Here is a 115,343-nt window from a genome sequence, read left to right as displayed (position 1 = left end):
TGTGGTGATTGATAACAACAAGAGGTCGTAGGGATGAAAAAATCGTTAATCGCCACCGCCGTGGCGGGGGCTGTATTGCTGTCAACGGCTGCACAGGCACAGACGGCACCGGAAGGTTATCAGCTTCAGCAAGTATTGATGATGAGTCGACATAACTTACGTGCACCTTTAGCCAATAATGGCAGCGTTCTCGAGCAGTCCACCCCCAAACAGTGGCCGGAGTGGGATGTCCCGGGCGGACAACTCACCACTAAAGGCGGCGTGCTGGAAATCTATATGGGCCATTACATGCGTGAATGGCTGGCAGAACAGGGCATGGTGAAATCCGGTGAATGTCCGGCACCGGGCACGGTTTACACCTATGCTAACAGTCTGCAGCGGACAGTAGCGACGGCGCAGTTTTTTGTCACGGGGGCTTTCCCGGGTTGTGACGTTGTGGTCCACCATCAGGAAAAAATGGGTACCATGGATCCCACTTTTAACCCGGTGATAACCGATGATTCCGCCGCATTCAGTCAGCAGGCCGTTCAGGCGATGGAGAAAGAGCGCGGCCATATGCAGCTCGACGACAGTTACCAACTGCTTGAGCAAATCACAAACTACCAAGACTCGCCGTCCTGCAAAGAAAAGCAGCAGTGTTCCCTGACCGATGCGAAAGACACATTCAGTGCGAAGTATCAGCAAGAGCCTGGTGTTTCCGGGCCTCTGAAGGTGGGGAATTCGCTGGTTGATGCCTTCACCTTGCAATATTACGAGGGCTTCCCGATGGACAAGGTTGCCTGGGGGGAGATCAAATCTGATCAACAGTGGAAGGTGCTGTCGAAGCTGAAAAATGGTTATCAGGACAGCCTGTTCACCTCTGCAGAAGTGGCGCAAAACGTCGCCAAACCGTTGGTCAAATATATCGACAATGCGTTGGTGACTGAACGGGCGAAAGCGCCGAAAATTACGGTGCTGGTGGGACATGACTCGAACATTGCCTCATTGCTTACGGCACTGGATTTTAAACCGTACCAGCTCCATGACCAGAACGAACGCACGCCGATTGGCGGTAAAATTGTCTTCCAGCGCTGGCATGACAGCAACACAAACCGCGATCTGATGAAAATTGAGTATGTGTATCAGAGTGCGCAGCAGTTGAGAAATGCGGAGGTTCTGACGCTCAAATCCCCGGCCCAACGTGTGACGTTGGAACTGAAAGGCTGTCCGATTGATGCTAATGGCTTTTGCCCTGTTGATAAGTTCGACAGCGTGTTGAATGAGGCGGCGAAGTAAAAGAAAAATCCCCCGCGAGCGCGGGGGAGTCAGAGCGCTAGACGTTTTTGCGTTCGATAGTCTGTTCACCCCAAAAGAGCGAATCTTTGTCTGTTTTCTCAAAGGCTTTGATGAGTACCTCGTCGCTACCTTCTTCCCAAATTTTTTCCGCCAGTTTCTCGTCATAATTCGCGACTTCAAAAATGGCTTCGGCTATTTCTGGCGATGTGTTGCGCAGACTTGCCCATTCGCCGACGCGATGGGCTTTCGCTTCTTGAGTTGGCATTCGAATCCTCCTGTTGAAGATTAGCCGTTGAGTTTTACTGCCAGACCTGCGACATACTCACCCTGATAGCGGGCGATAGATAACTCTTCCTGACTTGGTTGTCGGGAGCCGTCACCCCCGGCAATGGTGGTTGCGCCGTACGGCGTACCGCCACGAACTTGTGAGACATCAAACAGTTCTTGCGCCGCATATCCAATGGGAACAATCACCATCCCGTGGTGGGCTAGTGTTGTCCAGGTTGATGTAATGGTTTGTTCCTGACCGCCGCCAGTGCCTGTTGAGCTGAATACGCTGGCGAGTTTGCCGTAAAGGCCGCCAGATGCCCACAGTCCGCCGGTCTGATCCAGGAAGGTACGCATCTGACCTGACATGTTGCCAAAGCGCGTGGGGGTACCAAAAATAATGGCGTCGTAATCAGCCAGTTCCTGCGGGGTTGCGACTGGTGCGTTTTGTGTTTTACCGCCTGCTTTCAGGAAGATTTCAGGCTGCATTGTCTCTGGCACACGCTTAATAATGACTTCCGCGCCATCTACCTTATTTGCGCCTTCTGCGACTGCATGGGCCATGGTTTCAATGTGTCCGTACATGGAATAATAAAGCACCAGAACTTTTGCCATTTTACACTACTCCTCGAGTTAACCGTGTCCGTAGCGATTCGCTACCTCCCTTTAAAGATATGACGTACGGCCAGGAGTGCAAATTTCACAATCACTTCTTTGATTTATAACAATTTTTATAACAACTGTTTTTGTTGCAAAATGATACATTTTTAACCTGGCGGAATTTGGTAACCATAAGAAAGACTTATTGATTTCATACCGCGATTATTAACATCTTGCGGCCATTCCTGTTGCAGAATATTACAGTTCGCCGGTTATCCGGTTACTCTTCACTATGCTTAATCCCACGCAGTAAAAATCAGGGCACGGCCCATGCGCTGCGTGAGGTATCACTCCTCAGTACCTATGCAATATGATGGCTAATCAATGACGGAGGTCAGTAATGGCAAACCATCGGGGCGGTTCCGGCAACTTTGCGGAAGACCGTGAAAGAGCATCAGAAGCAGGTCAAAAAGGTGGCCAGCACAGCGGGGGCAACTTCAAGAATGACCCGCAACGCGCTTCAGAAGCAGGTAAAAAAGGGGGCAAGAATAGTCACGGCAATAACAAATCGTAATTGTCGGGCTGTCTGTTAGAGATATCGTGACGGCTGAGTGTTCAGAGACAGACGTTACGTCGCCACCGCCGCCGGGTCGTTCCGGCGGTTTTTTTTGTCTGCAAGGTTGAACTGTAACAAAACGCAACGCAGACTAATGACATTCAGCTAATCGGGTGTCTCATGTCATTACTTTCTCGTTATTCCTTCTCTGTTAAACCTCAGGAGGCGATCCTCATTGTGATCACCATGTTCTGGGGCGGAACGTTTTTGGCTGTGCAATATGCTGTCACGCTGAGCGGTCCCTTTTTCTTTGTCGGCGTGCGCTTTGCGACAGCGGCACTGGCGGTGGCGTTGCTGGCTTTTCCTACATTGCGTGGGCTGACATGGCTGGAAGTCAAAGCCGGAGTGGCGATTGGCGTAGCGATTGCGCTGGGCTATAGCCTGCAAACCTGGGGATTACAGTCTATTCCCAGCAGTAAGTCGGCATTCATTACTGCGATGTATGTACCACTGGTACCGCTGTTGCAGTGGTTGTGTCTGGGACGAATGCCTGGGGTGATGCCGTGCGTCGGTATTGTGTTGGCCTTTATCGGACTGATATTTCTTGCCGGGCCGGATGGCAATTTACTGGCGCTCGGCGAAGGGGAGTGGATCACGCTGGTGGGGGCAGTGGCGATAGCGGCAGAAATTATCCTGATCAGCGCATGGGCTGGAAAAGTGGATGTACGTCGGGTCACGGTGGTGCAACTGGCAACCGCTTCGGTGGTGGCGTTTATTGCGATGGGGCCCGCAGGTGAGTCGGTTCCTCCCATGTCGACAGGCTTGCTGGTCGTGGCATTAGGATTGGGCATTTTTAGCGCGATTATCCAGGTTACCATGAACTGGGCGCAGCGCAGCGTTTCGCCGACACGCGCAACGGTAATCTATACCGGTGAGCCTGTATGGGCGGGGATTTTTGGACGACTTGCAGGAGAACGCCTGCCGCTGCTTGCTCTGTTGGGGGCGGCATTCATTATCATTGGCGTACTGGTCAGCGAACTGAAGTTCAAAAAGAAGAAAGCCGTCCAGCAGGAGGCTCCGCCCGAGTCGCTTTAATTTAACGTTTCAGTGTGCGATTTGTTATGCTGGCGCGCTCAGAACAAGGAGAGGGTGCATGGCTCAAGGCGCAGAGAAAAAAACAGGTAAACGCTCGCAGGCCGTGAGTGCAAAACGCCAGGCTATCTTAACCGCGGCATTAAATGTCTTTTCCCAGTATGGGATTCATGGCACGCGTCTGGAGCAGATTGCGGAACTGGCGGGAGTGTCTAAAACGAATCTGCTTTATTACTACCCTTCTAAAGAGGTGCTCTATATTGCCGTATTACGCCAGATCCTCGCTGTCTGGCTGGCGCCGTTGAAGGCCTTTCGCGAGGACTTTGCACCGCTGGTGGCGATTAAAGAGTACATCCGACTCAAACTGGAAGTGTCCCGCGATTATCCTCAGGCATCGCGACTGTTTTGTATGGAAATGCTGGCAGGCGCGCCGTTGTTGATGACGGAGTTAACGGGCGATCTCAAAACGCTGATTGATGAGAAATCCGCGCTGATTGCCGGGTGGGTCAGTAGTGGAAAACTGGCACCGGTTGACCCGCATCATCTGATTTTTATGATTTGGGCTTCAACGCAACACTACGCCGATTTTGCCCCACAGGTGGAGGCGGTGACGGGCGCAACGCTGCGTGATGAAGCCTTTTTTAACCAAACCGTTGAGAGCGTACAGCGGATGATTATTGAAGGGATCCGCGTGCGTTAACCTGCCGGCGGTAACGGGCAGCTTAAATCACCCTCTTCGCACTGTAAGAGCGAGGCGAGAAATGCTTCTCGCTCGTTGGTTTTGTCCGTTAAACACTGGCTGGTGATCATCGACTGTATGCTGCCGCCTTCCGTGCCTGAACTGATCAATGCGCAGTCTGCATCGCGCAGGGTAATCCATGCGACTTGTGCTTTTTTCAGTAAATCACGTTGGGTGGGGGCGGCGCGCTTCAGTGCATTCTGATAAGTATCATTTAGCTTTGCGTCGGCCGTCTTATACTGCTCCGCGGCGCAGGTATTCATTTCAATCTGGTTGTTTGCGTTGGCGCAGTCATCCGCCAGTGCGTGACTGCTTAGCAGCAGTGCTGCACAGGTCAGTACAATTCGTTTCATGCTTCCCTCTGGCTTCATAAAAAAGGCTCCGTTGCCGGAGCCCTAATTAACCACAACCTTAACCGATTGTCATCAGGCTGGCGTTCCCTCCGGCAGCGGCGGTATTGACGCTCAGGGAGCGTTCAATGTACAGCCTCTCCAGCAGAATATTGCTTTCGCCGCGGGCAAAGCCCTGGACCGAGACAATCGCCCCTTCGCGAGCCGCCACAGCTTCGCACAATGCGCGCAGCTGATCGGAATCGCCGTGGAAGATAACGGCATCAAACGGCTGTGCGGTGAGGGTGTCTGCTTTGGCAAACTGAATACGCCTGGAGAGGGCCGCAGGCAGACGTTTTGCCAGTTCGCGATGGAAAGCATCATCTTGCCACAGGATGAGACTGCCAACGGAGGCCACGGCAGCAATCTGCACCAGCGCATCCTGCTCGTTATCGGCTATACACAGCACACGTTCACGCGGCAACAGCGTCCAGGTGTTACGTTCACCGGTTGGTCCTGGCAGCAAACGCTGCGTTCCTGCTTGTGCCAGTTCGCCAAACTGCTGGCAGAGCGTACGTAGCGATGGACGGTCGGTTGCCCATTCACTGAGCGCTTCCAGCGGTTGAATCAGCGCAGTTTTAAGCTGCGCATCAACCGGGTAGTCTGCATCCTGACGCGCAAGCGTAATGCCTAACGCATTTTCCGGACGGTTAGCCAGCAGGCGGTACAGATACAGCGGTCCACCCGCTTTTGGCCCGGTGCCTGACAAGCCTTCGCCACCGAATGGCTGCACGCCGACCACGGCACCGACCATATTGCGGTTAACGTACAGGTTACCTACATGTGCCGATCCCGTGACCTGGGCGATGGTTTCATCGATACGGGTGTGCACGCCCAACGTCAGGCCGTAGCCGGAGGCATTAATTTGCTCAATCAGACTGCCCAGATTGTTCCGGGTGTAACGCACGACGTGCAACACCGGGCCGAATACCTCTTTTTGTAGCTCATCAAAGCTTTCCAGCTCAATCAACGTTGGTGCAATAAAGGTCCCGGTTTGCCATTCACGCGCATCGTCGCTGTTTTCACGCACGGCCTGGAATACCGGACGTCCTTTGGCACGCATGGCCTGAATATGACGTTCAATATTGGCTTTGGCTTCTTCATCAATAACTGGACCGATATCGGTGGTCAGGCGGCCAGGGTTGCCCATGCGGCATTCCGCCATGGCGCCGCGCAGCATTTTCAGCGTATGGTCGGCAATATCATCCTGCAGGCACAGGACGCGCAGTGCCGAGCAACGCTGTCCGGCGCTGTCAAACGCAGAGGCCAACACGTCGACCACGACCTGTTCCGTCAACGCGGAGGAGTCGACAATCATTGCGTTCATCCCACCGGTTTCGGCGATAAGCGGGATTGGACGCCCTTGAGCATCAAGGCGGGTCGCGATATTGCGTTGTAACAGCGTGGCGACTTCAGTGGAGCCGGTAAACATCACGCCGCGAACGCGTTCATCGGAAGTGAGCTGCGCCCCGACGGTTTCACCCTGACCGGGCAGCAGTTGCACCACGCCCGCCGGTACACCGGCTTCGAGTAAAATCGCGATGCCCTGGGCGGCAATCAGCGGGGTTTGCTCCGCAGGTTTTGCCAGAACGCTATTACCTGCTGCCAGTGCAGCCGCAATTTGTCCACTGAAAATGGCCAGTGGGAAGTTCCACGGGCTGATACAGACCACCGGGCCGAGCGGACGATGCGTTTCGTTGTCGAAATCGTCACGAACCTGGCCGGCATAGTAGTGCAGGAAGTCGACAGCTTCGCGAACTTCCGCAATGGCGTTGCTGAAGGTTTTACCCGCTTCGCGCACCAGGATGCCTATCAACTGCTGCATCTGACCTTCCATCAGCACGGCGGCACGATGCAAAATAGCGGCGCGCTCTTGTGGCGGTGTAGCAAACCAGATAGGGGCATTATTAACGGCGTTCTGTAGCGCCTGCTCCACTTCAGCGTGAGTCGCTTCTCGCACGTAGCCCACAATGTCTTTCGGCTCAGCCGGGTTGACGACTGGCGTCATTTCACCGTCAGCAACCGGATGTTCGAGCATCGGTTTAGCGTGCCATTTTTGCAGCGCGCTATTGAGCAGGGCAGAGGACAGCGAGGCCAGGCGGTGTTCATTTGCTAAATCCAGCCCTGCGGAGTTTTCGCGGCCTTTGCCATACAGGTTTCGCGGCAGGGCAATCTTCGGATGTGGCAGCCCGGCCTGACCTTCCTGCTGCGCCAGTTTTTCAACGGCTTCGACCGGGCAGGCTACCAGTTCATCCAGTGGTAGGGTAGTGTCCGCAATACGGTTGACGAACGAGGTGTTGGCGCCGTTTTCCAGCAGGCGACGAACCAGGTAAGCCAGCAGCGTTTCGTGCGTGCCGACCGGCGCATAAATACGGCATGGGCGGTTCAGTTTGCCATCGGCAACTTTGCCGGTGACCTGCTCATACAGCGGTTCGCCCATGCCGTGCAGGCACTGGAACTCATACTGACCTGGATAGTAGTTTTGACCCGCTAACTGATAAATGGCCGCCAGCGTATGGGCGTTGTGGGTGGCAAACTGCGGGTAGATCAGATTCGGTACCGCGAGCAGTTTTTTCGCACAGGCCAGATAGGAAACGTCGGTGTACACCTTGCGGGTATAGACCGGATAGCCTTCCAGACCGTCCATCTGCGCTCGTTTGATTTCACTATCCCAGTACGCACCTTTAACCAGACGGATCATCAGGCGACGGCGACTGCGGGTGGCCAGGTCGATCAGGTAGTCGATGACGTACGGGCAGCGCTTCTGGTAGGCCTGGATAACAAAGCCGATCCCGTTCCAGCCTGCCAGTTCGGGCTCAAAGCACAGTTTTTCCAGCAGATCGAGGGAGATCTCCAGTCGGTCGGCTTCTTCGGCGTCAATATTAATGCCGATGTCATACTGACGCGCCAGCAGGGTCAGCGACTTCAGACGTGGGTAAAGCTCATCCATCACGCGGTCATACTGCGCACGGCTGTATCGCGGGTGCAGTGCAGACAGTTTGATGGAGATCCCTGGGCCTTCATAAATACCGCGCCCGTTTGAGGCTTTACCAATGGCATGGATCGCCTGCTGGTAGGAGACCATATAGGCCTGGGCATCGGCGGCGGTCAGCGCGGCTTCACCCAGCATGTCATAAGAGTAGCGGAAACCTTTTTCTTCCAGTTTACGCGCGTTAGCCAGCGCTTCGGCGATAGTCTCTCCGGTGACGAACTGCTCGCCCATCAAGCGCATTGCCATGTCGACGCCTTTACGCACCAGCGGTTCACCGCTCTTGCCGATGATGCGGTTCAGCGAGCGTGAGAGGCTGGCTTCGTTATGGGTGGAGACCAGACGACCAGTAAACAACAATCCCCACGTTGCAGCGTTAACGAACAGAGACGGGCTGCGTCCGATGTGTGATTGCCAGTTGCCATTGCTGATTTTGTCGCGGATCAGCGCATCGCGGGTGGCTTTGTCGGGAATACGCAGTAGTGCTTCCGCCAGACACATCAGCGCGACGCCTTCCTGTGAGGAAAGGGAGAATTCCTGCAATAGTCCCTGGACCATGCCGGCACGTCCGCTGGCCGTCTTCTGGTTGCGCAGTTTATCTGCCAACTGATAGGCCAGTTTATGGGCCTGCTCGGCGATAGGTTGCGGCAGACGAGCCTGTTCCATCAACATTGGCACCGCGTCGGTTTCAGCGCGGCGATATGCCGCGGTAATGGCCGCACGGGAAACAGACTGCGGCAGGATCTGCTCGGCAAATTCAAGGAAAGGCTGGTGCGTTTCATTTTGTTGCGCAGTGGATTCCTCGCTCTCATTTGCCGCACCCGCCAGCAGGGCAGGCAGCTCCGGGAGCGCATCGTCATTTTCCAGTCTTTCGAGATAATTAAAGATGGCTTGCTTGATCAGCCAATGTGGCGTGCGATCGATTCGTGATGCTGCTGTTTTAATACGCTCGCGTGTGGCGTCATCCAGCTTAACCCCCATCGTGGTGGTTCCCATGCCGTTTACTCCTGTTGTACTGAAATACGGATCTGATAGTTACCGAGAAATATCCACTATGTTGCAACTTTGTGCAACCATGTTAAATGTGACCTGGTTTGCAAGCTTGGAAATGAATGAAATGTTAATAAATATGATGTTTATAACGAGGGCTGTAAAAACGCAGAATCTTTTTCTCTGCGGTAGTTAACACTTTTTAAAGGTGCAACCAGAAAAAATGTGAGAGAGTGCAACCTACAGAAAAATGCTATCTACTCTGGATCAAAATTGATGTAAATGGTGTGTTAAATCGATTGTGAATGGCCATGGCTTCCGGCAGGATACGGTCGCCCTGGTCAATACAGATATCTTTGCCACGTTCCGGCAGGGTAATAAAACGGCAAGCCACGGCATTGCCGATACATAATTTTGGAGAGTTTTGATGGCTATTAGCACACCGATGTTAGTCACATTCTGTGTCTATATTTTTGGCATGATATTGATAGGGTTTATTGCATGGCGTTCAACCAAAAACTTTGACGATTACATTCTGGGGGGACGCAGTCTGGGTCCGTTCGTAACGGCGTTATCTGCCGGGGCATCTGACATGAGCGGCTGGCTGCTGATGGGGCTGCCAGGCGCAATTTTCCTGTCGGGGATTTCAGAAAGCTGGATCGCCATCGGCCTTATTTTGGGCGCCTGGATCAACTGGAAGCTGGTGGCCGGACGTTTACGCGTACACACCGAATACAATAACAATGCGCTGACGTTACCGGATTACTTTACCGGTCGCTTTGAAGATAAAAGCCGTATCCTGCGGATTATCTCTGCACTGGTTATTCTGCTGTTTTTCACCATCTATTGTGCTTCAGGGATTGTGGCGGGGGCGCGTCTGCTTGAAAGCACCTTTGGTATGAGCTACGAAACCGCGCTGTGGGCGGGAGCGGCCGCGACGATCATTTATACCTTTATTGGTGGCTTCCTGGCTGTTAGCTGGACCGATACCGTCCAGGCCAGCCTGATGATCTTCGCCCTGATCCTGACACCGGTGATGGTGATTATTGGTGTCGGCGGATTTGAAGACTCGCTGGAAGTGATTAAGCAAAAGAGCATTGAAAACGTCGATATGTTCAAAGGGCTGAATTTTGTTGCCATCATTTCCCTGATGGGATGGGGACTGGGTTATTTCGGTCAGCCGCATATCCTGGCGCGCTTTATGGCTGCCGATTCCCACCATAGTATTGTCCACGCACGTCGCATCAGTATGACCTGGATGATTCTGTGTCTGGCTGGTGCTGTTGCCGTTGGTTTCTTCGGCATTGCTTACTTCAGTAACAACCCGTCGTTGGCGGGTGCCGTGAACCAGAACGCCGAGCGTGTGTTTATTGAACTGGCGCAGATCCTGTTCAATCCATGGATTGCCGGTATTCTGTTGTCTGCGATCCTTGCAGCGGTGATGTCGACGCTGAGCTGCCAATTGCTGGTATGTTCGAGTGCAATCACCGAAGATTTGTACAAAGCGTTCCTGCGTAAAAATGCCAGCCAGAAAGAGCTGGTATGGATTGGGCGTATCATGGTGCTGGTCGTGGCGCTGGTGTCTATCGCGCTGGCGGCAAACCCAGAGAACCGTGTGCTCGGCCTGGTGAGCTACGCCTGGGCTGGCTTTGGTGCTGCCTTTGGTCCGGTTGTTCTGCTCTCCGTAATGTGGTCGCGTATGACCCGTAACGGCGCGCTGGCAGGGATGGTCATTGGTGCAGTGACGGTTATCGTCTGGAAGCAGTTTGCCTGGCTGGGTCTGTATGAAATCATCCCGGGCTTCGTGTTCGGCAGTATCGGGATTGTGGTCTTCAGTCTGTGGGGTAAAGCGCCGTCAGCAGCAATGCAGAAACGTTTTGCCGAGGCTGACGCGCATTATCATTCAGCACCGCCGTCGCGTTTGCAGGCAGAATAATTTATCTCCTGTCCCTCAAGCCCGCCGTGCGCGGGCTTTTTTATTGCCCCGGTCGTAAACCTTTTTAACCGTTACCTTCCTAACCTTTTACATTCAGTCATCATTCTCAAAACATTCTGCTTGAGTTTTTCTTTGCTGTAATGATAATCACTATCACTGTAATTTACTTTTCTTTGCATCAGTTGACTGAGAATAACGTTAAAGGGTACTTCGCATGTTTGTTCCATTTCTAATTATGTTGCGCGAAGGGTTAGAGGCCGCGCTGATTGTCAGCCTGATTGCCAGCTACCTGAAACGGACTCAGCGTGGTCGATGGATTGGGGTGATGTGGATTGGTGTTCTGCTGGCAGCGGCGTTGTGCCTGGCGTTAGGCATTTTCATCAACGAAACCACCGGTGAATTTCCGCAAAAAGAACAGGAACTGTTTGAAGGCATCGTGGCGCTCATTGCCGTGGTGATCCTCACCTGGATGGTCTTCTGGATGCGCAAAGTTTCCCGCAACGTCAAAGTCCAGCTTGAACAGGCTGTCGATAACGCGTTGCAACGCAGTAATCATCACGGCTGGGCGCTGGTGATGATGGTCTTTTTTGCCGTTGCCCGTGAAGGCCTGGAATCGGTGTTCTTCCTGCTGGCGGCATTCCAGCAGGATGTGGGTATCTGGCCACCGCTAGGTGCGACGCTGGGGCTGGCCACCGCGGTAGTACTGGGTTACCTGATTTACCTCGGCGGCATTCGCCTCAACCTCGGGGCATTCTTCAAATGGACCAGCCTGTTTATTTTGCTGGTGGCTGCCGGTCTTGCCGCCGGGGCCATCCGCGCGTTCCACGAAGCCGGGTTATGGAATCATTTTCAGGATGTGGCGTTCGACATGAGCAGCGTTCTGTCAACGCATTCGCTGTTTGGCACATTAATGGAAGGGATCTTCGGCTATCAGGAAGCGCCAAGCGTCAGTGAAGTTGCTGTCTGGTTTATCTATCTGATTCCGGCATTGATTATGTTTGCTCTGCCACCTCGTTCAGGCACTACGGCATCACGTACCGCACCCTGATAAAACGTGATGCAAGAATATCATTTAGTTACAACATACTTTTTATAGGGATGGGTCATGACGATTAATTTCCGCCGTAGTGCGCTGCAGTTGGGTATTGCCGCGCTGTTTACATCTGCTTTTACCGCTCACGCTGCTGATATCCCGCAGGTAAAAGTCACGGTTAATGACAAACAGTGTGAACCGATGACAATCACGGTGAATGCCGGGAAGACTCAGTTCATCATTCAGAACCACAGTCAAAAAGCGCTGGAGTGGGAGATCCTCAAAGGCGTGATGGTGGTCGAAGAGCGTGAAAACATTGCGCCCGGTTTTAGCCAGAAAATGACGGCTAACCTGCAGCCGGGTGAATATGATATGACCTGCGGTCTGCTGACCAACCCGAAAGGCAAGCTGATCGTGAAGGGGGCTGCAACGGCAGATGCCGCGCACAGCGACGCTCTGCTGAGCCTGAGTGGTGCAATTACTGAATACAAAGCTTATGTAACGGCAGAAACAGCGCAACTGGTGACTGGCACCAAAGCTTTTACGGATGCTATTAAAGCGGGCGATGTGGAAAAAGCCAAATCGCTGTATGCGCCAACCCGTCAGCATTATGAGCGTATTGAGCCAATTGCCGAATTGTTCTCCGATCTCGACGGCAGCATTGATGCGCGTGAAGATGATTATGAGCAAAAAGCCGCCGATCCGAAATTCACCGGCTTCCACCGCCTGGAGAAAGCGCTGTTTGGCGACAATACCACTAAAGGTATGGACAAGTACGCTGACCAGCTAAACAGCGATGTTCTTGACCTGCAAACGCGTATTAGCGAGCTGGCTTTCCCACCGTCTAAAGTGGTTGGCGGGGCAGCAGGGCTTATTGAAGAAGTTGCTGCCAGCAAAATCAGTGGGGAAGAAGATCGCTACAGCCATACCGATCTGTGGGATTTCCAGGCCAACGTCGATGGCGCGCAGAAAATTGTCGATCTCCTGCGCCCTCAGTTACAAAAATCCAATGCTGATCTGTTGGCGAAGGTGGATGCGAACTTCAAAAAAGTCGATACCATTCTGAGCAAGTACCGTACCAAAGACGGCTTTGAAACCTATGACAAACTGACCGATGCCGATCGTAATGCGCTGAAAGGGCCAATCACGACGCTGGCGGAAGACTTGTCGCAATTACGCGGTGTTCTGGGTCTGGATTAAGCACTATGCAGCACGATAATGAAAACGGCGTGAGCGAACCGTCACGCCGACGTTTACTGAAAGGGATGGGGGCGCTGGGTGGGGCACTGGCGCTGGCGGGCGCATGCCCGGTCGCTCACGCGCAAAAAACGCAAAGTGCGCCGGGAACCCTGTCTCCGGATGCGCGTAGCGAGCAACAACCGTTTTATGGCCAGCACCAGGCCGGGATCCTGACGCCGCAGCAAGCCTCAATGATGCTGGTGGCGTTTGATGTGCTCGCCAGCGATAAAGCTGATCTTGAGCGTCTGTTTCGTTTACTGACCAGCCGGTTTGCATTTCTAACCACCGGTGGGCCGGCGCCAGAAACGCCGAATCCACGTTTACCGCCTATGGATTCCGGTATTCTTGGGGCATACATAGCCCCGGATAATCTGACGATGACGCTGTCGGTTGGATCTTCACTGTTTGATGATCGCTATGGTCTGAAAGCACAGATGCCGAAAAAACTGCAAAAAATGACGCGTTTTCCGAATGACTCACTGGATGCGGCATTATGTCATGGCGATCTGCTGTTGCAGATTTGCGCCAATACGCAGGACACCGTTATCCATGCGCTACGCGATATCATTAAGCACACGCCTGATCTGCTCAGCGTGCGCTGGAAACGTGAAGGGTTTATTTCTGATCATGCCGCACGCAGCAAGGGTAAAGAGACCCCGGTCAACTTGCTTGGCTTTAAGGACGGCACCGCGAATCCGGATGCTACCGATGCGAAGTTGATGCAAGACGTCGTGTGGGTGACGGATGGGCAAGGAGAACCTGCGTGGGCTCAAGATGGTAGCTATCAGGCCGTCAGGCTCATCCAGTTCCGCGTGGAATTTTGGGACCGTACGCCGCTTAAAGAGCAGCAAACGATTTTCGGCCGCGATAAACATACCGGCGCGCCGCTGGGTATGCAGCATGAGCATGATGTGCCGGATTACGCCAACGATCCCGAAGGCGAGGTGATTGCACTCGACAGCCATATTCGTCTGGCGAACCCGCGCACGAAAGAAACAGAGACCAGCCTGATGATGCGTCGTGGCTACAGTTATTCGCTTGGCGTGACCAATTCTGGTCAACTGGATATGGGACTGTTGTTCGTTTGCTATCAGCACGACCTGGAAAAAGGGTTTTTGACGGTTCAGAAACGCCTGAACGGTGAAGCGCTTGAGGAGTATGTCAAACCGATTGGTGGGGGCTATTTCTTTGCATTACCGGGTGTCAAAACCGCTGGCCACTATCTGGGGCAAGCCCTGCTCGAAGCGTGATGATTGTGCCCCGCAGCGCTGCGGGGCATTTCCTGACACTCTGATGAATGAAAAAATTATTTTTCATGATCGGCGGCGACTGAAATAATTCTGTCATCTCTCTGCAAGAGACTGTTGCTGGTGATAAGATGAAATCAAGTTAACAATAAGTAAAAATATTGTTGCATTAACGAAAGGTTATGATGTAATTATACGTAATAGCGGTAGTTCCCGGCGGTGATAGTCATTCACTATGGAGATCGCGAATGGAAAAGTCCTGTACTGGACACATTTTTCAAAGTTATTGCAGTCCCTTATGCGGACGTTTCTCTTCCGGTAGCCATCTCGTCACCGTTAAATCTCTCTCCCTTTCACTTCTTATCCTTGTAACTGACACCCTGTACGGTGCGCGTAGCCGTGTATGGCGTCTTATCCAAAGGCAGGCAATGGCTTACAAGGAAGCCAACCCTCAGATGTTCGTGCGCATAATCGTGCCGCCAACGGCGCGTGTGATGTATACCTACAACTCAAGGTGCTATCCATGGGAAGACAAAAAGCAGTGATCAAAGCTCGTCGCGAAGCAAAACGTGTGCTGAGGCGGGATTCGCGTAGCCATAAACAACGCGAAGATGAATCGGTCACCTCGCTTGTGCAGATGGGCGGCGTAGAAGCGATTGGTATGGCGCGTGATAGCCGCGACGCCACACCGATCACGGCGCGAAATGAAGCTCAGGCGCACTACCTGAATGCTATCGAGAGTAAGCAGCTGATCTTCGCCACAGGCGAAGCCGGGTGTGGTAAAACCTGGATCAGCGCAGCGAAAGCAGCAGAAGCCCTGATCCACAAAGATGTGGACAGGATCATAGTAACCCGTCCAGTTCTGCAAGCTGATGAAGACCTCGGCTTCTTACCTGGGGATGTCTCCGAGAAGTTCGCTCCCTATTTTCGTCCGGTTTATGACGTGCTGGTAAAACGTCTGGGAGCCTCCTTTATGCAATATTGCCTGCGACCTGAGATTGGTAAGGTAGAAATCGCGCCGTTCGCGTATATGCGGGGACGTACATTTGAAAATGCCGTTGTCATTCTGGATGAGGCTCAGAATGTGACTGCTGCGCAAATGAAGATGTTTTTGACTCGCCTCGGAGAGAATGTGACGGTGATTGTGAATGGGGATATTACCCAGTGCGATCTCCCCGCTCATGTTCGTTCAGGGCTAAGCGATGCGCTGGCCCGTTTCGAAGAAGATGACATGATTGGGATCGTTCGATTCAACAAAGATGATTGCGTTCGCTCGGCACTGTGTCAGCGGACGCTCAACGCTTACAACTGATAAGTACTCCGTCTTCAAGGCCCGGGAAACCGGGCTTTGTTTTTTGTACCCCTATGAGCACAACGGACTGATGGCGTGGCCAGCATTGTTGATGAGGTCAGGTGTTCACGTTGTATCCCGCATGGGAAAATAGCAGTAAAAAAGCCGCTGGTCGCGGCTTTTTTAACAAGACTGAGGTTACTGTGGAAACCACTGGTCACTGATTTTTTGGTACGTGCCGTCAGCTTTGATGGCGGCCAGCGCACTGTTCAGTTTTTCCAGCAGTGCTTTATTATCCGGGCGAACAGCTATACCAAGACCCGTACCAAAGTACTGCGGATCGGTGACTTTTGCCGTTGCAGAACCTAACTGTGGATTGGTTTTTAGCCACTCATTGACGACGGCAGTGTCGCCAAATACCCCATCAATACGGCCATTTTTCAGGTCGATGATTGCATTCTGATAGCTGTCGTAGGCCACCGTTTTTACTTCAGGATGTTTGTCCTGCAGGTATTTCTGGTGCGTGGTGCCGTTTTCCATCCCAATACGTTTGCCTTTCAGGTCATCAAAGCTTTTATAGGTGTCTTTCTTCGCAATCACCAGCGCGGAGTTGGCATAGTACGGCTGAGTGAAGGAAACCTGCTTGCTACGTTCAGGCGTGATGTCCATACCGGAAATCACCGCATCGTATTTTTTGAATTTCAGCGCGGGGATCAGGCTGTCGAAAGCATGATTAGTAAAAGTACATTCAGCCTGCATTTGTTTACACAATGCTGTTGCCAGATCGATATCAAAACCGACAATTTTATTGCTGGCGTCCAGTGACTCAAATGGCGGGTAAGTAGCTGATACACCGAAACTAATTTTATCAGCAGCTGCGGCGCCAGCGGCGAAAGTAGCAAGTAATGCGGCCAGTACTAACTTTTTCATGGTGGAACTCCCGTCTGTCAATCTTATGATTATTTACCGTGTCTGCGGCGTGGATTCACAATGCCACTTAATGAATTTATATGCAATAAAAATGATTAATTATTTTTTTGATATAAAAAAAGACGGACAATTTAGGTTGTTGTCCGTCTTTATTATTTTGTTTTATGCATATTTGCCGGATGGCGGTGCTAGCACATTATCCGGCCTACAAAAGGTGCATGAACCGTAGGCCTGATAAGCATAGCGTCATCCGGCATATGCTTAATTCCGGTGTTCAAACGCCAGCGCTTTACGTTCGATCAAGCGCATCATCAACGTCAGCAAACCGTTGACGATCAGGTAAATCACGCCAGCCGCGCCGAAAACCATCACGTCATAAGTGCGACCGTACAGCAACTGGCTATAGCCCATAACTTCCATCAGCGTGATGGTGTATGCCAGTGAGGTACTTTTAAACACCAGTACCACTTCGTTGGAATACGAGGAGAGGGCGCGTTTAAAGGCGTACGGCAGCAGAATGGCCAGCGTATCCTTCTTGCTCATCCCCAGCGCACCACAGGACTGCCACTGGCCTTCCGGGATTGCTCGAATCGCACCGTAAAACAGTTGCGTGGTATAGGCCGCACTGTTTAACGACAGGGCGATTAACGCGCACAGCCACGGTTCGGACAGCAGATGCCAGAGCACTGGATATTCCTGCAGCGTCGGAAACTGCCCTGGCCCGTAGTAGATCAGAAAGATCTGCACCAGCAGCGGTGTGCCGGTAAACAACGTGATATAGGCGCGAACCAGCCAGACCACAATCGGCGTCTTTAGCGTCAGGATGACGGTGAAAATCAGCGCCAGCACCAGAGCAACTACGATGGAGGCGACCGTCAACGTCAGGCTGGTATGCAGCCCTTTCAGTAATTCAGGTAAATACTCAAGCATCAGCCCGGTCTCCGCTCAAAACGTGTCGCGCGCAGATCAATGCGTTTGAGAATGTACTGACTCACCAGCGTAATCACCAGGTAAATAGCCGCCGCGACGATGTACCAGGTAAAGGGTTCCTGGGTACGGGTGGCGATGCTCTTGGTTTGCAGCATCAGATCGTTCACGCTGATCAGGCTGACCAGCGCGGTATCTTTCAGTAATACCAGCCACTGGTTACCCAGCCCCGGCAGCGCGTGACGCCACATCTGCGGCATCACCAGGCGAAAGAAAATCGCGGTTTTAGATAAACCCAGCGCCTGGCCTGATTCCCATTGCCCGAGTGGCACGGCCTTCAGCGCGCCACGCAGTGTTTGTGAGGCATAGGCTGCGTAAAGCAATGACAGTGCAATCACACCGCACAGGAACGGGCTGACGTCGAAGTTTTCGATCTGCATCTGCACCGGGATTTGCACGAACCCGAGATTGATCGTAAAGCCATCGGCCAGCGTCAACAGCAGTTGTGAGGAGCCAAAATAGATAAACAGAACCACCAGAATTTCCGGCAGACCGCGCAGGATGGTGACCAGGGCCGAGCCCGCCCATGCTACCGGGCGCCATTTTACTGACTCCCAGACGGCAAAAAACATGGCGAGCGCGAGGCCGATGATCAGCGCACAAACGGCAAGGCCGACGGTCATCCCGGCGGCGCTTGCTAAAGGAAAAAATTCATTCATCAAATATTACTTCTGGAACCATTTGTTGTAGATGGTCTCGTAAGTCCCATCTTTCTTCACTTTTTCCAGCGCAGCGTTAAATTTCTGCTGCAGCTCGGTATTGCCCTGGCGCACAGCGATGCCCAGACCGGTACCGAAGTAATCTTTATCCGTGACTTTGTCGCCAACCGCGGCCAGTTTTGGATTGTCTTTCAGCCACTCTGTCACTACTGCGGTATCACCAAAGACGCCGTCAATACGGCCGTTTTGCAGATCGAGTTTGGCATTCTGGTAGCTGTCATACGGCACGGTAGTCACTTCCGGATGTTTATCCATGATGAATTTCTGGTGCGTAGTACCGTTCTGGACACCGACTTTTTTACCTTTCAGCTGATCAATGCCGGTGTATTTACCCTGTTGGCTAACAAACAGCGCAGAGTTGTCGTAATAAGGAGTGGTGAACAGAACCTGTTTTTCACGCTCAGGCGTGATGTCCATACCGGCCATTACCGCGTCAAAACGACGGAATTTCAGGCTCGGGATCAGGCTATCAAAGGCCTGATTGGTGAAGGTACAGGTAGCGTCAATCTCTTTACACAGCGCATTCGCCAGATCAACGTCAAACCCTACGATCTTGTTGTTAGCATCGATCGATTCAAACGGAGGATAAGACGCTTCGGTGGCGAAACGAATGGTTTGGGCTGCGGTAGCGGAAAGGCTAAAACCTGCGATTAGCGCGGCAATCAGAACTTTTTTCATTGTATTGTCCCGAATCTTAGTGAGAAAGATAGTTTTTAAACGCTTCGGTTTGCGGGTTGGCAAAGCAGCTCGCATCCCCAAACTCGACGATATGACCGTTTTCCATGTACACCACACGACTGGCTGTTTTACGTGCAACTTCCACTTCGTGGGTGACGATCACCTGAGTAATATTGGTTTCCGCCAGCTCACGAATGATGCTGACGATTTGGGCGGTGATTTCCGGGTCAAGCGCTGCGGTAGGCTCGTCAAACAGCAGCACCTGCGGTTCCATCATCAACGCGCGGGCAATGGCCACACGCTGCTGCTGGCCGCCGGAGAGATGCAGCGGATAGCGATCGCTGTATGGCTTCAGGCGTAGACGTTCCAGCAGTTTCTCGGCACGCGCCATCGCTTGCTCTTTTGTCAGACCCAGTACGCGGCAGGGCGCTTCAATCAGGTTCTGCACCACCGTGAGATGCGGCCAAAGATTATATTGCTGAAAGACCATGCCCACGTTTTGACGCAGATCCCGAATGGCTTTATCTGACGGGGTTTTCGTGAAGTCGAAACGGTTACCCGCAATAGAGAGCGTGCCCGAGCGCGGCATCTCAAGCAGGTTGAGTACGCGCAGTAGCGAGCTTTTCCCGGCTCCACTTGGGCCAAGTAACACCAGTGTTTCACCCTGAGGGCAATCCAGCGTGATATCGAACAGCGCCTGATGTGCGCCGTAGAAGCAGTTAATGCCGTTTAATTGAATACTCATTGACACTCGATACTGGCAGTCTGATAGCTATTGAAGCCGCAGATACTACCTTTGACAGAATAGTTATGCAATATTTATGCGTTAAAAGTTAAATGCAAACCGCATTCTTATCTAAACATAGCACAAAATAGCGGAGCTACCAGCGGGTAAGAATAATTGTCGGCATTCTATGCAGAATGCCAGACAATTTATGGGGGTTATGATTTAGACGGGTGAATGGCGCGATTAGCGGTTTTCGACAGACTGGCGCAACGTCCCGGCTGGCGCGTGTACGCTGCCGCCCAGATAGCGGACATCATCAATGACCCAGCACTGGCCCTCACGGATCATCAGCACTTCATCACGCCAGCTTTGATCGCCTTGTTTAAGCTCTACGCGCAGCGGGATGTTGCGTGCATCACTATTCGGAATGGTTGATGCGCTGGCTACGCTGGCGCTATCCGGCAAAGTCGTGCGACTGGAGAACGGATCGCTGTTAAACAGTTCGCGATGCGCGTTATCACGGCTGGCATCGTTCAGCAGTTTCGCCAGGTTGTCGCTAAGGTATGGACGAAGGGGGGTAAGATCGTTGTTTCGATGCTGAATACGGTAATCATAGAATTGTTGAGCCACGCTGTCTGGCCCGCCTTCTACGCATGAACCGCTACGCGCGCCGTTATCTTTATAAACCGGCGTCACGGTAGTACAGGCGCTGAGAAGGAGTGCACAGGGAACCAGCAGAGAGAGTTTCGAGTAGCGCATAATGATTTCCTTATTAGCTTTCTACTATTAGTGTTCTACGTTGATAGAATATATCCTTTCAATGATAGTGGATCGGTTCGATAATGCTTTTGAGATCGTGCTCTTAGCGCAAAAAGGAGATTAACCATGCAGTTTTCGACTACCCCTACGCTGGAAGGGCAGAGCATCGTGGAATACTGCGGTGTTGTTACCGGTGAAGCTATTTTAGGCGCGAACATCTTCCGCGATTTCTTTGCTGGCATCCGCGATATTGTCGGCGGTCGCTCCGGCGCGTATGAAAAAGAGCTGCGAAAAGCGCGCGAAATTGCTTTTCAGGAGCTCGGTGAACAGGCCAAAGCGCTGGGTGCTGATGCGGTTGTCGGTATCGATATCGATTACGAAACCGTGGGCAAAGACGGCAGTATGCTGATGGTGAGCGTCAGCGGTACCGCGGTGAAAACTCGCCGATGAAGCGTCTGTTGTGTCTGCTGGCATTTACGCTGTTGCTGGTGGGATGTGCTGGCGAAAAAGGGATTGTCGACAAAGACGGGTATCAGTTAGATACCCGCCGTCAGGCGCAGGCTGCTTACCCGCGCATTAAAGTGCTGGTTATCCATTACACGGCGGATGACTTTGATTCTTCTCTGGCAACGCTGACGGATAAAAACGTCAGTTCGCACTATCTGATCCCGGCTGTGCCGCCGCTCTACCACGGCAAACCGCGTATCTGGCAACTGGTCCCCGAAAAAGATCTGGCCTGGCATGCGGGGATTAGCTTCTGGCGTGGCGCGACGCGCATCAACGATACCTCGATTGGCATTGAGCTGGAAAACCGCGGCTGGCAAAAATCGGCGGGGACAAAATATTTTGCGCCGTTTGAGCCCGCGCAGATTCAGGCGCTGATCCCATTGGCGAAAGATATTATCGCCCGCTACGACATAAAACCGCAGAACGTGGTAGCCCATGCGGACGTCGCCCCGCAACGAAAGGACGACCCCGGACCGCTTTTCCCATGGAAAGTGCTGGCCGAACAGGGAATTGGCGCCTGGCCGGATGCTCAGCGTGTGGCGTTTTATCTTGCCGGGCGAGCGCCTCATTCGCCGGTAGAAACCGCATCTTTACTCGATCTGCTGTCGCGCTACGGCTATGAGGTAAAATCCGATATGACGCCGCGTGAACAGCAGCGGGTGATTATGGCGTTCCAGATGCACTTCCGCCCGACGTTGTGGAACGGCGTGGCGGATGCAGAAACTCAGGCGATTGCCGAAGCGTTACTGGAAAAATACGGGCAGGGTTAACGCAGAACACCAATGCCTGATGGCGCTTCGCTTATCAGACCTACGGCTAATTTGGGCTGGTTTTTAGTAGGCCGGATAAGGCGCTTGCGCCGCCATCCGGCAATGGTTAACGCGGCAGCTTACCGTGGTCGCGCAGCCAGGCCGCGGTACGTTCAATCCCTTCATCCAGCGTCACAACGGGTTGATAACCTAATTCTTCCTGAGCGCGGGTGGTATCCAGCGTAAAATCAAAATTCAGCTTCGAAACGCCGTAGTGCGTAAGTTTTGGCTCTTTCGCCGATTTATTGCCCAAACGCTCCATGCTGCGGGCAATCATGTCCAGCATCGGGTAGGGAACGGAGCGGATCCGACAATCAATATTCAACTCGTCGATGAGTTTCTGCACAATGCTGCGCAGGGTGCGATGCTCGCCGTTGGTGATGTTGTACGCGCGACCTGACGGCAGCTTATCGCAGGCGTGCTGGCTTGCCAGCCACATCGCATGCACTGCGTTCTCGTAATAGGTCATATCCACCATCGCACTTCCACCGTGTGGCAACAGGATGCTGCCATAGTGGTGCATCATATGCGCCAGACGTGGGATAAACACTTTGTCATGAGGGCCGAACAGGCTTTGCGGACGCAAGACCGTAAAACGGGTCTGCGGGTTGGCCTGGGCCAACAGCGCGATCACGTCTTCGCCAGCCGCTTTGCTGCGGGCAAATTCATTGGCGAAGCGGTGTGGGCGGAAGTCCTCTTTGATATCACGATGGTGGTGATAGTCAAAATACAGTGATGGAGAGGATATATGAATGAAGTTACGCACGCCCCAGGCCACGGCCCACTCGCCCAGACGGCGAGTTGCGCGAACGTTGGCCAGATCGAAGGCTTCCTGAGTTCCCCACGGTGAGGTAAAACTGGAGCAGTGCCACAGCGTGTCGATGCCGGCAAGCATCACTTTTGCCTGCGAAGAAACCAGCTCGGTCAGATCGGCATGCACAAATTCTGCGCCCATTTTTTCCAGCAGCTTGCCCATCGCTTCGTTGCGACCGGTCGCTCTGACGCTGACGCCTCTGCTGCATAAAAACTCAACCGCGTTTCGGCCTAAGCCGCTGGTGGCTCCGGTAACCAGTACCTTCATATCAATCCACTGTGTTTAAAAAACGTCGTGCGCATTCTTCCGTGAATTACGTCTGTATGCAATGGGAAACATGAAAGAATACAGTCTCTTTTTCGCATTAGTCTGTGATTTGTTCTGCAAGTCTGGCAATACGCTTCGCCATCCCTCTGAAAATGAACAAGTGCGCCGGGATCATCAACAGCCAATAGAAAAGACCGGGCATGCCGTGCGGATGCCACCAGGCGCGTACATCAATGCGTCGGTGATCGCCTTTATCTTCCAGCGTGAAGCTCAGGCGACCCAAACCAGGCGCTTTCATCCCAAACAGCAGCGTCAGCTGTTTCTCGGGTTCAACAATGATAACTTTCCAGCTATCAACGGTATCGCCAACCTGCAACAGAGAGCGTTCTGGCCGACCTTTCGCCAGCTTATGGCCAACCAGCAGATCTAACGCCGCACGCGTTTTCCACAAAATGTTGCCAAAGAAGTAGCCTTCTTTGCCGCCGAGCCGGTTCACGACCTGCCACAACGCTTTTTTGCTGGCGGAGGTTTCGACGCTAAAGCCAGCCTGTTTGGCAAAATAGCCATATTCAGGACGCCAGCGGGCAAACGCCTGCGCGTCGTAACCCCAGTCGCTGGAGTTGACCAGCTTTTCTTCTTCCTTCAACGTGCTGCGTACCGCGTCATCAAAGGCAATCAGCTTTTGCGGGATCAGCGCACGTAATTCGGTGTCATCGGCCAACAGATCGTGTTTCAGGCCCTGGATCAGCGCTTTGGCCGTGGTAGGCGGCACCGACGTAATGACGTTTAAAAACCAGACCGAAATCCAGCGGGTAGGAAAGGGAATAGGGATGAGTAGGCGATGTTTACCGCTGACCGCCATAAAATGCTCGAACTGCTCCTGATAGCTCAATACCTGCGGTCCGGCGGCTTCGAGTACGCGGTTATGTTGTGTGGGATGGTCCAACAGCGCCACCAGGTAATACATTAAATTCTCCAGCGCGATAGGTGTGGTACGCGAGCGCACCCAGCGCGGAGGGGTAAGTACCGGCAGGTTGTAGACCATGTCGCGCATCACTTCAAAGGCAGCGGAACCTGCCCCCACGATAATGCCCGCACGCAATTCCGTCATCGGCACGCCTGATTCACGCAGGGTGTCTGCGGTTATTTGCCGCGCACGCAGATGATCGGATTGTTCATGCCGGGGAGCCTGTAATGAGCTCAGGAAAATAAGCTGTTTGACCGGTGTATCACGCAAAGCATCGCGCACGTTCATCGCCACCTGGCGCTCGTGGGCGATAAAATCACCGCCTTCACCCATTCCATGGACCAGGTAATAAACCGTATCAACGCCGGTCAGCAACGGCGTAAGGTTATCTGGCCAGTTTAAATCGACCTTATGGCAACTGACGTTGGCCAGTTGCTGCTTTTCCAGTCGTTCAATGCGACGTGCCGCAGCCAACACCTGATGCCCTTGCTGACTGAGGGCCTGTACCAAATGCTGACCAATGTAGCCACTGGCGCCAAGAACCAAAATCCGTTGCGGCACGCCCATCTCCTTAACGGGTTAAAAAAGCGCGCCAGTGGGCGACGACTTCAGCAAGTTGTTCACGCGATACGTCCAGATGCATCACCAGGCGTACAATCGGCGAGGCGTTAATCAGCACGCCTTGCGCTTTCATGTATTCGCCCAGCGCGGCAGCGTGCTCTTCGCCAACGCGAACAAACAGCATGTTGGTGTCGTGGCGCATGACGTCCGCCCCTGCTTCGCGCAGCTGTTCAGCCATCCATGCCGCGTTGTCATGGTCTTCCTGCAAACGTGCGACGTTATTTTTTAGCGCATACAGTCCGGCCGCCGCCAGAATACCCGCCTGGCGCATTCCGCCACCAGCCATTTTGCGCCAGCGAATGGCGCGCTTGATATACTCGTGGCTGCCGACCAGCAGCGAGCCTACCGGCGTTCCCAGACCTTTGGAAAGACAAATGGTGAACGAGTCGCAGTATTGAGTAACGTCTTTTAACTCACAGCCATAGGCGACGATGGCGTTGAAAATACGTGCACCATCAACGTGCAGGGCAAGGTTGCGCTCACGGGTGAATTCCCAGGCCTCTTTCAGGTACTCACGTGGCAACACTTTACCGTTGTGTGTGTTTTCCAGACTGAGCAGACGGGTGCGGGCAAAATGGATATCGTCTGCTTTGATTTTTGCCGCCACTTTGTCCAGCGGCAGGGAGCCATCCGGCGCGGCATCGATGGGTTGCGGTTGGATACTCCCGAGCACCGCGGCGCCGCCAGCTTCATATAAGTAGTTATGAGCACCCTGACCGGCGATATATTCCTCGCCACGCTGGCAATGGCTGAGTAACGCAACCAGATTAGCCTGAGTGCCGGTAGGCAGGAAAATAGCCGCTTCTTTACCAGAAAGTTCTGCGGCGTATTGCTGAAGGGCGTTAACGGTAGGGTCATCTCCGTAAACGTCGTCCCCGACCGGGGCGGCCATCATCTCTTCGAGCATGGCGCGACTGGGTCGGGTGACGGTATCACTGCGTAAATCAATCATGGTATCTCCTTATTACACTTCATCCTTCAAGCTGCCTCGGCGTTGGCCTCACCCTCAAACCCCAGTCACATAGTATTCCTATGCTCCTGGGGATTTTCGGGCTTGCCGCCTTGATGCATCATGAATGATTTTGTGTGTGGTTTAATAAGGATGTTTTACCTGAGCCAGTTAGTTTTCGCCAGTTCGATCACTTCATCACCGCGTCCACTGATGATCGCGCGCAGCATATACAGGCTAAATCCCTTCGCTTGTTCGAGTTTTATTTGTGGTGGAATGGCCAGCTCTTCTTTCGCCACAACGACATCGACCAGCACCGGACCATCGATTGACATGGCGCGTTGCAAGGCCTCATCGACCTCAGAGGATTTCTCTACGCGGATGCCCGTAATACCACAGGCTTCGGCAATACGTGCGAAGTTGGTGTCGTGTAGTTCGGTGCCGTCGGTCAGATAACCCCCCGCCTTCATCTCCATCGCCACAAATCCCAGCACGCTGTTGTTGAAGACAATAATCTTCACCGGCAACTTCATTTGCACAACCGACAGAAAATCACCCATCAGCATGCTGAAGCCGCCATCGCCGCACATCGCGACGACCTGACGACCTGGTTCAGTCGCCTGCGCACCGAGCGCCTGCGGCATGGCATTGGCCATTGAGCCGTGGTTAAACGACCCTAGCAGGCGGCGTTTACCGTTCATTTTCAGATAGCGTGCGGCCCATACTGTTGGTGTGCCTACGTCACAGGTGAAGATGGCGTCGTCAGCGGCAAAGTGGCTGATTTGCTGTGCGAGATACTGCGGGTGAATGGCTTTATCACTGGGTTTGGCTAAATCATCCAGCCCTTTACGCGCCTCGCGATAGTGTTCCAGCGCTTTATCCAGGAACTGTCGCTCGGTTTTTTCTTCCACCAACGGCAGCAGGGCGCGGAGGGTGGATTTAATATCGCCTACCAGCGCCATATCAACTTTACTGTGCGCGCCAATGCTTGCGGGATTGATATCAATCTGAATAATTTTGGCATCTGTGGGGTAAAACGGGCGATAGGGGAACTGGGTGCCGAGCAAAACCAGCGTGTCGGCATTCATCATGGTATGGAAGCCGGATGAAAAGCCAATTAACCCGGTCATGCCCACGTCGTACGGGTTGTCGTACTCAACATGCTCTTTCCCGCGCAGGGCGTGCACGATCGGGGCTTTGATTTTAGCCGCAAACTCAACCAGCTCTTTATGCGCACCGGCGCAGCCGCTGCCGCACATCAGGGCGATGTTGCTGGAGTAGCGCAGCAGTTGCGCCAGTTTTCTCAGCTCTTCTTCTTCCGGGGTGACTACCGGGAGCGGCGCATGATACCAGTGCGTACTGGCGCTTTCAGGGGCGGGCTTGAGCGCCACGTCGCCGGGTAATACCACCACGGAGACGCCACGGTTGAGCACCGCTTTACGCATAGCTATAGCCAGCACCTGGGGGATCTGTTCAGGGCTGGAGACCAGCTCGCAATAGTGGCTACATTCACGGAACAACTCTTGCGGGTGGGTCTCCTGAAAATAACCACTGCCTATTTCACTGGATGGAATATGCGCGGCAATCGCCAGCACCGGGACGTGGTTGCGATGGCAATCAAACAGGCCGTTAATCAGGTGCAAGTTGCCTGGTCCACACGAGCCTGCACAGACCGCCAGTTCGCCCGTCAACTGCGCTTCAGCGCCCGCGGCGAAGGCGGCAACCTCTTCATGGCGGGTTGGCATCCAGTCAATCGTTCCCATACGATTCAGACTATCGCTGAGGCCATTCAGCGAGTCGCCGGTCACACCCCAAATACGTTTAACGCCAGCTTGTTCAAGGGTTTTAGCAATAAAAGCGGCAACCGTTTGTTTCATGGTTCTCCATCTCCTTTAATGTGATACCGGTTACAAGTTTAGATGAAGATAATAGTTATGCTTCTCATTACCCCCTTATTTTCGGCAGCTTACATTTCACGAAGATAAAGCGTAGCTTGGCAGAAGACATGGTAAAACAAGGAATGAATTCAAATGGTTACAAAACTATTAAATGCAGTTAACCGGACGCTGACGCACGAAGATTTTGGCAAGTTTTTGTTACGCCTTGCTGTCGGTGGACTGATGCTGTTTCATGGACTGCATAAACTGTTCGCGGGTATTGATGGCATCAGCGGCATGCTGATAGCGAAAGGTTTCCCGGGCTTTATTGCGTACGGCGTTCTGCTGGGAGAGGTTGTAGCGCCGTGTCTGATTATTCTAGGCATCCTGACGCGCCCGGCGGCATTAGGGCTGGCGTTTACAATGATTGTGGCGTGGCTGATGGTCGGGATGGGAGAAACCTGGTCTCTGGACAAAACCGGTGCCTGGGCGATTGAGAGTCTGGTGTACTTTTTTGTTGGCGCGATGGCGGTGGCGTTCCTGGGCGCAGGAAAATATGCTCTGGGCGGCAATTCAGCCTGGCGGTGATAAATGATCGGATGACGGTATTAATACTTCGTCCGGCCTACAATGATTGTTGTAGGCCGGATAAGTATGCCATCCGGCAATGACTCTTTACGCAAGAACCAGATCACCCTGCGGATGACAGGAACAAGCCAGAACGTAACCTTCCGCAATTTCCGCATCGGTTAGCGTCATGGTGCTGCTGACCGTGTAGTTACCATCAACCACTTTGGTTTTGCAGCAACCGCACACGCCTGCGCGACAGGCGGCAACGACCGGAACCTTATTGCTTTCCAGTGCTTCCAGTAGCGTCGTGCCAACCGGCGCATAGAACTCTTGTGCGGGTTGCAGCTTGGTGAACTTCAGGCCGCTGGTTGCCGCTTCGGCTACTGGAGTGAAGAACTGCTCTTTAAAGAAGCGTGTTACGCCAAGTGCTTTCACTTCTTTTTCGACCAGGTCCATATACGGAGCCGGGCCACAGGTCATCACGGTACGTGAGGTCAGATCCGGGACGTTCTTCAGCAGTTCGGTGGTCAGTCGGCCGGAAACAAAACCCTGAGTGGCATTGTTTTCAGCAACTAATGTCACTGGATACTCACGCCATTCATTGGCAAAGATGACATCTTCTGGCGAGCGAACGTTGAAAATCACCTGCACGTCGGCTTGTGGACGGTACTTCGCCAACCAGCGACGCATCGACATGATTGGCGTTACGCCACAGCCGGCAGCCAGCATCAGGAACTTGTCTTCTGCTTTATCTTCACAGGTAAATTCACCCATGGCATTGGACAGCCAGATGTAGTCGCCACGCTTCACGTCACGGGTTAACCACTGAGAACCTGCACCGTCGTCAATGCGGCGGATGGTCAGCGTGATGTACTCGCTTACGCCCGGCGTTGAAGAGATAGTGTAAGCACGCAGCGTATCCGCTGAGTTACGAACGCTGACCAGTGCATACTGCCCGGCACGATAGGGATAATAGTCGTGGCATAGCAACGAAATTGTCCACACATCCGGCGTTTCCTGATGGATGTGATGAACCTGCATCCGCCATGGGCACTGATGGGTTGGCATTGTCATTCTTTACTCCTTACGCGCTCAGCAGCTGCTTCATGTCTTCTTCAACGGTGGTCACGGAACGCAGACCAAATTTCTCGTTGAGCACAGCCAGCAGATCGGGTGTGAAGAAGCCAGGTGCAGTTGGGCCGGTCACGATGTTTTTCACACCCAGAGACAGCAGGGTCAGCAGGATGACAATCGCTTTCTGTTCGAACCAGGAGAGCACCAGAGACAGCGGCAGATCGTTCACGCCACAACCCAGTTTCTCAGCCAGCGTGACGGCCAGGATAATGGCAGAGTAGGCATCGTTACACTGACCGGCATCGACCAGACGCGGCAGACCTTCGATATCGCCGAATTCCAGTTTGTTGAAACGGTATTTACCACAGGCCAGAGTCAGGATCAGGCAGTCGTCTGGTACGCTGGTGGCGAAATCGGTGAAGTAGTTACGTTCACCGCGCGCGCCGTCACAACCGCCAACCAGGAAGATGTGACGCAGTTTTTCACGGCTCACCAGGTCAATCAGGGTATCAGCTGCACCCAGCAGCGTCTGACGACCGAAACCGACGGTTATCAGATGAGGAATTTCGCTGTACGGGAAGCCAGCCATCTGCTGCGCCTGAGCAATAACCGGACCGAAGTCATCACCTTCGAGGTGGCTGACACCCGGCCAACCGACGATGCTACGGGTCCAGATGCGGTCATCATATGCGCCAACGGTTGGGTCGATGATGCAGTTAGAGGTCATGACGATTGGGCCAGGGAAACGAGCAAATTCAACCTGCTGGTTCTGCCAGCCGCTGCCGTAGTTACCGATCAGATGTTTGAACTTACGCAGTTCCGGGTAGCCATGTGCAGGCAGCATTTCACCGTGGGTATAAACGTTAACACCGGTGCCTTCAGTCTGCTCAAGCAGGTTGTACAAATCTTTCAGGTCGTGACCGGAGATCAGAATACATTTACCTTCGGTAGCTTTAACGTTGACCTGAGTCGGGGTTGGGTGACCGTATTTTGTGGTTTCACCGGCATCCAGAATGCTCATCACTTTAAAGTTCATCTGGCCGATTTCCATTGAGCACTCCAGCAGAGCATTCATATCGGAAGGCCAGGTACCCAGCCACGCCATGATTTTGTGGTACTGAGCGTAGATATCGTTGTCGTACTGGCCGAGAACGTGTGCGTGCTCCATGTAAGCTGCCGCACCTTTCAGACCGTACAGACACAGCAGACGCAGGCCGAGGATATTGTCGCCGATGGTCGCTTTGTCTTTATTCGGGGTAAATTCAGCGGCCTGACGTTGCAGGTCGCCCAGATCGTCGCTGACCAGTTGCAGGTCGGCCATCGGGTTTTCAACAGTTGCCTTAGCATCAATGTTCAGGCATTGCGCTTTCAGTGCATCGCGCATGGCGATAGCTTCACGAGCATAGCCAACAATACGCGGGGAATCGAAGTTCACGTTAGTCAGCGTGGAGAAGAATGCACGCGGCGCGAAGTTATCAACTTCATGGTCGATGATGCCGTATTCACGCGCTTTAACAGCCCATGCAGACAGACCTTGTAGGGAAGCAATCAGCAGATCCTGCAGATCGGAGGTTTCCGCTGTTTTACCGCACATACCCTGCGCGTAAGAGCAGCCGTTTCCTGCCGGAGTACGGATGGTTTGTTCACATTGCACACAAAACATGGTCACACCTTTTAAAGTTATATTTGATATACATGTTTAAGGTTATGCCTGCGCGCGAAGGGATTAAAGGGATTTCTGCTACAACTTGCAGGGAGATTGATTTAGCGCAATTTTGGCGGTAGCTGACTACCGCCAGAGAGGTATTTTTCTGTGTATCAGGCGGAGAAAAAGGCCATTAACAGTGGCACTAACAGGCTCAGAATAAAGCCGTGCACAATGGCTGCGGGAACCATCTCCAGACCGCCACTGCGTTGTAACACGGGCAGCGTGAAATCCATTGACGTCGCCCCGCAAAGACCCAATGCGGTTGAACGACTGCGGACCACCAGTCCAGGGATCAGCATAATGGCAATCAACTCACGCGCCAGGTCGTTAAAGAAGGCGGCGCTGCCAATTACTGGACCGAATGATTCGGTCAACAGAATGCCTGACAGGGAATACCAGCCAAAACCCGATGCCATCGCCAGTGCTGTTTTCAACGGCAGGCCGAGGATCAGCGCATTGATGACGCCGCCCAGCAGAGAACTGGCCACCACGACCACGGCAACAATCATACCCCGACGGTTCAGTACGATCTGCTTTAATGTCATACCGCTGTTTCGCAGTTGGATCCCGACCAGGAATAATAAAAAGATCAGCGTATATTCGCTGGCTTCGGTCGCGTGCTGCAGCATCGACAATCCGGTAAGCCCCAACAGAAAACCCAGCACCACGACGCCGCAAAGCTGTAGCGACTCAAGCGCCATTGCTATTCGGGAGGGGAGCTTCTCTTGCTGGTGGCTGTGTCGCCAGGGGAGTGAGCGCTCCAGCCACAGCAGCGCTGCGATATTACACAGCAGAATGACCGTCACACTGACGGCAGAATAATAAAGAATGGATAACAGATTACTGGCGAGATTATCCAGAAACGCCAGGCTGATCCCCATAAAAAAGAGAATAAGGTAGACGATCCAACTCAACAGCCGATTGATAAGTTTTAATGCGGCTCTGTGTCGAAGCGGAATGAGGTAACCCACAATAAGAGGTACCAGAATGATTAACAGCCCTGAGAACATGAAACCCCGATCCTTGCTGAGAAGTAAGACGAAATGCGCCTGCACACACTACTGAAAGCAAAGAGGGGAGTAAAGTTGCAAATAAAAGGAAATATAGCGAGGAAAAAAAAGCCTGACAGTTCATCAGGCCTTGTTGTTAGCGATTAATCGCGTTTTTCCAGCAGGGTGCGGTAAATAAGACCGCCGACGATCCCGCCGATAATCGGCATAACCCAGAATAACCAAAGTTGTTGTAATGCCCAGCCACCCTGGAAGATAGCAACCGCAGTACTACGAGCCGGGTTTACGGATGTATTGGTGACCGGGATACTGATTAGGTGAATCAACGTTAATGCAAGACCGATGGCAATTGGCGCAAAACCTGCCGGAGCATGTTTATCGGTCGCACCGTGGATCACTAATAAGAAACCTGCGGTCAGGACGATTTCAATTACGATGGCAGAAAGCATGGAATATCCGCCAGGTGAATGCTCACCGTAACCGTTTGAGGCGAAGCCACTGGCTGCTGCATCAAAACCGGTTTTGCCGCTGGCAATAAGATAAAGTACTGCTGCTGCTACAATGCCGCCCACAACCTGAGCAATAACATAACCAATAACGTCTTTCGCCGGGAAGCGACCACCTGCCCATAAACCGAATGTCACTGCAGGGTTAAAATGGCCACCGGAAATATGACCTACGGCGAATGCCATTGTCAGTACGGTCAGACCAAACGCCAGTGCCACACCGGCAAATCCAATACCCAACTCCGGGAATGCTGCTGCCAGAACGGCGCTACCGCACCCACCAAAGACGAGCCAAAACGTACCGAAGAATTCGGCTGCTAATTTCCTGAACATAACCACCTCAATTAAAAGTTCCGGGTTCGTGTTCCTTGCCCGGTAATTCATCGCTAAAAGGGACGATGATGAAAGAGCGGGTATTTTAGAAAAAAACATCATCCCTTCGCCAGTTAAATTGATGGAAAAATTTGATTTAAGGCAATATGTTGTGATTCCTTTTTGAATATTGGATGAATGAAGCATAGTTCAATTAAAAAAAAGCGATGATTGAGTTCGGAAATAATATTTAAGGGTAAACATAAGAAGAATATTCTTAACGCTTTCGATTTATCTGCGGATGATATCGGGTGTTCTGAGCGCCCGCTTACCGTTATACTCCTGATAACTTGAAGGAAAAAGTGAGCATTTCCGGAGGCTATATGATTCTCGAACGCGTTGAGATTGTTGGGTTTCGTGGTATTAATCGGCTGTCGTTGATGCTGGAGCAAAACAACGTGCTGATTGGGGAAAACGCGTGGGGTAAGTCCAGCCTGTTGGATGCGTTAACCCTGCTGTTGTCGCCAGAGTCGGATTTGTACCACTTTGGCCGCGAAGATTTCTGGTTCCCGCCGGGTGATATTCAGGGCCGGGAACATCACCTGCATATTGTCCTGACATTTCGTGAATCTCAACCGGGTCGCCATCGCGTGCGTCGATATCGCCCGTTAGAAGCGTGCTGGTCGCCGTGCCACGATAACTATCACCGTATTTTTTATCGGCTGGAAGGTGAGTGTGCTGACGACGGTAGCGTCCTGACATTACGCAGTTTTCTTGATGGCGAAGGCCACCCGTTACCCATCGACAATATTAACGATCAGGCGCGTCATCTGGTGCGCTTGATGCCAGTATTACGTTTACGTGATGCGCGTTTTATGCGGCGAATCCGTGATGGAACTGTGCCGGATTCAGCGGATGTTGAAGTGACTGCGCGTCAACTGGATTTTATGGCACGTGAGTTGGCCACCCGACCGCAGAATCTGACAGATGGGCAAATTCGCCAAGGGCTGTCGGCGATGGTTCAACTACTGGAGCATTACTTTTCAGAACAAGGTTCCGGTCAGTCCCGCTATCGTTTGATGCGCCGACGCTCCAACAACGAGCAACGCAGCTGGCGTTATCTGGATATTATCAACCGTATGATTGATAAACCCGGAGGGCGCACGCACCGTGTGATTCTGCTGGGGCTGTTTTCCACGCTGTTACAGGCCAAAGGGTCGCTAAGACTGGATAAAGACGCTCGTCCATTGCTACTGGTAGAAGATCCTGAAACGCGCTTACACCCCATTATGTTGTCTGTTGCCTGGCAACTGTTGAATCTGCTTCCCCTACAGCGGGTGACGACGACCAACTCTGGTGAACTGTTATCGCTTACGCCCGTTGAACATGTTGTCCGTCTGGTACGAGAATCTTCCCGCGTCGCGGCCTGGCGACTGGGACCGGGAGGACTCAATGCGGAAGACGGGCGGCGCATTGCCTTCCATATCCGTTTTAATCGGGCGTCTTCACTGTTTGCCCGTTGCTGGCTGTTGGTGGAGGGAGAAACAGAAACATGGGTCATTAACGAGCTGGCTCGTCAGTGTGGGCATCACTTTGATGCCGAAGGGATTAAAGTCATTGAATTTGCCCAGTCAGGGCTTAAACCCCTGGTGAAGTTTGCCCGCCGGATGGGAATTGAGTGGCATGTGCTGGTCGATGGCGATGAGGCGGGGAAAAAGTATGCGGCCACGGTACGCAGCCTGCTGAACGATGACAAAGAGGAAGAACGCGAGCATTTGACCATGTTACCTGCGCTGGATATGGAACACTTTATGTACCGCCAGGGGTTCTCGGACGTTTTTCATCGGGTGGCGCAAATACCGGAAAATGTGCCGATGAATATGCGGAAAATTATAGCGAAGGCGATCCATCGCTCGTCAAAACCGGATCTGGCGATTGAAGTGGCGATGGAAGCGGGCAGACGCGGTGTTGAAGCGGTGCCAACGTTGCTGCGGAAAATGTTTTCCCGCGTGCTGTGGTTAGCACGCGGGCGAGCGGATTAGCAGCGGAACATGACTGATAACTGCGAGTGGATACTGTCTAGTAACTGATAGCGGCGGCGATATTCCGCGCGCTTCTTACTGGCAATATCTGCTTCGCTTTTACGCGCCAGCGTACGCGGAATATGATAGTAGCCGTTGCTGTCACATTCGCCGCCAACTGACTCCCAAAATGAATTGTAGTCAGAAAGAATAACCTTGTTTTTATCATGGTAACGCTGGCTGCGAAAAATATGCTGGTCATTGCTGACGGCCAGTACTTGTTCAATATTCAATTGTTCTGCAAAACGACAAATAGCTTCCATTACAATACGTTTAGGAAACAAACCATGGCATGATTTTGTCGCTTTTTGAATTTCTTCGTGCGGCATTAATCGGTTACCCCCCTGCAAACCGCCAATAAAAAGCGCGCTACGCCCTTCATAGTTGCACAGGGTGAAGGTCATTTCTGCTAATGTCTCGCCCTCACTATTACGGACAAGAATGGTACTTTCACCTTCTTTATCCAGGGCAATAAATGATGACATTATAATGGTGTATATTGCGCTGTCTTTGCCTTCAATTTGTGCCAGTTGTAACCCATCGGCACTTAAATAATCATTAAATTCTGTCGATGAAAAAGCGTTACGAATAATATTGTAATGAAAACGCACAGCATCGAGTTTTGTTTTACGGTCAAGGTTTACTGCGAGATACGCGCGATGCAGGCGAACCGGTATACGGGGTTGGATCGCGAGAATTTTTTCGAGATCCGGCCATTGCGCCAGCTCAGCCATCCATTCACGTGTTAATCGTGGCATCAGCAATGAGCGCCATACAAACTTACGGCGAAAGCTTCGTTGATGCCAAAATTTACCTGGTCGCCATTGTCCGGTTGTCAGACGACAAAAAAGACTAAAACTTGTGGCGGGTCTGGAAGAATGAAAAGTGCTTTCTGTTAGCTGGCTCATAATAACAATCCAATAGATACTCTGATACCAATTTCAGCACAGTGGACCTTAACGGTTCATCAATAACTCTGTTATTCTTGGCACTTTTCAACGTCTGTTAATTTATCGTTGATGGTTATCACTCCACTCTGGTAGGCGTATTGGGGGACACTGGGACATTTATGAAGCTCAAGGGAAAAATTAAAAAACGTTATTTTCTGCTCGCCATCATCATTATTGTGGCGATGATTTCACTTTGGCGAACGCTTAATGCGCCACTACCACAGTATCAAACGTTAATTGTACGTCCAGGCGATCTCCAGCAAAGTGTGCTGGCCACCGGGAAACTGGATGCGTTACGCAAAGTTGATGTTGGTGCACAGGTGAGTGGGCAGTTAAAAACGCTGTCAGTAGCCATCGGCGATAAAGTGAAAAAAGATCAGTTGCTCGGCGTTATCGATCCTGAGCAGGCGCAAAACCAAATCAAAGAAGTAGAAGCGACGCTCATGGAGTTGCGGGCTCAGCGTTTACAGGCTGAAGCTGAGTGGAAACTGGCGCGCGTAACGCTTTCTCGTCAGCAACAACTGGCGAAAACGCAGGCGGTTTCGCAGCAAGATCTCGACACGGCAGCGACCGAAATGGCGGTCAAGCAGGCACAGATTGGCACTATTGATGCACAAATTAAGCGTAATCAGGCTTCCCTTGATACAGCAAAAACGAACCTCGATTACACGCGAATCGTCGCGCCAATGGCGGGTGAAGTGACGCAAATCACCACCCTTCAGGGGCAAACCGTGATTGCCGCCCAGCAGGCGCCCAACATTTTGACGTTGGCAGATATGAGCACCATGCTGGTAAAAGCGCAGGTCTCCGAGGCAGATGTTATTCACCTGCAGCCGGGCCAAAAAGCCTGGTTCACTGTGCTGGGCGATCCGCAGACACGGTATGAAGGCGTGCTCAAAGATGTACTTCCGACGCCTGAGAAGGTGAATGACGCCATTTTCTACTACGCCCGCTTCGAAGTGCCTAACCCGAAAGGGATCCTGCGCCTTGATATGACCGCGCAGGTGCACATCCAGCTCACAGACGTTAAAAATGTACTGACGATCCCGCTGTCGGCGTTGGGCGATCCTATTGGCAACAACCGTTATAACGTCAGGCTGCTGCGCAATGGTGAAACTCGCGAGCGCGAAGTGGTCATCGGTGCCCGTAATGATACCGACGTAGAAATTGTGAAAGGACTGGAAGAGGGTGATGAAGTTATCACCGGTGAGGGTAAAGCGGGAGTAGCACAATGACGGCATTGCTTGAGTTGAGCAATATCCGCCGTAGTTACCCGTCAGGCGAGGGACAGGTCGAGGTATTAAAGGACGTTTCCTTACGCATTCAGGCCGGTGAAATGGTGGCGATTGTCGGGGCGTCAGGCTCGGGTAAATCGACGCTGATGAACATTCTGGGATGCCTGGACAAGCCGACCAGTGGAACCTATCGGGTTGCGGGGCGGGATGTTTCCACCCTGGATAGCGATGCGTTAGCGCAACTGCGGCGTGAGCATTTCGGCTTTATCTTCCAGCGTTATCATTTGCTGTCACATTTAACGGCGGCACAAAACGTTGAAGTCCCGGCGGTGTATGCCGGGACTGAACGTAAGCAGCGTCTGGCTCGTGCTCAGGAATTACTTCAGCGCCTGGGATTGGGTGACCGGGTTGATTATCAGCCTTCCCAGCTTTCCGGTGGTCAGCAGCAACGTGTCAGTATTGCGCGTGCGTTGATGAACGGTGGCCAGGTCATTCTGGCCGATGAACCCACTGGCGCGTTGGACAGCCACTCCGGCGAAGAGGTGATGGCTATTCTGCATCAGCTACGCGATCGCGGGCATACGGTGATTATCGTCACGCACGACAGCCAGGTTGCCGCCCAGGCAGAACGCGTCATTGAAATTCGTGATGGCGAGATTGTGCGTAATCCACCGCCACAAAAGCCCGCTGCCGGACGTGATATCGATGAACCAACGGTGACGACGGCTTCTGGCTGGAGCCAGTTTGTCAGCGGTTTTCGTGAAGCATTGACCATGGCCTGGCTGGCCATGGCCGCCAACAAGATGCGTACACTGCTCACCATGCTGGGTATTATCATCGGCATCGCTTCGGTGGTATCGATTGTGGTAGTGGGCGATGCGGCAAAACAGCTGGTGCTGGCAGACATCCGAGCGATTGGGACGAATACTATCGATATCTATCCGGGCAAAGATTTCGGTGATGACGACCCACAATATCAGCAGGCGCTGAAGTATGACGATTTAGTCGCGATTCAGAAGCAACCCTGGGTCAGTTCCGTTACACCTGCGGTATCGAAGAACCTACGCCTGCGCTATGGCAATATTGATGTCGCCGCCAGCGCAAACGGTGTTAGCGGTGATTACTTCAACGTTTATGGCATGACGTTCAGTGAGGGCACCACCTTTAATGCAGAGCAGCTGGCGGGGAGGGCGCAGGTGGTGGTGCTCGACAGCAATACCCGACGTCAGTTGTTCCCCAGCAAAGCGAAAGTGGTGGGTGAGGTTATTCTGGTGGGAAATATGCCAGCCACCGTTATTGGCGTCGCGGAAGAAAAACAATCGATGTTTGGCAGCAGCAAGATCCTGCGCGTCTGGCTGCCATACAGCACCATGTCAGGGAGGATCATGGGGCAATCGTGGTTAAACTCTATTACCGTGCGGGTAAAAGAGGGCTTTGATAGCGCCCAGGCCGAGCAGCAGCTCACCCGTCTGTTATCGCTGCGTCATGGCAAAAAAGATTTCTTCACCTGGAACATGGATGGCATCTTGAAAACCGCCGAAAAAACCACACGTACATTACAGCTCTTTCTGACGCTGGTGGCGGTGATTTCGCTGGTGGTGGGCGGGATCGGTGTGATGAACATTATGCTGGTATCGGTGACAGAGCGTACGCGTGAAATCGGTATTCGGATGGCCGTGGGGGCGCGGGCCAGCGATGTATTACAGCAGTTCTTAATTGAGGCAGTGCTGGTGTGTCTGGTGGGAGGCGCGCTCGGCATCAGTTTGTCGATGTTAATTGCCTTTACGCTACAGCTGTTCCTGCCCGGGTGGGAAATTGGTTTCTCTCCTGTCGCGCTGCTAACGGCTTTCCTGTGTTCAACCGCCACCGGAATTTTGTTTGGCTGGCTTCCGGCCCGTAATGCAGCGCGTCTGGATCCCGTTGATGCTCTGGCACGAGAATAACGTGTTGTATTGCATAAGAAATAAAAATGCCAGCCTCAGGGGCTGGCATTTTGTCTGCGGGATGTACACAATGAGACAGAAGAGCTATGCGACAGCTTCTGCTTCAATGACGGGCACGATAAGACTGGCATGATTGCCTTTTGGCCCCTGGTGGACATCAAACTGGACAGACTGTCCGGCTTTTAGCGTTCTGTAACCATCCATCTGAATGGTGGAATAATGGGCGAAGATATCTTCACCACCGCCTTCGGGGCAGATGAAACCAAACCCTTTGGCATTGTTGAACCACTTAACAGTACCCGTTTCCATACTTCGACATCCTTCGTAAATCTTATATAAGTAAGATGGAATGAACCGGTGGCGGAGTGGGGGCTGTTCAAAACCTCGCCAACTCTCGAAACTACAATTTAGAGAAATCAGGCGAGGCGTCAAGCGCCAGGCAGGTGGAATAGGGTAAAAATGCATCAAAATTTGAAGCAGTTAACGCTATTGTCGGATATGTGACAGATGTCGCGGATGGCACTGATAGATGATAGTTATCTAATACTTGAGGTAGATTGATTGTGCGCATAGGCTCTTGTCAGCGGCAAGTTATTCTGCCGGTAACCGTAACTGAAGATGACGACTGACAATGGGTAAGACGAACGACTGGCTGGATTTCGAACAGCTGGCGGAAGACAAATTGCGCGACGCGCTAAAACCGCCATCTATGTATAAAGTGATATTAGTCAATGATGATTACACTCCGATGGAGTTTGTTATTGACGTGTTACAAAAATTCTTTTCTTATGATGTAGAACGTGCAACGCAACTGATGCTTGCCGTTCACTATCAAGGTAAAGCCATCTGCGGCGTATTCACCGCCGAGGTTGCTGAAACCAAAGTGGCGATGGTGAACAAATATGCGAGGGAAAACGAGCATCCGTTGCTGTGTACGCTGGAAAAAGCCTGAATGCAGGCATAAATATTGGGGGAGGTGCCTATGCTCAATCAAGAACTGGAACTCAGTTTAAATATGGCTTTCGCCAGAGCGCGCGAGCACCGACATGAGTTTATGACCGTCGAGCACTTGTTACTGGCGTTGCTCAGTAACCCATCGGCCCGCGAAGCGCTGGAAGCGTGTTCTGTGGATCTTGTGGCGCTCCGTCAGGAACTCGAAGCCTTCATTGAACAAACCACACCCGTATTGCCTGCCAGCGAAGAAGAGCGCGACACGCAGCCGACGTTGAGTTTTCAGCGTGTTTTGCAACGCGCGGTCTTTCATGTTCAGTCCTCCGGGCGCAATGAAGTGACTGGCGCTAATGTGCTGGTTGCTATCTTCAGCGAGCAGGAGTCACAGGCGGCCTATCTGCTGCGTAAGCATGAAGTCAGTCGCCTGGATGTGGTGAATTTCATTTCTCATGGCACGCGTAAAGACGAACCGAGTCAGTCTTCTGACTCCGGGAATCAGCCAAATAACGAAGAGCAAGCTGGCGGGGAGGACCGTATGGAGAACTTCACGACTAACCTTAACCAGCTGGCTCGCGTGGGCGGGATTGATCCGCTTATTGGCCGAGAAAAAGAGCTGGAGCGCGCCATTCAGGTACTGTGTCGTCGGCGTAAAAATAACCCACTGCTGGTGGGTGAATCCGGCGTGGGGAAAACGGCGATTGCCGAAGGTCTCGCCTGGCGTATTGTTCAGGGGGATGTGCCGGAAGTGATGGCTGATTGTACGCTGTACTCTCTGGATATCGGTTCGCTGCTGGCAGGCACCAAATACCGCGGTGATTTTGAAAAACGCTTTAAGGCGCTGCTGAAACAACTGGAACAGGATACCAACAGCATTCTGTTTATCGATGAGATCCACACCATTATCGGTGCGGGTGCGGCATCGGGCGGCCAGGTGGATGCGGCTAACCTGATCAAGCCGCTGCTCTCCAGCGGGAAAATCCGTGTGATAGGTTCAACCACTTATCAGGAGTTCAGCAATATCTTTGAGAAAGACCGTGCGTTAGCGCGTCGCTTCCAGAAAATCGATATCACTGAGCCGTCAGTGGAAGAGACCGTGCAGATCATCAACGGTCTGAAACCGAAGTACGAAGCGCACCATGACGTTCGTTACACCGCCAAAGCGGTACGTGCAGCGGTCGAACTGGCAGTGAAATACATTAACGATCGTCATCTGCCGGATAAAGCGATTGATGTGATTGATGAAGCGGGCGCACGTGCGCGTCTGATGCCGGTCAGCAAGCGCAAGAAAACCGTCAACGTGGCAGATATTGAGTCCGTGGTGGCTCGCATTGCGCGGATCCCGGAGAAGAGCGTTTCGCAGAGCGATCGTGATACGCTGAAAAATCTGGGCAACCGTCTGAAAATGCTGGTATTCGGGCAGGATAAAGCCATTGAAGCACTGACCGAAGCGATCAAAATGAGCCGTGCCGGTCTGGGTCATGAGCATAAGCCTGTCGGTTCGTTCCTGTTCGCCGGACCGACTGGCGTCGGTAAGACCGAAGTCACGGTGCAGTTGTCTAAAGCGCTGGGCATCGAATTGCTGCGTTTTGATATGTCCGAATATATGGAACGTCATACTGTCAGCCGCTTGATTGGTGCGCCTCCAGGGTATGTCGGTTTTGACCAGGGCGGTTTACTGACCGATGCGGTGATTAAGCATCCGCATGCTGTACTGCTGCTGGATGAAATTGAAAAAGCGCACCCGGATGTCTTTAACCTGCTGCTGCAGGTCATGGATAACGGTACGCTGACTGACAATAACGGACGTAAAGCGGATTTCCGCAACGTGGTGCTGGTGATGACGACCAACGCCGGGGTACGTGAAACTGAGCGTAAATCGATTGGGCTTATTCATCAGGACAACAGTACTGATGCGATGGGCGAAATCAAAAAAGTGTTTACGCCGGAATTCCGTAACCGCCTCGACAACATTATCTGGTTCGATCATCTCTCTACTGAGGTGATTCATCAGGTGGTGGATAAATTTATTGTCGAGCTGCAGGTTCAGCTGGATCAGAAAGGTGTCTCTCTGGAAGTGAGTCAGGAAGCACGTAACTGGCTGGCGGAAAAAGGCTACGACCGCGCAATGGGCGCACGTCCAATGACGCGAGTGGTTCAGGACAACCTGAAAAAACCATTGGCCAACGAATTGCTGTTTGGTTCGCTGGTGGATGGTGGTCAGGTTACCGTCGCGCTGGACAAAGAAAAAAATGAGCTGACCTATGGTTTTCAGAGTGCACAAAAGCACAAGCCAGAAGCTGCCCATTAATTTCTAATTACATAATAAACCGGGTGTAATGCCCGGTTTTTTTTCGCCTGAAAGTAGTGATTTGAATTGGGGGGACTCGGAGAGTTTAAACGGCAGGCAAAAAATAAGCCTGCGTAAGGGAGATTACGCAGGCTAAGGAGGTGGTTCCTGGTACAGCTAGCATTTATGGGTTATGTTTTTCAGCGGGTGGGATAATACCCTTAATGAACGAAACGGTATGTGATCGATTTCTAAGAATCTTCCGAACGCTGAAAAATAACCGTAATTAACTACTTAGCATGTGGGTTGCGCGTGGACTCACCGGCAAAATTACGCATCAACAATGCATAATTCAGATCGATATCCTGCGGCACGGGCATCCACACGGTATAACCATCACCAGGCGCAACGGGCATCGCTTCGCCTTTGGCGTTTTCCATCTGCTCAAGGGTGAAATTGACGTTACCCTGCGGCGTCATCAGCTCCAGACTGTCACCGACGGTGAATTTGTTTTTCACCAGCACAGCGGCCAGATCGCCTTTACGTTCGCCGGTGAATTCACCGACAAACTGCTGACGTTCGGAAACAGAAAAACCGTATTCGTAGTTCTGATAGTCGTCATGCGTATGGCGGCGCAGGAATCCTTCGGTATAACCACGGTGCGCCAGGCCTTCCAGTGTTTCCAGCAGTTGCGGATCGAACGGTTTACCGGCTGCAGCATCGTCAATGGCTTTACGATAGACCTGTGCGGTACGGGCGCAGTAATAGTAAGACTTGGTACGGCCTTCGATTTTCAGCGAATGCACGCCCATCTGGGTCAGGCGTTCAACGTGGGCAATGGCACGCAAATCTTTTGAGTTCATGATGTAAGTACCGTGTTCGTCTTCGAACGCGGTCATGTATTCACCCGGACGCTGGGCTTCTTCAATCATAAACACTTTGTCCGTAGGCGCGCCGATCCCAAGTGTCGGTTCCACGTTTTGTACCGGGATGGGTTCGTATTTGTGTACGATATTACCCACCACATCTTCTTTCCCTTCCTGCACGTTGTATTCCCAGCGGCAGGCGTTGGTACAGGTACCCTGGTTAGGGTCGCGCTTGTTGATGTAGCCGGAGAGCAGGCAGCGGCCGGAGTAGGCCATGCAAAGCGCGCCGTGCACGAAGATTTCAATCTCCATATCCGGAACCTGGGTGCGGATCTCTTCAATTTCTTCCAGCGACAGTTCGCGGGACAGGATCACGCGGGTCAGTCCCATTTGCTTCCAGAATTTTACCGTTGCCCAGTTTACGGCGTTAGCCTGTACCGACAGGTGAATGTCCATATCGGGGAAGTTCTCGCGCACCAGCATGATCAGGCCAGGATCGGACATGATCAGCGCATCCGGCCCCATTTCCACAACGGGTTTCAGGTCACGAATGAAGGTTTTCAGCTTGGCGTTATGTGGGGCAATGTTAACCACCACATAGAATTTTTTACCCAGTTCATGGGCTTCATTAATGCCGAGCTGCAGGTTTTCGTGGTTGAATTCGTTGTTGCGTACACGCAGAGAGTAACGCGGTTGGCCCGCATACACAGCATCTGCGCCATAGGCGAAAGCGTAACGCATATTTTTCAGCGTTCCCGCCGGGGAAAGGAGTTCCGGTTTAAACATAATTTTCTCGTTCTGATGACAGGTCAGACTCGCTTCACTGAATGAAGCGGTTGGGGGAGTGCCCCCATATTAAGGGCGGGCATTGTATCGCTGCGTGACGGGCAGGTAAAGTTATTGTGCCGGGTGGGCGTTTTGCCTTACCCGGCCTCGATTGACTTCTGGCAGATTACGCAATGCGGCAGGCATCGGCTTCCCAGCGATATCCTACGCCATAGACCGCGCGGATAAACGACTGCTCTGTATCCAGCGATTCCAGTTTACGGCGCAGGTTCTTGATATGGCTGTCGATGGTACGGTCGGTAACGACGCGGTAGTCATCGTAGAGATGGTTGAGCAATTGCTCGCGGGAGAATACTTTTCCCGGTTCATGCGACAGCGTTTTGAGTAAGCGAAATTCAGCGGGCGTCAGGTCGAGCATTTTTCCACGCCACGATGCCTGAAAACGGCCTTCATCGACGATCAGCGGACTGTCTGCATCCATCTGTTGCAACTCGCGCTGTGGTTTACAACGGCGCAGGATCGTTTTCACTCGTGCGACGACTTCCCGCGGGCTGTACGGTTTACAAATGTAGTCATCTGCACCGATCTCCAGCCCCAGCAGGCGGTCAATCTCTTCGATTTTAGCGGTTACCATCATGATGGGGACTTCCGAGAAACGGCGAATCTCCCGACACAGAGTCAGACCGTCGGTACCGGGCAGCATCAGATCCAACAAGATCATATCGGGCGGCGTCTGGCGTACGTAAGGCAACACCAGATCGCCGTGATTGATGAGCGCAGGGGCATAGCTTGCCGCACGCAGGTAGTCGATGAGCAGTTGCCCCAGCTTGGGCTCGTCTTCAACGATCAGAATACGCGGCGTGTTTTCATCAATGGGTAACTCAGTCATACATCTCTCTGTAAATCGCGTTCCAGCGGTAACTCTACTGTAATGCTAACCCCGCCAAAAGGCGAATGGGCGGCGCGGATCAGACCATTATGCGCCTGGACAATGTTGACGCAAATCGCCAGCCCCAGCCCGGATCCTCCGCTGGCCCGATTACGGGACCCTTCGGTACGATAAAAACGTTCAAACAGTTTCTGTAACTGTTCGTCGCTAACGCCGGGGGCGGAATCGGCGAAGGTTAATAACACCATCCGCTCGCGCTGTTCGGCGCTGATATGCAGACCGCCACCGCTGTCGGTGTAGCGCAGGCTGTTTTCCAGTAGGTTGTTAAACAGTTGCATCAGGCGATCCCTGTCGCCAAAGACCGTCATGCTGTCCGGGAGTGAAAGTTGGATCGTCAGTCCACGGCTGGCGAAACGTTCGCGAAACGCGCCGCTCGCCACTTCCAGCAGAGGGATCAGGTCCAGAGAGGTTTTCTGATAGGCCAGCGCACCTTCATCAGACATAGAAAGCTGATGGAGATCGTCTACCAGTTTGGTGAGCGTACCCACTTCGGCCTGCAGTGAGGCTACCGAATCCGGGGTAAACTGACGTACACCATCCTGGATGGCTTCGAGTTCGCCGCGCAAAACTGCCAGCGGCGTGCGCAGTTCGTGAGAGATATCAGCCATAAAGTCCCGGCGCATCTGCTGGTTTTTTTCCAGCGTACTGGCGAGCTGGTTGAAATCCTGCGCCAGTTTGCCCAGCTCATCCGTACTGGTCGGTACAACGCGAGTGGTGAAATCGCCAGCTGCCAGTTTGTGCGTGCCGTCCACCAGCCGTTTGACGGGGGCCAGCAGGCTACGTGCCAGCGTAAATGTTGCCAGTGCAGCCAGTATTGTGGAGAGCGCGACGATCAGCCAACTGGTGCGCCGCTGTTGTTTATCGAAGTTAATATCCGTATTGCGCGTCAGCCGTTCAACGGGTGAGGCGATGACGGCACCAACTTCGAGACCGTTGACGCGGATCGGGCGGCGAGTGCCGTCACGCGGTACGGGACCGCGCGGGCCGACCAGCACGCTGGCACTTTGATCAACCACCCAGAATTGCGTACGCCAACCGTGCGGCGGCATGCCGGGTCCCGGTTTATCATCGTCATTGTCGTGTTCAAATGAGCGCAGGATCTGAAAGATAAAACGATCGTTGTTACGTAAAAATCGCCAGTTGCCGTGCTGCTCATACTGCTCGCCAAGGGCATCGCTGAGCATTTGCAGTCGTTGTTCGTTACCGTGTTTGATGTAGTCAATAAAACCGCGTTCGAAGCTAATGCGCACGGCCCAGTGCATACTGATCAGCAATACAATGCAGGTGGCGAAAATAGCCAGAAACAGTTTGCCGGTGATACCGGGTCGCCAGAACTTCATCGGGTGCTCCTTTTGCGCCGTGAAATCACCGCGTTGGTCTGCGTGTCGTTCGGCACGCGGGCAAAAATGATGGCGGGCAGTGCGATAAGGAACGCAATGCACAGCCAGGTATACATAAAGACGGTATGCGTAGGCGCGCTGTCGATGGCGATATGTTGCTGCCCGAACATGCCTAACAACAGACCGGCGATGGTTACCCCAATACTCATCGACAGCTGCATGATCATCGACAGCAGGCTGTTGCCGCTGCTCGCGAGGTCATCCGGCAGGTCTTTTAGCGTCAGCGTGTTCATCGAGGAGAAGCGGGTAGAATTGACCATTCCCTGTAAGAACAGTATGAACGGCAGGGCGTAATACCAACCGAGTAATGCGGTGCCCATCAGCAACAGGCTGACCAGCGACAGGCCAAGCGTGGTGGTGACCAGTACGCGACGGTAGCCATACCGGTTAACGACCTGCACCACAATGCGCTTCATGCCCATACTGCCCAGCACCATCGGGATCATCATCAGCCCGGCATGAAACGGTGAAAAACCGAGGCCAATCTGTAAAAACACCGGCGTCATAAACGGTAACATCCCGCTGCCAATCCGCCCGGCAAAGCTGCCAAACAGGCCTAACGAGAAGGTGTGTGTACGAAACAGATGCAGGCTAAACAGTGCACGAGGGTTGTTGTGGGCGTGTTTGAGATACAGCAGGATCGCCAGTACGCCACAGATAATCAGCGCTGCCAGCGTGATGTGGGAAATGCCGGTTCCTTTACTACCATCGAGCGCTAACGTGAGTACCGCCATGCCGGCAGCCAGCATCATGAATCCAGAAAGATCGAAACGGCGAGTTTGCATGGTGTAGTTGGGCATCAGCATTAACGTCGCAATTGCCCCGACAATGCCAACCGGAATGTTAATCAGAAATATCCAGTGCCAGGAGGCATATTCCACCAGGATACCACCTAATGCCGGGCCCAGAAGCGGACCAATCTGACCGGGCAAAGTGACGAATGTCATTGCCGCCATGTATTGCTCGCGTGGGACGATTTTCATCACCGTCAACCTGCCGACGGGCACCATCATTGCGCCGCCTACACCTTGTAACACGCGAGCCATCACCAGTTCATTCAGCGTTCCGGACCAGGCGCAAAAAAACGATCCCAGCGTAAACAGAATAATCGCGGTGAAGAAGATATTACGCACGCCAACTTTGTCCGCCAGCCAGCCGCTGGCGGGGAGCATGACGGCAACGGTTAAAACATATGACACAATGACCATATGCATGTGTAACGGGCTTTCCCCGAGGCTTGCCGCCATCGAGGGAAGCGCGGTGTTGACGATGGTGGTATCCAACGACTGCATAAAAAAACCAAATGCCACAATCCAAAGTTGCCAGCGGGTGCTGTCGGGAAGTTCTGTCATAACTCTGCTACCGGTTTGCTGTTTTTACGCGAAAAACGCAGACGCAGACGGTCGAAAAAGAGATAGACCACCGGAGTGGTGTACAGTGTCAGTAGCTGACTGACAACCAGCCCGCCAACAATGGTTATCCCCAACGGCTGGCGCAGTTCAGAGCCATCTCCTGCGGATAACACCAGCGGCAGTGCGCCGAACAACGCCGCCAGCGTGGTCATCATTATTGGGCGAAAGCGCAGCAGACAGGCCTGGAAAATCGCTTCTTCCGGCTGCAAATTGCCATTTCTCTGCGCTTCCAGCGCAAAATCGACCATCATGATGGCGTTTTTCTTCACAATGCCAATTAATAGCATGATCCCTATCAGGGCGATTAGGCTGAACGGGGCATTGAACAGCTCCAGCGCCAGCAAAGCCCCGACGCCCGCTGAAGGTAGCGTGGAGAGAATGGTCAGCGGGTGAACATAGCTTTCATACAGCATGCCCAGCACGATGTAGACCGTGGCGATGGCGGCGATAATCAGGATCACCTGCGAGTTCATGGTGTCCTGAAATACCTGCGCGGTACCGGCAAAGCTGCCGCGAACCGTGGAGGGAACGCCGAGCTGGGTCATGGTTCGGTTGATGGCCTCTGTCGCTTCAGAGAGTGAAGAACCCGTCGGCAGGTTAAACGACACGGTTGAGGCGGCAGATAATCCCTGATGGTTTACCGACAGCGGGGCATTCGCCGGTTGCCATTTGGCAAAGTACGATAACGGGATCGCCTTACCGTCATTGTTGATGACGAACATTTTGTCCAGGGCGCTGATGTCCTGGGTGTAACGCCGATCGACCTCCATCACCACTTTGTACTGGTTCATCGGTTGATAAATAGTCGAAATTTGCCGTTGTCCAAAGGCGTTATTCAGCAGGCTGTTGGCGGCTGCGACGTCGATCCCAAGACGAGACATGGTGTCGCGATCGTAGATAAGGTTCATCTCGGCACCATTGTCCTGCTGATCGGAGTTGACGTCCGCCAACTGGGGCAGGGTGGCCAGCGCCTTACGAATTTTCGGTTCCCATTCGCGTAGTGCGGCGAGGTCATCTGACAACAGAGTGTATTGGTAGCTGGCATTAGCCTGGCGACCACCGACGCGAATATCCTGCACCGCCATCAGAAACAGGTTTGCGCCGGGTTCTTTGGCAAGCGCGACCCGCAGGCGGTCGATCACCTGTTGCGCCGTTTCGTGACGTTCTCCACGTGGCTTCAGGGTGATAAACATCATTCCGCTGTTGACGCGTGAGCCGCCGGTAAATCCGGTGACGTTATTCACCGCAGGATCGTCGCGGATGATCTTCATAAAGTCCTGCAGTTTGCCGCGCATCGCCTGGAAAGAGATGCTCTGGTCGGCCTGGATCCCGCCCATGAGTACGCCGGTATCCTGCTCCGGGAAGAAGGTTTTGGGGATTGAAATATAGAGCCAGACGTTCAGGGCAATGGTTGCGAGTAGCACCACGCCCACCATGCGCGTGTGGCGTAGCACCCACTTCAGCGAGGTAGCGTAGCTTTGTTGTAATGCCACCAGTACGCGGCCAAATCCCCGCTTACGCGACTGTTCGCGTGGCGTGCTGGATTTGAGCATCCAGCCGCACATCATCGGCGTCAACGTCAGCGATACCAGCAGTGAAATACCGATGGCAACCGACAGCGTGACGGCAAATTCGCGCAGCAGGCGTCCAGGCAATCCGCCCATTAACAGCAGCGGCAGGAATACCGCCACCAGCGACAGGCTCATGGAAAGCACGGTGAATCCCACCTCGCGCGTGCCCTGTAGCGCCGCCTGTAACGGTTTCATTCCTGCTTCGAGATGGCGCGCAATGTTCTCCAGTACCACAATGGCATCATCGACGACAAATCCGGTGGCGATGGTTAGCGCCATTAACGACAGGTTGTTGAGGCTGAATCCGCACAGATACATGGCGGCAAAGGTACCGATCAGCGAGACCGGAACCGCTACCGCGGGGATCAGAGTCGCACGCCCGGATCGCAGGAAGACAAACACCACCAGGATAACCAGCGCCACGGAGATAATCAGCGTCTGTTCGACTTCCTCTAGTGAAGCGCGAATGGTCGGTGAACGGTCCTGGGCGATTTGCAGATCGATGGCGGCCGGGACCAGCGTTTGTAACTCCGGTAATTTGGCGCGAATGCTATCTACCGTCTGAATAATATTGGCTTCCGGTAGCTTGCGGATCATCAGCAGAATGGCCGGTTTGGCGTTGGTCATCCCCGCGTTACGAACGTCCTGTACCGAGTCGGTTACAGACGCAACGTCACCCAGTCGCACCGCTGCGCCGTTGTTATAGTGGATGATAATCGGTTGATATTCGGCGGCGGTTTTCAGCTCATCGTTAGTTTGTACCTGCCAGCGATGGGTATCATTCTCGATAGCGCCCTGCGGCTTACGCACGTTGGCATTGTCGATCGCGCTACGCACGTCGTCCAGTGACACGCCCTGGTTAAACAGCGCCTGCGGGTTGAGTCCTACCCGCACGGCAGGCAGAGAACTCCCGCCGACGTCCACGTCACCTACACCGTCGATTTGCGCGATGGTTTGTGCCAGTTGGGTTGATGCGAAATCGTACAGTTCACCCTGTGAGTAAGTGTCCGACGTGAGCGTCAGGATCATGATTGGCGCATCGGAAGGGTTAGCTTTACGATACGTTGGTCGGCTTGGCATCCCGCTGGGTAGCAGGCTTTGCGCCGCGTTAATCGCAGCCTGAACGTCCCGCGCTGCGCCATTGATGTCACGGTCAAATTTGAATTCGAGAATAATCCGCGTACTGCCAAGCGAACTGCTTGAGGTCATTTCGTTCACACCCGCGATGCGCCCAAGCGAGCGCTCCAGCGGGGTCGCGACCGAGGAGGCCATTGTTTCAGGGGAGGCGCCGGGTAATGATGCGCTGACCATAATCACCGGAAAATCCACCTGCGGCAGCGGAGCGACCGGCAACAGACGAAAGCCCAGAATACCGCACAGGGTGATAGCCACCGAAATGAGAATGGTCGCCACCGGCCGATGAATGAAAAGCGCGAAAAATTTCATTTACGCTTCCTCTTCCTGACGCGGGAAGCAGCTTTTCACGTACAGCGACAGTCGATCAAACAACAGATAAATCACCGGCGTGGTAAACAGGGTTAATACCTGACTTACCAACAGACCGCCGACCATGCCAATCCCTAATGGGCGGCGTAACTCTGCACCTACGCCGGTGCTCAGCATCAGCGGCAACGCGCCGAGCAGTGCTGCCAGCGTGGTCATCAGGATCGGGCGAAAACGCAGTAAACACGCCTGGAAAATCGCGTCGCGCGGTGCCATGCCCTGTTCGCGTTCAGCGGCAAGAGCAAAGTCGATCATCATGATGGCGTTTTTCTTGACGATCCCGATGAGCAAAATAATGCCGATAATCGCGATGACGTCCAGTTCACTGCCGGCAATCATTAACGCCAGCAGCGCTCCGACGCCCGCCGTAGGTAGCGTGGAGAGAATGGTAATCGGGTGAATAAAGCTCTCATACAATACGCCGAGCACGATATACATCGCCACAACCGCGGCCACAATCAACCAGATAGTGTTGCCCAACGCAGCCTGGAAGGCGAGGGTACTGCCCTGGAACTGGGTGGTAATATTCGCGGGCAGGTTAAGCGTTTTTTCGGCATCCAGAATCGCCTGTACCGCATCGCCCAGCGAATGACCGTCCGGCACGTTGAATGAGATGGTGGTGACCGGGAACTGATCGAGGTGGTTAATCGACAGCGGGGCAAAACGCTGCTCAATGCTGGCGATCGCGCTGAGTGGTACGATTCCGCCATCGCTACTGGTTAGACGAATGGTATCCAGCGCTGCAAGTCCAGGTGTGGTGTCAGTATTATGCTCTAACACCACGCGATACTGGTTGGCTTGCGTGTAGATAGTTGAAATCAAACGCTGTCCGAAGGCGTTATACAGGGCGTTATCGACATCCGCCATACTGATCCCTAAACGGCTGGCACTGTCACGATTGACATTCACATACGCCACCAGTCCTTTGTCCTGCCAGTCGCTGCTGACATCGGACAGTTGTGGTAGCTGCTGTAGTTTTGCTAACAGTTGCGGAACCCAGGTGCTGAGGGCATCCAGGGAAGTTGCTTGCAGCGTGAACTGATATTGCGTTCGGCTGACCTGGGTATCAATTGTCAGATCCTGGGTCGGCTGAAGGTAGAGGCCAACGCCGGGGACTCTGTCAACCGCGTCCTGTAACCGGGCGATCACTTTCTGCACGCGATCGTCACGTTCATCCAGCGGTTTAAGGTTGATTTGCAAACGCGCGCTGTTTAATGCCGGATTCGTACCATCTACGCCAACAAACGCGGTCAGGCTCTCTACCGCCGGATCGTTAAGGATGACATCTGAAACCTGACGCTGGCGCTCGGCCATGCTGGTGAATGAACTGGACTGTGGTGCCTGTAGCGTACCCTGAATAATGCCGTTATCCTGAATTGGGAAGAAGCCTTTGGGGATGAAAACCCACAGCATGACGCTCAGTGCCAGCGTACCGAGGGCTACGCTCAGCGTGAGCCACGGATGGTTAAGCACTTTTGCCAGCCAGTGCCCGTACCCGGCAATTACACGATCGAACATTTTTTCTGAGGCGCGGGAGAAGCGGTTTTGCTTACGCAATGACGCCTGACTGAGCATGCGCGCGCACATCATCGGTGTAAGGGTTAGCGATACGACGGCGGAAATCAGAATCGACACCGCCAGCGTAACGGCGAATTCACGGAACAAGCGCCCGACGATATCGCCCATGAATAGCAGTGGGATCAATACCGCAATCAATGAAAACGTCAGGGAGATGATGGTAAAACCAATCTCGCCTGCACCTTTCAGGGCTGCGGCCAGTGGTTTTTCCCCTTTTTCGATATAGCGTGAAATATTCTCGATAACCACAATGGCATCATCCACCACAAAACCTGTGGCGATGGTCAGCGCCATTAAGGTCAGGTTGTTGATGGAGAAATCAAGAAATACCATCACCGCGAAGGTGCCGACTAGCGATAGCGGTACGGCGACGGCGGGAATAATCGTCGCCGGAACATTGCGCAGAAACAGGTAGATAATCATCACCACCAGCGCTATCGCCAGCATCAGCTCGAACTGGGTGTCTGCAACAGAGGCACGAATATTGGTGGTACGATCAGAAAGCACGCTGACCTTAACTGATTTCGGCAGGCTTTCCGTCAGTTGCGGCAGCATTTGCCGGATACTGTCTGCCGTGGAGATGATGTTCGCCCCAGGCTGGCGCTGCACATTCATTACAATGGCTTGTTGCTTATTGGCCCACGCGCCCAGCCAGCTGTTTTCTGCCCCTTGTTCGACGGTGGCGATATCGCCGAGGCGCACCGGCGCGCCATTTTTATAGGCCACAATCAGTTGACGATATTCGTCCGCGGACTGCATCTGGTCATTGGCTGAAAGCGTGACGGCACGCGTTGGGCCATCAAGACTTCCTTTCGCTGAATTAACGTTGGCACCGGTGATGGCCGTACGGATGGTTTCGCTGGTCAGACCGAGCGCTGCAATCGCCTGTGCGTTAAGCTTCACGCGGACCGCCGGACGCTGGCCGCCAGAAAGTGTCACCAGGCCAACACCAGAAACCTGGGAGATTTTCTGTGCGACGCGGGTTTCCACCATATCTTCCACCTGCGTCATCGGCATGGCGGTCGAGGTGACGGCCAGCGTCATGATTGGCGGATCTGCTGGATTAACTTTGCTGTAGACCGGTGGGTTAGGCAGATCACTCGGCAATAAATTGGTAGCAGCATTGATGGCGGCCTGAACTTCCTGCTCGGCAACATCCAGTGGCAGGGTCAGTTGAAACTGCAACGTGACGACCGATGCACCACCGGAACTTTGGGAGGACATTTGTTTCAGGCCGGACATCTGCCCGAACTGGCGTTCAAGCGGAGCGGTAACCGCAGACGTCATGACATCCGGGCTGGCTCCGGGATAGAGCGTTATGACCTGAATGGTGGGGTAATCCACTTCCGGCAATGCCGCAATGGGCAGGAAACGATAGCCGATGATACCAGCAAGCAGGATCGCGACCATCAGCAACGTGGTGGCGACGGGGCGCAGAATAAACAGGCGGGACGGGCCGCCTGTATTGCCAGGAGGTAACACCTGCATCAGGAGCGCGCTCCTTTTTTGCCATAGCCGCGCGGTGCGGCTTTGTCGTCGCTAACGGTGGCGGCGTGAGCTTCCACGACCTCGACTTTAGCCCCTTCCGTCAGACGATCAATCCCGTCGGTGACGACGCGATCGCCCGCGGACAACCCTGCGGCGATCACCACTTTTTGGCTGTCCTGAATACCCGGTTTAACCAGATGTTTGCTGACTTTGTTGTCGCTGTTCAGCACCCAGACAAAGTGGCCTTCGTTACCCATTTGTAGTGCGGCAGTCGGGATCACGACGGCATTTTGTTCCGTATCGACGAGCATGCGAGCGTTAACAAACTGATTCGGGAACAAGGCATCGTCCTGGTTGTTAAAGCGGGCCTTTGCTTTGATGGTGCCGGTGGTGGCGTCAATCTGGTTGTCGAGGCTCAGCAGCACGCCTTCGCTCAGTTTTTGCGAGTTGGTACGGTCCCAGGCCTCAACTTTCAGAGGCGTCCCCGATTTCTGTGCCTGTACGACGGTCGCGATATCGTTCTCTGGCAAAGTGAAAACCAGATCAATAGGATGGGTTTGTGTAATGACGACAATCCCGGTGGTATCGCTGCTGGATATCTGGTTACCCACATCCACAAGCTTCAGGCCCACCCGACCATCAACAGGTGCCGTTACCCGGCTCCAGTCGAGTTGCAATTGCGCGCTGGCGACGCTGGCTTCATCGGCTTTTATCGTCCCTTGTGTTTCGTTGACCAGCGCCTGTTGTGCATCCAGCTCCTGACGAGAGACCAGATTCGTTTTGACCAATTGCTGATAGCGGGCGAGGTCGCGACGAGCATTGGCCAGCGTGGCTTTATCTTTCGCTAGCTGACCCTGCGCCTGAGCTAACGCAACGTTAAACTGGCTCGGGTCGATCTCTGCCAGCAGATCGCCGGCTTTCACCTGTTGCCCTTCCTGAAAGTGTATGGCGATGAGCTGTCCGTCCACGCGACTGCGTACCGTCGCGGTGTTCGCGGCAGTAATGGTACCCAGCCCGGTCAGATAGCGTGGAACCGCTTGTTCGACTGCCGTGGCCGCCTGAACCGGAGCCAACGGACCGGAACGCATTCCTCGCCGTCCCGTAGCCGGAGCGGGTTGCGTCTGACGGGTTGCGCCGGGGGCTGTTCCCTGGGGTTCGCTGTGACTTTGCCAGAACCAGAAGGCGGCGATGGCGGCCACGACGATCACAATTACTATCACCCAGCGGGATTTGTTACGGCCTTTCATTGTTATGAGTTTCTCATCCTGAAACGTTTCGCGGAATGATACTAGTTTAGTCAGTGAACAAGGGAGAAAAATGGAGGAATTATGAAACACTGTCGGGATTCGTCTGAATGACGGCGCGGCTTTGCGAGGCATTACGCAACAATCAGCAGCGAAAATCACCAATGCGGAATAGTGTGCCAGAGTGTGGTCAAGGCAATAAGGAGGTAAGCCAGAGATTTCAGCGGGACGCTGGAACGGGAAAACCCCTCCCGAGGAAGGGGCCAAAAAAAGGAAAGGGTTATGATGAAGCAGGTCATCATACTGGTGATACTCTTAGTCATTAGCTTCTCGGCTTACTAAGACACCAGGGGGAGGGTAAACCTCCCTAACCCTCACTCCTGAAAGTAATCCACAGTAACGATGATGTCAATATGCACGTTTTTCAGCCTGCGAGGGACTTAGCGGAAAACCACTTCCGCCCAGCGAGCCAGCCCTGCGGTGACAGAGCCAAAGTCATCGCCACCGGCGATAGGGATCCCCGGAAGCTGTTCAGCAAGGGCTTTTTTTATAAGCGGTGAACGGGCGCTACCGCCGGTCAGATAAATGACATCCGGTTTTTCCTGCGCGTTATCCAGCGCTAACTGAACCTGTTCGAGAATACGTGCCAGCGGTTGGTTTAACGCCGCTTCCAGTCCTTGCTGGCTGATAGCGGTGGCCAGCGCATCGCTGATAAACGGCAGTGCCGCGGTAACGTTTGTCTGGTCAGAAAGCGCAATTTTGCTCTCTTCTGCGCTGCGAACCAGGCGATAACTCAGGCGTTCACGCCAGACTTTAAGCAGCAGCGCCACTTTGTCTGCTTCACGCGCATCGCGGATCAGATCGTTGAGTAAACGTCCATTGGCGGTACTGTAGAAATCACTTTGCGCGGGAACATCGTTGATCGCGACCGCGTTCCACCAGGGTAAAATCGGCAATGCGATGCCTTTTTCCGTTTCGCCGCCCATGCCCAGCAGTGGCATCAGATGTTTAAAGGCTAACGCAATATCCAGATCGTTACCGCCCACGCGGCAGCCGCTGTGTCCCAGCAGGCTGTTTTCGCGATCGGCGCGCTGATGCCATTGCGGTCCCATTAGTAGTAGCGAACAGTCAGTGGTGCCACCGCCGATGTCCACCACCAGTACGCGTTTTTCTTCCTGCAAGGTTGCTTCAAAATCCAGACCCGCGGCTACCGGCTCGTACTGGAAGACGACATCCTGAAAACCGGCGCGTTTGGCCGCACGTTCAAGAATACCCTGCGCCTGGGCGTTGGCGTCATCGCCGCCTAACCCCTGGAAGTTGATCGGGCGACCGATAACGGCCTGGGTGATCGCTTCAGGCAGCTGGTTTTGCGCCTGATTGCGAATATGCAGCATCATCGCACAAACCAAATCCTCAAATAGCGCAACCTGCTGCGGCTTCAGACCGCTGGCACCCAAAAATGATTTCGGCGATTTAACGAAGTACACCTCTTCCGGGTCGTCAATGTATTGCGCCAGTGATGCCAGACCAAACTGCACGCTATTGGCGCTAACATCGATGTCTTCATCGCGGTTATAACGCATCGCACGACTCAGTAGCGCCTGTGTTTCGGCATCCGTCGTGGGGACATCATGATGGCGATACAACCATTCGCTCACCGCTTCGCGCGTAGGTGCACAAAGCATTGAGGGCAGTAACGTGCTGTTGTTTTCCATTTTGAGCAAGTGTGGCTGCCCGTCACGCATTACGGCTACTGAACAGTTTGCCGTACCGTAGTCAAAACCAATAAACACCGTAGAAATCCCCATGCCAGTGAAGAAGGGGCGTGACTTTAGCGAAATGTCGCCGCCCCGACAACTGGAATATGAAAGCAAGGCGTATCGATTGAATACCGTTTATGCTGTAGGTTTAACTAAAAAGGACACCTGAATGTTAACACTGAGCTGGCAGCCGCCCTATGACTGGTCCTGGATGCTAGGGTTTCTTGCCGCCCGTGCGGTGGAGGGTGTCGAAACCGTCGGGGAGCTGTATTACACCAGAAGCCTGGTTATCGGCGAATATCGTGGACTGGTGAGCGTAGTGCCTGACCTGAAGACACACCAGCTTCAGGTCAGGCTAAGTCCGGGGTTACAGCCCGTTGCGCCAGAATGCCTGGTCAAAATTGAGCGGTTGTTCGATCTTCGCTGCTGCCCACAGCATATTGCTAACGCGCTGGGCAGCCTGGGCGCAGCGCGTCCTGGCCTGCGGCTGCCTGGCTCTGTCGATGCCTTTGAACAAGGTGTGAGGGCGATATTAGGCCAGTTAGTTAGCGTTGCAATGGCGGCAAAACTGACCGCGAAAGTTGTACGCACCTACGGTGACAGGCTTGATGACGCGCCTGAGTATGTTTGTTTTCCCACACCACAAGCGCTGGCTGCTGCTGAGCCTTTGCACCTGAAAGCCTTAGGGATGCCGCTCAAACGCGCCGAAGCGCTCATTCATCTGGCACGAGCAACGCTTACCGGAAGGCTTGCATCGGTTGCACCAGCTGATATTGAGCAAGGCGTAAAGCACTTACAAACGTTTCCGGGTATAGGGCGCTGGACTGCCAATTATTTCGCGCTACGCGGTTGGCAGGCGAAAGATGTTTTTCTTCCTGACGATTATTTGATCAAACAACGCTTTCCGGGCATGACACCAGCCCAGATCCGGCGCTATGCCGAACGCTGGAAGCCGTGGCGCTCCTATGCGTTATTGCATATCTGGTATACGGAAGGGTGGCAGCCGTCAGTTGATAGCGAAGTTGCTGGTATTGAGTAGCAGATCCAACGGCTGAGCATCAGCAATGATGTCGCCGTAGATCATATCAATACCGATGCCAGAAAGTGCGTCCATAATAAGCGGCATTTGCACGGGGCCGGCGATCGTTTTGATATCCAGTCGCTGTGCATGTCCCTGGATAATAGAAACCCACATTTCATCCATCAGGTTGCCGTGAACACTGGCACTGATCTCACTGTCGAGTAACAGGTAATCGACGGTGTGAAACTTCAGGTTTTCAACGATCTCTAAGTCACGTCCAACCTGGCTTAAAATAATCCGACAACCCGCGTGACGAAGTCGCTGAATGGCCGATAGGCTCTGAGCTGGATGCGATTTCATCACTCCGGCTGGAATGGTCAGGTGTAATAAGCGTGGTGGTAGCGAACTACGTTGCAACTGCGCCAGCATTTCATCCACAAGTTCGGTACTCAACAGTCCGGCGGCAGAAAGGGGAAGGGCAATACTGAGCCCCTTACTGGCAATCGCCGCCGCTGCATGCTGGAAAAATTCGTTAAAAACCCGACGGTCAAGCGCATGATTAAGCGCAGGGTCAACGAGTCCGGTTCGGAGGATATGCTCTTCGATAACATCACCGTCCTCTGTCCCCAGGCGCAGTGAGAGTAGCCAGAAGCTGAATGTCTCAGGAATGCGTGGAGAGGCCACACCCCGGGCGATCATGAGCATCGGGTTATGCGCAATAATGTGCTTCTGTTCATCAAACGACAGCAGTTCCCGTGAGACATGCGTCTGACTTTGCTGGGGTTCATACACACAGACCCGGCCACGCCCACTATTTTTGGCGGCATAACAGGCGATATCTGCCTGAGACATGACCTCAGTCGCGATATAATTTTTCTCATCGATCAGCGTAATACCCGCACTGGCGCCTATGCGGTGCAGACGGTCTTCCCACCTGAACTGATACTCGTTGATGGCGTTGATAATACGGCCTGAGATAAAGCGAGCGCTTTCGATGTTGCAATCAGGCAGCAACAGGCCGAATTCATCGCCACCGAGACGAGCCAGTACATCGCTGGTGCGCAGCATGCTGAGCATCAGAGAAGCCAGTTCGCGCAGCAGGGCATCGCCTGCAGCATGGCCCGCGCTATCGTTCACGGCTTTAAATCTATCCAGATCGATAAAGACCAGAACATGGCGTTGATGCGTATCGTGTACGGCTTGTAGCAATTGTTTCAGATGGTTCTCGAAGCTGACCCGGTTAGCAAGATGGGTGAGGTCATCATGCGACGCGCTGTAGCTCAGTTGGCGTAACATCTTACGTGACTCGGTGACATCCTGAATGACCAGTACGGAGCCAATGCTACCACCGTCAAGGGTACTGAGTGGCGTAATGCTGTACTGAATATCGTAACTGCCGCCGTTACGGCAATGCAGAACCACCTCCTGCTCTATGGCAGTACGCGACATATCGGCACTGTAGATGTTTTCCATCAATGGGCCGTTATCACCAAAGGTAATTCGCAGCACTGTCAGTAACGGAATACCTATCGCGTCGTCCTGCTGCCAGCCGCTCATCTTCTCGGCAACCGGGTTCATGAAGGTCACGTTCATGTCGGCATCAATGCAAATCACCGCTTCGCCGATTGAGTCCAGCGTGATGTGCAGACGCTCTTTTTCCTGGTACAGCGCTTCGTTGAGCTGCTTCACTTCGGTCATATCCAAATTGATACCGAGTAAGCGTTCAACTTCTCCGTCTTTATTCAGTACCCGGTTAGCTAACGAGCGGATATGGCGCACGCCGTCACGTACTGCAATACGAAATTCGAGCTTAAAGGGAATTCGTGCGGCCAGAGAGTCGCGAATCACATTTTCAGCATGCTCGCGATCTTCCGGTACGACGCACTCGTACCAGACTTGCCAACTGGGTTTGATATGTGGCGGGACTTCATAGAGATCGAACATGCGCTTATCCCAACTGATCACGTCGGGTTGCAGTTCCCACTCCCAGATACCGATACCGCCCGCTTCGTTGGCGAGGGTAATGCGTTCCATCAGCCGCTTATTCATCCACTCGGTGTGCTTCAGGTCGTTTATGTCTTCAACCTGTGCAATAAAGTAGAGTGGGGTGTTGTCGCTGTGGCGTACCAGCGAAACGGCCAGCAATGCCCAGACGACGTCGCCCGCGCGCGTGTAATAGCGCTTTTCCATGGAGTAGCTATTGATTTCACCACGGACCAACATGCCGAGTTGTTCGAGGTCGTTATTCAGATCTTCCGGCCAGGTGAGCTGCTGGAAGGTCAGCGCTCTCAGCTCTTCCTGACTGTAGCCAAGAAACTGACACAACGCTTTGTTTGCCTGTAACCACTGCCCTTCGGTACCGACCAGCGCCATACCAATCGCAGAATATTCCATAGCATTACGAAAACGCGATTCGCTTTCCGAGATGTGTTTTCGCTCGGCCCGAAATGCGTACATCACCATAGTCATCATGTTGGCTGGCAACAGAATCATCAAAAACGGCAGCCACGGAATACTTGTCATCACATTCGCTTTCGGGGTGTAGAGCAGCGATGGGTTGGCAGCCAGCATCAGAGAGACCATCAGGATGGTGCTGAGAAAAATTAAAAATGCTTCCATACGCGGCAAACGGACGGCGCTCCACATCAGCAACACAATGACGCAGGTAAACGGCCACGGCACGTACATCATGGAGAGCCAACTGAACGTTAAGGTGACGAGCAGCGTGATGAGGGTCTCAAGCAGTAAACGTGGATCGCGGTGGCGCAGCAGATAATGAGGCTTGAATAACAGACCTAATGGCACCAGCGCCAGCGCGCCGATGGATTCGGAAAGCACCCAAATGAGAAACGTATTTAACGAGGTTCCCTCCGGGAGCAGTAGCCACATTAGCGCACCACCTAATAGCGGAGGTATGACGGCGCTACCCAAGGCCAAACGCGCCCAATCATTCAGATTCTGTAAGGGGTTATACCAAGGGAGCAGTTTGCGCAATAACATCGCGCCGACGACCGCTTCAATAATATTGATGGTCGTATAAGTATAGTTAAGCGAATCTCCAGGAAAAAACAGCAAAGACGCGCCGATGCTGCCGAATGAGCAAGCCAGCGCTATTCCGGGCCACATTTTTCCTGCATGGCGGTAAAACGCCACCATCATGATTGAGGTTGGAAACCAAAGCGGTGCCAGTTGGGTACCGAAACGCGACAGCTCCAGCGAGAATAGCGTAAAGATAAATGCTACCAGACCTAAACTGGCCAAGCGCAGCAGAGGATGGGGTAGGGTAACTAAAACATGTTGGAATTGTTTACTCATTACCACTTTACCCAAATCGCCGATGTCGGCCAGCAGAGTTACCGACCGCATCACATTTAATCTTCGTTTATGCTAGTACAAATAATTTACAATTTATACGCCAGTTGCTCATAAATTAACACGCTCAAGCCATTAATTCTTAAGGCGGGTGGATAAAACTTGAGCCTGCTTTAAAATTAACCGTTTTAATTTGCGACAGGGAAAGCATTGGTGCAGCCTGGGCTGGCATCGCGCTGCTGAAATCCCTATAATTGCCGCGTTTGGCGTTTCGACGCCGCCCTTCCTTACATCCAGGTTAATCAGGTCGCTAAATTTATGACTGATCAGTCCCATCAGTGCGTCATTATCGGCATTGCCGGCGCATCGGCTTCCGGCAAGAGTCTTATTGCCAGTACCCTTTATCGCGAATTGCGTGAACAAGTCGGTGACGAACATATTGGCGTTATTCCCGAAGACAGCTATTACAAGGATCAAAGCCATCTGTCGATGGAAGAACGCGTAAAAACGAACTACGACCATCCGAACGCGATGGATCACAGTTTGTTGTTTCAGCATCTGCAAACACTTAAACGCGGTTCCGCCATTGAATTGCCCGTTTATAGCTATGTTGAACACACGCGCACACAAGAAACTATTCATATTGAACCCAAGAAAGTCATTATTCTGGAAGGCATTTTGTTGCTGACGGATGCGCGTTTGCGTGATGAAATGAACTTCTCTATTTTTGTTGATACGCCGTTGGATATTTGCCTGATGCGCCGTATCAAGCGGGATGTGAATGAACGTGGTCGTTCAATGGATTCGGTGATGGCGCAATACCAAAAAACCGTACGTCCGATGTTCCTGCAATTTATTGAGCCTTCAAAACAATACGCCGATATTATCGTGCCTCGCGGGGGTAAAAACCGCATTGCTATCGATATTCTGAAGGCGAAAATCAGTCAGTTCTTTGAATAAGTTCAGCGAATTGTGTACCGTTCAGTGATAACCTGGTTCACCCTTAACGCGCCTGGCATTAAGGGGTTGAAGCACGAAAGGAGAAAGTGCCATGCGTTTATGTGACCGAGATATTGAAGCCTGGTTGGATGAAGGTCGTCTGTCGATCAATCCCCGTCCTCCTGTCGAGCGTATCAATGGCGCAACGGTAGATGTGCGTCTTGGTAACAAATTTCGTACGTTCCGCGGTCATACGGCGGCGTATATCGATTTGAGCGGACCGAAGGATGAGGTCAGCGCCGCGCTTGACCGCGTAATGAGTGATGAAATTGTCCTCAAAGACGGCGAGGCGTTTTTCCTGCATCCGGGTGAATTAGCGCTGGCGGTAACTTTCGAATCCGTTACGCTGCCTTCCGACCTTGTTGGCTGGTTAGACGGCCGTTCTTCGCTGGCACGTCTGGGCCTGATGGTACATGTTACGGCACACCGTATTGATCCGGGTTGGTCGGGGTGCATCGTCCTGGAATTTTACAACTCAGGAAAATTACCGTTGGCTCTGCGCCCCGGTATGCCGATTGGTGCACTGAGCTTCGAACCGCTTTCCGGTCCGGCAGCGCGACCTTACAACCGTCGTCAGGATGCGAAGTATCGCGATCAGCAGGGCGCGGTAGCCAGCCGGATCGATAAAGACTGAGTGTTTTTCAGTCCATTGGGGATAGCATGAGACGATTTCTGACGACGCTGATGATTCTTCTGGTCGTGCTGGTGGCCGGTTTCTCTGCGTTAGTATTGTTGGTGAATCCGAATGATTTCCGCGCATACATGGTGAAGCAAGTTGCTGCGCGTAGCGGATATCAACTGCAGTTAGATGGTCCTCTGCGCTGGCACGTATGGCCCCAGTTGAGCATTCTCTCCGGGCGCATGGTGCTAACGGCCGAAGGTGCCAGCGAACCTCTGGTTCGTGCCGACAATATGCGTCTGGACGTCGCCTTGTGGCCGTTGTTGAGTCACCAACTCAGCGTAAAGCAAGTCATGCTCAAAGGCGCGGTGATTCAACTCATACCTGAAACCGAGGCTGTGCGCGGAGTCGATGCTCCTGTTGCGCCAAAAGATAATACACTGCCGGATCTGGCAGAAGATCGTGGATGGTCGTTTGATATCGCTCGCCTGCGTGTGGCTGACAGCGTTCTGGTATTCCAGCATGAAGACGATGAACAGATAACGGTTCGTGATATTCACCTGAATATGGAACAGGATGCCCAGCATCGCGGAACGTTCGATTTCACCGGCCGCGTTAACCGCGACCAGCGCGACCTGACGTTGTCCATCAGCGGCGCTGTCGATGCGTCTGACTATCCGCATGATTTAGTCGCCAATATTGAGCAGCTGAGCTGGCAGGTACAGGGCGCTGACTTGCCGCCGCAGGGGATCCGCGGCCAGGGTCAACTGCAGGCTCGATGGCAGGAAGAGAAAAAACAGCTCAACTTTACGCAGATTAACTTAACTGCCAATGACAGTTCACTCGCCGGGCAAGCTCAGGTGACGCTGGCGGAGAAACCCGCATGGGACGTCGATCTGAAATTCGGCCAGCTCAATCTGGATAACCTGATCGTACGGCATGACGCTCTGGCGGCGACAGATACCGGGGCACAGCAGAGTCAGAGCCAGCCGACGCTGGCGCGACCGGTCATTACCTCGCAGGTTGATGCCGTCTCTTATCAGGGGCTGAAAGGATTTTCCGCCAATATTGCACTTCAGGCGGATAAAGTTTTCTGGCGGAGAATGGCATTTGATAATGTTTCTGCAAAAATCGTCAACCAGGCTGGCTTGTTGAATATCAATGAGTTGCAGGGGAAAAGTGACGGTGGATTGATCTCACTTCCAGGCTCGCTGGATGCCAGAAAAGGCTCACCACGGGCAGTCTTTCACCCACGGCTGGAAGGCGTAGAAATCGGCACTATCCTGAAAGCCTTTGACTATCCGATTGCCCTTACTGGCAAACTGTCACTGGCTGGCGATTTTTCGGGCTCTGACATTGATGCGCAGGCATTTCGTCACAGCTGGCAGGGACAGGCCAATCTTGAGATGAGCAGCACGCGTATGGAAGGCATGAACTTCCAGCAACTGGTGCAACAGGCGGTTGAACGTAGCGGCGGTGATGCAGGCTCACAACAGGATTTGGATAATACGACGCGGCTGGATCGCTTTGTGACCGATCTGACGCTGGATAACGGCAAGGTTACGCTGGATAACATGGAAGGGCAGTCTGCCATGCTGGCGCTTTCGGGTAAGGGCACGTTAGACCTGGTTGAGCAAAATTGTGATACTCAGTTTAACGTGCGCGTGCTGGGCGGATGGAATGGGGAAAGCAAATTGATCGATTTCCTTAAAGCGACCCCGGTTCCACTCAGGGTCTATGGCAAGTGGCAGTCGTTAAACTATAACCTGCAGGTGGACCAACTCTTGCGTAAGCATATGCAGGATGAAGCGAAACGCCGATTGAACGACTGGGCCGATCGCAATAAAGACTCTCGCAACGGCAAAGACGTTAAAAAGCTGCTGGATAAACTTTGAACCCTGGTGCCGGATGGCGGCTTCAGCCCCATCCGGCATGTTGCTTATACCTCGTAATCCATCTCTTCTTCACTGCGCAGTGGTATCAACTGGACTTTCTGCACTCGATGGTTTTCTACTTGCAAGGTTTTCAGCAAATAGTCGCCAACCTGTACTTCCTCTCCGGTTTTCGGGATACGTTGCAAATACTCCATTAACAGCCCGGCAATGGTGTGATACTCACGTTTCTCATCTAATGGGAGCGGGACATACTGCACCAGGTCTTCCAGCGGCATATGGCCGTTTGCCGTCCACGACCCATCGGCATTTTTCTGAATATCATGACGAGCGTCGATCTCTTCGACTTCATTTGGCAAGTTACCCGCGATGGTTTCCATCACGTCGCTCAGCGTCACAATTCCTTCCACCGAACCAAACTCATCGGCCACAAAAGCGAAGTGTGTACGGGCATTACGGAACTGCTCCAGCGCCGGAAGAAGCGGCAGGGTTTCCGGGAATACCAACGGCTGGCGAAGTAAGACGCGCAAATCGAGCGGTTCGCCACGCAGCGACTGTTGCAGAAGGTCAATCACATGCACCACACCGAGCAGTTCTTCCTGTTCATCTTCTCCGGTTACGACCAGACGCGTATGCTGGTTTTTCTCCAGTAGTGTGCGAATTTCTGTTTCCGGTGCATTGAGATCAATATGCTCGATATCATGGCGTGACGTCATGATGCTGCTGACGGTTCGCTGATTAAGGTTCAGTACGCGCTCAATCATCCGCCGTTCTTGTGGTGCAAAAATCTGGCCTTCATGATGATCCGCCAACATGGCGGCAGTTTCGGCATCCAGCTCGGCATCTTCTTTTTGACCGCTTATCAGGCGCATCACCGCCTCGGCGGTACGCTGGCGTAACGTGTGGTTAGCCGACAGGAAACGACGACGGTTAAAAATAGCCAACTGGTTCAGGGCTTCTATCATGACCGAGAAGCCGATAGCCGCGTACAGATAGCCTTTCGGTATGCGAAAACCAAAGCCTTCCGCGACCAGGCTGAAACCAATCATCAGCAGAAAGCTCAGGCACAGAATAACAATAGTTGGGTGGCTGTTAACAAAGCGGGTCAATGATTTACTGGCCAGCATCATCAGGCTGATGGCAATAATCACCGCCGCCATCATGACCGCCAGATGATCAACCATACCAACAGCGGTGATCACCGAGTCCAGAGAGAAAATGGCATCCAGTACCACAATTTGCGCGACCACGCCCCAAAATTTCGCACCCCGACGTTGGGTGGGATTGTCGCTGTCTTTGCCTTCCAGCCTTTCGTTAAGCTCCATCGTCGCTTTGAACAGCAGGAAGAAGCCGCCAAATAGCATGATCAGGTCACGGGCACTGAAGCTGAAGTCCCGAATGCTGAACAGCGGTGTGGTCAGCGTCACCAGCCATGATATTGACGCCAGCAGCAGCAGGCGCATAACCATTGCCAATAGTAGCCCGGTAATACGCGCTTTATCCCGCTGCGATGGCGGAAGTTTCTCCGCGAGGATGGCAATAAAAACAAGATTATCAATGCCAAGAACGAGTTCTATCACGATTAGCGTGACGAGCCCGGCCCAGATTGACGGATCGGCAATCCATTCCATAGTAAATGCTATACCCATAGTTATATGACAATTGTCACAATTCGATCATGGGTAAAACCGACGAAAAATGCAATGGCGAGAAGGGATTTCTCTGCCCTTTATATCAGGACAGGGGCGAGAGAATAGTCTGAGGGTAACTGCAAGAAATGGCTTTATTTATGCAGTTATATTTAGGAAATATCGCAGGCTGGATATTTATATATTAACATTGTCAACATCAATAAAATCCTAAAAATATACATGTCTCACGCTTAATATTAATCTTAAAAGGCTACGTTTCAGGGCTTGTTATCTTGCCTGCTATTCGGTTAGCTGCAACAATTCTTCCCGTAATAATCAAAAGAGAAATATGTTGCCAGTATCGCACCATGCTATTACTGATGGGTAGGCGCTATGAATATGATGATAACTGCGAGGATGGGAAAAATATAAATTAATCAGTGCATTGGTAGCTAATAAAGCCAGGGGCGGTAGCGTGCCTGGTCGCCTGATGATAAACCTAAATTATTCTGTCAAGAGACTGCAGATGAATTCATTTTTTTAGGACTGATGCCAGTTAAATTTCTATTCAATTAACGGCAAGGTAAATGCAAACAGGCGTAATGGCTATTTAAAACGCACGTGATAATTACTCTGCCAAAGTGATAAATAATCAATGATGAAATCCAAACTTAAATTGATACCAGTATTGGTGTCGGTAATATTGATCAACGGTTGTACCGTGCTTCCGGGCAGCAATATGTCTACCATGGGCAAAGATGTGATTAAGCAGCAGGATGCCGATTTTGATATCAACCGGATGGTGAATGTTTATCCGCTTACCCCAAGACTGGTTGAACAATTGCGTCCGCGACCGAATGTTGCTCAACCTAATATGTCGCTGGATCAGGAGATCTCCGGGTACCAGTACCGGGTCGGACCCGGCGATGTCCTGAATGTCACCGTCTGGGATCATCCCGAACTCACCACGCCTGCGGGACAGTATCGTAGCTCAAGCGATACGGGTAACTGGGTGCAACCTGACGGCACCATGTTTTATCCCTACATTGGCAAAGTTAGCGTGGTGGGGAAAACGTTGGCAGAAATTCGTAGTGATATTACCGGGCGCTTAGCGAAGTACATCGCAGACCCGCAGGTGGACGTTAATATCGCCGCTTTCCGCTCGCAGAAGGCTTACGTCTCCGGGCAGGTGAACAAATCCGGCCAGCAGGCCATCACCAACGTGCCGCTTACCATTCTCGATGCCATTAACGCTGCAGGCGGTCTTACCGAAGCGGCTGATTGGCGCAACGTTGTACTGACGCATAAAGGCCAGGAGCAACGCATTTCACTGCAAGCGCTGATGCAAAATGGCGACCTGAGCCAGAACCGCCTGCTCTATCCTGGCGACATCCTGTTTGTTCCGCGTAATGACGACCTGAAAGTGTTCGTGATGGGGGAAGTGAAAAAACAGAGCACCCTCAAGATGGACTTCAGCGGTATGACACTCACCGAAGCGCTGGGTAATGCGGAGGGCATTGACCTGACCACCTCCAATGCCAGCGGCATCTTTGTTATTCGTCCATTAAAAGGCGAGGGTGGGCATAACGGCAAGATAGCCAATATCTACCAGCTGGATATGTCTGATGCGACATCGCTGGTGATGGCGACTTCTTTCCGACTTCAGCCTTACGATGTGGTGTATGTCACGACCGCGCCGGTTGCTCGCTGGAACCGTTTGATCAATCAGTTGCTGCCGACCATTAGCGGTGTTCGTTATATGACGGATACGGCCAGCGACCTTCACAACTGGTAATCGCCATGTTTAACAAAATCTTAGTTGTCTGCGTGGGGAACATTTGCCGCTCTCCAACGGCAGAGCGCTTGTTAAGGCAATTCCATCCGGCGTTGACGGTGTCTTCCGCTGGCCTCGGCGCGCTGGTAGGTAAGGGTGCCGATCCATGCGCCATCAGCGTGGCGCAGGCACATAACCTGTCACTGGAGAATCATTGTGCGCGGCAGATCTCGGGACGAATGTGCCGGGAGTTTGACCTGATCCTGACCATGGAAAAACGTCATATTACGGCGTTGTGTGAAATGGTACCGGAGATGCGTGGCAAAGTGATGTTGTTCGGCCATTGGGACAGCGAACGCGAAATTCCCGATCCGTATCGTAAAAGTCGTGACGCGTTTGACGCGGTGTACGCCTTACTTGAACGGTCTGCCCGCCAATGGGCTCAGGCACTGAATACGGAGCAGGGAAAACAATGACAGAAAAAGAAAAACAGTCTGCAACGTCAGTAACAGGCAACGATGAAATCGATATCGGACGTCTGGTGGGGACCGTAGCCGAAGCACGTTGGTGGGTACTGGGCATAACCGCCGCATTTGCGCTGTGTGCGGCGGTCTACACCCTGTTTGTCACGCCGATCTACAGTGCCGATGCGTTGGTACAAATTGAGCAAAACACCGGCAGCTCGTTAGTCCAGGATATTGGCTCGGCGTTATCCAACAAGCCACCTGCTTCTGAAGCGGAAATTCAGCTTATTCAGTCACGACGGGTATTGGGCAAAACGGTAGCCGATCTCAATCTGGATATTTCCGTCACCAAAGATTCATTTCCTCTTTTTGGTGCCGGCTGGGACCGTCTGATGGGCCGCCAGAATGAAACGGTCAATATGACGACTTTCACCTTGCCAACGTCAATGAATGAACAGACCTTCACGTTGAGCGTACTGAACGACAAAAGTTATCAACTGGTGAGTGACGGCGGTTTTAGCGCGCGTGGTCAGGTTGGGCAGTTACTGAACCATGACGGTGTAACGATGATGGTTGAGGCGATTCATGCCAGTCCGGGTAGCGAATTTACCGTCAGTAAGTTCTCTACGCTTGGCACGATCAACAATCTGCAAAATAACCTGATGGTGACGGAAACAGGTAAAGATACCGGGGTGCTGAGTTTGACTTTCACGGGGGAAGATCGTGAACAAATCCGCCAGATCCTCGACAGTATTACCCGCAACTATCTGCAACAAAACGTGGAGCGTAAATCTGAAGAGGCCGCTAAAAGCCTGGCGTTTCTGGCAAAACAATTACCGGAGGTGCGCAACCGTCTGGACGTTGCCGAAAACAAGCTGAATGCATTTCGTCAGGATAAAGACTCCGTCGATTTACCTCTGGAGGCCAAAGCGGTGCTGGACTCGATGGTTAATATTGATGCTCAGTTAAATGAACTGACCTTTAAAGAAGCTGAAATCTCCAAACTGTTCACCAAAGCGCACCCGGCGTACCGCACGTTGCTGGAAAAACGCCAGGCGCTGGAAGATGAAAAAAACAAGCTGAACGGGCGTGTGACGGCGATGCCGAAAACGCAGCAGGAAATTGTCCGCCTGACGCGTGACGTGGAGTCCGGCCAGCAGGTCTATATGCAACTGCTGAATAAACAGCAGGAGCTGAAGATCACGGAAGCCAGTACGGTTGGCGATGTGCGCATTGTCGATCCCGCCATTGCCCAGCCCGGTGTCCTGAAACCGAAAACGGCGCTGATTATTCTCGGCAGTATCCTTCTTGGCTTGATGCTTTCAGTGGTTGGCGTGCTGCTGCGGTCGCTGTTCAATCGCGGTATTGAAAGCCCGCAGGTGCTTGAAGAGCACGGCATCAGCGTGTATGCCAGCATTCCCCTGTCAGAATGGCAAAAAGCCCGTGATAACGTGCAGACCATTAAAGGCGTTAAGCGCTATAAGCAGAGCCAGTTGTTGGCGGTGGGTAATCCGACTGACCTGGCAATAGAAGCGGTGCGCAGCCTGCGTACCAGCCTGCACTTCGCCATGATGCAATCACGTAATAATGTGCTGATGCTGACCGGGGTCAGCCCGTCGATCGGCAAAACGTTTGTCTGTGCCAACCTGGCTGCGGTTATCAGTCAGACCGACAAGCGCGTGCTGCTAATCGACTGTGATATGCGTAAAGGCTATACCCATGAGCTGCTCGGGACCAATAACGTCAACGGTCTGTCTGAGATCCTTAGCGGCAAGGGGGACATTCTCTCCTGCGCAAAACCGACTTCAATTGCACATTTTGACCTGGTCCCTCGCGGGCAGGTTCCCCCTAATCCTTCAGAACTGCTGATGAGCGAACGCTTTGGCGAGCTGATGACCTGGGCCAGTGCGAACTATGACCTGGTGCTGATCGATACGCCGCCAATACTGGCCGTGACCGATGCGGCTATCGTTGGTCGTCACGTCGGAACCACGCTGATGGTGGCGCGTTACGCGGTCAACACGCTGAAAGAGGTGGAAACCAGTCTGAGTCGTTTCGGGCAAAACGGAATTCAGGTGAAAGGGGTGATCCTCAACTCCATTTTCCGGCGCGCCAGCGGGTATCAGGATTACGGTTACTACGAATACGAATACACGTCGGATTCGAAATAGATAACTAACAGCAACGCATATCGAATGTAGGCCTGATAAGCGTAGCGCCATCTGGCAACTTTATCTGGGACAAAAAAATGACGACAGACAACCCGCTAATTTCTATTTATATGCCCACCTGGAACCGCCAGCAGTTGGCTATCCGGGCGATTAAATCGGTGCTGCGCCAGGACTATAGCCACTGGGAAATGATCATTGTCGATGATTGCTCTGCCGAGTATGAGCAACTGCAACAGTTTGTTGAGGCGTTAAACGATCCACGCGTGAGCTATACGCATAACGAGATGAACTCCGGCGCGTGCGCGGTACGCAATCAGGCCATCATGCAGGCCAGTGGGCAGTACATTACGGGGATTGATGATGACGATGAGTGGACGCCGAATCGCCTGAGCTCATTCCTTCAGTCTCGTCATCAACTGGTAACGCATGCTTTTCTATACGCTGATGATTATGTCTGTGAAGGTGAGGTTTATTCACAGCCAGCCAGTCTGCCGCTGTATCCAAAATCGATGTACTCACGCCGCCGATTTTATAAACGCAATATCATTGGTAATCAGGTCTTTAGCTGGGCCTGGCGTTTCAAAGCATGCCTGTTTGATACGACGTTAAAAGCCGCGCAGGATTATGACATTTTTCTGCGCATGGTGGTGGCCTACGGTAAACCCTGGAAGGTAAAAGAGGCGACGCAGATCCTGCATGTGAATCACGGCGAGATGCGCATTACTTCATCCCCACATAAGTTCTCCGGTTACTTCCAGTTCTATCGCAAGCACAAAGGTAAATTTGACCGGGCGAGTAAAAAATATCAGCTGTTTACCCTTTATCAGATCCGTAACAAGCGGATGAACTGGCGCACATTGCTGACGTTGCTTTCCATCCGTAACGGTAAGCGTCTGGCTGACGGTCTGCGAGGACGTTAAGTATGCTGGGTCAACATGTGAGAGCAAAGGTAATGCCATGAATATTCTGCAATTTAATGTTCGACTTGCCGAAGGCGGGGCGGCAGGGGTAGCGCTGGATTTACACCTGCGCGCGCTGGAAAAAGGATGGGCGTCGCGGTTTGTATACGGTTATGGCAAAGGAGGCAAGAGAAGCGCCAGTCACGGGAATTATCCGCACGTGATTAAACATGCGCCGCGTTTGACGTCGGCGGCGAATATTGCGCTGTTTCGCCTCGCAAACCGCGATCTGTTTGGCAACCTCGACAGTATGTATCGCACAATCATCCGCACCGCGGGCCCGCTGGTTCTGCATTTCCATGTGCTGCATAGTTACTGGCTGAACCTCGAAGAGGTAGTGGCGTTTTGCCAAAAGGTGAAGACACATAAGCCCGATATCACCTTTGTGTGGACGTTGCACGATCACTGGAGTGTTACCGGACGTTGCGCCTTTACCGATGGCTGCGAAGGCTGGAAAACGGGCTGCCAGAAATGCCCAACGTTAAGCAACTATCCCCCGGTTAACGTTGATAAAGCACATCAGCAACTTCCCGGAAAACGTCAAATGTTTCGCACGATGCTGGCGCTTGGCTGCCAGTTTATCTCGCCCAGTCAACATGTGGCGGAAGCATTTAACAGCCTGTACGGTGCCGGGTGTTGTCACATCATCAATAACGGTATCGATGTGGCGACGGAAGCGATTCTTGCTGACTTGCCGGTTCAGCATGAGCCACCGGGCAGACCGAAAATTGCCGTGGTGGCCCACGATTTGCGCTATGACGGCAAAACCAGCCAGCAACTGGTTCAGGCGCTTATCGCGCTCGGTGACAAAATAGAGCTGCATACCTTCGGTAAGTTTTCCCCGTTTGCCGGAGCAAACGTCATCAACCATGGGTTTGAAAGTGACAAACGAACCTTGCTGGGGTCGCTAAATCAGATGGATGGGCTGGTGTTCAGTTCGCGGGTTGATAACTATCCGCTAATCTTGTGCGAAGCGCTTTCTATCGGTGTACCGGTTATCGCCACGCACAGTGAGGCGGCACAGGAAGTGCTGGCAAAATCAGGCGGCAAAACATTCAGTGAAGCGGATGTTCTGCATCTGGTACAACTGAAAAAATCAGAAATTGCACAGGCGGTATTTGACACCACGCTGGCTACCTTTAGCCAGCAGAGCCGGACAGCATACAGCGGACAACAGATGCTGGAGGAATATGTCTCGTACTATCAGGGTCTGTAGCTATCTGGTGTTGCCGCTGCTGTATCTGCTGGTTAACGTCAAGCTTGCGCAACTGGGTGAAAGTTTCCCTGTCACCGTTGTCACTTTTTTACCGCTGTTGCTACTGCTGTTTGTCGACCGTATCAATATTAAAAAGCTGTTGATTGCGTTGGGAGTGGGTGGGGGGCTGACGGTGTTTAACTACCTGTTTGGCCAATCGCTGGATGCCAGCAAGTATGTAACATCCGCCATGTTGTTTATCTATACCGTGATCATTATTGGCATGGTGTGGAGCATTCGCTTCAAAACCATTTCGCCACATAACTATCCTAAGATTTTGCGTTTATTCTGGCTGGTGGTGGGGTTAGTGGTCGGTCTGGCGGCCGTTGAAATGACACAGATCATTCTCAGCGGTGGTAGCAGTATAATGGAAGCTATTTCGAAATATCTTATTTACAGCAATAGCTATGTGCTGAACTTTATTAAATTTGGTGGAAAACGTACCACTGCACTCTATTTTGAACCTGCATTTTTCGCTCTGGCGTTAATCTCAATTTGGCTCAGCATCAAACAGTTTGGTATCAAAACGCCCAGGACCGATGCTATGATTCTGACAGGGGTGATATTGTCAGGATCGTTTTCAGGGGTAATGACATTTATTTTGTTTTACCTGCTGGAGTGGGCATTTCAGTATCTGAATAAGGATGCGATAAAAAAGAAGTTACCCTTGGCGATTATCTCACTGAGTGTGTTTATGGTGGGCGTGATATTTGCCTTCCCCTACATCGCGACGCGTCTTGGTGATTTAGGTACTGAAGGCTCTTCATCTTATTATCGCATAGTAGGACCGTTGGTCATGGTTGGATATTCATTACTGAATGTCGACGGTGTAGTGAGATTTGGCTCACTTTATGAATATGTTGCATCATTCGGAATCTTTAACGGTGCAGATGTAGGTAAAACGATAGACAATGGTTTGTATCTGTTAATTATCTATTTTTCGTGGTTCGCCGTAATATTATCCCTGTGGTACATGGGGAAAGTAACGAAAATGATGATGAATGCGTTTGGTGATAATCAGAATTATCGGGTGCAGCTTTATCTTTTTACACCGTTGTCGTTGTTTTTCACCGGTTCAGTATTTAGTCCGGAATACGCATTTTTAATCGTATGTCCGTTTATTTTGCGCAAGGCGCTGAATATCGCGAGGTAATTTACATGCTGCTGAGTATTATCACCGTCGCTTTTCGCAATCTGGACGGGATCGTCAAAACCCATGCGTCACTGGTGCATCTTGCGCAGGTGAGCGATATCAGTTTTGAGTGGATTGTTATCGATGGGGGGTCTACAGACGGTACGCCGGCGTTCCTGGAGAATCTCAATGGAGAGCACCAGTTACGTTTTGTCAGCGAGCCTGATAACGGTCTCTACGATGCAATGAACAAAGGTATCGCTATGGCGCGCGGGCGTTTTGCACTCTTTCTCAACTCTGGCGATATTCTGCATGCCGATTCTGCACATTTTATCCGCCAGTTAAAAACGCAAAGTGATAAATCGATGGTGATTGGCGATGCTTTGCTGGATTTTGGTAATGGTAAAAAAATGACGCGCCGGGCTAAACCGGGTTGGTATATCTACCACAGTTTGCCAGCCAGTCATCAGGCAATATTTTTTCCGCTGACGGGACTGCAAACCTGGCATTATGATTTGCAATATAAAATATCATCGGATTATGCGCTGGCAGCAAAATTATACAAGTCCGGGTTCGCTTTTAAAAAACTGACTGGTTTAGTGTCGGAGTTTTCCATGGGTGGCATATCGACTACGAATAATCTGGAATTGTGTCGGGATGCCAAAAGAGTCCAACGTCAAATATTGCGTATGCCCGGCTTTTTGGCTGAATTTTCTGAATACATACGTCTGCGTACAACCGCTAAGACAAAACACTTATATGGTAAAACGTAAGGTCACACTATGCAGGACTTAAACGGCTTCGCGGTGCCGAAAGGTTTTCGCGGCGGCGGTGCAATTAAAGTGCAATTATGGTGGGCGGTACAAGCAACATTATTTCACTGGTCACCACAAGTGATGTACCGCTGGCGTGCTTTTTTATTAAGGATATTTGGCGCAAAAATAGGAAAAAACGTAGTTATTCGGCCTTCAGTAAAAATTACTTATCCGTGGAAATTGACACTGGGGGATTACGCCTGGGTGGGGGATGACACGGTTTTATATACGCTGGGTAATATTACGATTGGGGCTCATACGGTTATTTCGCAGAAAAGCTATTTATGCACCGGAAGTCATGATTATGCCAGCCAACACTTTGATATTAGCGCCACGCCAATTGTGATTGGCGAGAAATGCTGGCTGGCGACAGATGTTTTTGTCGCGCCTGGCGTGACGATTGGCGACGGCACCGTCGTGGGTGCACGCAGCAGCGTTTTTAAATCGTTGCCGGCCAATGCCATATGTCGGGGTAACCCCGCAGTAGTTACGCGTAAACGCGTCGAGAACGTTACTCCCTGAAGGGAAATTTTAAGAGGTAATAACATGTCAAAAGTCGCTCTCATTACTGGCGTAACCGGGCAGGATGGTTCTTACCTGGCAGAGTTTCTGCTGGAAAAAGGTTATGAAGTTCATGGTATTAAGCGCCGGGCCTCGTCATTTAATACCGAACGGGTAGACCATATTTACCAGGAACCACATGCGGGTAATCCCAAATTCCATCTGCATTATGGCGATTTGACGGACTCCTCTAATCTGACCCGCATTTTGCAAGAGGTTCAGCCGGATGAAGTCTATAACCTGGGTGCAATGAGCCACGTGGCGGTGTCGTTTGATTCACCAGAATATACTGCTGATGTTGATGGGATCGGCACGCTGCGTCTGCTGGAAGCGATTCGCTTCCTGGGTCTGGAAAAGAAAACCCGTTTCTATCAGGCCTCCACCTCTGAACTGTACGGTCTGGTTCAGGAGATCCCACAGAAAGAAACGACGCCGTTCTATCCGCGATCGCCCTATGCCGTCGCCAAACTGTATGCCTACTGGATCACCGTCAATTACCGCGAATCTTATGGCATGTATGCCTGTAACGGCATTCTGTTTAACCATGAATCTCCGCGTCGTGGCGAAACCTTCGTCACACGCAAAATTACCCGTGCAATTGCCAACATCGCCCAGGGCCTGGAGTCCTGTCTGTACCTCGGCAATATGGATTCGTTGCGTGACTGGGGACATGCCAAAGACTACGTCAGGATGCAGTGGATGATGCTGCAGCAGGAGCAGCCGGAAGATTTCGTGATCGCCACTGGCGTGCAGTATTCCGTCCGTCAGTTTGTGGAAATGGCCGCTGCCCAACTCGGTATTAAGTTGCGCTTTGAAGGTGAGGGCGTGAATGAAAAAGGCATTGTGGTTTCGGTGACTGGGCATGATGCGCCAGGGGTGAAACCGGGGGATGTGATGATCGCCGTCGACCCGCGCTATTTCCGTCCTGCAGAGGTTGAAACGCTGTTGGGCGATCCGACAAAGGCACACGAAAAACTGGGCTGGAAACCAGAGATCACACTGCGCCAGATGGTTTCTGAAATGGTTGCTCACGATCTGGAAGCAGCGAAGAAACATTCACTGCTGAAGTCCCATGGTTACGATGTTGTTATTGCACTGGAGAGCTAATGATGATGCAGAAGAAACGTGTTTATATTGCGGGACATCGGGGCATGGTGGGCTCTGCTATTTACCGACAACTCGCACAACGTGAAGATGTAGAGTTAATCATCCGTAACCGTGAGCAGCTCAATTTATTAGACACAACGGCAGTTAATGATTTCTTTACCAGTGAACATATTGACCAGGTTTATCTTGCCGCGGCAAAAGTTGGCGGGATTATGGCTAATAATAATTATCCATCTGATTTCATTTATGAAAACATGATGATGGAAAGTAATATCCTTCATGCGGCTCATAATTCAAATGTCGAGAAGCTATTATTTTTAGGCTCATCATGTATTTATCCTAAGTTTGCGCAGCAACCAATCAAAGAGAGCGAGTTGTTGCAGGGATCGCTGGAGCCGACAAATGAGCCCTATGCCATCGCTAAAATTGCAGGGATAAAACTGTGTGAGTCCTATAACCGGCAGCATCGCCGGGATTACCGTTCCGTGATGCCGACGAACCTGTATGGGCCTAACGACAATTTCCATAAAGATAATTCCCATGTGATTCCTGCGTTATTGCGTCGTTTTCATGAAGCCACCCAACGGGATGACAAGTATGTTGAAGTTTGGGGCAGTGGAAAACCCATGCGTGAATTTTTGCATGTTGATGATATGGCGGCAGCAAGCATCCATGTTATGGAGTTAGACAATGAGGTTTGGCAGGAAAATACAGAGCCAATGCTTTCTCATGTCAATGTAGGCACGGGGGAAGATTGCACTATTCGCGAACTATCCAACGCCATTGCAAAAGTTGTTGGTTTTCGCGGTGATATTATTTTTGATGCTTCTAAACCTGATGGGACACCACGAAAACTGCTTGATGTCAGTCGCCTGAGAAGACTCGGCTGGCATCATGAAATAGGACTTGAACAGGGGTTGGTTAATACTTATCGCTGGTTCCTTGATAATCAGCAGCGGTATCGGGGTGAGTAATGTTTCTCAATAATGAAGACTTCGCTAATGCGGTGCGCACGACGCCGCTGATCTCTCTGGACTTTATCATTGAGAATGAGTTTGGGGAGTTTTTAGTTGGGAAAAGAACTAACAGGCCTGCTCAAGGATATTGGTTTGTGCCCGGCGGTAGAGTATTAAAAGATGAAACGCTGGAACAAGCATTTATGCGTTTGACGGAAGAAGAATTAGGCCAGCAGTTTCCCATAACACACGGTCAGTTTTTTGGTGTCTGGCAGCACTTTTATGAGGATAATTTTTCTGGTTCTTCATTTACAACGCATTATGTGGTGCTGGGTTTTCGACTGAAGATTAATACCAGTACATCAATGTTGCCGTCAAAACAGCATGATACCTGGCGTTGGGCTAAAACAGATGAGCTGATTGCCGATGGGAATGTGCATAAGAATACGCAGGCATATTTCAACCCAGCGACGAAAGATCGGGTGCCCGGGATATGAGAATTCTGGTTTATGGCATCAATTACTCGCCCGAATTGACCGGAATTGGTAAATACACGGGAGAGATGGTGGAGTGGATGGCGAGCCAGGGGCATGAGGTTCGGGTGGTTACGGCGCCTCCTTATTATCCACAGTGGCAAGTCGGCGAACCTTATTCTTCCTGGCGCTATCGTCGGGAAGTTGGTGTCACCACTGTCTGGCGCTGTCCATTATATGTACCAACTCAACCTTCAACGTTAAAGCGGCTGCTACATTTGGGCAGTTTTGCCCTGAGCAGTTTTTTTCCCCTATTGGCTCAGTATCGGTGGAAGCCTGAATACATTATCGGCGTGGTACCCACGCTATTCTGTACACCAGGGATGCGTTTGCTGGCAAAACTGTCTGGCTCTCGTACCGTGCTGCATGTTCAGGATTATGAAGTTGATGCGATGTTGGGGCTGGGATTGGCGGCAACCGGAAATTCCACAATGATTGCGCGCATAGCCAAAGCATTTGAGCGTAGCAGTTTGTTGAATGTGGATAATGTTTCCACGATCTCCCGCTCTATGATGCAAAAAGCGCAGGGGAAAGGCGTTGCTGCAGAAAAAATTATCTTTTTCCCGAACTGGTCCGAAGTGGAAAGATTTAGCAAGGTGGATAGTGCTGATATAGCGCAAATTCGTCAGCGATTTGATTTGCCAACCGATAAAAAAATTATTCTTTATTCCGGCAATATTGGTGAGAAACAAGGCGTTGAAAATATCGTTGAGGCTGCAAGCCAGACTCAGGATAAACCATGGATATACGTTATTGTGGGTCAGGGAGGGGGAAAATCCAGGATGGAACAAATGGTCAAGGAACGAGCCCTAACGAATGTTAAGTTCTACCCCCTGCAACCATACGAAATGTTGCCAGCGTTATTAAGGTTGGCAGATTGCCATTTAGTCATCCAAAGACGTGGCGCTGCAGATGCGGTTCTTCCTTCGAAGTTAACGAATATATTGGCGGTCGGGGGAAATGCCGTGATTACAGCAGAGATACACACCGAACTGGGGCAGCTTTGTCAGAAACATCCCGGTATTGCGATCTGTATTGAGCCAGAATCAGTTGAGATGCTTGTGGCCGGTATTACGGAGGCAATCACTATGCCTGAATACAATATGATTGCACGTTCATATGCAGAGTCTGCACTTGAAAAAGATAATGTCTTAAATCAATTTATTAATCATTTGAAGGGTTGACTTATGAGTCAGAATAACATTCATCCGGTAATTATTGCCGGTGGTTCCGGTAGCCGTCTGTGGCCATTATCCAGAACATTATATCCAAAGCAGTTCTTGTGTCTGGATGGGCAAAATACAATGTTGCAATCGACAATTTGTCGTCTTGATGGACTGGATTGTTCACCACCGCTGGTAATATGTAATGAAAAGCATCGATTTATTGTTGCTGAACAATTGCAAGAAATCGATCAGCTAACGGGGAATATTATTCTTGAGCCACAAGCCCGGAATACCGCACCAGCAATCGCACTGGCAGCAATCGCAGCATGTAACAATAATTCCGATCATAACCCGTTGTTGCTGGTCCTGGCAGCTGATCATATTATCGAAGAAAATAAATACTTCCACGATGCAGTGACCTCAGCCATTCCGTTAGCCGAAAATGGCAAGCTGGTAACATTTGGTATCGTCCCGGATACACCGGAAACAGGGTACGGTTATATTCGACGCGGTGAAGTCAGTAGTACCCAGATTCAAGTTGATTCTGTTGCTTTCAATGTTGATGCTTTTGTGGAAAAACCTGACCTTGAAACAGCCGAAAAATATATCTCTGCTGGTGAATATTACTGGAATAGCGGTATGTTTTTATTCCAGGCCCGACGCTATCTTGAAGAGCTTGAAAAATATCGCCCGGATATTCTACAGGCCTGCTTGGTAGCGATGGATAACGCTGAACTGGACAATGATTTTATCCGTGTCAGTCGGGACGATTTCCAGGCTTGCCCAGAGGAATCGATCGACTATGCTGTAATGGAGAAAACCACGGATGCTGTAGTCCTGCCGATGAACGTTGGCTGGAGCGATGTGGGTTCATGGTCATCACTTTGGGAAATCAGCGATCGTAACCACGAGGGCAATGTTTATCATGGCGATGTCATTGACCATAATACAGAGAACAGTTATGTCTACGCCGAGTCGGGATTGGTAGCAACCGTCGGCGTAAAAGATCTTATCGTCGTCCAGACTAAAGATGCAGTATTAATCGCAAATAAAACGGATGTACAAGATGTAAAAAAAATCGTTGCACAAATTCAGGCGGATGGTCGCTCGGAACATCATATTCATCGTGAAGTTTTTAGACCCTGGGGAAAATATGATTCTATTGATGAAGGTGAACGTTATCAGGTTAAAAGGATAACCGTGAAACCCGGTCAGGGCTTTGCATTACGTATGCACCATCATCGCGCTGAACACTGGATTATTGTTGCGGGAACGGCAAAGGTCACGATCTGTGATGAGGTCCAATTATTAAGTGAAAATCAATCAGTGTATATTCCTCAGGGCACTATTCATTGTCTTGAAAACCCAGGAAAGGTTCCGCTGGAGATGATTGAAGTCCGCTCTGGAGTCTACCTTGAAGAAGATGATATTGTAAGATTTGGCACACATCATGAGCATATATAGAAATCTATTATTCTTTTCTGTTAACTGACTCTCTGCGAACCTTTATGAAATAAAATAACAGAGACTGGACTTTGTTATTTATTTAGGCAATCAGGCCTGGGCTAACTATTGCCTGAAGAAGGAGATAACATGAGCCAAATAATCCGCGTTACCACTTGTGATATTTGTTACGGGTCAGTTGGTGATGTCCGCCTGAACGTGCGAACGCGCACTCTCCTGGCATTGCTGAATCAGTAATGCTGGTATTTCCCTTGCCCGATAAGGGCAAGTGGCGACTAACAGGAACCACGATGACACATCTAAAAAAGCGCGAACGAGCCAAAACCAATGCGTCGTTAATATCGATGGTGCAACGCTTTTCAGATATCACCATCATGTTTAGTGGATTATGGATAGTCTGCGAACTGAGCGGTTTGCCTTTCCTGTATATGCACCTGCTGGTGGCGTTAATCACGCTGGTCGTTTTTCAGATGCTGGGCGGGATAACGGATTTTTACCGCTCCTGGCGCGGAGTGAAAATTTCAACTGAGTTGGTGCTGCTGCTGCAAAACTGGACGCTGAGTCTGATTTTTTGCGCGGGTCTGATTGCCTTTAATAACGATTTTGATAACCGGTTTGCTCTCTGGCTGGCATGGTATCTGCTGTCAAGTATTGGCCTGGTGCTGTGCCGTGCGTTTATTCGCTACGGGGCGGGATGGTTGCGAAATCGTGGTTATAACACACGTCGGGTAGCGGTAGCAGGGGATCTTCCTGCCGGACAGGTGCTGCTGGACAGCTTTCGCCATGAGCCGTGGTTGGGGTTTGAGGTCGCGGGTGTTTATCACGACCCCATACCGGGGAAAAACGCCCGGGATTGGGCGGGAAATCTGCAGCAACTGGTGGATGATGCCAAAGCTTCACGCATTCATAACGTCTATATCGCTATGTCGATGAGCGATGGGGCGCGGGTAAAAAAACTGGTACGCGAACTGGCTGATACCACCTGTTCAGTGCTCCTGATTCCTGATGTTTTTACCTTCAACATTCTGCATTCACGGATTGAAGAAATGAATGGCGTTCCGGTGGTGCCGCTGTATGACACGCCGCTCTCGGGGATTAATCGTCTGCTGAAGCGCGCGGAGGATATCGTCCTTGCATCGTTAATCCTGCTGCTAATTTCTCCTGTGCTATGCGCCATTGCGCTGATGGTGAAGCTGACCTCAAAGGGGCCGGTAATTTTTCGTCAGACCCGCTATGGCATGGACGGGAAGCCGATCAAAGTCTGGAAATTTCGCTCCATGAAAGTGATGGAGAACGACGCGGTGGTTACCCAGGCCACACAAAACGATCCGCGAGTGACCCGCGTGGGTAACTTCCTGCGGCGGACGTCTCTGGATGAATTACCACAGTTTATAAATGTGCTGACAGGAGGGATGTCTATTGTCGGGCCGCGTCCACATGCGGTGGCGCATAACGAACAGTATCGTCAGTTGATAGAAGGGTACATGTTGCGCCATAAGGTGAAGCCAGGCATTACCGGTTGGGCGCAAATCAACGGCTGGCGTGGTGAAACCGATACGCTGGAAAAAATGGAAAAACGGGTAGAGTTTGACCTCGAATACATTCGTGAATGGAGCGTGTGGTTCGATATCAAAATCGTTTTTCTGACGGTGTTTAAAGGCTTCGTCAATAAAGCGGCATATTAATATGAGCTTACGAGAAAAAACCCTCAACGGTGCTAAATGGTCAGCCATTGCTACGGTAATCATCATCGGTCTGGGGCTCATTCAGATGACGGTTCTGGCGCGGATTATTGATAATCATCAGTTCGGGTTATTAACCGTGTCGCTGGTGATTATTGCGCTGGCCGATACGCTGTCTGATTTTGGCATCGCCAACTCGATTATTCAGCGCAAAGAGATAGGTTATCTTGAACTAACCACCTTGTACTGGTTAAACGTTGGGCTGGGGATAGTCGTATGTATTGCTATGTTTGCGCTCAGCGAAACCATTGCCGATGCGCTTAATAACCCTGAGCTGGTGCCACTGATTAAAACCTTAGCGCTGGCGTTTGTGGTGATCCCGCATGGGCAGCAGTTCCGTGCGCTGATGCAAAAAGAACTGGCCTTCAACAAAATTGGCCTGATTGAAACCAGTTCAGTACTGGCCGGTTTTACTTTTACTGTGGTTAGCGCGCATTTTTGGCCGATCGCCATGACGGCCACTGTTGGATATCTGGTGAACAGTACGCTACGTACGCTGCTGTTTGGCTATTTTGGCCGCAAAATATATCGACCAGGGCTGTGTTTTTCACTTTCATCCGTGTCGCAAAATCTGCGCTTTGGGGCGTGGCTGACGGCGGACAGCATTATCAATTATGTGAACACCAACCTTTCGACGCTGGTGCTGGCCAGAACCCTGGGGGCTGGCGTGGCGGGAGGCTTCAATCTTGCCTGGAACGTGGCAGTTGTACCGCCAATCAAACTGAATCCGATAATTACCCGAGTACTGTTTCCTGCGTTTGCCAAAATTCAGGACGATACCGAAAAACTACGCGTCAATTTTTACAAGCTGCTATCTGTTGTTGGCATTATCAATTTCCCGGCCCTACTGGGACTGATGGTGGTATCAAATAACGTCGTACCGCTGGTGTTTGGTGAAAAGTGGAACAGTATTGTTCCGGTGCTGCAATTGCTGTGCATTGTGGGTCTGCTGCGCTCAGTCGGTAATCCAATAGGCTCTCTGCTGATGGCCAAAGCACGGGTCGATATCAGCTTCAAATTCAATATATTCAAAACCTTTTTGTTTATCCCCGCGATCCTGGTTGGCGGAAATATGGCGGGAGTGATTGGCGTCACGCTGGGTTTTTTACTGGTACAGGTCATAAACACCATCCTGAGCTATTTCGTGATGATCAAACCGGTACTGGGACCGAGCTATCGGCAGTACATGCTCAGCCTGTGGCTACCGTTCTATCTTTCTTTACCCACGCTGGTGGTGAGCTACGCACTGGGAATGACATTGCAAAATAAATTGCCGTTAAGTGCGTTGCTGAGCCTACAGATAACCGCTGGCGCGCTGGCGTTTGTCGTGATGATTGTGCTGTCGCGTGATCCGCTGGTGGTAGAAATCAAACGCCAGTTCTGCCGTGGTGAAAAAATGAAAGCCTTGTTCCGCGCAGGGTGAATTGCGTTTGTTGTCGTCCGGGGACGGGAAAACCGTCATCCGCACTGATTTTAAGAGGTCATGATGAAATTACTGATTTTGGGCAACCACACCTGCGGTAATCGCGGGGACAGCGCTATTTTACGTGGTTTGCTGGATGCCATTCATACGCTCCAGCCTGAGACGGAAGTGGATGTGATGAGCCGCTACCCGGTGAGTTCCTCCTGGTTACTAAACCGACCGGTGATGGGTGATCCTCTGTATTCACAGATGAAGCAGCATAACAATGCTGCAGGCGTCATGGGCCGTGTAAAGAAAGTGCTGCGTCGTCGCTATCAGCATCAGGTGTTGCTCTCGCGCGTCACCGATTCCGGAAATCTGCGCAATATCGCTATCGCTCAGGGGTTTACTGACTTTGTCCGTCTGTTGTCGCGTTATGACGCCATTATCCAGGTCGGCGGATCGTTTTTTGTCGATCTGTATGGCGTGCCGCAGTTTGAACATGCCTTGTGTTCGTTTATGGCTAAAAAACCGCTGTACATGATTGGTCATAGCGTAGGGCCATTTCAGGATGAACAGTTCAATCAGTTGGCGAACTACGTTTTTGGGCACTGCAAGGCGCTAATTTTACGCGAATCGGTCAGTCTGGAACTGATGAAACGCAGTGACATAACGACAGAGAAAGTCGAGTCGGGGGTGGATACCGCCTGGCTGGTAGACAACCATCACGATGACTTTGACCCGGGTTATGCCGTACAGCACTGGCTACAAGCGGCTGCAAAGCAGAAGACTGTCGCCATTACATTACGTGAACTGGCGCCGTTTGATAAGCGTCTTGGAACCACACAACAGGCCTATGAGCAAGCCTTTGCCGGCGTGGTTAATCGGATCCTTGATGAAGGTTACCAGGTGATGGCGCTCTCAACCTGTACCGGTATTGATAGTTACAACAAAGATGATCGCATGGTTGCACTGAACCTGCGTCAGTACGTTAACGATCCGGCCCGTTATCACGTGGTAATGGATGAACTAAACGATCTCGAAATGGGAAAAATATTGGGCGCATGTGACCTGACGGTGGGCACACGCCTGCACTCTGCCATCATCTCGATGAACTTTATGACGCCGGCGATAGCCATTAATTATGAGCACAAATCGGCGGGAATTATGCAGCAACTGGGGTTAGCGGAAATGGCGGTTGATATCCGCCATCTGCTGGATGGTAGCCTTGAGGGCAGGGTTGCCGATACCCTGGGACGGTTGGCTGAACTTAACGTCAGGGTGGCGGAGGCTGTTAAGCGTGAACGTGAACACGGTATGCATATGGTGCAATCGGTACTAACGCGTATTGAGGAGGGGAAATGAAAGTCAGTTTTTTCCTGCTTAAATTTCCGCTGTCCTCTGAAACCTTTGTGCTGAATCAGATCACCGCGTTTATTGATATGGGGCACGATGTTGAAATTATCGCGTTATATCAGGGCGATCTTGATAACACCCATGCTTCCTATGTGGACTACTGTCTGGGTGATAAAACGCGATGGTTATTGAAAGAGCCGACTGGCAGGTTGGCGAAGCTGAAATATCGCACCACGACGATTTTACAAGGCATTACCCGGACAGCGACCTGGAAAGCGCTCAACGTTCCACGCTATGGCGATGAGGCGCGTAATCTGATTCTAGCGTCCATCTGTGCGCTAACCCCACGAGCATTCCTGGCCGATGTCTTTATTGCGCACTTTGGACCCGCTGGCGTAACGGCGGCCAAACTACGTGAACTCGGCGTGATTCGCGGCAAAATAGCCACTGTCTTCCATGGTATTGATGTTTCACACCGGGACATCCTTGCCCGCTATACCCCTGAATATCAGAAGCTGTTTCAGCGCGGTGATTTGATGTTACCCATCAGCAATCTCTGGGCCGGACGTTTGCGGAATATGGGATGCCCACCGCATAAAATTGCGGTATCGCGTATGGGGATTGATATGACGCGTTTTACACCTCGTGAGGTGAAAGCGCCGGGTACGCCGCTAGAAATTCTCTCCGTTGCACGGTTAACCGAGAAAAAAGGGCTGCATGTCGCTATCGAAGCGTGCCGCCAGTTGAAGGAGCGGGGTATCTCATTTCGTTATCGCATTCTGGGAATTGGCCCTTGGGAGCGTCGGTTACGTACGCTTATCGAGCAATATCAACTGGATGACGTGATTGAAATGTCAGGATTTAAACCCAGTCATCAGGTTAAAGAGATGCTTGAACAGGCGGATGTCTTCCTGTTGCCTTCTGTCACGGGAATTGATGGTGACATGGAAGGGATCCCGGTGGCGTTGATGGAGGCCATGGCCGTAGGGATACCGGTCGTCTCTACCGTTCACAGTGGGATCCCTGAGCTGGTGGAATCTGGAAGGTCCGGCTGGCTGGCACCGGAGAATGATGCTCAGGCCCTGGCGGAGCGATTAGCGACGGTCAGTGTGCTCGACAGTGAGCAAGTGAAGCCGGTGGTGGCGTGCGCCCGCGAAAAAATAGCCGCTGAATTTAACCAGCTTGCGATCAACAAACAGTTAGCCAGTCTGCTGAAAACGATGTAAATCGAGGTTGTATGCCAGAGAAAAAACTCTCCCGACGTACTTTTCTGACGGCAGGTTCTGCGCTTGTCGTACTGCATTCTCCCGTCGCCCGGGCGCTTGAATCATCGGGCAGCGTCAACATTCAGGATTACAATCCACAGGATTGGGTGGCTTCTTTCCGGCAGGCATTTATAGACGCGCAAACCGTTGTCGTACCTGCTGGTCTGGAGTGCAGGAATATCAATACCGCAATCGTGATCCCACCAGGTAAAATGTTGCATCTGCAAGGCGGGGTCAGTAGCAGCAGTCGTGGGCGATTTATTCTGCAGGATGGCTGTCGCGTGACAGGGGAGCAGGGGGGGCGCTTGCGAAATATTACCCTTGATGTTAGGGGATCCGACTGTGTGATAAAAGGCATAGCCATGAGCGGTTTCGCCCCCGTGGCGCAAATTTATATCGGGGGGAAAACGCAGCGAGCGATGCGCAACCTCACCATTGATGACATTACTGTCACTGATGCGAATTACGGGATCCTGCGTCAGGGGTTTCATAACCAGATGGATGGGGTACGGATAACCAACAGTCGTTTTAGTGATTTACAGGGGGACGCCATCGAGTGGAATGTCGCGATAAACGACAGTGACATCGTGATTTCAGACCATGTTATAGAACGCATCAATTGTACGAACGGAAATGTTAACTGGGGTATCGGTATTGGGCTGGCAGGTAGTACGTACGACAACACCTATCCAGACGAACTGGCGGTGAAAAGATTTGTGGTTGCCAATATAACGGGCTCGGATTGTCGGCAGTTAGTCCATGTCGAGAACGGCAAACATTTTATCATTCGTAATATTACCGCACAAAATATCACCCCGGATTTCAGCAAGAAAGCAGGTATCGACAATGCTACAGTCGCTATTTATGGATGTGATAATTTCGTTATCGATAATATCAATATGAAAAATAGCGCAGGGATGCTGATTGGTTACGGTGTGATCAAAGGACGATATTTGTCCATCCCACAAAACTTTAAGTTAAATAATATTCAACTGGATAACACACAACTCGATTATAAATTACGTGGTATTCAGATTTCCTCTGGTAATGCAACTTCATTTGTGGCCATTACTAACGTTGAGATGAAGCGCGCGACGCTGGAGCTGCACAACAAACCTCAACATCTTTTCTTGCGAAATATCAATGTGATGCAGCAATCCACCATAGGGCCGGCGCTTAAGATGCACTTTGATCTGCGCAAAGATGTCCGCGGTCAGTTTATGGCCAAACAGGGTACATTGCTCTCGCTGGCCAATGTTCATGCAGTTAATGAAGCAGGACAAAGCTCGGTTGATATTGACGGCGTAAACCACCAGGTCGTGAATGTCGCGGCGGTGAATTTTCGACTACCGGGCCGGTAATTTTACGACCATTCCTGGCTAAAAACCTACCCGGCTAAGATTATGATTACTGCATTCTGCCGATAAGCGGCGTAACATGCGTCCTAACTGAGCAATGTAATTCATACTGGCTAAAACAAGCTAAAAAGCTATAATTCAGCAACTATTGAATAGGTGAATGACTTAATGATTAATTTGAAAGCAGTTATTCCGGTAGCGGGCCTCGGGATGCACATGTTGCCTGCCACAAAGGCCATCCCAAAAGAGATGCTACCAATCGTTGATAAGCCGATGATTCAATACATTGTCGACGAGATTGTAGCTGCAGGTATCAAAGAAATCGTTCTGGTAACACATGCGTCTAAGAACGCGGTTGAGAACCACTTCGACACCTCTTATGAACTTGAATCACTGCTTGAACAGCGTGTTAAACGCCAGTTACTGGCCGAAGTGCAGTCCATCTGCCCTCCAGGTGTGACTATCATGAACGTTCGTCAGGCACAATTGCTTGGTCTGGGTCACTCGATTCTTTGCGCGCGCCCGATAATCGGAGACAACCCTTTCGTGGTGGTGTTACCTGACGTCATTCTTGACACGGCGAGCGCGGATCCGCTGCGTTACAACCTGGCCGCAATGGTGGCCCGCTTTAATGAGACCGGGCGTAGCCAGGTGCTGGCAAAACGTATGGCTGGCGATCTTTCCGAGTATTCCGTTATTCAGACCAAAGAGCCTTTAGACAACGAAGGTAAGGTCAGTCGCATCGTTGAATTCATTGAAAAACCCGACCAGCCGCAAACCCTTGATTCGGACCTGATGGCCGTAGGGCGTTATGTGCTTTCTGCTGATATTTGGGCGGAAATTGAGCGCACGCAGCCTGGTGCGTGGGGGCGTATTCAGCTTACGGATGCTATCGCTGAGCTGGCGAAAAAACAGTCTGTTGATGCCATGTTGATGACCGGCGATAGCTACGACTGTGGTAAGAAAATGGGCTACATGCAGGCATTTGTGAAGTACGGACTGCGCAACCTGAAAGAAGGGCCGAAGTTCAGGGATCAAATTTTAAAACTGCTGAGCTAGTGCTATTGCTACCCTCGTTGCCTACGATTTGAACCGAGTATCGTAGCAGTATATGTAAAGAGTCATGATTTGTCTGATACCCGCAGAATGCTGCTATAAATGTTTTTTTTTAAATTTCAATTACTAAAAAAGGTAGATCGGTAAGAAATTACCGGTCCGCCGTAGGACATTTTTCTTGTCTACACAGTGAATAAATAAGAGAATATTCGGTTGAGATATTCCTTAATTCGTTGAGGGTTATCAGCAATTTGTTTGCCCAACATAAAATGAGCAGTGTCCTGGTAGCTGTAGAGCCAGTGCGGTAGCGTGCCCATTTTTCATTGAGCGACGATGAAACTCTTCTGTTGGTTTAGTATAACGCATTGATATTTAAGGACCTAAGATGTTACTTCCTGTGATAATGGCCGGTGGTACCGGTAGTCGTTTATGGCCGATGTCGCGCGAGCTCTACCCAAAACAGTTTCTTCGTTTGTATGGACAGCGTTCAATGCTGCAAGAAACTGTGCTTCGTCTGGATGATGTCGATGCACGGGAACCGGTAGTCATTTGCAATCAGGAACACAGATTTCTTGTTGCTGAGCAACTAAGACAAATTAATAAGCTCTCTCATAATATCATTCTTGAACCCGTTGGCCGCAATACTGCGCCAGCAATAGCGCTGGCAGCATTAAGTGCAATAGAGAATGGCGATGACCCAATTCTTCTGGTATTAGCCGCAGATCACATCATTAACAATAAACCGGCATTTCACCAGGCGGTAAAGTCAGCATTTAAATTTGCCATGCAGGGGCGCCTTGTCACATTTGGGATTGTACCAACCGGTGCAGAAACGGGTTATGGCTATATTCACCGCGGTAAGGAAGAGGTTCTTGGTGAGAATATCGCTTACCAGGTTAGCCGTTTCGTGGAAAAACCGAACAAAGAAACCGCGGAAGGTTATTTAGCTTCTGGTGAATATTACTGGAACAGCGGAATGTTCATGTTCCGGGCCAAGAAATATCTTGAAGAACTGGAAAAATTCAGACCCGATATTCTTGAGTCCTGCAAGGCGGCAATCCGCGGTTGCAAAGATAGCGATGAGTTTATCAAGATCGATCGCGATCTGTTTATCGCTTGTCCGGATGAATCCGTTGACTACGCGGTCATGGAGAAGACGACAGACGCTGTCGTCGTTGGGCTTGATGCAGACTGGAGTGACGTGGGTTCCTGGTCGGCACTATGGGAAGTGAGTCCTAAAGATAAAAAAGGTAATGTCCTGACGGGTGATACCTTCATGCACAACGCAAATAACTGCTATATCAACACTGATGAAAAATTGGTCGCAGCTATCGGTGTCGATAATCTGGTGATCATCAATACAAAAGATGCTGTACTGGTCGTTGATAAAGATCAGGTGCAGGATGTTAAGAAAGTTGTTGAGTATCTTAAAGCTAATCATCGCAGTGAATATAAGCGTCACCGGGAAATATACCGTCCGTGGGGGCGATGCGATGTGGTGGTACAGACCGAGCGTTTTAATGTAAATCGAATCACCGTTAAACCGGGTGCAGCGTTTTCGATGCAGATGCATCATCACCGGACCGAACACTGGGTTGTGCTGTCTGGCACGGGTGAAGTAACGATTAAAGATCAAAAATTCCTGCTGACTGAAAACCAATCAACCTTTATTCCCATCGGAGCACAACATCGACTGGAAAACCCAGGCAAGATTCCATTGGAACTGCTTGAGATCCAATCTGGCTCCTATTTAGGGGATGACGACATTATTCGTATTAAAGACCAGTATGGTCGTTGCTAATTTTGAAGGTATAAAGATCTATGTCTAAGCTGACTTGTTTTAAAGCCTATGATATTCGTGGAAAATTAGGCGAAGAATTAAATGAAGATATTGCGTATCGCATTGGTCGCGCATACGGTGAATTCCTCAAGCCTAAAACAATCGTGGTGGGCGGTGACGTACGCTTAACCAGTGAGAGCCTGAAACTGGCATTAGCGAATGGCCTAATGGATGCGGGTACCGATATCCTCGATATTGGTTTAAGCGGGACAGAAGAGATCTATTTTGCAACCTTCCATCTTGGTGTAGATGGCGGCATCGAAGTTACCGCCAGTCATAATCCGATGGATTATAACGGAATGAAACTGGTTCGCGAAAATGCGAAACCTATCAGTGGTGATACAGGACTACGCGATGTACAGCGTTTAGCCGAAGAAAATAATTTCGCGCCTGTTGATGCCCAACTGCGCGGAAGCTACAAGAAGATTTCTATTCTTGACGCTTATGTCGATCACTTAATGGGCTACATTGATTTCGCGAACTTCACTCGTCCAATGAAGCTTGTGGTTAACTCTGGCAATGGTGCCGCAGGCCACGTCATTGACGCGATTGAAAAACGTTTCGTTGCTGCTAGTGTCCCCGTTTCATTTATTAAAGTTCATCACCAGCCGGATGGCACTTTCCCTAATGGGATCCCTAATCCTCTGTTACCAGAATGTCGCAAAGACACTGCCGATGCTGTTAAAGAACATGGCGCAGATTTAGGGATCGCTTTTGACGGCGATTTTGACCGTTGCTTCCTGTTTGATGGGGAAGGGCAGTTTATCGAAGGCTATTACATTGTAGGTCTGTTAGCCGAAGCATTCTTACAAAAAGAACCGGGCGCGAAGATCATTCATGACCCGCGACTGACCTGGAATACCATCGATATTGTGACAAAAGCTGGCGGCATTCCTGTGATGTCTAAAACGGGTCACGCCTTCATCAAAGAGCGTATGCGTAAGGAAGATGCGATCTACGGCGGAGAGATGAGTGCACATCACTACTTCCGCGATTTTGCATATTGCGATAGTGGGATGATTCCGTGGCTTCTGGTCGCAGAGTTGATTGCCAAAAGCAACTTATCGCTTGAGACACTAGTGAGCGAGCGTATGAATGCATATCCTTGTAGCGGTGAAATTAACTATAAGGTCAACAATGCAAGTGTAATGATTGAGGCAATAGAGCAGCAATACGCGCTGATGGCGGAGCAAATCGATAAGGTAGATGGGTTGAGTATGGAGTTTTCTGACTGGCGATTTAATATCCGTACATCGAATACAGAACCATTATTGCGTTTGAATGTTGAAACAAAATCTAATACTGAAAAAGTTAAACTAAAAGTTTCTGATTTAGAAGTCTTCATCAAGTAAAGGTGAAACAGTGAAGGTTATAGAGTTAATATGGGAATATCGGGGGTTTATTCTCGGTAACATTAAAAGAGAATTTCAGTCAAAGTATAGAAACTCCTTGCTTGGGGTAACCTGGAGTGTATTAAATCCACTATCAATGATAGTGGTGTATACAGTTATATTTTCTCAAGTTATGCGGGCGAAATTACCCGGCGTTGATTCACAATATGCTTATAGTATCTATATATGTGCAGGTATTTTGACATGGGGATTGTTCTCAGATCTTGTGCTTAGATCTCAAAATATGTTTTTGGATAACGCCAATCTTATAAAGAAAATTAATTTCCCCAAATTATGCTTGCCTGTTACTGTAATTGGTAGTGCATTAGTCAATTTCTTTATCATATTTTCTTTATTTACGATATTTTTAATTGTAACTAATGATTTTCCTGGGTTTGCCTATTTGGCTCTTATTCCAGTATTAATTGTTATGATAATACTTGCTATGGGAATAGGTATTATTACTGGCGTTTTAAATGTATTTTTTCGCGATGTTGGGCAGTTTTTTGGCATTGTTTTGCAGTTCTGGTTTTGGCTGACGCCAATTATATATCCAGCAACAATTTTGCCTGCAAGTATTCATCCCCTAATGAAAATAAATCCTATGGCTAGCGTGATTGAGGCATGTCAAAAGATTTTGGTGAGTGGAGTTTTCCCAAGTTGGCTTGGATTAATCTACCCACTTAGTCTTGGTATCATACTTTGTTTCATCGGTTTGCATTTGTTTAGAAAACATATTGGTGAAATGGTGGATGAATTATAATGGGTAGCATTACTGTTAAACAATTATATAAAGAATACAAAAGTTACCCAAATAAATGGGGGCGATTAATTGAGTGGTGTGGGTTTACCAAGAAAAAGAGGCACAAAACCAAGTCTGTCCTTAATGATATTAACTTTACAATCGAAGCCGGCGAGTCAGTAGGAATCATTGGCGTAAATGGTGCCGGTAAAAGTACCTTACTAAAGTTAATCACTGGTACTACACAACCTAGCAGTGGTGAAATAAAAGTAAATGGACGCATAGCAGCACTACTAGAGCTAGGTATTGGGTTCCATCCGGATTTTTCAGGTCGCCAGAATGTGTATATGGCTGGTCAACTGCTGGGCTATTCCACTGAAGATATTGATAGTTTATTCCCTGAGATTGAAGCATTTGCAGAGATTGGAGAATATATTGATCAACCACTGAGGATGTATTCTTCTGGGATGCAAGCCCGTCTTGCATTCTCGGTAGCCACAGCGACAAAACCGGATATACTTATTGTCGATGAAGCTCTATCAGTGGGCGATGTGTATTTTCAGGCGAAATGTTATTCGAGGATTGCGGAGTACAAAAAACAGGGTATGACTCTGTTACTTGTTTCCCATGCTGTAATGGACATCTCCAAGCAATGTGACAGAGCTATCTTTTTAAAAGCAGGCAAAGTTTATGCTGATGGTCCTTCCAGAGAAGTCGTTAATCTATATATGGATGACTTGTTTGGTAAAAAGAAAGAGAATATTGCAAGTAATCAAGATAATGAAAGCAATGTAATTAAAATCAATCAAGATTCAGAAGACCTCTATCATACACGCCCTGGATATCTGAAAGAAGAGCATCGCTGGGGACAAGGTGGTGCAAAAATCATCGATTACCTGACGGTAAGCGGTGGTGCAGAATATCCAACTGTAATCAATACTAATGATAAATTAGATGTTTATGTGAAAGTGCTTTTTGAAGACGATTTTGAGCATGTTACTCCGGGGATTTTAATCAAAAGTCTTGAAGGTGTATTTATCTATGGCAGTAATTCATACCTTTCCACAAAAGGGAAAATATTACCAACTGGGAAGTCTGGTCATATTGTAGTTTATAAATTCAGTATGAACTTATGCTTAAATGAAGGTACCTACCTACTCTCGTTAGGACTTTCGTCTGGGGATCCGACAAAAACAACGGATCCTATCGATAGAAGATACGATTCTATATTATTAAAAGTTACAAACCGTGTCCATATGTGGGGATTGGTTGATATGCAGGCTGATTTTGAGCAAATCGAGGAATTTATTTAATGACATATAAAAAACAATCAATTTCAGAGCTGGTAGAGCAATTACCAGAGGTTTATCAGCCAATTTTTAAGCATCCTGAATTTAATGCGCAAGCATCGCGAACTCGTGCCTGCTTCGATAGATTAGAAACTATAATATCGTTTTATGACTATATTTCCAAGGATAAAGGGCGCCCTTTAAAAGTACTCGATTTAGGCTGTGCGCAAGGATTCTTTAGTCTGAACTTAGCTGCTCGAGGAGCTAGTGTTACAGCTGTAGATTACAGCCAGCCAAATATTAATGTCTGCAATAAATTAGCGGATGAGAACAATGGTCTTAATATTGAGTTCTTGCTAGGTAGCATCGAAACAATTATCCGGGAAAGAGTTAAAGAGCAAGAATACGATCTTGTCCTTGGGTTAAGCGTATTCCATCATTTAGTCTATGAGCATGGAGCTGATTATGTTTTTGGACTTTTTGAGGAGTTATCCAGTAAGGTTGAAACTGGCATTTTCGAGTTTGCGTTAAATTCCGAACCATTGTATTGGGCAGACGCTCAACCAGAAGAACCTCGTCAACTGATTGAGAGTTATACCTTTAACCATAATTTATCGATGCATGGTACACATTTATCGGTAGTAGAGCGTCCTTTATATTTCGCCAGTAATAAATACTGGAGCGTTGGTGGAAACTACGGCGTTATTGAGCACGCAATGCGTAGATCACACCAGTTGGATAATTATTATCACGGGGACAAACGGCGTTACTATTTCTCAGATAATAAAATTATCAAGATTTTCCTAAAAGACGCTACCAATTGTAATTTTAATGAGTTAAAGAATGAGTCAGTTTTCCTGGAAAGAAAAATCGAAGGGTTTCGTTCTTCAGATTTGCTCTGCTATGGTAGCAATGAGAGTGAGTCATGGTTAGTTAGAACTTCAACACCAGGTCGTCTGTTATTAGATATTATTATGGCTGGTGATGAATACGATGATGAGAAGATTGTTGCAGATATTCTTGAACAGATAAGTCTTCTTGAGGAACATGGTTTATATCATAACGATCTTCGTCCCTGGAATATTTTATTGGGGGATGATGGGAAGGTTCATGTAATCGATTATGGTTCTATCTCTACTCGAATTTCTGATGGTGATGATCTCTATGGACAAATACTGTCATTCTTTGCCCTTATTAAAGAAATAGCACATCATAGCATTCGGGAACAAGGGAGTCAGCGGCCACAGTTTATATCTCCTCATGATTTCCCAGAAAAATATAAAAAATGGATAGCAAAGGTGTGGCTTCTGCCGAGTCATCAATGGAATTTTAAGAATATATATGCAGCCTTCCTTGATGAGAGTGAGGCTAATGAAGATATCCCTGTCTCTGCCATTCTGGAAAGCTATATGTCATCAGCACTAAACCATATGAATTGGCAAATTAAGCTTATCCAGAATAGAATTGATACTTGTGACACTAACTCATCTATTCATAATCATGAACTGGATGTGAAACTTTCAGCTAAAATCGATAATCTTTGTGAGAAAATTGATGATACTAATAATAGTATCGCTGGAATAATAGATAAGAACCATATTGAAAACCAATTACGCAACGAGCTTAATTTAGTCTATGCTAGTACCTCCTGGAAAATAACTTATCCTGTGAGATTGCTATCAAAATTAGTAAGAAAATTGTTACGGTTCCGTGGGTGATTTCAGGAGAAAATCATGTTGCAAAAGATAGGTAAAAACATAATTTCTGCTGCGCGAATCTTTTTCGAAAATCGTCCACTGCTGAAGCAGCGTGTTGTGCGTTTTTTGAATCGCTATCCAAAATTAAAAAGTAGAATCAAAAGAGGGATGCAAGAAAGCTACAATAATACCTCCTCATTAGATTTATTTGTAAATGGTTCCGTATCTGAAGATAACTGTAAAATAATAGAGCAAGAAGGTTCTTTATCTATTAAGAAAAAAGGTATCCATGAAGATAAGAAATCAGTACTTGAATCATGGTTTTACTAATCAATGGCTGTGGAAATAATGAAAAAAATACTTGCGCTTAACTTCTTCCCGGCATTCGTTCCGATCTCTAATGGTGGTGAGTCCAAACTTTATAATTTTTATAAAGCATTGAGCAAGTATCATCATGTAACATTGCTAACCTCTACTCATCCGGGAGTCAAAGAAGAAAAAATATATCATACGGCGACATTCGTTGAGCGGCGAATCCCGAAGGATAAATATTTTGATCAATGCTGGCAAAATTTAGAAAGCTATACTTCGGATGGCCATGGTGATCTATCTGCTCCTGCTATTGCCGCTAGTGCACAGTACCCAACAACTATGTTGGCAGCATATCTTAGTGAATATGAATCTGCCGATATAATAATTCATGATTTCCCATTCACCGTCGATTTTGACATTTTTCTGGGTATAGATTGTAAGCCAAGAATTTATAATTCGCATAATTGCGAGACTGAATTATATCAGACTCTTCATCCATCAGAAAAATCGCAACCTATAGTTGACCTGGTTTCTAAAGCTGAAAAAAAATTACTGAATAACGCTGACCTGATACTTTATTGCGGTGAAAGTGATTATGAATCATTTAAAAAGATCGCGCCTCAAAAAGAATCTGTAATGTTTTATTCTCCGAATGGTATGGTCGATAACCATCGAGCAATACCCCGGAGAGCAACAAAAGTTAAGCATTCAGCCGTTTTTGTTGGTAGCGCCCATTTACCGAATGTAAACGCTGCAATCTATCTTGCTAAAGAAATCGCTCCTAAATGTCCTAATATTATTTTCGATATTATTGGTAATTGTTTACCAGTAGGTGAGTATGTAAAAAATGTTGTTAGACATGGCCGCGTTACTGACGAAGAGAAAGTTCGGTTATTTGAAAACGCGAGCATTGCATTGAATCCCATGGAGTCAGGTAGCGGTTCTAATATTAAAGCACTAGACTACTTCGCCTATGCTTTACCTATCTTGTCTACTCCTTTTGGCATGCGCGGATTTAATACTGAGTCTGGCAAGAATGTGATTGAAGGAGCGATGGAAGATTTCCCTGATCTTTTGAAGCAACATCTTTCAGATAGTGATTTTGCAAACACAGTTGAAATAGGTCTTGCAGGGAAATTATTTGCTAGCGAAAATTATACGTGGGACGTTATCGTTGCAAATATCCTGCCTGAGCTAGATAAGCTTGAGAAACAATCAAGTAATTACACATTAGTTCTTAATGACTACAATTCATTTTCAAGCGTCGGTGGTGGAGGAACTCGGACCAGAGGGATCTATCAAGCCGTTAATGATATATCCTCTGTTGTTTTCATTTGCTTCTCGGACGATGAGAAGTTGTCTGTGGAAAAGTATAATGAAAAAACATATGTAATTTGCGTCCCTAAATCACCAGAACATCGTAAGCAAGTTGATGAATTAAATGCACAATTCCATGTGTCCTGCGATGATATAATTGCAAGTGTGCATTGTGCTAAGAATGATTTATTAGTAGCTGTTTATAATATCTTGAAACTATCTGCACGATTTATAATTATCGAGCATCCATATATGGCACCGGTGCCGATTACTTATCGTGATCGTTTTATCTATTCATCGCATAATGATGAAACAATCCTTAAAAAATCACTACTGGAATGGCACCCTAAAAAGAACTATCTGATTGATATAGTTACATCTGTTGAGAGGAATGCGGTTGAATGTTCGGCGGCAACGATTGCTGTATCGGATGGTGATGCTTATAGTCTTTTAGTTGGTAAAAAGACAGCGGGTCCCATGATCGTTGTCCGTAATGGAGCACAGCTACCGTCCCCAATTACTAATGATATTCGTCAGCAGGTGACACAGAGAATTGCAAAGAAATCCGCAGTATTTCTTGGATCCGCGCATATGCCAAATGTGGATGCTGCCAATTTTTTATTAAAAAATATAGCACCTAAATGCCCAGATGTTCAGTTTAATATAGTTGGGTCAGTTTGCAATTCTATCAACGTCAATCCGGGTAAAAATGTTATCCTGTGGGGGGTCGTAGATGAAGAAGTCAAATCCGCTATTCTTCAAAACTGTCTTTTTGCAGTGAACCCAGTGACTTCAGGTAGTGGATCTAATATTAAGTTGGCTGACTTTTTCGCAAATGGTCTGTTTGTCGTAAGCTCAAAATTTGGTTTACGTGGCTATCCGAGCCATCTTCACAAACATATCGCACCGACGGAACCTGAAACATTTTCAGATGTGATAAATGCTTTATCTATTTCAGATGGTGTTTTCACTGATGAAATGAGAGCAGAGCGTAAAGATATATTCCGTGCTGAACTTTCTATGGTGGGAATCGCGAAGAAATTCGTGGATTTATTGTTAAGCATGGAAAAACCAAAACGTAAGGTACTGTTTGTTACATATCGCTATACTCATCCTGAATTAGGTGGGGCAGAGTCAAATTTGAAGCGCTTTTTGAAAGCACTTGGTGACACACAAGAATTCGAAATTGATGTCGTGACTACAGAGGTCAGTCGAACAACTAATCATGCACGTTTCATGGAACGTTACGAATTTGATGCCGAGATTGGTGCACCAATTGAAATGTCTAATCTCCGTTTTGCTCGCTTTCCTGTTGATGATAGTCCGAGTTCAGCATTAAGTAATGCAACGAGTTTAGCATGGCGTGTGCAGCCTGTATTTGAGAAGGCTATTGTTCAACAAACCGATAAATTATCATTAGATGGGCTCGCATGGGGATGGGCTGATTTAGAGGGTGAAGTTTCTAGCCACTATCGCTGGAGCTACTCTTCTTGTGCAGTCAATGTGGCAAAAGCAAGTAAAGTAAAACTGATAGGGTATATCCCCGAAAAATCATTAATTACATTGCAGTCTCCTGATGGGGGTATTTACCTTAGTCAGGAGATCGAGCATAACTTTACGCTTGAATTGGAAGTTGATGCGGGTATATTCGAGATCTTTACATCTAGCCGATTTATGGGGGGGCAAGATCCTCGACCATTAGGTTTTATGCTTACTGAGTTACTTATTGACAGTGCACCACTCGATCTGACACGACCAACTCTGGCAAGTTCTCAAAGTATCTCGCCAGACAAAGTGTTTGATGTTCTGTCTACGGCTGCAGAGAAAACACGTTTTCCATTAGGTGTCAACCTGACTGATATCAGAGGTCCGCACTCTTCGTCGATGGAACATTATATTGCTACTAACATTGGTAAGTACGATTTGGTAGTAACGCACAACATTGTTTTCAAACCAGCGGTATTTGCTCTTGACCTGGCGAAACAGCATAATGTGCCTTCATTATTGATACCGCACGCGCATCTGGATGATGACTATTACCATTTCCCAGATTTAATTCATGCTGCACGAAATGCAACAAAAGTCCTCGCTGTACCTAAAGCTGCGAATGCATTCTATGTTGAGAAAGGGTGCTGCTCTGAATATCTTCCGGCCGGTGCCGATACTGATGAAGAGTTCCTGGAGAGCGATCGCCATGAGTTTGAAAGCGTGTACGGCAGTGATGATGAATTCGTTCTGGTCCTGGGGCGTAAATCCGGAGCTAAGGGTTATCGTTCAGTAATCCAGGCTGTTGAATCTATTAACCAGTCTGGTAAAAAACTTCAATTAGTAATGATTGGTCCAGATGATGACGGATTGGTGATCACATCCCCACACGTTTCTTATTTGGGGAGGCAGCCGCGTTCAGTGGTGCGTGGCGCATTGATGTCTTGCTTGGCTCTGGTAAATATGAGTTCAAGCGAAAGCTTTGGTATAGTGTTGCTCGAAGCCTGGCTGGCCAGAAAGCCGGTGATAGTCAATAAATCTTGTGTGGCTTTTCATGATATGGCTGTTGATCAAGAAAATGCCCTGATGGTGGGTCACGAAGAGCTACAGGATGCTTTGGTGCGCTTAAGAAACGAGCCAGCTTTGTGCGAACGCTTGGGGAGTAATGGTTTTGAAACAGTTCAAAAATTTAGCTGGCAGGTGGTTGAAAACGACTTTGTGAATATTTGTCGTAAAGTAGTTCGATAAGACTTCTCTTTATATTGTCACATTGTCACTAATTATTAATATGAGATTGATAGATTATTATGAATATAGCGATTGTTACTGGTATTACGGGTCAGGATGGTGCTTATCTGGCAGAACTGCTGCTTGGTAAAGGGTATAAAGTATACGGAACATACCGACGTACCAGCTCTGTCAATTTCTGGCGTATTGAAGAGTTGGGCATTGCACAGCACCCAAACTTGACTTTGGTTGAATACGATCTGACTGACCTGTCTGCTAGTATCCGCTTGCTGCAGCAAACTGAAGCTACTGAGGTATATAACTTAGCTGCGCAGAGCTTCGTCGGTGTATCTTTCGAACAACCGATTACTACAGCAGAAATTACCGGTCTCGGCCCTGTAAATCTTCTGGAAGCTATTCGTATCGTTAATCCTAAAATTCGCTTTTATCAGGCATCGACGTCAGAAATGTTTGGTCTGGTGCAGGCTGTTCCGCAGAAAGAGAATACTCCGTTCTATCCGCGCAGCCCATATGGCGTAGCTAAACTGTATGCTCACTGGATGACCGTGAACTACCGTGAGAGCTATAATATTTTTGCATCAAGCGGAATCCTGTTTAACCACGAATCACCATTACGTGGTCAGGAATTTGTAACGCGTAAAATCACTGATTCTGTTGCAAAAATTAAGCTTGGTAAACTTGACGTTCTTGAACTCGGCAATATGGACGCTAAGCGTGACTGGGGTTATGCCAAAGAGTATGTAGAAGGAATGTGGCGTATTCTGCAGGCAGAAAAACCAGATACCTTCGTGCTGGCAACTAACCGTACAGAGACTGTGCGCGACTTCGTCAGCATGGCTTTCAAAGCCGCTGGATATACGCTGCGTTTTGAGGGTAAAGATGAACAAGAAGTGGGTATTGATACCGCAACTGGAAAAACGTTGGTCCGTGTAAATCCGAAATTCTTCCGTCCTGCTGAAGTTGACTTGCTGATTGGTAACCCCGCTCGTGCCAAAGAAATTCTGGGTTGGGAGCCAAAAACTTCGCTGGAGCAGTTGTGCCAGTTGATGGTTGAGGCTGATTTACGTCGTAACCAGCAAGGATTTTCTTTCTGATGTTCGGCGCCGGCAAACATGCCCTGGTAACAGGGATTAATGGATTTACCGGCCGCTATGTGGCAGCGGAATTATCCGCTGCCGGATATCGGGTATTTGGTATTGGCGCAATGCCTTTTGATGGACCTGATTATTATCAGGTTGATCTAATGGACACTGCGAAGTTGCAGGATATTGTTGAGCTTATACAACCAAACGTTGTTATTCATTTGGCCGCTATCGCTTACGTCGGGCATGGTGATGCCGATGCTTTCTACAATGTTAATTTGCTTGGTACGCGTAATTTATTGCAGGCTTTGAGTGCGTGTAGTTCAACCCTTGATGGTGTGCTTCTCGCCAGTAGTGCTAACATTTATGGAAATGGTACCGCCGGGCAACTGAGTGAATCTGCGGCAGCAAATCCAGCGAACGATTATGCCGTTAGCAAGTTGGCCATGGAGTATATGTCTCGATTGTGGATGGATAAACTACCCGTATTCATTACGAGGCCATTTAACTATACAGGTGTTGGTCAGGCGGAAAACTTCCTTCTGCCAAAGATAGTTAAACACTTTAAATCAAAATCACCGACGATCGAGTTAGGTAACATTGATGTTTGGCGTGATTTTACAGATGTTCGTGCACTAAGCCATGCTTATGTCAAGTTATTACAGGCGAAACCAATTGGCGAAGTTATTAACATCTGCTCTGGCCGCACATATTCACTGAGAAAAGTCATTGAACTTTGTGAAAAAATAACCGGACACCATCTGACCATCCAGATTAATCCTGAATTTGTCCGCGCAAATGAAGTTAAGACACTTAGTGGGGATCCATCTAAACTACAATCATTTATTCCAGATTGGAATGTCCCACCACTCGAAGATACCCTGCGCTGGATGTTGGAAAACGAGTAATGAAAGTCATATTTGGAACTGATGCAATAAAATACCCATTAACAGGTATCGGTCGCTATGCATTTGAGTTGGCTAAATGTTTATCTGATGCTCCAGAAATATCCGAATTGCTTTTTTTAAATGGGCATCGACTTACTCAGCAAATGCCCGTGGCTAAAGAAAATAGCTCTTCAACAGAGGGGCTTAAAAGTTTAATAAAAAAGAGTCGACTGGCTTCGGAAGTATATAGGCTCACAGCTCCGTGGTTGAAGACTAATGTCTTGAGAAATCATAAGGATGCGATTTATCATGGGCCGAATTTTTATCTGCCACCGAAGGTAGAGCGCTGTGTTGTCACGTTTCATGATCTTTCTGTTTTTACTTTGCCGCAATGCCATCCTCCTGAGAGAGTTAGGTATATGCGTAAAGAGCTTTTACAAACGGTAAAGCGAGCATCAGTATTTATTACAGACTCTGATTTCACCAGATTGGAACTGATTAATTATTTTAATATTTCTGAAAGTAGGGTATTTACTGCAAAGTTAGCATGTAGTGATGAATTCAAGCCCCGCCGTGAAGAAGATATAACTTCTGTTCTCGGAAAATACGAACTTACCTTTAAAAAATATTCCCTATTTACTGGCTCGATTGAGCCGAGAAAGAATATTGCGACATTGCTTGATGCCTACGAACGTCTGCCACTATCACTGAGAAAGCAGACTCCTCTTGTTATTAGCGGGTTCAAAGGCTGGAACAGTGATACTTTACATCGTCGATTTGAACAAGGTAAACGAGAAGGGTGGCTGCGCTACCTGGGATTTACACCGTCAAGCGATTTACCTGCACTCTATGCAGGTGCTGTTAGTTTTTTATTTCCATCAGTCTATGAGGGATTTGGGCTACCAGTATTGGAGGCAATGGCATCTGGGACTCCGGTTGTTTGTTCAAACAGCTCTTCACTTCCTGAGGTTGCAGGTAGCAGTGCTTTAATGTGTGATGCTATGGATGTTGAGACACTTACGTCTTTAATTATGAAGAGTCTTACTGATACGGAATGGCAGGATAGTGCCACTAAAAGTGGATTATCACATGTTAACCAATTTTCATGGAAACGATGTGCAACTGAAACGGTTGCTGCATATAAACAGGTGAAGTAAGATTAATGTTGAAAGTACTGCATTTTTATAAGACATACTATCCAGATACTTTTGGTGGCATCGAGCAAGTTATCTACCAGCTAAGTGAGTCTGGAGCTGAATATGATGTTGAATCAACCGTACTTTCTCTAAGTAAACGCGGGGATATTGATAATCAAAAAATTGGTAAGCAGCGTGTCTTCTACGCAAAAACTAATTTTGAAATAGCCTCAACACCATTCTCTCTATCTTGCATTAAAAAATTTAAAGAATTAGCAAAGCAAGCAGACATCATCCATTACCATTATCCATTTCCCTTTATGGATATGCTGCATTTTTTATGTCGAATCAATAAACCAACAATTGTCAGTTATCATTCTGATATTGTTAAGCAGAAGTTTTTTTCTCGGCTATATTCGCCACTAATGAACCATTTTCTCAAATCAGTTGATTGTATTGTTGCTGCTTCGCCAAACTATGTAAAAACTAGTATTGTATTGCAGAAGTTTGAATCCAAGGTAAAAGTCATACCTTATGGTTTAAATGAGAAATCTTATCCAGGTATTAGTAACGAAAAACTCAAATTTTGGCAAGACAGGTTTGACGGGGGATTTTTCCTGTTCATTGGTGCATTTCGTTACTATAAAGGGTTACACACTCTTCTGGAAGCAGCACACACTACTTCGTTACCCGTAGTTATTGTTGGTGGCGGAGGGATCGAAAGTGATATAAAAGCTAAAGCAGAAGAACTTAATCTTACTAATGTGCATTTTGTTGGCTCATTACCCGATGAAGACAAGGCTGCACTACTAAAGCTATGTACTGCTATTGTTTTTCCTTCACATCTTAGATCGGAAGCCTTTGGGATTACTTTACTTGAAGGTGCTATGTATGGAAAGCCGCTAATCTCATGTGAAATAGGTACAGGTACAAGCTTTATTAATCTTGATGGCTATTCTGGCTTTGTTATTCCACCTAACGACCCCGTGAGATTAAGGCAGGTAATGCAAGAACTATACTCAAGCCCTGAATTAGCTGAACGATATGGCTCAAATGCATATGCCAGATTTAAAGATGTATTTACATCGGAAAAAATGCTAACTGACTATAGCGCTGTCTATAGAGAGCTGTATACCGTTGATAAAAAAAATCATTCATAACTATTCTCATAAAATATTTTAAATTTCTAAGGTTGAATAATGGTCAATAGGTTTAGTTCTCTATTGTTTATTGGATTGTCTATTGTTCTACTTGTTATCGGATTAACAAGTAAGCCAGTACAACTTGGCGATGGACATGAGTATTCACTCATAACAAAAGCATTTTTAAATAATCTATCACCAAATATTACTGCGAATGAGGTTACAGACAGGCTAAATGATATTAAGAGTTTCGAGTCAGAAGGGTATATTCCAGAGTACTTTGAAAAAATTAGAACAGGGTTAGAAAATAGTGAAAATAATGCGGGTGCTGTAGGTATATATAAATCTAAAACTAATGAATACTATGGATACCACTTTTGGTTCTATCCACTATTGACTGCTGTTACTGAAAAAGCAATATCAATATTAGATGTTAATCCTCTTAAATCCTTTCAATTAACGAATGTAATACTTCTAATATGCACTTTATTCGTTTTGATGAATAATGAAAAAAGTAATCCCGTCGCGCAATTACTTTTCTTATCTGGTGGAGTCATATTCTATCTTAAATGGTCGCATCCAGAAGTAATGATATATTCGCTGTTGTTTCTTGCATTTTATTTTTTAATGAAATGCAAACCGTTAACCTCTGCATTTTTTATATCATTAGCGTCAATTCAAGTTGTATCATTATCACTGTTGTTCATCGTTATACCCATTTATCTTACCTTGGTAAGTCATAAAAACATAGTTTCGGTTATATTTGATTTATTAAGGAAGTGGCAAATATGGATTTGTGGACTTATTTCTATAAGTTCAATTATATTTTACTACATAAAGTTTAACCAGTTTAGTTTGATAGGAAGCCAGGCCAGCAGTATTTCAAATATTAACTTTGGACATTTAATTTCATACTACTTTGACTTAGATCAGGGTCTATGGGTTGGAGCCCCATGGTTAGTGATTTTTGTTATTTTCCTATGTTTTCGATTTGATAAAATTATTATTAGAGATTTCTTGTTTAGCCTTTTATTTTCAGTTGTAATTTGTATACCACTGTTAGCAAATAACAATATGAACTCAGGGCAGAATGTCTTTCAACGATATGCCTTGTATTCTGTTGCACCTATTATTGCATGGTCTTGCGCTTACTCTTCTGTAATTTTGAATACAATATACAAGAAAGTAATAATTATACTATTAGCGTTCATGTATATAATATTTAGCAATGGATATGAAACGGATGCGAATTATTTGGCTCATAAACCGTGGACAGCATATCTGCTAGAAAAATATCCTGAAATGTATAACCCAGAACCTCAGATATTTATATTGAGAACATTTCCTTATAATATGTGGTCCGGAAAAGGGCAAGGCTCTTATGCTTATGAAAACCAAGATGGTATAGTCACCAAAATAATATTTAGGGATAAAAATGAGCATGCGCTTAGTGATAGTTGTAAAGCGGGATATAAAGATTTAAGGACTCATCAGCCTATTAATATTGATAAAGCATCTGCACCCAAATACGGATGGCGCTATATTACAGGGGCGATGTATTGCGACGATTTTGCTCCAGCGTACAAAGGTGTTAAATATATTCAAGAAGCATCTAATGTCATCGACTTCAGAAAAAATGGTCTTCCCAATTTTGTGATTGGACTCTCCGGTCTAAGTCATGAAGAAGGTTGGGGGCGTTGGAGTGAAGGAAGTAATGTTAAATTAAATTTAGATCTTAAGTTAAATAAAGAAACTACTTTCTATGCAGAGCTTTTTCCCTTCGGGCCTAATGCAGGTGAGCCTATTGTTTTAACTATAAATAATGAGTCACATGTAATGGAGCCAGTTGAAGGTAAGGGAAATGTATTTTATGCAAAATTTGACTCCATTGACGAAAAACAAAATACAGCTATCACTGTCAATGTTTCGAAACCAACGTCTCCAGCAGAATTAGGTGTCAGTTCTGATAAAAGGAAAATTGGGCTGGGATTGATTCAGTTTTATTGGCAGTAAAGTTAGTTAAATATAATTCTGACAAATCATTAGAGGATAGGATCTAGCAGATCCTATCCTTTTTTTATGCTTACTTTCTTATGAATGAATCGTATGCTTCACTCATTGCCACGATATCAGACTTTGTTGGCGACCACCCAAGAGTTTCATATGTAAGCGTTGTGTCAAGTAAAACATCTTTATCAGCTATACCAAACTGCTCGGGGTACAGTAGGGTTAATCCTATCTTGTCCATTGTAGCTAAAACTGGTTTCAATAGCGTGGCAGGGATAGGCAATAGTATAGACTTAGATTTTGCATGTTTAATCACACCATTGAGTAACTCTTTTGTAGTTGGTGGCGTTGCAGAGCCTAAGTTAAAATTCATGTTTGGACAATTTTTATCAACGGCGAGTTCTGCTGCTAGAGCGCAATCCTCGACACTCACCATTTGATAACGATTATTTCCGTTACCAATCATTGGGACGGGTATTCCATGTTGAATGAGTTTAAATAATTTACCCAGTATACCTAAACGACCCGGATCAGTGATTAAGCGAGGGCGAAATATAGTCGCATCAATAGAGTGTTCACCACGGATGATTTTCCCGGCTAATATTTTGCTGTTACCATTGGGTCAAGAGGATTTTGGGGGAGATTAGGTGGTACAGGATACCGTAAGTCATATCAGTCTAAAATAATACCAACTTATGGCAGCCTGTATTTATAATGCCATCTACTGCAGCTCTGTCCTCAATACGTTCACTTCACTAAACCATTCCTCATGCGATAATTTTGGGAGCGCACCAACAAACTTTATGCCCGCAAGATGGTAAACCACATCATCCTCTCTCAGGCCAATTTCGAATGTATCACTATCTTTTACAGCACAGTGCACAAAATTTATGTTTTGGCCAAGCGCTGTTTTTGATTACTTATGGGCATTGGCATTGACAATTTTTTGATCTTTGCTATGCACGTTAAATTAACTACTTCCTGTAATCCTACGGCTACCAGTAATAACATAGTGCATTATGCACTCCTAGAGATAAAGACAATTCCGATGCAGATAAGAGATAAACCAATGAGTCTCATTGTGTTTATGTCTTCCTTCAGGAAAAAATAGCCAATTGCAGCAGTGATAATAAAACCAACTGATGACAGTGGATAAGCCAGGCTTACCTCTACTTTTCCCAGTACAGTCATCCATAAGCCAATACTAAGTACATAGCACGACATGCCAGCAATAAACCAAGGGTTCAGGATTAATTGAATTGCAAATCCAAAATAGCCAGAAATAGCATCTGGAAACGGTGCTAATGTGAGCATTGTTTTCCGCATTGCAACCTGTGCAAGGGCATTTAGAGATACGCTTGTTAACGCTAGTAATAGAACGATCAAACTCATTTTTCACCACGACTTATAGATAACTTGCTATCATAAAACCAGCGGTAGCTATAAAACCTAAACAAATACTTATCTTGTCTTTTATAGCAAAAATTACCGGATCGTCTGATAGTACCTTCCTATGGCTAAGAAACCATATTCTCATTACCCAAAGAAATACGCATACTGGTTCAAGCAGTAGCCATTCAGGAGCACTGTAATTTATCTGCACCATTGCTTCCTGAGTCAGGAAGAGCAGCATGATTAAAATTGAACAGATCGCGCTACTTATACCAAAGGCTAAAGTTAATGGCCAGTCTTGATGAGTATAACCACGACCACCAATTTTGTTAGTTATTGTTTGATCAGATTTGAGAATCTCAACATGCCGTTTTGCCAGAGCCAGTGAGAAAAATAGCAAGGCTGAGAATGAATTCAGCCATGGAGATAGGGGAAGATCATTCAAAACCGACCCCATGATTATTCTTAATGTAAAAAGAGCGCCGATGATTGAAACATCTAACATTGGAACTCTTTTTAGTTTGAATGAGTAGCAAAGCGTTAATATCACATAAATTAAAATACAGTATGTTAAACCTTTTGATAAATTTATTGATATTATACCGCCGATTAAGAATAGTATCAACGCACCAAGGATTCCTTGAAATGTGGAAATATTTCCAGATGCAAGAGGTCTGTTTCTTTTTGTCTTATGTCTACGATCGGCTTCAAGGTCTGCTAGATCGTTAATAATATAGGTTGCGGAGGCAATTAAGCCGAATGCGACAAATGCCAATATAGTTTTTGCAATAACGTTCGCATCATTTGCGATATGTGCGAGAAAAATTGGGATAAAAATCAATATGTTTTTAGCCCACTGATGTAATCTCAGCTGTTTTATCCATTGTTTGAAAATACTCATCTTGGCATCTTCAAAAGCAAGGCATGGGATTTCACTTTTTATATCTTTCTTAAATTTATTCCCATTTCCTACAAGAATAACACCTTTAGACTCGTTCCAGATTATAATATCAGCTTTATGGTCACCTGCATAAATAAAACCCTGCGGGAATCTATCTTTTAACCATGCTAATTTATTGACTCCTTTCAAATTCAATTGGTTATCTGAGCCTTTTACACCATCAAAGATCCCCAGATACTCATTTATAGAGTCTGCAATTTTTTGGTTAGAGGCTGTAACAAGATGGATTTCTCTTCCTTTGCGTTTTTCTGTTTTTAAATAATCTATTAGATTATGTCTGTAACAGAATGAGTCTGCATTTTGCGTTACAGTTTCTGTAACGAGACGTTTAAAAGATGTTTTTCCATCAAATAAGGCTTTAGTTAAGCCAATTATTTTAATTGGTTTTTTGAATAATATTGACACAATGCCTTCATGCAGTGTGTCAGTTTTAGACAGAGTGCCGTCTAAATCAACAACAAGAGGCACATTTATGTCGATAGCATCAAATGGCTTGGTGGACATTTACATTCCTTGGCTAAGCAGAATCTACATCGATTCTCAATCGAGAAGTATCGAAAACATTATTAACTGATTATTTTATACAAACTTAGTTATATTTTAAAGAAAAAGATAGTCCCTGAGCCAGAGTTTACCCAACAGTGCTTGTTGAGATCAGGTTATGGCTTCGATGCAGGGTTTTGCGATAGTATGTTAGAAATTATGCGAGTAACGCATCTGCTCGTTAGATCACCTGACAGGAGTACATAATGTCTAAGCAACAAATCGGCGTCGTTGGTATGGCTGTGATGGGGCGCAACCTGGCGCTCAACATCGAAAGCCGTGGTTACACCGTGTCCGTTTTCAACCGCTCACGTGAAAAAACGGAAGAGGTTATCGCCGAGAATCCGGGGAAAAAACTGGTTCCTTACTATACGGTAAAAGAGTTTGTTGAATCCCTTGAAACACCTCGTCGTATCCTGTTAATGGTGAAAGCGGGTGCTGGCACTGATGCTGCTATCGACTCCCTGAAACCTTATCTGGATAAAGGTGACATCATCATTGATGGCGGTAATACGTTCTTCCAGGACACTATCCGTCGTAACCGTGAGCTCTCCGCTGAAGGTTTTAACTTCATCGGAACCGGCGTCTCTGGTGGTGAAGAAGGTGCGCTGAAAGGCCCATCCATCATGCCGGGTGGCCAGAAAGAAGCTTATGAACTGGTAGCGCCAATCCTGACTAAAATCGCAGCGGTTGCTGAAGATGGTGAGCCGTGTGTGACGTATATTGGTGCCGACGGTGCAGGCCACTACGTGAAGATGGTGCACAACGGCATTGAATACGGTGACATGCAGCTGATTGCCGAAGCCTATTCATTGTTGAAAGGGGGTCTGAACCTGAGCAACGAAGAACTGGCCAGCACCTTTACCGAGTGGAATAACGGTGAGCTGAGCAGCTATCTGATCGACATCACCAAAGATATCTTCACCAAAAAAGATGAAGATGGTAAATATTTGGTGGATTTCATTCTGGATGAAGCGGCGAACAAAGGTACCGGTAAATGGACCAGCCAAAGCTCTCTGGATCTTGGTGAACCGCTGTCTCTGATCACTGAATCTGTGTTTGCGCGTTACATCTCTTCGCTGAAAGATCAGCGTGTCGCTGCCTCTAAAGTCCTGTCTGGACCTAAAGCTCAGCTTGCGGGTGATAAGGCAGAATTTATTGAGAAAGTACGTCGTGCACTGTACCTCGGTAAGATCGTTTCTTATGCTCAGGGCTTCTCACAGCTGCGTGCTGCCTCCGACGAGCATAACTGGGATCTGAATTACGGCGAGATTGCAAAAATCTTCCGTGCGGGCTGTATTATTCGCGCGCAATTCCTGCAGAAAATCACCGATGCCTACGCTAAAAATCCTGGCATCGCGAACCTGCTGCTCGACCCGTACTTCAAGAACATTGCCGATGAATATCAACAGGCACTGCGTGATGTCGTAGCGTATGCCGTGCAGAATGGTATCCCGGTACCGACATTCTCTGCTGCTGTTGCTTATTACGACAGCTATCGTGCAGAAGTATTGCCCGCTAACCTGATTCAGGCCCAGCGTGATTACTTCGGTGCGCATACCTACAAACGTACTGATAAAGAAGGTGTTTTCCATACCGAATGGATGGAATAAGTCTTCTGATAGTCACTGGCCCGGTTCTCTAACCGGGCTTTTTTTTATCTTAAATCTGATTGATTTACGTTGATTGCTTAATCTTTACTTAATATTTCTGGCGTACCCTGATCAAGAAAATCTGAATTGTTTTAACCTTCGTTGACACAATATTCGACAAAACGTTAAAACATTATTCTCTTATCAGGATGTACGACATCATGATTAAATATTAAGTTAATACTGAGAGCATGAAATGAAAATTACCATTTCTGGTACCGGATATGTTGGCCTGTCAAATGGTCTTCTTATCGCCCAACATCATCAGGTCATTGCTCTGGACATTGTCCCTTCACGTGTCGAGATGCTAAATAATCGGATATCTCCGATAGTCGATAAAGAAATTGAACAGTATCTACAATCAAGCGATATAAATTTCAAAGCCACGCTGGACAAGTACGACGCCTACCAGAATGCAGATTTTGTTATTATTGCAACGCCGACAGATTACGACCCGAAAACAAATTATTTTGATACCTCCAGCGTTGAATCAGTTATCAGAGATGTGATTGCAATAAATCCTGATGCGCTCATGGTGATTAAATCAACGGTGCCTGTTGGTTTTACGCAGACTATGCGACAGAAGTTTAACTCGGATAATATTATCTTTTCTCCTGAGTTCCTGCGCGAAGGAAAGGCACTGTATGATAACTTATACCCATCACGAATTGTCATCGGTGAACGGTCTGCTCGTGCTGAACGTTTTGCTGCCTTGTTACAGGAAGGGGCAATAAAGCAGGATATCCCGGTGCTGTTCACTGATTCTACTGAAGCTGAAGCCATTAAGCTTTTTGCAAATACCTATCTGGCAATGCGTGTTGCCTATTTTAACGAACTTGATAGCTATGCAGAAAGTCTGGGGCTTAATGCACGACAGATCATCGAAGGGGTTTGTCTGGACCCGCGTATTGGTAACCATTACAACAACCCTTCATTCGGTTATGGTGGATATTGTCTGCCAAAAGACACGAAGCAATTACTCGCCAACTATCAATCTGTACCTAATAATATTATTTCAGCCATCGTTGATGCTAACCGCACACGAAAAGATTTTATTGCTGATGCTATTCTTTCGCGTAAACCCAAAGTTGTCGGTATCTATCGCCTGATTATGAAAAGCGGCTCGGATAATTTCAGGGCATCGTCTATTCAGGGCATCATGAAACGCATTAAAGCGAAAGGTATCCCGGTCATAATTTATGAACCGGTAATAGCAGAAGAGAGTTTCTTCCATTCACGGGTTGAGCGTGATCTGGCTAAATTTAAACGTGAGGCCGATGTGATTATCTCTAACCGCATGGCAGAAGAACTGCAGGATGTCGCTGATAAAGTGTATACCCGCGATTTATTCGGTAACGATTAAACGCTCGGCGAAATAATGATACCGGCATCATGCCGGTATCAGTCTATTACTGATGGCGCTTGCGTAAATTCTCAATCACCGTCGTCAGATCGAGATCCTGGTCCTGCAGCAGAACCAGCAGGTGATACATCAGATCCGATGCCTCATTGGTCAACTCGAAACGGTCATGCACGGTCGCGGCCAATGCTGTCTCAACACCTTCTTCTCCAACTTTCTGGGCAATCCGCTTCGTACCGCTGGCGTACAATTTTGCGGTATAGGAGCTGGCGGGATCTGCCGTTTTGCGCTCAGCCAGCAATTGCTCCAGTTGATACAGGAACAGCCATTGGTGGCTGGACTCACCAAAACAGCTGCTGGTGCCTTTGTGACAGGTTGGCCCAATAGGGTTAACCAGCACCAGCAGAGTGTCGTTGTCGCAGTCAGGTGCAATGCTCACGACGTTCAGGAAGTGACCGGATGTTTCTCCTTTGGTCCACAGGCGCTGTTTAGTACGCGAGAAAAAGGTCACTTTCCCGCTTTCGATCGTTTTATCCAGCGCTTCCGGGTTCATATACCCGAGCATCAGTACTTCACCGGAAACCGCATGCTGCACGATGACCGGCATCATCCCATCGGTTTTTTCCCAGTCCAGCTCGCGGCATTGTTGCTTGGTTAACATATCCTGATCTCCACGCCCTGTGTTGCCAGGTACGCTTTTAATTCGCCAATATTGATAATTTGCTTGTGGAAGACCGAGGCGGCAAGCGCGCCATCGACATCCGCATCCCTGAAGGCTTCGAGAAAGTGCTCCATCGTTCCGGCACCGCCTGAGGCGATCAGCGGAACGTGGCAAACTTCGCGCACTTTTTTCAATTGCTCAAGATCGTAGCCGTTACGCACGCCGTCCTGGTTCATCATATTAAGAACGATTTCACCGGCGCCCAGTTTTTGCACCTCTGTTACCCAGTCGATCGTTTCCCACTGTGTAACGCGCGTACGGTTTTCATCTCCGGTGTACTGATTGACGTGATACTTCCCGGTTTGTGCATCATGCCAGGTGTCGATACCCACCACGATGCACTGCACGCCAAAGCGATCCGCCAGGCGGGTGATCAACGTTGGGTCAGCCAGAGCCGGGGAGTTGATAGAAATTTTATCTGCGCCGAAAGACAATATCTTTGCGGCATCCTCTGGTGATTTAATCCCACCGGCGACACAGAACGGAATGTCGATCACTTCTGCCACGCGTGATACCCAGCTTTTGTCTACCACACGACCATCGCTCGATGCGGTGATATCGTAAAAAACCAGCTCATCTGCGCCTTCATCGGCATAGCGTTTCGCCAGCGGGACGATATCGCCAATAATCTCGTGATTGCGGAATTGAACACCTTTGACAACCTGCCCGTCACGAACATCAAGGCAAGGGATTATGCGTTTTGCCAGCATTGGATGGCCTCCTCAACGGTGAATTTACCTTCCAGCAAAGCACGACCCACAATGACGCCGCCAACGCCGGTTCCGCGCAGGGCGGCGACATCTTCAATCCCACCAATCCCGCCGGATGACTGAAATGCCACCTGGGGGTATTTCGCACACACTTCTTCGTACAGTGCAACGTTTGAGCCAGCCAGCGTGCCGTCGCGGGAGATATCGGTGCACAGCACGTGCTTCAGACCGACGGGTAAATAGGCCTCAACCAGTTCTTCCAGTGAAACCCCGGAATCTTCCTGCCAGCCGCTGACCGCAACCTGTTTATTCCCGTGCTCGTCAATCCGTACATCCAGCGCCAGAACCAGCGCGTCGGCACCAAAACGGGCAAACCAGTTCCTGACGACTTCGGGAGATTTTACCGCCGTCGAACCCACCACTACGCGCGCGACGCCAGCGTTAAGCAGCGCCTCAACATCTGCTTCGGTACGTACGCCCCCCCCTACCTGCACCGGTACGTTTACGCCAGCCACCAGTGTTTTAATCAGCGGTATTTGCCGTTTCTGCGGATCTTTTGCCCCGGTCAGATCCACAAGGTGCAACACCTTTGCGCCTTGTGCGGCATAGCTTTGTAAACGGGGCAGGGGATCGTTACCGTAATCACGCTGCGTTGCGTAATCGCCCTGATGAAGACGCACAACCGTGCCGTCGATTAAATCTAATGCCGGAATAATCATTACATCTCCAGAAAGTTTTTCAGCAACTTCGCGCCAGCAGCACCTGAACGCTCCGGGTGGAACTGCACGCCAAAGAAATTATCTTTTTGTACCGCTGCGGTGAAGGGCTCACCGTAATTGCATTGCGCAATAGTCCATGGGTTCACCGGCATGGCGTAGCTGTGTACAAAATAGAAATACGCCCCATCCTCAATGCCCTGGAAAAGGCGGTTTCCGGCCTGTGGATAGACACGGTTCCAGCCCATATGCGGCAACGGCAGACCAAAATCGGTCATTTTGGGTACGTCTTGATCAATAATCCCCAGCAGGGAGACACCGTTACTTTCTTCACTGCGTCGACCAAGCAGCTGCATACCTAAGCAAATCCCCAGTACAGGCTGTGTGCATGCTTTGATCAGTTCAATCAGCTCACGCTCGTGTAGCTGATCCATTGCCGCCTGGGCGGTACCGACGCCCGGCAGAAACAGTTTATCGGCGCGCAGCACAACATCCGCATCGCGGCTAACTACCGGATCGTAGCCGTGGCGTGCGACGGCGGATTTCACCGAGTTCAGGTTGGCACAGCCGGTGTCGAGGATCACCACGTTCATCACAGCACCCCTTTTGAAGAAGGAAGCGTGTCGCCTTCTACGCGAATAGCCTGGCGCAGCGTGCGGCCAAAGGCTTTGAACAGACTTTCCACGCGGTGGTGGTCATTTTTACCTTTGGTTTTAAGGTGTAACGTGACGCCCATGGTGTAAGAGAGCGAACGGAAGAAGTGTTCGATCATCTCCGTACTCAGATCGCCGACGCGCTGGTAGGTAAACTCAGCCCGGTACTCCAGGTGTGGGCGCCCGGAGATATCCAGGGCGCAGCGTGCCATGCACTCATCCATCGGCAGCACAAAACCAAAACGGTTGATGCCTCGTTTATCGCCCAACGCCAGTTTTAAGGCTTCACCCAGTGCCAGCCCGGTATCCTCAACGGTGTGGTGATCGTCAATATACAGATCGCCTTTGACGGCTATCTCCATACGAAAACCGCCGTGGGTCGAGATTTGATCCAGCATGTGGTCAAAGAAGCCGACGCCGGTATTAATTTTGCTGCGGCCTTCACGGTCCAGCCAGACTTTAACGTCAATCTGTGTTTCTTTGGTATTACGCTCAACGTGCGCGTAACGATCCCGTTTGGTTAGCTGCTCACCGATCATTGCCCAGTTAAGCGTGTCGCGGTGATAGCGTAACCCGGCGATACCCATGTTTTCCGCCAGTTGAATGTCGGTT

The 115,343-nt window shown here is 49.6% G+C and carries 93 protein-coding genes (1 of these 93 only partly in view); 55 read left to right on the top strand and 38 right to left on the bottom strand.

Annotation, left to right across the window (positions count from 1 at the left end; translation table 11 throughout):
- The first annotated feature begins 33 nt into the window (after window positions 1-33).
- Entirely contained in the window at window positions 34-1,275 is a 1,242-nt protein-coding gene (gene agp, locus I6L54_RS16850) for a bifunctional glucose-1-phosphatase/inositol phosphatase (RefSeq protein WP_040231846.1), read from the top strand.
- Between the two features lie 37 nt (window positions 1,276-1,312).
- Here the strand turns inward: agp and I6L54_RS16845 are convergent, their stop codons facing one another.
- Both I6L54_RS16845 and wrbA read right to left on the bottom strand, forming a co-directional pair.
- Complete coding sequence (locus tag I6L54_RS16845) at window positions 1,313-1,540, bottom strand: YccJ family protein (protein ID WP_001143127.1); 228 nt, start codon at window positions 1,538-1,540, stop codon at window positions 1,313-1,315.
- 20 nt (window positions 1,541-1,560) lie between these two features.
- Complete coding sequence (gene wrbA / locus I6L54_RS16840; RefSeq protein ID WP_003832057.1) at window positions 1,561-2,157, bottom strand: NAD(P)H:quinone oxidoreductase; 597 nt, start codon at window positions 2,155-2,157, stop codon at window positions 1,561-1,563.
- Between the two features lie 385 nt (window positions 2,158-2,542).
- Between wrbA and I6L54_RS16835 the strand changes: the two genes are divergently transcribed.
- The 3 genes from I6L54_RS16835 to rutR all read left to right on the top strand — a co-directional run bounded on the left by I6L54_RS16835 (window position 2,543) and on the right by rutR (window position 4,490).
- Window positions 2,543-2,716: a con-10 family general stress protein gene (locus I6L54_RS16835; RefSeq protein ID WP_040231848.1), complete on the top strand. Its 174-nt coding sequence runs from the start codon at window positions 2,543-2,545 to the stop codon at window positions 2,714-2,716.
- Window positions 2,717-2,878: 162 nt separating this feature from the next.
- Window positions 2,879-3,793 (top strand): DMT family transporter, encoded by a 915-nt coding sequence (locus I6L54_RS16830; RefSeq protein WP_005122119.1) that lies wholly within the window; start codon window positions 2,879-2,881, stop codon window positions 3,791-3,793.
- Between the two features lie 58 nt (window positions 3,794-3,851).
- Complete coding sequence (rutR, locus tag I6L54_RS16825; protein ID WP_005122118.1) at window positions 3,852-4,490, top strand: HTH-type transcriptional regulator RutR; 639 nt, start codon at window positions 3,852-3,854, stop codon at window positions 4,488-4,490.
- Here rutR and I6L54_RS16820 read toward each other — a convergent pair.
- The gene (locus tag I6L54_RS16820) at window positions 4,487-4,882 is read right to left on the bottom strand and encodes a lysozyme inhibitor LprI family protein (protein WP_005122117.1); all 396 of its coding nucleotides are present in this window, start codon (window positions 4,880-4,882) and stop codon (window positions 4,487-4,489) included. The two genes, rutR and I6L54_RS16820, sit on opposite strands and share 4 nt — an antisense overlap.
- Before the next feature lie 58 nt (window positions 4,883-4,940).
- Window positions 4,941-8,903 (bottom strand): trifunctional transcriptional regulator/proline dehydrogenase/L-glutamate gamma-semialdehyde dehydrogenase, encoded by a 3,963-nt coding sequence (putA, locus tag I6L54_RS16815; protein WP_005122116.1) that lies wholly within the window; start codon window positions 8,901-8,903, stop codon window positions 4,941-4,943.
- 421 nt (window positions 8,904-9,324) lie between these two features.
- Between putA and putP the strand changes: the two genes are divergently transcribed.
- The 5 genes from putP to phoH all read left to right on the top strand — a co-directional run bounded on the left by putP (window position 9,325) and on the right by phoH (window position 15,664).
- Window positions 9,325-10,833: a sodium/proline symporter PutP gene (gene putP, locus I6L54_RS16810; protein WP_217124625.1), complete on the top strand. Its 1,509-nt coding sequence runs from the start codon at window positions 9,325-9,327 to the stop codon at window positions 10,831-10,833.
- A 214-nt stretch (window positions 10,834-11,047) separates the two neighbouring features.
- A complete protein-coding gene (efeU, locus tag I6L54_RS16805) occupies window positions 11,048-11,881 on the top strand; it encodes an iron uptake transporter permease EfeU (RefSeq protein ID WP_005122113.1) in 834 nt (277 codons plus the stop codon).
- Between the two features lie 57 nt (window positions 11,882-11,938).
- Complete coding sequence (efeO, locus tag I6L54_RS16800) at window positions 11,939-13,066, top strand: iron uptake system protein EfeO (RefSeq protein WP_005122112.1); 1,128 nt, start codon at window positions 11,939-11,941, stop codon at window positions 13,064-13,066.
- Window positions 13,067-13,071: 5 nt separating this feature from the next.
- The gene (efeB, locus tag I6L54_RS16795) at window positions 13,072-14,355 is read left to right on the top strand and encodes an iron uptake transporter deferrochelatase/peroxidase subunit (protein WP_040231852.1); all 1,284 of its coding nucleotides are present in this window, start codon (window positions 13,072-13,074) and stop codon (window positions 14,353-14,355) included.
- Window positions 14,356-14,875: 520 nt separating this feature from the next.
- The gene (phoH, locus tag I6L54_RS16790; RefSeq protein ID WP_005122110.1) at window positions 14,876-15,664 is read left to right on the top strand and encodes a phosphate starvation-inducible protein PhoH; all 789 of its coding nucleotides are present in this window, start codon (window positions 14,876-14,878) and stop codon (window positions 15,662-15,664) included.
- A 177-nt stretch (window positions 15,665-15,841) separates the two neighbouring features.
- Here the strand turns inward: phoH and artJ are convergent, their stop codons facing one another.
- From artJ to I6L54_RS16760, 6 genes are all read right to left on the bottom strand, one after another.
- Complete coding sequence (gene artJ, locus I6L54_RS16785; RefSeq protein ID WP_005122109.1) at window positions 15,842-16,573, bottom strand: arginine ABC transporter substrate-binding protein ArtJ; 732 nt, start codon at window positions 16,571-16,573, stop codon at window positions 15,842-15,844.
- 261 nt (window positions 16,574-16,834) lie between these two features.
- Window positions 16,835-17,503 (bottom strand): arginine ABC transporter permease ArtM, encoded by a 669-nt coding sequence (gene artM, locus I6L54_RS16780; RefSeq protein WP_005122106.1) that lies wholly within the window; start codon window positions 17,501-17,503, stop codon window positions 16,835-16,837.
- Window positions 17,503-18,219 (bottom strand): arginine ABC transporter permease ArtQ, encoded by a 717-nt coding sequence (artQ, locus tag I6L54_RS16775; protein WP_040231854.1) that lies wholly within the window; start codon window positions 18,217-18,219, stop codon window positions 17,503-17,505. The genes artM and artQ overlap by 1 nt, the downstream gene beginning before the upstream one ends.
- A gap of 6 nt (window positions 18,220-18,225) precedes the next feature.
- On the bottom strand, window positions 18,226-18,957 hold the full coding sequence (gene artI / locus I6L54_RS16770; RefSeq protein WP_005122104.1) for an arginine ABC transporter substrate-binding protein ArtI: 732 nt from the start codon (window positions 18,955-18,957) through the stop codon (window positions 18,226-18,228).
- A 16-nt stretch (window positions 18,958-18,973) separates the two neighbouring features.
- Complete coding sequence (gene artP / locus I6L54_RS16765; RefSeq protein ID WP_003027295.1) at window positions 18,974-19,702, bottom strand: arginine ABC transporter ATP-binding protein ArtP; 729 nt, start codon at window positions 19,700-19,702, stop codon at window positions 18,974-18,976.
- A 225-nt stretch (window positions 19,703-19,927) separates the two neighbouring features.
- Window positions 19,928-20,443: a lipoprotein gene (locus I6L54_RS16760; protein WP_040231856.1), complete on the bottom strand. Its 516-nt coding sequence runs from the start codon at window positions 20,441-20,443 to the stop codon at window positions 19,928-19,930.
- Window positions 20,444-20,569: 126 nt separating this feature from the next.
- Between I6L54_RS16760 and I6L54_RS16755 the strand changes: the two genes are divergently transcribed.
- Both I6L54_RS16755 and I6L54_RS16750 read left to right on the top strand, forming a co-directional pair.
- Window positions 20,570-20,893 (top strand): heavy metal-binding domain-containing protein, encoded by a 324-nt coding sequence (locus I6L54_RS16755; protein WP_001160725.1) that lies wholly within the window; start codon window positions 20,570-20,572, stop codon window positions 20,891-20,893.
- Window positions 20,890-21,720 (top strand): N-acetylmuramoyl-L-alanine amidase, encoded by an 831-nt coding sequence (locus I6L54_RS16750; RefSeq protein WP_005122087.1) that lies wholly within the window; start codon window positions 20,890-20,892, stop codon window positions 21,718-21,720. Before I6L54_RS16755 ends, I6L54_RS16750 begins: the two co-directional genes overlap by 4 nt.
- A gap of 106 nt (window positions 21,721-21,826) precedes the next feature.
- Here the strand turns inward: I6L54_RS16750 and I6L54_RS16745 are convergent, their stop codons facing one another.
- The 4 genes from I6L54_RS16745 to poxB all read right to left on the bottom strand — a co-directional run bounded on the left by I6L54_RS16745 (window position 21,827) and on the right by poxB (window position 27,254).
- Entirely contained in the window at window positions 21,827-22,840 is a 1,014-nt protein-coding gene (locus I6L54_RS16745) for a 3-beta-hydroxysteroid dehydrogenase (protein WP_040231857.1), read from the bottom strand.
- 97 nt (window positions 22,841-22,937) lie between these two features.
- Window positions 22,938-24,368: an SDR family oxidoreductase gene (locus tag I6L54_RS16740; RefSeq protein WP_040231991.1), complete on the bottom strand. Its 1,431-nt coding sequence runs from the start codon at window positions 24,366-24,368 to the stop codon at window positions 22,938-22,940.
- 10 nt (window positions 24,369-24,378) lie between these two features.
- Window positions 24,379-25,380: a low-specificity L-threonine aldolase gene (gene ltaE / locus I6L54_RS16735; RefSeq protein ID WP_040231858.1), complete on the bottom strand. Its 1,002-nt coding sequence runs from the start codon at window positions 25,378-25,380 to the stop codon at window positions 24,379-24,381.
- A gap of 155 nt (window positions 25,381-25,535) precedes the next feature.
- Window positions 25,536-27,254, bottom strand: a complete 1,719-nt coding sequence (gene poxB, locus I6L54_RS16730) for a ubiquinone-dependent pyruvate dehydrogenase (protein ID WP_005122077.1) — start codon at window positions 27,252-27,254, stop codon at window positions 25,536-25,538.
- Window positions 27,255-27,407: 153 nt separating this feature from the next.
- Between poxB and I6L54_RS16725 the strand changes: the two genes are divergently transcribed.
- Entirely contained in the window at window positions 27,408-27,842 is a 435-nt protein-coding gene (locus I6L54_RS16725) for a DoxX family protein (RefSeq protein ID WP_040231860.1), read from the top strand.
- A gap of 87 nt (window positions 27,843-27,929) precedes the next feature.
- Here I6L54_RS16725 and hcr read toward each other — a convergent pair whose 3' ends face one another.
- The 4 genes from hcr to aqpZ all read right to left on the bottom strand — a co-directional run bounded on the left by hcr (window position 27,930) and on the right by aqpZ (window position 32,455).
- On the bottom strand, window positions 27,930-28,898 hold the full coding sequence (hcr, locus tag I6L54_RS16720; protein WP_005122079.1) for an NADH oxidoreductase: 969 nt from the start codon (window positions 28,896-28,898) through the stop codon (window positions 27,930-27,932).
- A 10-nt stretch (window positions 28,899-28,908) separates the two neighbouring features.
- Window positions 28,909-30,561, bottom strand: a complete 1,653-nt coding sequence (gene hcp, locus I6L54_RS16715) for a hydroxylamine reductase (RefSeq protein WP_005122080.1) — start codon at window positions 30,559-30,561, stop codon at window positions 28,909-28,911.
- A gap of 155 nt (window positions 30,562-30,716) precedes the next feature.
- Window positions 30,717-31,616, bottom strand: coding sequence for a LysO family transporter (locus I6L54_RS16710; protein ID WP_005122081.1), 900 nt, complete (start codon window positions 31,614-31,616; stop codon window positions 30,717-30,719).
- Window positions 31,617-31,759: 143 nt separating this feature from the next.
- Window positions 31,760-32,455 (bottom strand): aquaporin Z, encoded by a 696-nt coding sequence (gene aqpZ, locus I6L54_RS16705; RefSeq protein WP_005122082.1) that lies wholly within the window; start codon window positions 32,453-32,455, stop codon window positions 31,760-31,762.
- 362 nt (window positions 32,456-32,817) lie between these two features.
- On the opposite strand from aqpZ, the gene I6L54_RS16700 reads away from it, so the two are divergent.
- Window positions 32,818-34,476, top strand: coding sequence for an ATP-dependent endonuclease (locus tag I6L54_RS16700; RefSeq protein WP_005122083.1), 1,659 nt, complete (start codon window positions 32,818-32,820; stop codon window positions 34,474-34,476).
- Here I6L54_RS16700 and I6L54_RS16695 read toward each other — a convergent pair.
- Window positions 34,473-35,423 carry a VirK/YbjX family protein gene (locus I6L54_RS16695; RefSeq protein WP_040231861.1) on the bottom strand — a complete coding sequence of 317 codons (951 nt, stop codon included), beginning with the start codon at window positions 35,421-35,423 and terminating at the stop codon, window positions 34,473-34,475. The two genes, I6L54_RS16700 and I6L54_RS16695, sit on opposite strands and share 4 nt — an antisense overlap.
- Window positions 35,424-35,584: 161 nt before the next feature.
- Between I6L54_RS16695 and macA the strand changes: the two genes are divergently transcribed.
- Together macA and macB are read left to right on the top strand one after the other, a co-directional pair.
- Complete coding sequence (macA, locus tag I6L54_RS16690; protein WP_040231863.1) at window positions 35,585-36,700, top strand: macrolide transporter subunit MacA; 1,116 nt, start codon at window positions 35,585-35,587, stop codon at window positions 36,698-36,700.
- Window positions 36,697-38,643, top strand: a complete 1,947-nt coding sequence (gene macB / locus I6L54_RS16685; protein WP_005128370.1) for a macrolide ABC transporter ATP-binding protein/permease MacB — start codon at window positions 36,697-36,699, stop codon at window positions 38,641-38,643. The genes macA and macB overlap by 4 nt, the downstream gene beginning before the upstream one ends.
- Window positions 38,644-38,727: 84 nt before the next feature.
- Here the strand turns inward: macB and cspD are convergent, their stop codons facing one another.
- Window positions 38,728-38,952 carry a cold shock-like protein CspD gene (cspD, locus tag I6L54_RS16680; RefSeq protein ID WP_005128369.1) on the bottom strand — a complete coding sequence of 75 codons (225 nt, stop codon included), beginning with the start codon at window positions 38,950-38,952 and terminating at the stop codon, window positions 38,728-38,730.
- Window positions 38,953-39,274: 322 nt separating this feature from the next.
- Between cspD and clpS the strand changes: the two genes are divergently transcribed.
- Window positions 39,275-39,595, top strand: a complete 321-nt coding sequence (gene clpS, locus I6L54_RS16675) for an ATP-dependent Clp protease adapter ClpS (RefSeq protein ID WP_005128368.1) — start codon at window positions 39,275-39,277, stop codon at window positions 39,593-39,595.
- A gap of 30 nt (window positions 39,596-39,625) precedes the next feature.
- On the top strand, window positions 39,626-41,902 hold the full coding sequence (gene clpA, locus I6L54_RS16670; protein WP_040231864.1) for an ATP-dependent Clp protease ATP-binding subunit ClpA: 2,277 nt from the start codon (window positions 39,626-39,628) through the stop codon (window positions 41,900-41,902).
- A 269-nt stretch (window positions 41,903-42,171) separates the two neighbouring features.
- Here the strand turns inward: clpA and trhP are convergent, their stop codons facing one another.
- From trhP to I6L54_RS16635, 7 genes are all read right to left on the bottom strand, one after another.
- Window positions 42,172-43,533, bottom strand: a complete 1,362-nt coding sequence (gene trhP / locus I6L54_RS16665) for a prephenate-dependent tRNA uridine(34) hydroxylase TrhP (RefSeq protein ID WP_040231866.1) — start codon at window positions 43,531-43,533, stop codon at window positions 42,172-42,174.
- Window positions 43,534-43,699: 166 nt separating this feature from the next.
- The gene (baeR, locus tag I6L54_RS16660) at window positions 43,700-44,422 is read right to left on the bottom strand and encodes an envelope stress response regulator BaeR (protein WP_005128358.1); all 723 of its coding nucleotides are present in this window, start codon (window positions 44,420-44,422) and stop codon (window positions 43,700-43,702) included.
- Window positions 44,419-45,822, bottom strand: a complete 1,404-nt coding sequence (gene baeS, locus I6L54_RS16655; protein ID WP_005128351.1) for an envelope stress sensor histidine kinase BaeS — start codon at window positions 45,820-45,822, stop codon at window positions 44,419-44,421. The genes baeR and baeS overlap by 4 nt, the downstream gene beginning before the upstream one ends.
- Window positions 45,819-47,234 (bottom strand): MFS transporter, encoded by a 1,416-nt coding sequence (mdtD, locus tag I6L54_RS16650; RefSeq protein WP_040231867.1) that lies wholly within the window; start codon window positions 47,232-47,234, stop codon window positions 45,819-45,821. The genes baeS and mdtD overlap by 4 nt, the downstream gene beginning before the upstream one ends.
- Window positions 47,231-50,311: a multidrug efflux RND transporter permease subunit MdtC gene (mdtC, locus tag I6L54_RS16645; protein ID WP_040231869.1), complete on the bottom strand. Its 3,081-nt coding sequence runs from the start codon at window positions 50,309-50,311 to the stop codon at window positions 47,231-47,233. Before mdtC ends, mdtD begins: the two co-directional genes overlap by 4 nt.
- Complete coding sequence (locus tag I6L54_RS16640) at window positions 50,312-53,434, bottom strand: MdtB/MuxB family multidrug efflux RND transporter permease subunit (protein ID WP_040231870.1); 3,123 nt, start codon at window positions 53,432-53,434, stop codon at window positions 50,312-50,314.
- On the bottom strand, window positions 53,434-54,681 hold the full coding sequence (locus I6L54_RS16635) for an MdtA/MuxA family multidrug efflux RND transporter periplasmic adaptor subunit (protein WP_005128344.1): 1,248 nt from the start codon (window positions 54,679-54,681) through the stop codon (window positions 53,434-53,436). Before I6L54_RS16635 ends, I6L54_RS16640 begins: the two co-directional genes overlap by 1 nt.
- A gap of 279 nt (window positions 54,682-54,960) precedes the next feature.
- Here I6L54_RS16635 and I6L54_RS16630 point away from each other — a divergent pair, with 279 nt between their 5' ends.
- Window positions 54,961-55,020, top strand: a complete 60-nt coding sequence (locus I6L54_RS16630) for a type I toxin-antitoxin system Ibs family toxin (RefSeq protein WP_137378378.1) — start codon at window positions 54,961-54,963, stop codon at window positions 55,018-55,020.
- 98 nt (window positions 55,021-55,118) lie between these two features.
- Here I6L54_RS16630 and yegD read toward each other — a convergent pair whose 3' ends face one another.
- Window positions 55,119-56,471: a molecular chaperone gene (gene yegD / locus I6L54_RS16625; RefSeq protein WP_040231873.1), complete on the bottom strand. Its 1,353-nt coding sequence runs from the start codon at window positions 56,469-56,471 to the stop codon at window positions 55,119-55,121.
- A 136-nt stretch (window positions 56,472-56,607) separates the two neighbouring features.
- Between yegD and alkA the strand changes: the two genes are divergently transcribed.
- On the top strand, window positions 56,608-57,477 hold the full coding sequence (gene alkA / locus I6L54_RS16620) for a DNA-3-methyladenine glycosylase 2 (RefSeq protein WP_040231874.1): 870 nt from the start codon (window positions 56,608-56,610) through the stop codon (window positions 57,475-57,477).
- On the opposite strand, the gene I6L54_RS16615 is transcribed toward alkA, so the two are convergent.
- The gene (locus tag I6L54_RS16615; protein ID WP_005128335.1) at window positions 57,445-60,774 is read right to left on the bottom strand and encodes a diguanylate cyclase; all 3,330 of its coding nucleotides are present in this window, start codon (window positions 60,772-60,774) and stop codon (window positions 57,445-57,447) included. The genes alkA and I6L54_RS16615 overlap by 33 nt on opposite strands.
- A 315-nt stretch (window positions 60,775-61,089) precedes the next feature.
- On the opposite strand from I6L54_RS16615, the gene udk reads away from it, so the two are divergent.
- The 3 genes from udk to asmA all read left to right on the top strand — a co-directional run bounded on the left by udk (window position 61,090) and on the right by asmA (window position 64,284).
- Window positions 61,090-61,731 carry a uridine kinase gene (gene udk, locus I6L54_RS16610; protein WP_005128328.1) on the top strand — a complete coding sequence of 214 codons (642 nt, stop codon included), beginning with the start codon at window positions 61,090-61,092 and terminating at the stop codon, window positions 61,729-61,731.
- Window positions 61,732-61,822: 91 nt separating this feature from the next.
- Complete coding sequence (dcd, locus tag I6L54_RS16605; protein WP_003036774.1) at window positions 61,823-62,404, top strand: dCTP deaminase; 582 nt, start codon at window positions 61,823-61,825, stop codon at window positions 62,402-62,404.
- A 26-nt stretch (window positions 62,405-62,430) separates the two neighbouring features.
- Window positions 62,431-64,284: an outer membrane assembly protein AsmA gene (gene asmA, locus I6L54_RS16600; RefSeq protein WP_005128323.1), complete on the top strand. Its 1,854-nt coding sequence runs from the start codon at window positions 62,431-62,433 to the stop codon at window positions 64,282-64,284.
- 44 nt (window positions 64,285-64,328) lie between these two features.
- Here asmA and I6L54_RS16595 read toward each other — a convergent pair whose 3' ends face one another.
- On the bottom strand, window positions 64,329-65,912 hold the full coding sequence (locus tag I6L54_RS16595; protein ID WP_040231876.1) for a TerC family protein: 1,584 nt from the start codon (window positions 65,910-65,912) through the stop codon (window positions 64,329-64,331).
- Between the two features lie 655 nt (window positions 65,913-66,567).
- Between I6L54_RS16595 and I6L54_RS16590 the strand changes: the two genes are divergently transcribed.
- The 31 genes from I6L54_RS16590 to I6L54_RS16440 all read left to right on the top strand — a co-directional run bounded on the left by I6L54_RS16590 (window position 66,568) and on the right by I6L54_RS16440 (window position 106,029).
- The gene (locus I6L54_RS16590) at window positions 66,568-67,707 is read left to right on the top strand and encodes a polysaccharide export protein (protein WP_040231878.1); all 1,140 of its coding nucleotides are present in this window, start codon (window positions 66,568-66,570) and stop codon (window positions 67,705-67,707) included.
- 5 nt (window positions 67,708-67,712) lie between these two features.
- A complete protein-coding gene (wzb, locus tag I6L54_RS16585) occupies window positions 67,713-68,162 on the top strand; it encodes a low molecular weight protein-tyrosine-phosphatase Wzb (RefSeq protein WP_040231880.1) in 450 nt (149 codons plus the stop codon).
- The gene (gene wzc, locus I6L54_RS16580; RefSeq protein WP_040231881.1) at window positions 68,159-70,321 is read left to right on the top strand and encodes a tyrosine-protein kinase Wzc; all 2,163 of its coding nucleotides are present in this window, start codon (window positions 68,159-68,161) and stop codon (window positions 70,319-70,321) included. The genes wzb and wzc overlap by 4 nt, the downstream gene beginning before the upstream one ends.
- A gap of 77 nt (window positions 70,322-70,398) precedes the next feature.
- Complete coding sequence (wcaA, locus tag I6L54_RS16575) at window positions 70,399-71,241, top strand: colanic acid biosynthesis glycosyltransferase WcaA (RefSeq protein WP_005128312.1); 843 nt, start codon at window positions 70,399-70,401, stop codon at window positions 71,239-71,241.
- A 37-nt stretch (window positions 71,242-71,278) separates the two neighbouring features.
- Window positions 71,279-72,496, top strand: coding sequence for a colanic acid biosynthesis glycosyltransferase WcaC (wcaC, locus tag I6L54_RS16570; RefSeq protein ID WP_005128311.1), 1,218 nt, complete (start codon window positions 71,279-71,281; stop codon window positions 72,494-72,496).
- Window positions 72,471-73,688, top strand: coding sequence for a colanic acid polymerase WcaD (wcaD, locus tag I6L54_RS16565; protein ID WP_040231882.1), 1,218 nt, complete (start codon window positions 72,471-72,473; stop codon window positions 73,686-73,688). Before wcaC ends, wcaD begins: the two co-directional genes overlap by 26 nt.
- Before the next feature lie 5 nt (window positions 73,689-73,693).
- Window positions 73,694-74,440 carry a colanic acid biosynthesis glycosyltransferase WcaE gene (wcaE, locus tag I6L54_RS16560; protein ID WP_040231993.1) on the top strand — a complete coding sequence of 249 codons (747 nt, stop codon included), beginning with the start codon at window positions 73,694-73,696 and terminating at the stop codon, window positions 74,438-74,440.
- A 9-nt stretch (window positions 74,441-74,449) separates the two neighbouring features.
- Window positions 74,450-75,004: a colanic acid biosynthesis acetyltransferase WcaF gene (gene wcaF, locus I6L54_RS16555; protein WP_040231884.1), complete on the top strand. Its 555-nt coding sequence runs from the start codon at window positions 74,450-74,452 to the stop codon at window positions 75,002-75,004.
- 24 nt (window positions 75,005-75,028) lie between these two features.
- A complete protein-coding gene (gene gmd, locus I6L54_RS16550) occupies window positions 75,029-76,150 on the top strand; it encodes a GDP-mannose 4,6-dehydratase (protein WP_040231885.1) in 1,122 nt (373 codons plus the stop codon).
- 5 nt (window positions 76,151-76,155) lie between these two features.
- Window positions 76,156-77,124: a GDP-L-fucose synthase gene (fcl, locus tag I6L54_RS16545; protein ID WP_005128296.1), complete on the top strand. Its 969-nt coding sequence runs from the start codon at window positions 76,156-76,158 to the stop codon at window positions 77,122-77,124.
- Complete coding sequence (locus tag I6L54_RS16540) at window positions 77,124-77,603, top strand: GDP-mannose mannosyl hydrolase (RefSeq protein ID WP_005128295.1); 480 nt, start codon at window positions 77,124-77,126, stop codon at window positions 77,601-77,603. The genes fcl and I6L54_RS16540 overlap by 1 nt, the downstream gene beginning before the upstream one ends.
- Window positions 77,600-78,823 (top strand): WcaI family glycosyltransferase, encoded by a 1,224-nt coding sequence (locus I6L54_RS16535; protein ID WP_040231887.1) that lies wholly within the window; start codon window positions 77,600-77,602, stop codon window positions 78,821-78,823. The genes I6L54_RS16540 and I6L54_RS16535 overlap by 4 nt, the downstream gene beginning before the upstream one ends.
- A 3-nt stretch (window positions 78,824-78,826) precedes the next feature.
- Entirely contained in the window at window positions 78,827-80,269 is a 1,443-nt protein-coding gene (gene cpsB / locus I6L54_RS16530) for a mannose-1-phosphate guanyltransferase (RefSeq protein WP_005128293.1), read from the top strand.
- 290 nt (window positions 80,270-80,559) lie between these two features.
- A complete protein-coding gene (wcaJ, locus tag I6L54_RS16525) occupies window positions 80,560-81,954 on the top strand; it encodes an undecaprenyl-phosphate glucose phosphotransferase (RefSeq protein ID WP_040231888.1) in 1,395 nt (464 codons plus the stop codon).
- A gap of 1 nt (window position 81,955) precedes the next feature.
- Complete coding sequence (locus tag I6L54_RS16520; protein WP_040231890.1) at window positions 81,956-83,434, top strand: MOP flippase family protein; 1,479 nt, start codon at window positions 81,956-81,958, stop codon at window positions 83,432-83,434.
- A gap of 63 nt (window positions 83,435-83,497) precedes the next feature.
- Complete coding sequence (wcaK, locus tag I6L54_RS16515) at window positions 83,498-84,778, top strand: colanic acid biosynthesis pyruvyl transferase WcaK (RefSeq protein ID WP_040231891.1); 1,281 nt, start codon at window positions 83,498-83,500, stop codon at window positions 84,776-84,778.
- Window positions 84,775-85,995, top strand: coding sequence for a colanic acid biosynthesis glycosyltransferase WcaL (wcaL, locus tag I6L54_RS16510; protein ID WP_005122449.1), 1,221 nt, complete (start codon window positions 84,775-84,777; stop codon window positions 85,993-85,995). Before wcaK ends, wcaL begins: the two co-directional genes overlap by 4 nt.
- 11 nt (window positions 85,996-86,006) lie before the next feature.
- Window positions 86,007-87,395 carry a colanic acid biosynthesis protein WcaM gene (wcaM, locus tag I6L54_RS16505; protein ID WP_005122446.1) on the top strand — a complete coding sequence of 463 codons (1,389 nt, stop codon included), beginning with the start codon at window positions 86,007-86,009 and terminating at the stop codon, window positions 87,393-87,395.
- Window positions 87,396-87,560: 165 nt separating this feature from the next.
- Entirely contained in the window at window positions 87,561-88,451 is an 891-nt protein-coding gene (galF, locus tag I6L54_RS16500) for a GalU regulator GalF (protein WP_005122445.1), read from the top strand.
- Between the two features lie 382 nt (window positions 88,452-88,833).
- Entirely contained in the window at window positions 88,834-90,249 is a 1,416-nt protein-coding gene (locus I6L54_RS16495) for a mannose-1-phosphate guanylyltransferase/mannose-6-phosphate isomerase (RefSeq protein ID WP_005122441.1), read from the top strand.
- A gap of 20 nt (window positions 90,250-90,269) precedes the next feature.
- On the top strand, window positions 90,270-91,640 hold the full coding sequence (gene cpsG, locus I6L54_RS16490) for a phosphomannomutase CpsG (protein WP_040231892.1): 1,371 nt from the start codon (window positions 90,270-90,272) through the stop codon (window positions 91,638-91,640).
- A gap of 10 nt (window positions 91,641-91,650) precedes the next feature.
- On the top strand, window positions 91,651-92,442 hold the full coding sequence (locus tag I6L54_RS16485) for an ABC transporter permease (protein ID WP_005122439.1): 792 nt from the start codon (window positions 91,651-91,653) through the stop codon (window positions 92,440-92,442).
- Window positions 92,442-93,734, top strand: coding sequence for an ABC transporter ATP-binding protein (locus I6L54_RS16480; protein ID WP_040231894.1), 1,293 nt, complete (start codon window positions 92,442-92,444; stop codon window positions 93,732-93,734). Before I6L54_RS16485 ends, I6L54_RS16480 begins: the two co-directional genes overlap by 1 nt.
- Window positions 93,734-95,428: a methyltransferase domain-containing protein gene (locus tag I6L54_RS16475; RefSeq protein WP_052463758.1), complete on the top strand. Its 1,695-nt coding sequence runs from the start codon at window positions 93,734-93,736 to the stop codon at window positions 95,426-95,428. Before I6L54_RS16480 ends, I6L54_RS16475 begins: the two co-directional genes overlap by 1 nt.
- Window positions 95,429-95,443: 15 nt before the next feature.
- Complete coding sequence (locus I6L54_RS16470; protein WP_040231895.1) at window positions 95,444-95,737, top strand: hypothetical protein; 294 nt, start codon at window positions 95,444-95,446, stop codon at window positions 95,735-95,737.
- An 18-nt stretch (window positions 95,738-95,755) separates the two neighbouring features.
- Window positions 95,756-99,769, top strand: a complete 4,014-nt coding sequence (locus I6L54_RS16465; protein ID WP_072041462.1) for a glycosyltransferase — start codon at window positions 95,756-95,758, stop codon at window positions 99,767-99,769.
- A gap of 59 nt (window positions 99,770-99,828) precedes the next feature.
- On the top strand, window positions 99,829-100,863 hold the full coding sequence (gene gmd, locus I6L54_RS16460; RefSeq protein WP_040231896.1) for a GDP-mannose 4,6-dehydratase: 1,035 nt from the start codon (window positions 99,829-99,831) through the stop codon (window positions 100,861-100,863).
- Window positions 100,863-101,759, top strand: coding sequence for a GDP-mannose 4,6-dehydratase (locus I6L54_RS16455; protein ID WP_005122425.1), 897 nt, complete (start codon window positions 100,863-100,865; stop codon window positions 101,757-101,759). The genes gmd (I6L54_RS16460) and I6L54_RS16455 overlap by 1 nt, the downstream gene beginning before the upstream one ends.
- A complete protein-coding gene (locus I6L54_RS16450) occupies window positions 101,759-102,895 on the top strand; it encodes a glycosyltransferase family 4 protein (RefSeq protein ID WP_040231898.1) in 1,137 nt (378 codons plus the stop codon). Before I6L54_RS16455 ends, I6L54_RS16450 begins: the two co-directional genes overlap by 1 nt.
- A 5-nt stretch (window positions 102,896-102,900) precedes the next feature.
- Window positions 102,901-104,034, top strand: coding sequence for a glycosyltransferase family 4 protein (locus I6L54_RS16445; RefSeq protein WP_040231899.1), 1,134 nt, complete (start codon window positions 102,901-102,903; stop codon window positions 104,032-104,034).
- A gap of 39 nt (window positions 104,035-104,073) precedes the next feature.
- Window positions 104,074-106,029, top strand: coding sequence for a DUF7024 domain-containing protein (locus tag I6L54_RS16440; protein WP_040231900.1), 1,956 nt, complete (start codon window positions 104,074-104,076; stop codon window positions 106,027-106,029).
- 70 nt (window positions 106,030-106,099) lie between these two features.
- Here the strand turns inward: I6L54_RS16440 and I6L54_RS16435 are convergent, their stop codons facing one another.
- The 3 genes from I6L54_RS16435 to I6L54_RS16425 form a co-directional block, all read right to left on the bottom strand.
- The gene (locus I6L54_RS16435) at window positions 106,100-106,489 is read right to left on the bottom strand and encodes an NAD-dependent epimerase/dehydratase family protein (protein ID WP_052463759.1); all 390 of its coding nucleotides are present in this window, start codon (window positions 106,487-106,489) and stop codon (window positions 106,100-106,102) included.
- Between the two features lie 551 nt (window positions 106,490-107,040).
- The gene (locus I6L54_RS16430) at window positions 107,041-107,415 is read right to left on the bottom strand and encodes an SMR family transporter (RefSeq protein ID WP_040231902.1); all 375 of its coding nucleotides are present in this window, start codon (window positions 107,413-107,415) and stop codon (window positions 107,041-107,043) included.
- 13 nt (window positions 107,416-107,428) lie between these two features.
- Window positions 107,429-108,880 carry a UbiA family prenyltransferase gene (locus tag I6L54_RS16425; RefSeq protein WP_052463760.1) on the bottom strand — a complete coding sequence of 484 codons (1,452 nt, stop codon included), beginning with the start codon at window positions 108,878-108,880 and terminating at the stop codon, window positions 107,429-107,431.
- A gap of 245 nt (window positions 108,881-109,125) precedes the next feature.
- On the opposite strand from I6L54_RS16425, the gene gndA reads away from it, so the two are divergent.
- Together gndA and ugd are read left to right on the top strand one after the other, a co-directional pair.
- Window positions 109,126-110,532 (top strand): NADP-dependent phosphogluconate dehydrogenase, encoded by a 1,407-nt coding sequence (gndA, locus tag I6L54_RS16420; RefSeq protein ID WP_040231903.1) that lies wholly within the window; start codon window positions 109,126-109,128, stop codon window positions 110,530-110,532.
- Window positions 110,533-110,767: 235 nt separating this feature from the next.
- Entirely contained in the window at window positions 110,768-111,934 is a 1,167-nt protein-coding gene (gene ugd / locus I6L54_RS16415) for a UDP-glucose 6-dehydrogenase (RefSeq protein ID WP_040231905.1), read from the top strand.
- Window positions 111,935-111,980: 46 nt separating this feature from the next.
- Here the strand turns inward: ugd and hisIE are convergent, their stop codons facing one another.
- The 5 genes in view from hisIE to hisB are tightly spaced (each overlapping or abutting the next) and all read right to left on the bottom strand, a layout consistent with a single transcriptional unit that may run on beyond the window.
- Window positions 111,981-112,592, bottom strand: a complete 612-nt coding sequence (gene hisIE / locus I6L54_RS16410) for a bifunctional phosphoribosyl-AMP cyclohydrolase/phosphoribosyl-ATP diphosphatase HisIE (RefSeq protein ID WP_040231906.1) — start codon at window positions 112,590-112,592, stop codon at window positions 111,981-111,983.
- Entirely contained in the window at window positions 112,586-113,362 is a 777-nt protein-coding gene (gene hisF, locus I6L54_RS16405; RefSeq protein WP_040231909.1) for an imidazole glycerol phosphate synthase subunit HisF, read from the bottom strand. The genes hisIE and hisF overlap by 7 nt, the downstream gene beginning before the upstream one ends.
- Window positions 113,344-114,081 carry a 1-(5-phosphoribosyl)-5-[(5-phosphoribosylamino)methylideneamino]imidazole-4-carboxamide isomerase gene (hisA, locus tag I6L54_RS16400; protein WP_005128084.1) on the bottom strand — a complete coding sequence of 246 codons (738 nt, stop codon included), beginning with the start codon at window positions 114,079-114,081 and terminating at the stop codon, window positions 113,344-113,346. Before hisA ends, hisF begins: the two co-directional genes overlap by 19 nt.
- Window positions 114,081-114,671 carry an imidazole glycerol phosphate synthase subunit HisH gene (gene hisH / locus I6L54_RS16395; protein ID WP_005128083.1) on the bottom strand — a complete coding sequence of 197 codons (591 nt, stop codon included), beginning with the start codon at window positions 114,669-114,671 and terminating at the stop codon, window positions 114,081-114,083. The genes hisA and hisH overlap by 1 nt, the downstream gene beginning before the upstream one ends.
- Window positions 114,671-115,343, bottom strand: the 3' portion of a protein-coding gene (gene hisB, locus I6L54_RS16390; protein ID WP_040231910.1) for a bifunctional histidinol-phosphatase/imidazoleglycerol-phosphate dehydratase HisB. 395 nt of this gene lie beyond the right edge of the window; the window shows 673 of its 1,068 coding nt (coding positions 396-1,068); the start codon falls outside the window, past its right edge; its stop codon occupies window positions 114,671-114,673. Before hisB ends, hisH begins: the two co-directional genes overlap by 1 nt.

This window comes from Citrobacter pasteurii, from assembly GCF_019047765.1.
GTDB lineage: Bacteria > Pseudomonadota > Gammaproteobacteria > Enterobacterales > Enterobacteriaceae > Citrobacter > Citrobacter pasteurii.
Note: the sequence above shows the minus strand (reverse complement) of the source record. Positions and strands in the feature narration are given on the sequence as shown.

Bases quoted from the DNA above. Each gene is read 5' to 3' on its own strand.
- agp (WP_040231846.1), top strand. From the start codon at position 34: ATGAAAAAATCGTTAATCGCCACCGCCGTGGCGGGGGCTGTATTGCTG.
- I6L54_RS16845 (WP_001143127.1), bottom strand. From the start codon at position 1,540: ATGCCAACTCAAGAAGCGAAAGCCCATCGCGTCGGCGAATGGGCAAGT.
- wrbA (WP_003832057.1), bottom strand. From the start codon at position 2,157: ATGGCAAAAGTTCTGGTGCTTTATTATTCCATGTACGGACACATTGAA.
- I6L54_RS16835 (WP_040231848.1), top strand. From the start codon at position 2,543: ATGGCAAACCATCGGGGCGGTTCCGGCAACTTTGCGGAAGACCGTGAA.
- I6L54_RS16830 (WP_005122119.1), top strand. From the start codon at position 2,879: ATGTCATTACTTTCTCGTTATTCCTTCTCTGTTAAACCTCAGGAGGCG.
- rutR (WP_005122118.1), top strand. From the start codon at position 3,852: ATGGCTCAAGGCGCAGAGAAAAAAACAGGTAAACGCTCGCAGGCCGTG.
- I6L54_RS16820 (WP_005122117.1), bottom strand. From the start codon at position 4,882: ATGAAACGAATTGTACTGACCTGTGCAGCACTGCTGCTAAGCAGTCAC.
- putA (WP_005122116.1), bottom strand. From the start codon at position 8,903: ATGGGAACCACCACGATGGGGGTTAAGCTGGATGACGCCACACGCGAG.
- putP (WP_217124625.1), top strand. From the start codon at position 9,325: ATGGCTATTAGCACACCGATGTTAGTCACATTCTGTGTCTATATTTTT.
- efeU (WP_005122113.1), top strand. From the start codon at position 11,048: ATGTTTGTTCCATTTCTAATTATGTTGCGCGAAGGGTTAGAGGCCGCG.
- efeO (WP_005122112.1), top strand. From the start codon at position 11,939: ATGACGATTAATTTCCGCCGTAGTGCGCTGCAGTTGGGTATTGCCGCG.
- efeB (WP_040231852.1), top strand. From the start codon at position 13,072: ATGCAGCACGATAATGAAAACGGCGTGAGCGAACCGTCACGCCGACGT.
- phoH (WP_005122110.1), top strand. From the start codon at position 14,876: ATGGGAAGACAAAAAGCAGTGATCAAAGCTCGTCGCGAAGCAAAACGT.
- artJ (WP_005122109.1), bottom strand. From the start codon at position 16,573: ATGAAAAAGTTAGTACTGGCCGCATTACTTGCTACTTTCGCCGCTGGC.
- artM (WP_005122106.1), bottom strand. From the start codon at position 17,503: ATGCTTGAGTATTTACCTGAATTACTGAAAGGGCTGCATACCAGCCTG.
- artQ (WP_040231854.1), bottom strand. From the start codon at position 18,219: ATGAATGAATTTTTTCCTTTAGCAAGCGCCGCCGGGATGACCGTCGGC.
- artI (WP_005122104.1), bottom strand. From the start codon at position 18,957: ATGAAAAAAGTTCTGATTGCCGCGCTAATCGCAGGTTTTAGCCTTTCC.
- artP (WP_003027295.1), bottom strand. From the start codon at position 19,702: ATGAGTATTCAATTAAACGGCATTAACTGCTTCTACGGCGCACATCAG.
- I6L54_RS16760 (WP_040231856.1), bottom strand. From the start codon at position 20,443: ATGCGCTACTCGAAACTCTCTCTGCTGGTTCCCTGTGCACTCCTTCTC.
- I6L54_RS16755 (WP_001160725.1), top strand. From the start codon at position 20,570: ATGCAGTTTTCGACTACCCCTACGCTGGAAGGGCAGAGCATCGTGGAA.
- I6L54_RS16750 (WP_005122087.1), top strand. From the start codon at position 20,890: ATGAAGCGTCTGTTGTGTCTGCTGGCATTTACGCTGTTGCTGGTGGGA.
- I6L54_RS16745 (WP_040231857.1), bottom strand. From the start codon at position 22,840: ATGAAGGTACTGGTTACCGGAGCCACCAGCGGCTTAGGCCGAAACGCG.
- ltaE (WP_040231858.1), bottom strand. From the start codon at position 25,380: ATGATTGATTTACGCAGTGATACCGTCACCCGACCCAGTCGCGCCATG.
- poxB (WP_005122077.1), bottom strand. From the start codon at position 27,254: ATGAAACAAACGGTTGCCGCTTTTATTGCTAAAACCCTTGAACAAGCT.
- I6L54_RS16725 (WP_040231860.1), top strand. From the start codon at position 27,408: ATGGTTACAAAACTATTAAATGCAGTTAACCGGACGCTGACGCACGAA.
- hcr (WP_005122079.1), bottom strand. From the start codon at position 28,898: ATGACAATGCCAACCCATCAGTGCCCATGGCGGATGCAGGTTCATCAC.
- hcp (WP_005122080.1), bottom strand. From the start codon at position 30,561: ATGTTTTGTGTGCAATGTGAACAAACCATCCGTACTCCGGCAGGAAAC.
- I6L54_RS16710 (WP_005122081.1), bottom strand. From the start codon at position 31,616: ATGTTCTCAGGGCTGTTAATCATTCTGGTACCTCTTATTGTGGGTTAC.
- aqpZ (WP_005122082.1), bottom strand. From the start codon at position 32,455: ATGTTCAGGAAATTAGCAGCCGAATTCTTCGGTACGTTTTGGCTCGTC.
- I6L54_RS16700 (WP_005122083.1), top strand. From the start codon at position 32,818: ATGATTCTCGAACGCGTTGAGATTGTTGGGTTTCGTGGTATTAATCGG.
- I6L54_RS16695 (WP_040231861.1), bottom strand. From the start codon at position 35,423: ATGAGCCAGCTAACAGAAAGCACTTTTCATTCTTCCAGACCCGCCACA.
- macA (WP_040231863.1), top strand. From the start codon at position 35,585: ATGAAGCTCAAGGGAAAAATTAAAAAACGTTATTTTCTGCTCGCCATC.
- macB (WP_005128370.1), top strand. From the start codon at position 36,697: ATGACGGCATTGCTTGAGTTGAGCAATATCCGCCGTAGTTACCCGTCA.
- cspD (WP_005128369.1), bottom strand. From the start codon at position 38,952: ATGGAAACGGGTACTGTTAAGTGGTTCAACAATGCCAAAGGGTTTGGT.
- clpS (WP_005128368.1), top strand. From the start codon at position 39,275: ATGGGTAAGACGAACGACTGGCTGGATTTCGAACAGCTGGCGGAAGAC.
- clpA (WP_040231864.1), top strand. From the start codon at position 39,626: ATGCTCAATCAAGAACTGGAACTCAGTTTAAATATGGCTTTCGCCAGA.
- trhP (WP_040231866.1), bottom strand. From the start codon at position 43,533: ATGTTTAAACCGGAACTCCTTTCCCCGGCGGGAACGCTGAAAAATATG.
- baeR (WP_005128358.1), bottom strand. From the start codon at position 44,422: ATGACTGAGTTACCCATTGATGAAAACACGCCGCGTATTCTGATCGTT.
- baeS (WP_005128351.1), bottom strand. From the start codon at position 45,822: ATGAAGTTCTGGCGACCCGGTATCACCGGCAAACTGTTTCTGGCTATT.
- mdtD (WP_040231867.1), bottom strand. From the start codon at position 47,234: ATGACAGAACTTCCCGACAGCACCCGCTGGCAACTTTGGATTGTGGCA.
- mdtC (WP_040231869.1), bottom strand. From the start codon at position 50,311: ATGAAATTTTTCGCGCTTTTCATTCATCGGCCGGTGGCGACCATTCTC.
- I6L54_RS16640 (WP_040231870.1), bottom strand. From the start codon at position 53,434: ATGCAGGTGTTACCTCCTGGCAATACAGGCGGCCCGTCCCGCCTGTTT.
- I6L54_RS16635 (WP_005128344.1), bottom strand. From the start codon at position 54,681: ATGAAAGGCCGTAACAAATCCCGCTGGGTGATAGTAATTGTGATCGTC.
- alkA (WP_040231874.1), top strand. From the start codon at position 56,608: ATGTTAACACTGAGCTGGCAGCCGCCCTATGACTGGTCCTGGATGCTA.
- I6L54_RS16615 (WP_005128335.1), bottom strand. From the start codon at position 60,774: ATGAGTAAACAATTCCAACATGTTTTAGTTACCCTACCCCATCCTCTG.
- udk (WP_005128328.1), top strand. From the start codon at position 61,090: ATGACTGATCAGTCCCATCAGTGCGTCATTATCGGCATTGCCGGCGCA.
- dcd (WP_003036774.1), top strand. From the start codon at position 61,823: ATGCGTTTATGTGACCGAGATATTGAAGCCTGGTTGGATGAAGGTCGT.
- asmA (WP_005128323.1), top strand. From the start codon at position 62,431: ATGAGACGATTTCTGACGACGCTGATGATTCTTCTGGTCGTGCTGGTG.
- I6L54_RS16595 (WP_040231876.1), bottom strand. From the start codon at position 65,912: ATGGAATGGATTGCCGATCCGTCAATCTGGGCCGGGCTCGTCACGCTA.
- I6L54_RS16590 (WP_040231878.1), top strand. From the start codon at position 66,568: ATGATGAAATCCAAACTTAAATTGATACCAGTATTGGTGTCGGTAATA.
- wzb (WP_040231880.1), top strand. From the start codon at position 67,713: ATGTTTAACAAAATCTTAGTTGTCTGCGTGGGGAACATTTGCCGCTCT.
- wzc (WP_040231881.1), top strand. From the start codon at position 68,159: ATGACAGAAAAAGAAAAACAGTCTGCAACGTCAGTAACAGGCAACGAT.
- wcaA (WP_005128312.1), top strand. From the start codon at position 70,399: ATGACGACAGACAACCCGCTAATTTCTATTTATATGCCCACCTGGAAC.
- wcaC (WP_005128311.1), top strand. From the start codon at position 71,279: ATGAATATTCTGCAATTTAATGTTCGACTTGCCGAAGGCGGGGCGGCA.
- wcaD (WP_040231882.1), top strand. From the start codon at position 72,471: ATGTCTCGTACTATCAGGGTCTGTAGCTATCTGGTGTTGCCGCTGCTG.
- wcaE (WP_040231993.1), top strand. From the start codon at position 73,694: ATGCTGCTGAGTATTATCACCGTCGCTTTTCGCAATCTGGACGGGATC.
- wcaF (WP_040231884.1), top strand. From the start codon at position 74,450: ATGCAGGACTTAAACGGCTTCGCGGTGCCGAAAGGTTTTCGCGGCGGC.
- gmd (WP_040231885.1), top strand. From the start codon at position 75,029: ATGTCAAAAGTCGCTCTCATTACTGGCGTAACCGGGCAGGATGGTTCT.
- fcl (WP_005128296.1), top strand. From the start codon at position 76,156: ATGCAGAAGAAACGTGTTTATATTGCGGGACATCGGGGCATGGTGGGC.
- I6L54_RS16540 (WP_005128295.1), top strand. From the start codon at position 77,124: ATGTTTCTCAATAATGAAGACTTCGCTAATGCGGTGCGCACGACGCCG.
- I6L54_RS16535 (WP_040231887.1), top strand. From the start codon at position 77,600: ATGAGAATTCTGGTTTATGGCATCAATTACTCGCCCGAATTGACCGGA.
- cpsB (WP_005128293.1), top strand. From the start codon at position 78,827: ATGAGTCAGAATAACATTCATCCGGTAATTATTGCCGGTGGTTCCGGT.
- wcaJ (WP_040231888.1), top strand. From the start codon at position 80,560: ATGACACATCTAAAAAAGCGCGAACGAGCCAAAACCAATGCGTCGTTA.
- I6L54_RS16520 (WP_040231890.1), top strand. From the start codon at position 81,956: ATGAGCTTACGAGAAAAAACCCTCAACGGTGCTAAATGGTCAGCCATT.
- wcaK (WP_040231891.1), top strand. From the start codon at position 83,498: ATGAAATTACTGATTTTGGGCAACCACACCTGCGGTAATCGCGGGGAC.
- wcaL (WP_005122449.1), top strand. From the start codon at position 84,775: ATGAAAGTCAGTTTTTTCCTGCTTAAATTTCCGCTGTCCTCTGAAACC.
- wcaM (WP_005122446.1), top strand. From the start codon at position 86,007: ATGCCAGAGAAAAAACTCTCCCGACGTACTTTTCTGACGGCAGGTTCT.
- galF (WP_005122445.1), top strand. From the start codon at position 87,561: ATGATTAATTTGAAAGCAGTTATTCCGGTAGCGGGCCTCGGGATGCAC.
- I6L54_RS16495 (WP_005122441.1), top strand. From the start codon at position 88,834: ATGTTACTTCCTGTGATAATGGCCGGTGGTACCGGTAGTCGTTTATGG.
- cpsG (WP_040231892.1), top strand. From the start codon at position 90,270: ATGTCTAAGCTGACTTGTTTTAAAGCCTATGATATTCGTGGAAAATTA.
- I6L54_RS16480 (WP_040231894.1), top strand. From the start codon at position 92,442: ATGGGTAGCATTACTGTTAAACAATTATATAAAGAATACAAAAGTTAC.
- I6L54_RS16475 (WP_052463758.1), top strand. From the start codon at position 93,734: ATGACATATAAAAAACAATCAATTTCAGAGCTGGTAGAGCAATTACCA.
- I6L54_RS16470 (WP_040231895.1), top strand. From the start codon at position 95,444: ATGTTGCAAAAGATAGGTAAAAACATAATTTCTGCTGCGCGAATCTTT.
- I6L54_RS16465 (WP_072041462.1), top strand. From the start codon at position 95,756: ATGAAAAAAATACTTGCGCTTAACTTCTTCCCGGCATTCGTTCCGATC.
- gmd (WP_040231896.1), top strand. From the start codon at position 99,829: ATGAATATAGCGATTGTTACTGGTATTACGGGTCAGGATGGTGCTTAT.
- I6L54_RS16455 (WP_005122425.1), top strand. From the start codon at position 100,863: ATGTTCGGCGCCGGCAAACATGCCCTGGTAACAGGGATTAATGGATTT.
- I6L54_RS16450 (WP_040231898.1), top strand. From the start codon at position 101,759: ATGAAAGTCATATTTGGAACTGATGCAATAAAATACCCATTAACAGGT.
- I6L54_RS16445 (WP_040231899.1), top strand. From the start codon at position 102,901: ATGTTGAAAGTACTGCATTTTTATAAGACATACTATCCAGATACTTTT.
- I6L54_RS16440 (WP_040231900.1), top strand. From the start codon at position 104,074: ATGGTCAATAGGTTTAGTTCTCTATTGTTTATTGGATTGTCTATTGTT.
- I6L54_RS16435 (WP_052463759.1), bottom strand. From the start codon at position 106,489: ATGATTGGTAACGGAAATAATCGTTATCAAATGGTGAGTGTCGAGGAT.
- I6L54_RS16430 (WP_040231902.1), bottom strand. From the start codon at position 107,415: ATGAGTTTGATCGTTCTATTACTAGCGTTAACAAGCGTATCTCTAAAT.
- I6L54_RS16425 (WP_052463760.1), bottom strand. From the start codon at position 108,880: ATGTCCACCAAGCCATTTGATGCTATCGACATAAATGTGCCTCTTGTT.
- gndA (WP_040231903.1), top strand. From the start codon at position 109,126: ATGTCTAAGCAACAAATCGGCGTCGTTGGTATGGCTGTGATGGGGCGC.
- ugd (WP_040231905.1), top strand. From the start codon at position 110,768: ATGAAAATTACCATTTCTGGTACCGGATATGTTGGCCTGTCAAATGGT.
- hisIE (WP_040231906.1), bottom strand. From the start codon at position 112,592: ATGTTAACCAAGCAACAATGCCGCGAGCTGGACTGGGAAAAAACCGAT.
- hisF (WP_040231909.1), bottom strand. From the start codon at position 113,362: ATGCTGGCAAAACGCATAATCCCTTGCCTTGATGTTCGTGACGGGCAG.
- hisA (WP_005128084.1), bottom strand. From the start codon at position 114,081: ATGATTATTCCGGCATTAGATTTAATCGACGGCACGGTTGTGCGTCTT.
- hisH (WP_005128083.1), bottom strand. From the start codon at position 114,671: ATGAACGTGGTGATCCTCGACACCGGCTGTGCCAACCTGAACTCGGTG.